Source organism: Rossellomorea sp. YZS02, from assembly GCF_033963925.1.
GTDB lineage: Bacteria > Bacillota > Bacilli > Bacillales > Bacillaceae_B > Rossellomorea.
Genome location: NZ_JAXBLY010000001.1, coordinates 230,685 through 346,027 on the forward strand (window position 1 = coordinate 230,685; position 115,343 = coordinate 346,027).

Annotated in this window: 117 protein-coding genes, 2 tRNA genes, 1 riboswitch and 1 other annotated feature (2 of these 121 cut by a window edge); of the genes, 12 read left to right on the forward strand and 107 right to left on the reverse strand. The window is 43.7% G+C overall.

Annotation, left to right across the window (positions count from 1 at the left end):
- The 19 genes from lonB to SLH55_RS01230 all read right to left on the reverse strand — a co-directional run.
- Window positions 1-776, reverse strand: the start of a protein-coding gene (gene lonB / locus SLH55_RS01140) for an ATP-dependent protease LonB (RefSeq protein WP_320322329.1). The gene continues 883 nt to the left of window position 1, outside the view; 776 of the gene's 1,659 nt are visible here — the first part of the coding sequence; its start codon is at window positions 774-776; its stop codon lies beyond the left edge, outside the window.
- A 281-nt stretch (window positions 777-1,057) separates the two neighbouring features.
- Window positions 1,058-1,774, reverse strand: a complete 717-nt coding sequence (locus SLH55_RS01145) for a diphthine--ammonia ligase (protein ID WP_320322330.1) — start codon at window positions 1,772-1,774, stop codon at window positions 1,058-1,060.
- Between the two features lie 79 nt (window positions 1,775-1,853).
- Window positions 1,854-3,125 (reverse strand): ATP-dependent protease ATP-binding subunit ClpX, encoded by a 1,272-nt coding sequence (gene clpX / locus SLH55_RS01150; RefSeq protein WP_320322331.1) that lies wholly within the window; start codon window positions 3,123-3,125, stop codon window positions 1,854-1,856.
- A 637-nt stretch (window positions 3,126-3,762) separates the two neighbouring features.
- Window positions 3,763-5,049, reverse strand: a complete 1,287-nt coding sequence (gene tig / locus SLH55_RS01155) for a trigger factor (RefSeq protein ID WP_219166789.1) — start codon at window positions 5,047-5,049, stop codon at window positions 3,763-3,765.
- A 159-nt stretch (window positions 5,050-5,208) separates the two neighbouring features.
- Window positions 5,209-6,207: a tetratricopeptide repeat protein gene (locus SLH55_RS01160; protein WP_320322332.1), complete on the reverse strand. Its 999-nt coding sequence runs from the start codon at window positions 6,205-6,207 to the stop codon at window positions 5,209-5,211.
- Window positions 6,208-6,315: 108 nt separating this feature from the next.
- Window positions 6,316-6,392 (reverse strand) — tRNA-Arg (locus SLH55_RS01165).
- Between the two features lie 131 nt (window positions 6,393-6,523).
- Window positions 6,524-6,600: transfer RNA gene (locus SLH55_RS01170), tRNA-Arg, on the reverse strand.
- Window positions 6,601-6,769: 169 nt separating this feature from the next.
- Window positions 6,770-7,279, reverse strand: coding sequence for a metallophosphoesterase (locus SLH55_RS01175; RefSeq protein ID WP_219166787.1), 510 nt, complete (start codon window positions 7,277-7,279; stop codon window positions 6,770-6,772).
- A gap of 12 nt (window positions 7,280-7,291) precedes the next feature.
- The gene (locus SLH55_RS01180) at window positions 7,292-7,888 is read right to left on the reverse strand and encodes an XTP/dITP diphosphatase (protein WP_219166786.1); all 597 of its coding nucleotides are present in this window, start codon (window positions 7,886-7,888) and stop codon (window positions 7,292-7,294) included.
- A gap of 15 nt (window positions 7,889-7,903) precedes the next feature.
- On the reverse strand, window positions 7,904-8,641 hold the full coding sequence (gene rph / locus SLH55_RS01185; RefSeq protein ID WP_219166785.1) for a ribonuclease PH: 738 nt from the start codon (window positions 8,639-8,641) through the stop codon (window positions 7,904-7,906).
- Between the two features lie 119 nt (window positions 8,642-8,760).
- Complete coding sequence (locus SLH55_RS01190) at window positions 8,761-9,837, reverse strand: GerMN domain-containing protein (protein WP_219166784.1); 1,077 nt, start codon at window positions 9,835-9,837, stop codon at window positions 8,761-8,763.
- Window positions 9,838-10,173: 336 nt separating this feature from the next.
- Window positions 10,174-10,974 (reverse strand): glutamate racemase, encoded by an 801-nt coding sequence (gene racE, locus SLH55_RS01195; protein WP_219166783.1) that lies wholly within the window; start codon window positions 10,972-10,974, stop codon window positions 10,174-10,176.
- A gap of 9 nt (window positions 10,975-10,983) precedes the next feature.
- Window positions 10,984-11,445 (reverse strand): MarR family winged helix-turn-helix transcriptional regulator, encoded by a 462-nt coding sequence (locus SLH55_RS01200; RefSeq protein ID WP_219166782.1) that lies wholly within the window; start codon window positions 11,443-11,445, stop codon window positions 10,984-10,986.
- Window positions 11,446-11,711: 266 nt separating this feature from the next.
- Window positions 11,712-11,936, reverse strand: coding sequence for a helix-turn-helix domain-containing protein (locus SLH55_RS01205; protein ID WP_032087424.1), 225 nt, complete (start codon window positions 11,934-11,936; stop codon window positions 11,712-11,714).
- Window positions 11,937-12,081: 145 nt separating this feature from the next.
- Entirely contained in the window at window positions 12,082-12,552 is a 471-nt protein-coding gene (locus tag SLH55_RS01210) for an acyl-CoA thioesterase (RefSeq protein ID WP_219166781.1), read from the reverse strand.
- Between the two features lie 132 nt (window positions 12,553-12,684).
- Window positions 12,685-14,280 carry a bifunctional metallophosphatase/5'-nucleotidase gene (locus SLH55_RS01215; RefSeq protein ID WP_320322333.1) on the reverse strand — a complete coding sequence of 532 codons (1,596 nt, stop codon included), beginning with the start codon at window positions 14,278-14,280 and terminating at the stop codon, window positions 12,685-12,687.
- A 122-nt stretch (window positions 14,281-14,402) separates the two neighbouring features.
- A complete protein-coding gene (sdhB, locus tag SLH55_RS01220; protein ID WP_060671328.1) occupies window positions 14,403-15,170 on the reverse strand; it encodes a succinate dehydrogenase iron-sulfur subunit in 768 nt (255 codons plus the stop codon).
- A complete protein-coding gene (gene sdhA, locus SLH55_RS01225; RefSeq protein WP_219166779.1) occupies window positions 15,170-16,933 on the reverse strand; it encodes a succinate dehydrogenase flavoprotein subunit in 1,764 nt (587 codons plus the stop codon). Before sdhA ends, sdhB begins: the two co-directional genes overlap by 1 nt.
- Before the next feature lie 73 nt (window positions 16,934-17,006).
- On the reverse strand, window positions 17,007-17,615 hold the full coding sequence (locus SLH55_RS01230) for a succinate dehydrogenase cytochrome b558 subunit (RefSeq protein WP_219166778.1): 609 nt from the start codon (window positions 17,613-17,615) through the stop codon (window positions 17,007-17,009).
- Window positions 17,616-17,966: 351 nt separating this feature from the next.
- Between SLH55_RS01230 and SLH55_RS01235 the strand changes: the two genes are divergently transcribed.
- A complete protein-coding gene (locus SLH55_RS01235) occupies window positions 17,967-18,404 on the forward strand; it encodes a YslB family protein (RefSeq protein ID WP_226673292.1) in 438 nt (145 codons plus the stop codon).
- Between the two features lie 59 nt (window positions 18,405-18,463).
- Here the strand turns inward: SLH55_RS01235 and SLH55_RS01240 are convergent, their stop codons facing one another.
- From SLH55_RS01240 to zapA, 21 genes are all read right to left on the reverse strand, one after another.
- Window positions 18,464-19,702 (reverse strand): aspartate kinase, encoded by a 1,239-nt coding sequence (locus SLH55_RS01240; protein WP_219166777.1) that lies wholly within the window; start codon window positions 19,700-19,702, stop codon window positions 18,464-18,466.
- Window positions 19,703-19,880: 178 nt separating this feature from the next.
- A riboswitch (Lysine riboswitch) is annotated at window positions 19,881-20,059 on the reverse strand.
- Between the two features lie 347 nt (window positions 20,060-20,406).
- Window positions 20,407-22,176, reverse strand: coding sequence for an excinuclease ABC subunit UvrC (uvrC, locus tag SLH55_RS01245; RefSeq protein ID WP_320322334.1), 1,770 nt, complete (start codon window positions 22,174-22,176; stop codon window positions 20,407-20,409).
- Entirely contained in the window at window positions 22,176-23,645 is a 1,470-nt protein-coding gene (locus SLH55_RS01250) for a hypothetical protein (protein ID WP_320322335.1), read from the reverse strand. Before SLH55_RS01250 ends, uvrC begins: the two co-directional genes overlap by 1 nt.
- A gap of 121 nt (window positions 23,646-23,766) precedes the next feature.
- The gene (locus SLH55_RS01255; RefSeq protein ID WP_219166774.1) at window positions 23,767-24,687 is read right to left on the reverse strand and encodes an FTR1 family iron permease; all 921 of its coding nucleotides are present in this window, start codon (window positions 24,685-24,687) and stop codon (window positions 23,767-23,769) included.
- A 38-nt stretch (window positions 24,688-24,725) separates the two neighbouring features.
- On the reverse strand, window positions 24,726-25,475 hold the full coding sequence (locus SLH55_RS01260; RefSeq protein ID WP_219166773.1) for an imelysin family protein: 750 nt from the start codon (window positions 25,473-25,475) through the stop codon (window positions 24,726-24,728).
- A gap of 120 nt (window positions 25,476-25,595) precedes the next feature.
- Complete coding sequence (locus SLH55_RS01265; RefSeq protein WP_320322336.1) at window positions 25,596-26,363, reverse strand: glycosyltransferase family 2 protein; 768 nt, start codon at window positions 26,361-26,363, stop codon at window positions 25,596-25,598.
- The gene (locus SLH55_RS01270) at window positions 26,356-27,810 is read right to left on the reverse strand and encodes an alkaline phosphatase family protein (protein ID WP_219166919.1); all 1,455 of its coding nucleotides are present in this window, start codon (window positions 27,808-27,810) and stop codon (window positions 26,356-26,358) included. The genes SLH55_RS01265 and SLH55_RS01270 overlap by 8 nt, the downstream gene beginning before the upstream one ends.
- A gap of 6 nt (window positions 27,811-27,816) precedes the next feature.
- A complete protein-coding gene (locus tag SLH55_RS01275) occupies window positions 27,817-28,749 on the reverse strand; it encodes a lysylphosphatidylglycerol synthase transmembrane domain-containing protein (RefSeq protein WP_219166771.1) in 933 nt (310 codons plus the stop codon).
- Complete coding sequence (locus tag SLH55_RS01280) at window positions 28,730-29,683, reverse strand: NAD-dependent epimerase/dehydratase family protein (protein WP_219166770.1); 954 nt, start codon at window positions 29,681-29,683, stop codon at window positions 28,730-28,732. Before SLH55_RS01280 ends, SLH55_RS01275 begins: the two co-directional genes overlap by 20 nt.
- A gap of 152 nt (window positions 29,684-29,835) precedes the next feature.
- Window positions 29,836-31,023 (reverse strand): hypothetical protein, encoded by a 1,188-nt coding sequence (locus tag SLH55_RS01285; protein WP_219166769.1) that lies wholly within the window; start codon window positions 31,021-31,023, stop codon window positions 29,836-29,838.
- Between the two features lie 241 nt (window positions 31,024-31,264).
- The gene (gene trxA, locus SLH55_RS01290) at window positions 31,265-31,579 is read right to left on the reverse strand and encodes a thioredoxin (RefSeq protein WP_219166768.1); all 315 of its coding nucleotides are present in this window, start codon (window positions 31,577-31,579) and stop codon (window positions 31,265-31,267) included.
- Between the two features lie 212 nt (window positions 31,580-31,791).
- Entirely contained in the window at window positions 31,792-32,772 is a 981-nt protein-coding gene (locus tag SLH55_RS01295) for an electron transfer flavoprotein subunit alpha/FixB family protein (RefSeq protein ID WP_219166767.1), read from the reverse strand.
- A 43-nt stretch (window positions 32,773-32,815) separates the two neighbouring features.
- The gene (locus tag SLH55_RS01300; protein ID WP_219166766.1) at window positions 32,816-33,589 is read right to left on the reverse strand and encodes an electron transfer flavoprotein subunit beta/FixA family protein; all 774 of its coding nucleotides are present in this window, start codon (window positions 33,587-33,589) and stop codon (window positions 32,816-32,818) included.
- 133 nt (window positions 33,590-33,722) lie between these two features.
- Window positions 33,723-34,493, reverse strand: coding sequence for an enoyl-CoA hydratase (locus SLH55_RS01305; protein WP_219166765.1), 771 nt, complete (start codon window positions 34,491-34,493; stop codon window positions 33,723-33,725).
- Between the two features lie 21 nt (window positions 34,494-34,514).
- On the reverse strand, window positions 34,515-35,102 hold the full coding sequence (locus SLH55_RS01310; RefSeq protein ID WP_219166764.1) for a TetR/AcrR family transcriptional regulator: 588 nt from the start codon (window positions 35,100-35,102) through the stop codon (window positions 34,515-34,517).
- 135 nt (window positions 35,103-35,237) lie between these two features.
- Window positions 35,238-36,935: an AMP-binding protein gene (locus SLH55_RS01315; RefSeq protein WP_413787074.1), complete on the reverse strand. Its 1,698-nt coding sequence runs from the start codon at window positions 36,933-36,935 to the stop codon at window positions 35,238-35,240.
- A gap of 339 nt (window positions 36,936-37,274) precedes the next feature.
- Complete coding sequence (locus tag SLH55_RS01320; protein ID WP_098354631.1) at window positions 37,275-37,682, reverse strand: DUF350 domain-containing protein; 408 nt, start codon at window positions 37,680-37,682, stop codon at window positions 37,275-37,277.
- Between the two features lie 29 nt (window positions 37,683-37,711).
- Window positions 37,712-40,066 carry an endonuclease MutS2 gene (locus SLH55_RS01325; RefSeq protein WP_219166763.1) on the reverse strand — a complete coding sequence of 785 codons (2,355 nt, stop codon included), beginning with the start codon at window positions 40,064-40,066 and terminating at the stop codon, window positions 37,712-37,714.
- Between the two features lie 20 nt (window positions 40,067-40,086).
- The gene (gene polX, locus SLH55_RS01330) at window positions 40,087-41,796 is read right to left on the reverse strand and encodes a DNA polymerase/3'-5' exonuclease PolX (RefSeq protein WP_320322337.1); all 1,710 of its coding nucleotides are present in this window, start codon (window positions 41,794-41,796) and stop codon (window positions 40,087-40,089) included.
- A 163-nt stretch (window positions 41,797-41,959) separates the two neighbouring features.
- Window positions 41,960-42,499: a CvpA family protein gene (locus tag SLH55_RS01335; protein WP_219166761.1), complete on the reverse strand. Its 540-nt coding sequence runs from the start codon at window positions 42,497-42,499 to the stop codon at window positions 41,960-41,962.
- A 7-nt stretch (window positions 42,500-42,506) separates the two neighbouring features.
- Window positions 42,507-42,767, reverse strand: coding sequence for a cell division protein ZapA (zapA, locus tag SLH55_RS01340; RefSeq protein ID WP_206851199.1), 261 nt, complete (start codon window positions 42,765-42,767; stop codon window positions 42,507-42,509).
- A gap of 132 nt (window positions 42,768-42,899) precedes the next feature.
- On the opposite strand from zapA, the gene rnhC reads away from it, so the two are divergent.
- Window positions 42,900-43,823, forward strand: coding sequence for a ribonuclease HIII (rnhC, locus tag SLH55_RS01345; protein WP_219166760.1), 924 nt, complete (start codon window positions 42,900-42,902; stop codon window positions 43,821-43,823).
- 302 nt (window positions 43,824-44,125) lie between these two features.
- On the opposite strand, the gene pheT is transcribed toward rnhC, so the two are convergent.
- The 4 genes from pheT to SLH55_RS01365 form a co-directional block, all read right to left on the reverse strand.
- Window positions 44,126-46,540, reverse strand: a complete 2,415-nt coding sequence (pheT, locus tag SLH55_RS01350; RefSeq protein WP_219166759.1) for a phenylalanine--tRNA ligase subunit beta — start codon at window positions 46,538-46,540, stop codon at window positions 44,126-44,128.
- Window positions 46,541-46,568: 28 nt separating this feature from the next.
- Complete coding sequence (pheS, locus tag SLH55_RS01355; protein ID WP_034757039.1) at window positions 46,569-47,606, reverse strand: phenylalanine--tRNA ligase subunit alpha; 1,038 nt, start codon at window positions 47,604-47,606, stop codon at window positions 46,569-46,571.
- 145 nt (window positions 47,607-47,751) lie between these two features.
- Window positions 47,752-47,898, reverse strand: coding sequence for a hypothetical protein (locus SLH55_RS01360; protein ID WP_219166757.1), 147 nt, complete (start codon window positions 47,896-47,898; stop codon window positions 47,752-47,754).
- Between the two features lie 88 nt (window positions 47,899-47,986).
- Window positions 47,987-48,748 carry an RNA methyltransferase gene (locus tag SLH55_RS01365; protein WP_320322338.1) on the reverse strand — a complete coding sequence of 254 codons (762 nt, stop codon included), beginning with the start codon at window positions 48,746-48,748 and terminating at the stop codon, window positions 47,987-47,989.
- A 124-nt stretch (window positions 48,749-48,872) separates the two neighbouring features.
- Here SLH55_RS01365 and sspI point away from each other — a divergent pair, with 124 nt between their 5' ends.
- Both sspI and SLH55_RS01375 read left to right on the forward strand, forming a co-directional pair.
- Entirely contained in the window at window positions 48,873-49,088 is a 216-nt protein-coding gene (gene sspI / locus SLH55_RS01370) for a small acid-soluble spore protein SspI (RefSeq protein WP_206851204.1), read from the forward strand.
- 113 nt (window positions 49,089-49,201) lie between these two features.
- Window positions 49,202-49,744 carry a cysteine hydrolase family protein gene (locus SLH55_RS01375; RefSeq protein WP_219166755.1) on the forward strand — a complete coding sequence of 181 codons (543 nt, stop codon included), beginning with the start codon at window positions 49,202-49,204 and terminating at the stop codon, window positions 49,742-49,744.
- A gap of 45 nt (window positions 49,745-49,789) precedes the next feature.
- Here the strand turns inward: SLH55_RS01375 and SLH55_RS01380 are convergent, their stop codons facing one another.
- On the reverse strand, window positions 49,790-50,875 hold the full coding sequence (locus SLH55_RS01380; protein WP_320322339.1) for a M42 family metallopeptidase: 1,086 nt from the start codon (window positions 50,873-50,875) through the stop codon (window positions 49,790-49,792).
- Window positions 50,876-50,981: 106 nt separating this feature from the next.
- The gene (locus SLH55_RS01385; RefSeq protein ID WP_219166753.1) at window positions 50,982-51,470 is read right to left on the reverse strand and encodes a dUTP diphosphatase; all 489 of its coding nucleotides are present in this window, start codon (window positions 51,468-51,470) and stop codon (window positions 50,982-50,984) included.
- Window positions 51,471-51,615: 145 nt separating this feature from the next.
- Between SLH55_RS01385 and SLH55_RS01390 the strand changes: the two genes are divergently transcribed.
- Entirely contained in the window at window positions 51,616-52,014 is a 399-nt protein-coding gene (locus SLH55_RS01390) for a sigma-w pathway protein ysdB (protein ID WP_219166752.1), read from the forward strand.
- Window positions 52,015-52,405: 391 nt separating this feature from the next.
- Here SLH55_RS01390 and SLH55_RS01395 read toward each other — a convergent pair whose 3' ends face one another.
- From SLH55_RS01395 to SLH55_RS01520, 26 genes are all read right to left on the reverse strand, one after another.
- On the reverse strand, window positions 52,406-52,975 hold the full coding sequence (locus tag SLH55_RS01395) for a TVP38/TMEM64 family protein (RefSeq protein ID WP_219166751.1): 570 nt from the start codon (window positions 52,973-52,975) through the stop codon (window positions 52,406-52,408).
- Between the two features lie 95 nt (window positions 52,976-53,070).
- A complete protein-coding gene (locus SLH55_RS01400) occupies window positions 53,071-53,349 on the reverse strand; it encodes a DUF1294 domain-containing protein (protein ID WP_308807551.1) in 279 nt (92 codons plus the stop codon).
- An 88-nt stretch (window positions 53,350-53,437) separates the two neighbouring features.
- Window positions 53,438-53,797 carry a 50S ribosomal protein L20 gene (gene rplT / locus SLH55_RS01405; RefSeq protein ID WP_034757014.1) on the reverse strand — a complete coding sequence of 120 codons (360 nt, stop codon included), beginning with the start codon at window positions 53,795-53,797 and terminating at the stop codon, window positions 53,438-53,440.
- A 28-nt stretch (window positions 53,798-53,825) separates the two neighbouring features.
- Window positions 53,826-54,026 carry a 50S ribosomal protein L35 gene (gene rpmI / locus SLH55_RS01410; protein WP_032087387.1) on the reverse strand — a complete coding sequence of 67 codons (201 nt, stop codon included), beginning with the start codon at window positions 54,024-54,026 and terminating at the stop codon, window positions 53,826-53,828.
- Between the two features lie 23 nt (window positions 54,027-54,049).
- A complete protein-coding gene (infC, locus tag SLH55_RS01415) occupies window positions 54,050-54,553 on the reverse strand; it encodes a translation initiation factor IF-3 (protein ID WP_034757009.1) in 504 nt (167 codons plus the stop codon).
- 88 nt (window positions 54,554-54,641) lie between these two features.
- Window positions 54,642-54,781, reverse strand: a sequence feature (ribosomal protein L20 leader region).
- 206 nt (window positions 54,782-54,987) lie between these two features.
- A complete protein-coding gene (gene thrS / locus SLH55_RS01420; protein WP_320322340.1) occupies window positions 54,988-56,919 on the reverse strand; it encodes a threonine--tRNA ligase in 1,932 nt (643 codons plus the stop codon).
- Window positions 56,920-57,284: 365 nt separating this feature from the next.
- A complete protein-coding gene (gene ytxC / locus SLH55_RS01425; protein WP_320322341.1) occupies window positions 57,285-58,151 on the reverse strand; it encodes a sporulation protein YtxC in 867 nt (288 codons plus the stop codon).
- A gap of 480 nt (window positions 58,152-58,631) precedes the next feature.
- A complete protein-coding gene (dnaI, locus tag SLH55_RS01430; RefSeq protein WP_320322342.1) occupies window positions 58,632-59,564 on the reverse strand; it encodes a primosomal protein DnaI in 933 nt (310 codons plus the stop codon).
- Between the two features lie 12 nt (window positions 59,565-59,576).
- Complete coding sequence (locus SLH55_RS01435; protein WP_219166916.1) at window positions 59,577-60,962, reverse strand: replication initiation and membrane attachment family protein; 1,386 nt, start codon at window positions 60,960-60,962, stop codon at window positions 59,577-59,579.
- Window positions 60,963-61,032: 70 nt separating this feature from the next.
- Window positions 61,033-61,488, reverse strand: coding sequence for a transcriptional regulator NrdR (gene nrdR, locus SLH55_RS01440; RefSeq protein ID WP_219166747.1), 456 nt, complete (start codon window positions 61,486-61,488; stop codon window positions 61,033-61,035).
- 82 nt (window positions 61,489-61,570) lie between these two features.
- Entirely contained in the window at window positions 61,571-61,951 is a 381-nt protein-coding gene (locus SLH55_RS01445; RefSeq protein ID WP_219166746.1) for a cytosolic protein, read from the reverse strand.
- A 133-nt stretch (window positions 61,952-62,084) separates the two neighbouring features.
- The gene (speD, locus tag SLH55_RS01450) at window positions 62,085-62,465 is read right to left on the reverse strand and encodes an adenosylmethionine decarboxylase (protein WP_034756998.1); all 381 of its coding nucleotides are present in this window, start codon (window positions 62,463-62,465) and stop codon (window positions 62,085-62,087) included.
- A gap of 502 nt (window positions 62,466-62,967) precedes the next feature.
- On the reverse strand, window positions 62,968-63,996 hold the full coding sequence (locus SLH55_RS01455; protein WP_320322343.1) for a glyceraldehyde-3-phosphate dehydrogenase: 1,029 nt from the start codon (window positions 63,994-63,996) through the stop codon (window positions 62,968-62,970).
- A gap of 450 nt (window positions 63,997-64,446) precedes the next feature.
- Window positions 64,447-65,052: a dephospho-CoA kinase gene (gene coaE / locus SLH55_RS01460; RefSeq protein ID WP_320322344.1), complete on the reverse strand. Its 606-nt coding sequence runs from the start codon at window positions 65,050-65,052 to the stop codon at window positions 64,447-64,449.
- Between the two features lie 24 nt (window positions 65,053-65,076).
- Complete coding sequence (gene ytaF / locus SLH55_RS01465) at window positions 65,077-65,709, reverse strand: sporulation membrane protein YtaF (RefSeq protein WP_219166743.1); 633 nt, start codon at window positions 65,707-65,709, stop codon at window positions 65,077-65,079.
- Window positions 65,710-65,777: 68 nt separating this feature from the next.
- On the reverse strand, window positions 65,778-66,602 hold the full coding sequence (gene mutM / locus SLH55_RS01470; protein ID WP_320322345.1) for a DNA-formamidopyrimidine glycosylase: 825 nt from the start codon (window positions 66,600-66,602) through the stop codon (window positions 65,778-65,780).
- Between the two features lie 24 nt (window positions 66,603-66,626).
- Window positions 66,627-69,257, reverse strand: coding sequence for a DNA polymerase I (gene polA / locus SLH55_RS01475; RefSeq protein WP_320322346.1), 2,631 nt, complete (start codon window positions 69,255-69,257; stop codon window positions 66,627-66,629).
- 352 nt (window positions 69,258-69,609) lie between these two features.
- A complete protein-coding gene (locus SLH55_RS01480; protein ID WP_320322347.1) occupies window positions 69,610-70,545 on the reverse strand; it encodes a protease modulator HflC in 936 nt (311 codons plus the stop codon).
- The gene (hflK, locus tag SLH55_RS01485; protein ID WP_320322348.1) at window positions 70,538-71,500 is read right to left on the reverse strand and encodes an FtsH protease activity modulator HflK; all 963 of its coding nucleotides are present in this window, start codon (window positions 71,498-71,500) and stop codon (window positions 70,538-70,540) included. Before hflK ends, SLH55_RS01480 begins: the two co-directional genes overlap by 8 nt.
- A gap of 302 nt (window positions 71,501-71,802) precedes the next feature.
- Window positions 71,803-73,572, reverse strand: a complete 1,770-nt coding sequence (gene pnpS, locus SLH55_RS01490) for a two-component system histidine kinase PnpS (RefSeq protein WP_320322349.1) — start codon at window positions 73,570-73,572, stop codon at window positions 71,803-71,805.
- On the reverse strand, window positions 73,569-74,288 hold the full coding sequence (locus SLH55_RS01495; protein ID WP_320322350.1) for a response regulator transcription factor: 720 nt from the start codon (window positions 74,286-74,288) through the stop codon (window positions 73,569-73,571). The genes pnpS and SLH55_RS01495 overlap by 4 nt, the downstream gene beginning before the upstream one ends.
- Before the next feature lie 210 nt (window positions 74,289-74,498).
- The gene (locus tag SLH55_RS01500) at window positions 74,499-74,975 is read right to left on the reverse strand and encodes a MaoC family dehydratase (RefSeq protein ID WP_320322351.1); all 477 of its coding nucleotides are present in this window, start codon (window positions 74,973-74,975) and stop codon (window positions 74,499-74,501) included.
- Between the two features lie 593 nt (window positions 74,976-75,568).
- A complete protein-coding gene (gene mdh, locus SLH55_RS01505; protein ID WP_219166915.1) occupies window positions 75,569-76,507 on the reverse strand; it encodes a malate dehydrogenase in 939 nt (312 codons plus the stop codon).
- Between the two features lie 78 nt (window positions 76,508-76,585).
- The gene (gene icd, locus SLH55_RS01510) at window positions 76,586-77,860 is read right to left on the reverse strand and encodes an NADP-dependent isocitrate dehydrogenase (RefSeq protein ID WP_320322352.1); all 1,275 of its coding nucleotides are present in this window, start codon (window positions 77,858-77,860) and stop codon (window positions 76,586-76,588) included.
- A gap of 116 nt (window positions 77,861-77,976) precedes the next feature.
- Window positions 77,977-79,095, reverse strand: a complete 1,119-nt coding sequence (gene citZ / locus SLH55_RS01515) for a citrate synthase (protein WP_320322353.1) — start codon at window positions 79,093-79,095, stop codon at window positions 77,977-77,979.
- 325 nt (window positions 79,096-79,420) lie between these two features.
- Complete coding sequence (locus tag SLH55_RS01520) at window positions 79,421-79,879, reverse strand: DUF441 domain-containing protein (RefSeq protein ID WP_219166914.1); 459 nt, start codon at window positions 79,877-79,879, stop codon at window positions 79,421-79,423.
- A gap of 158 nt (window positions 79,880-80,037) precedes the next feature.
- On the opposite strand from SLH55_RS01520, the gene ytvI reads away from it, so the two are divergent.
- Window positions 80,038-81,144, forward strand: a complete 1,107-nt coding sequence (gene ytvI / locus SLH55_RS01525; RefSeq protein WP_219166733.1) for a sporulation integral membrane protein YtvI — start codon at window positions 80,038-80,040, stop codon at window positions 81,142-81,144.
- 466 nt (window positions 81,145-81,610) lie between these two features.
- Here the strand turns inward: ytvI and SLH55_RS01530 are convergent, their stop codons facing one another.
- The 8 genes from SLH55_RS01530 to dnaE all read right to left on the reverse strand — a co-directional run bounded on the left by SLH55_RS01530 (window position 81,611) and on the right by dnaE (window position 92,783).
- Window positions 81,611-81,997 carry an FxsA family protein gene (locus SLH55_RS01530; protein WP_320322354.1) on the reverse strand — a complete coding sequence of 129 codons (387 nt, stop codon included), beginning with the start codon at window positions 81,995-81,997 and terminating at the stop codon, window positions 81,611-81,613.
- Window positions 81,998-82,321: 324 nt separating this feature from the next.
- Complete coding sequence (pyk, locus tag SLH55_RS01535; RefSeq protein WP_219166731.1) at window positions 82,322-84,082, reverse strand: pyruvate kinase; 1,761 nt, start codon at window positions 84,080-84,082, stop codon at window positions 82,322-82,324.
- 30 nt (window positions 84,083-84,112) lie between these two features.
- Entirely contained in the window at window positions 84,113-85,072 is a 960-nt protein-coding gene (gene pfkA, locus SLH55_RS01540; protein ID WP_219166730.1) for a 6-phosphofructokinase, read from the reverse strand.
- Between the two features lie 326 nt (window positions 85,073-85,398).
- A complete protein-coding gene (gene accA / locus SLH55_RS01545; RefSeq protein ID WP_219166729.1) occupies window positions 85,399-86,379 on the reverse strand; it encodes an acetyl-CoA carboxylase carboxyl transferase subunit alpha in 981 nt (326 codons plus the stop codon).
- A complete protein-coding gene (gene accD, locus SLH55_RS01550; protein ID WP_219166728.1) occupies window positions 86,373-87,242 on the reverse strand; it encodes an acetyl-CoA carboxylase, carboxyltransferase subunit beta in 870 nt (289 codons plus the stop codon). The genes accA and accD overlap by 7 nt, the downstream gene beginning before the upstream one ends.
- Before the next feature lie 134 nt (window positions 87,243-87,376).
- Entirely contained in the window at window positions 87,377-88,033 is a 657-nt protein-coding gene (locus tag SLH55_RS01555; RefSeq protein WP_320322355.1) for a FadR/GntR family transcriptional regulator, read from the reverse strand.
- On the reverse strand, window positions 88,033-89,271 hold the full coding sequence (locus SLH55_RS01560) for an NADP-dependent malic enzyme (RefSeq protein ID WP_219166726.1): 1,239 nt from the start codon (window positions 89,269-89,271) through the stop codon (window positions 88,033-88,035). Before SLH55_RS01560 ends, SLH55_RS01555 begins: the two co-directional genes overlap by 1 nt.
- Window positions 89,272-89,432: 161 nt before the next feature.
- On the reverse strand, window positions 89,433-92,783 hold the full coding sequence (gene dnaE / locus SLH55_RS01565) for a DNA polymerase III subunit alpha (protein WP_320322356.1): 3,351 nt from the start codon (window positions 92,781-92,783) through the stop codon (window positions 89,433-89,435).
- 137 nt (window positions 92,784-92,920) lie between these two features.
- Here dnaE and SLH55_RS01570 point away from each other — a divergent pair, with 137 nt between their 5' ends.
- From SLH55_RS01570 to SLH55_RS01585, 4 genes are all read left to right on the forward strand, one after another.
- Complete coding sequence (locus SLH55_RS01570) at window positions 92,921-93,256, forward strand: YtrH family sporulation protein (protein ID WP_034756917.1); 336 nt, start codon at window positions 92,921-92,923, stop codon at window positions 93,254-93,256.
- On the forward strand, window positions 93,253-93,759 hold the full coding sequence (gene ytrI, locus SLH55_RS01575; RefSeq protein WP_219166724.1) for a sporulation membrane protein YtrI: 507 nt from the start codon (window positions 93,253-93,255) through the stop codon (window positions 93,757-93,759). The genes SLH55_RS01570 and ytrI overlap by 4 nt, the downstream gene beginning before the upstream one ends.
- Before the next feature lie 373 nt (window positions 93,760-94,132).
- Window positions 94,133-94,696 carry a sigma-70 family RNA polymerase sigma factor gene (locus SLH55_RS01580; protein ID WP_320322357.1) on the forward strand — a complete coding sequence of 188 codons (564 nt, stop codon included), beginning with the start codon at window positions 94,133-94,135 and terminating at the stop codon, window positions 94,694-94,696.
- Window positions 94,693-95,709: a DUF4179 domain-containing protein gene (locus SLH55_RS01585; protein ID WP_320322358.1), complete on the forward strand. Its 1,017-nt coding sequence runs from the start codon at window positions 94,693-94,695 to the stop codon at window positions 95,707-95,709. Before SLH55_RS01580 ends, SLH55_RS01585 begins: the two co-directional genes overlap by 4 nt.
- 47 nt (window positions 95,710-95,756) lie before the next feature.
- Here the strand turns inward: SLH55_RS01585 and SLH55_RS01590 are convergent, their stop codons facing one another.
- The 15 genes from SLH55_RS01590 to SLH55_RS01660 form a co-directional block, all read right to left on the reverse strand.
- A complete protein-coding gene (locus tag SLH55_RS01590; protein WP_320322359.1) occupies window positions 95,757-96,599 on the reverse strand; it encodes an alpha/beta hydrolase in 843 nt (280 codons plus the stop codon).
- A gap of 2 nt (window positions 96,600-96,601) precedes the next feature.
- Window positions 96,602-97,015, reverse strand: a complete 414-nt coding sequence (locus SLH55_RS01595) for a GNAT family N-acetyltransferase (protein WP_320322360.1) — start codon at window positions 97,013-97,015, stop codon at window positions 96,602-96,604.
- An 11-nt stretch (window positions 97,016-97,026) separates the two neighbouring features.
- On the reverse strand, window positions 97,027-97,494 hold the full coding sequence (locus SLH55_RS01600) for a GNAT family N-acetyltransferase (protein ID WP_320322361.1): 468 nt from the start codon (window positions 97,492-97,494) through the stop codon (window positions 97,027-97,029).
- The gene (locus SLH55_RS01605) at window positions 97,491-98,339 is read right to left on the reverse strand and encodes an aminoglycoside phosphotransferase family protein (RefSeq protein WP_320322362.1); all 849 of its coding nucleotides are present in this window, start codon (window positions 98,337-98,339) and stop codon (window positions 97,491-97,493) included. The genes SLH55_RS01600 and SLH55_RS01605 overlap by 4 nt, the downstream gene beginning before the upstream one ends.
- Before the next feature lie 11 nt (window positions 98,340-98,350).
- Entirely contained in the window at window positions 98,351-99,199 is an 849-nt protein-coding gene (locus SLH55_RS01610; protein ID WP_320322363.1) for an alpha/beta hydrolase, read from the reverse strand.
- Between the two features lie 56 nt (window positions 99,200-99,255).
- Window positions 99,256-100,470 (reverse strand): MFS transporter, encoded by a 1,215-nt coding sequence (locus SLH55_RS01615; protein ID WP_320322364.1) that lies wholly within the window; start codon window positions 100,468-100,470, stop codon window positions 99,256-99,258.
- A 246-nt stretch (window positions 100,471-100,716) separates the two neighbouring features.
- Window positions 100,717-101,349, reverse strand: a complete 633-nt coding sequence (locus SLH55_RS01620; RefSeq protein WP_320322365.1) for a DUF7010 family protein — start codon at window positions 101,347-101,349, stop codon at window positions 100,717-100,719.
- 50 nt (window positions 101,350-101,399) lie between these two features.
- Window positions 101,400-102,428, reverse strand: coding sequence for a DUF4362 domain-containing protein (locus SLH55_RS01625; protein WP_320322366.1), 1,029 nt, complete (start codon window positions 102,426-102,428; stop codon window positions 101,400-101,402).
- 21 nt (window positions 102,429-102,449) lie between these two features.
- Window positions 102,450-102,923, reverse strand: coding sequence for a hypothetical protein (locus SLH55_RS01630; RefSeq protein ID WP_320322367.1), 474 nt, complete (start codon window positions 102,921-102,923; stop codon window positions 102,450-102,452).
- Between the two features lie 58 nt (window positions 102,924-102,981).
- Window positions 102,982-103,401: a hypothetical protein gene (locus SLH55_RS01635; RefSeq protein WP_320322368.1), complete on the reverse strand. Its 420-nt coding sequence runs from the start codon at window positions 103,399-103,401 to the stop codon at window positions 102,982-102,984.
- Between the two features lie 13 nt (window positions 103,402-103,414).
- Window positions 103,415-104,236, reverse strand: coding sequence for a lipid II flippase Amj family protein (locus SLH55_RS01640; RefSeq protein WP_320322369.1), 822 nt, complete (start codon window positions 104,234-104,236; stop codon window positions 103,415-103,417).
- 85 nt (window positions 104,237-104,321) lie between these two features.
- Window positions 104,322-104,723, reverse strand: a complete 402-nt coding sequence (locus SLH55_RS01645) for a cytidine deaminase (RefSeq protein ID WP_320322370.1) — start codon at window positions 104,721-104,723, stop codon at window positions 104,322-104,324.
- A 152-nt stretch (window positions 104,724-104,875) separates the two neighbouring features.
- Entirely contained in the window at window positions 104,876-105,835 is a 960-nt protein-coding gene (locus tag SLH55_RS01650; protein ID WP_320322371.1) for an LLM class oxidoreductase, read from the reverse strand.
- The gene (locus SLH55_RS01655) at window positions 105,813-105,971 is read right to left on the reverse strand and encodes a hypothetical protein (protein ID WP_320322372.1); all 159 of its coding nucleotides are present in this window, start codon (window positions 105,969-105,971) and stop codon (window positions 105,813-105,815) included. The genes SLH55_RS01650 and SLH55_RS01655 overlap by 23 nt, the downstream gene beginning before the upstream one ends.
- Window positions 105,972-105,984: 13 nt before the next feature.
- Complete coding sequence (locus tag SLH55_RS01660) at window positions 105,985-107,190, reverse strand: MFS transporter (protein WP_320322373.1); 1,206 nt, start codon at window positions 107,188-107,190, stop codon at window positions 105,985-105,987.
- A 368-nt stretch (window positions 107,191-107,558) separates the two neighbouring features.
- On the opposite strand from SLH55_RS01660, the gene SLH55_RS01665 reads away from it, so the two are divergent.
- Window positions 107,559-108,524, forward strand: coding sequence for a quinone oxidoreductase (locus tag SLH55_RS01665; RefSeq protein ID WP_320322374.1), 966 nt, complete (start codon window positions 107,559-107,561; stop codon window positions 108,522-108,524).
- A gap of 43 nt (window positions 108,525-108,567) precedes the next feature.
- Here the strand turns inward: SLH55_RS01665 and SLH55_RS01670 are convergent, their stop codons facing one another.
- From SLH55_RS01670 to SLH55_RS01705, 8 genes are all read right to left on the reverse strand, one after another.
- On the reverse strand, window positions 108,568-109,020 hold the full coding sequence (locus tag SLH55_RS01670; RefSeq protein ID WP_219166710.1) for a GNAT family N-acetyltransferase: 453 nt from the start codon (window positions 109,018-109,020) through the stop codon (window positions 108,568-108,570).
- A gap of 280 nt (window positions 109,021-109,300) precedes the next feature.
- Window positions 109,301-109,993, reverse strand: a complete 693-nt coding sequence (locus SLH55_RS01675) for a hypothetical protein (protein WP_320322375.1) — start codon at window positions 109,991-109,993, stop codon at window positions 109,301-109,303.
- Window positions 109,980-110,522 carry an RNA polymerase sigma factor gene (locus SLH55_RS01680; RefSeq protein WP_320322376.1) on the reverse strand — a complete coding sequence of 181 codons (543 nt, stop codon included), beginning with the start codon at window positions 110,520-110,522 and terminating at the stop codon, window positions 109,980-109,982. The genes SLH55_RS01675 and SLH55_RS01680 overlap by 14 nt, the downstream gene beginning before the upstream one ends.
- 10 nt (window positions 110,523-110,532) lie before the next feature.
- Window positions 110,533-111,045 (reverse strand): hypothetical protein, encoded by a 513-nt coding sequence (locus SLH55_RS01685; protein WP_320322377.1) that lies wholly within the window; start codon window positions 111,043-111,045, stop codon window positions 110,533-110,535.
- Between the two features lie 138 nt (window positions 111,046-111,183).
- Complete coding sequence (locus SLH55_RS01690; protein ID WP_320322378.1) at window positions 111,184-111,369, reverse strand: hypothetical protein; 186 nt, start codon at window positions 111,367-111,369, stop codon at window positions 111,184-111,186.
- Between the two features lie 32 nt (window positions 111,370-111,401).
- The gene (locus SLH55_RS01695; protein ID WP_320322379.1) at window positions 111,402-111,737 is read right to left on the reverse strand and encodes a hypothetical protein; all 336 of its coding nucleotides are present in this window, start codon (window positions 111,735-111,737) and stop codon (window positions 111,402-111,404) included.
- Window positions 111,738-111,759: 22 nt separating this feature from the next.
- Window positions 111,760-112,287 carry a chloramphenicol phosphotransferase CPT family protein gene (locus tag SLH55_RS01700; protein ID WP_219166704.1) on the reverse strand — a complete coding sequence of 176 codons (528 nt, stop codon included), beginning with the start codon at window positions 112,285-112,287 and terminating at the stop codon, window positions 111,760-111,762.
- A 33-nt stretch (window positions 112,288-112,320) separates the two neighbouring features.
- Window positions 112,321-112,764 carry a pyridoxamine 5'-phosphate oxidase family protein gene (locus SLH55_RS01705; protein WP_219166703.1) on the reverse strand — a complete coding sequence of 148 codons (444 nt, stop codon included), beginning with the start codon at window positions 112,762-112,764 and terminating at the stop codon, window positions 112,321-112,323.
- Window positions 112,765-112,853: 89 nt separating this feature from the next.
- On the opposite strand from SLH55_RS01705, the gene SLH55_RS01710 reads away from it, so the two are divergent.
- A complete protein-coding gene (locus tag SLH55_RS01710; protein ID WP_320322380.1) occupies window positions 112,854-113,348 on the forward strand; it encodes a hypothetical protein in 495 nt (164 codons plus the stop codon).
- An 88-nt stretch (window positions 113,349-113,436) separates the two neighbouring features.
- On the opposite strand, the gene SLH55_RS01715 is transcribed toward SLH55_RS01710, so the two are convergent.
- The 4 genes in view from SLH55_RS01715 to SLH55_RS01730 are tightly spaced (at most 54 nt apart) and all read right to left on the reverse strand, a layout consistent with a single transcriptional unit that may run on beyond the window.
- Window positions 113,437-113,646 (reverse strand): hypothetical protein, encoded by a 210-nt coding sequence (locus SLH55_RS01715; RefSeq protein WP_320322381.1) that lies wholly within the window; start codon window positions 113,644-113,646, stop codon window positions 113,437-113,439.
- Window positions 113,647-113,700: 54 nt separating this feature from the next.
- Window positions 113,701-114,213: a phosphoribosylanthranilate isomerase gene (locus SLH55_RS01720; protein WP_320322382.1), complete on the reverse strand. Its 513-nt coding sequence runs from the start codon at window positions 114,211-114,213 to the stop codon at window positions 113,701-113,703.
- Entirely contained in the window at window positions 114,200-114,748 is a 549-nt protein-coding gene (locus SLH55_RS01725) for a GNAT family protein (RefSeq protein ID WP_320322383.1), read from the reverse strand. The genes SLH55_RS01720 and SLH55_RS01725 overlap by 14 nt, the downstream gene beginning before the upstream one ends.
- Before the next feature lie 14 nt (window positions 114,749-114,762).
- A protein-coding gene (locus tag SLH55_RS01730) for a hypothetical protein (protein WP_320322384.1) crosses the window boundary here: on the reverse strand, window positions 114,763-115,343 show its 3' portion. It continues 181 nt past the right edge of the window; the window shows 581 of its 762 coding nt (coding positions 182-762); the start codon falls outside the window, past its right edge; its stop codon occupies window positions 114,763-114,765.

The following is a 115,343-nucleotide window of genomic DNA, read 5'->3' on the forward strand; positions in this document are numbered from 1 at the left end:
CACCTTGAACGGATGGCAGGTGGGAGCTCACTCGGAGTTCGGGTTGTTGCGCCGATCAGCCGGAAATCAGCCGGAAGGCCATTTTTGAAAATATCATGAATATGAGTCGGGATTTGGTGATTTTCTTCATTGTAATAAGCGCTCTCAAGAAACACTCTTCGATCTTCCAACACTTTCAATAGCTTGTTCAATTGAATGGGATGCAATTCCCCTATTTCGTCAATGAACAACACGCCTCCATGGGCATTCGTCACTGCACCCTGTTTAGGCTGGGGAATCCCCGCCTGCCCCATGGCTCCAGCCCCCTGGTAGATTGGATCATGGACAGATCCAATCAGTGGATCGGCAATCCCTCGTTCATCGAAGCGTGCCGTTGTGGCATCCAGTTCAACAAAAACAGCAGTCTGTTTAAAAGGGGATTTCATATTTTTCTTGGCTTCTTCCAGGACCAAACGGGCTGCTGCCGTCTTACCGACACCTGGAGGTCCATAGATGATGACGTGTTGAGGATTCGGGCTGCATAATGCAGCTTTCAATGCTTTAATGCCATCTTCCTGCCCGACAATATCTTCGAAGCTTGCAGGTCTAACCTTCTCTGCAAGGGGTTCTGTCAATGAAATGGATCTCATCTTCCTGAGTTCTTCCATTTCTTTTTTTGATTCACGGTCAATGGAAACTTTTTGAGTTCGCTGGTTCTTTAACAGGTTCCAGAAGTACAATCCAATGATGATTCCGAAGAATAATTGGATGAATAAAGCGATGCTAGTAAAGCTCATTCGTCTCCCTCCAAGTAGATACAAGTTGTTATCGGTTAGTATCTCCTTGACCTTGTGGGAATAAACAAAAAAGTTGGGGGAATGGATGGTTGAAAAAGGGATAAAAAAGCAGAGTACTTTCTAATCCGTTACCTGGCGGGTGCTGGTTGATTTCCGTTTCAGGGGTCTCACCTGTCCCACTATCCCGCACGAGTCGAACACCTTCCACTCCAATCAACAATATAAATTTAATTTAAAAATTTGTTTTCTCTCTTGCACTTTTATGTAATTCCACACTAACGTTAAGGGTAAAAAATACAATCAAACTCACCTTTTTTGTCTACTAATTTGCAGTCCTCTATGTCGAGTGACCAGAGTCCGGAATTCAATACAACTCCTGATTTTACGAGATGAATTTTTTTAGAAAAGATTGGGCCGTCGAGGACGAAGGTGTGGTATTCGCCTGCTTCTCCCATGACGCAACAGTCTTTTTTCGTGTGAATATCCTCATAAAATTCCCAGTCGAGCATTCGGCCTGGCCACGATGGATCGAATACTTTGTCGGAAGCCCTGCATATGACTGCAGAGAATCCAAGTGTAATGAACTCTTTTAATAATCGACTGCATTCATCCTTAGATATCCAAACGGGAAAGGAAGGTTTAAGACCTGCTTTCAATGCCACTTCTTCATTCCACTTCCTGTCTTCTTCTGCATATAAACTTCCAAAGACGATTTCGTCAATTCCTCTTTCCTGCTTTAACTCTGCTAATGCCTGTATCAGGGAATGCTCATAATCATCTCCGGAATCGACCATTACCAAGGGGATATTCAATGCCTTTGCCTGTTGCTGTAATATCTCCAATCGCAGGCCGTGTGCATGATTTCGTTCATATTTTTCAGAGACCATGGAGACAAGGCACTCTACTTGTTTTTCTGCTTTTAGAGTACGATATAAAGCGAGACACCCATCTTTCCCTCCGCTCCAGCTAATAACCACCTTTGTTTTCTTCCTATTCAATTTCCCCATCTCCCTTTTATTTCTTCATCCGTAAAAAAAGCCAAGAATGAAGAATCATTCTTGGCTCTGCGTTAAGCTATTAAGCTGACGTCTTTTCTTCGTTTGGATCGATGACTGTTCCATCTTCAAGCATTAAATGAGGAGCCGCATCTTCAAGGATCGTTTCTTTCGTAATGATACATTTTTTTATATCATCACGGGAAGGAAGATCGAACATTACATCCAGCATCATTGTTTCGATGATGGAACGTAATCCACGTGCACCCGTTTTACGCTCGATGGCCTTTTTAGAGATTTCAAGCAGGGCATCTTCTGTGAACTCAAGCTCGACATCATCTAATTCAAGCATTTTCTGGTACTGTTTCACCAATGCATTTTTAGGTTTTGTCAGAATTTCAACCAATGCCTCTTCATCCAGAGGTTCGAGGCTTGAAATGACTGGAAGACGACCGATGAATTCTGGAATCAATCCAAATTTCAACAGATCTTCCGGAACAACTTTAGAAAGAAGGGATTTGTCTTCTTTTACTTCGGCATTCTTAGGATTAGAACCGAATCCGATGACTTTTTGACCTAAACGGCGCTTGATGATCTGCTCGATACCGTCGAATGCTCCACCACAGATGAACAGGACATTGGACGTGTCAATCTGGATGAATTCCTGATGAGGATGCTTACGTCCGCCTTGTGGTGGAACGCTTGCTACCGTACCTTCAAGGATTTTCAAGAGGGCTTGTTGTACCCCTTCACCTGAAACATCTCTTGTGATCGACGGATTCTCAGATTTTCTTGCTACTTTATCGATTTCATCGATGTAGATGATTCCTTTTTCAGCTTTTTCTACATCGTAGTCAGCTGCCTGAATCAATTTCAATAGAATATTCTCTACGTCTTCCCCAACATAACCTGCTTCGGTTAGTGACGTGGCATCTGCGATGGCGAAAGGAACGTTAAGAATACGAGCCAGTGTTTGGGCAAGGAGGGTTTTACCGCTACCTGTTGGTCCGATCATGGCAATATTACTCTTGGAAAGTTCAACGTCATCGACTTTACTGCTGGAGTTGATACGCTTGTAGTGGTTATAAACCGCAACTGCGAGTGATTTCTTCGCTTGATCCTGACCGATTACGTATTCGTCCAGGATTTCACGGATTTCACGTGGTTTCGGTACGTCTTTGAATTCTACTTCTTCTTCCGTACCCAGCTCTTCTTCTACGATTTCAGTGCAAAGCTCGATGCACTCATCACAAATATACACACCTGGTCCAGCGACTAGTTTACGAACTTGGTCTTGTGTTTTTCCGCAAAAAGAACATTTTAATTGCCCTTTTTCATCATTAAATTTAAACAATGATTTTCACCCCTTCGTTAAAACTTCATTAAATCGTGCTCTGTTTCATCAAACGAACGATTCCTTGCATCCCTATTACCTAAAGTTATGTACTGCATTTTATCATATTATATGTTCGTAAAGAAATGGATACGATTCTTAAGAATCATCTTATTATGTAATACGCATTTTAGCAAATATTTTACATTGCTAATGTCTAGCTTGTCCAATTGAAGTCAGGTAATGTAAGGAATCTTATTATGTATGTTCCTGGTGAAAGTAATGCAACCCCGTTAATAAGCTTTTTCCATAAATAATGGTTCTTATTCTTTTTGGGGAGATAAAAGTTTCTTATTCTATAGCGTATAATATTTTGGCCATGATTGCCACTGAAAAAAATGGATGTAGCATATTGTGGTGCTGGCTAACAATCCAAGATTTGGATAGTGGTGATTTTGGCTCATTTGCGCCATCCAACTCAAAAGCGATGGAGCAAACGAGTTTGCTCTTTCGCTTTTGAGTTGGATGGCTACTTTTCAGCTGGGCTGAAAAGCGTGTGAAACGTTCGTTTCACACGAATGAGCCAAAATCATGGGCTTTCTTTGCTTCATTGTAGAAAACAAGGCACGAAGATTCGCGCCTTGTTCGATATTTTTTATTATGCTACGGTTTTGCTGTTTTCTACAAGGAATTCTACTGCTTTACGAACTTTAAGGTCGGCTTTAAGTGTGTCAAGGCCACCTAGTGCTTGTTTGATGTTGTCAGCAGACATGTTGTATTGTTCAGCCATTTTGTTTACTTCTTCTTCTGCTTCTTCGTCTGTCACTTCAAGGTTTTCTGCTGCTGCGATTGCTTCAAGTGTCAGGTTAGTGCGAACGCGTTTGCCAGCGTCTTCTGTCATTTGACCGCGAAGATCTTCTTCTGTTTGACCAGAGAATTGGAAGTAAAGGTCAAGGTTCATACCTTGCATTTGAAGGCGTTGACCGAATTCTTGCATCATGCGGTCTACTTCAGCTGTAACCATAACTTCTGGAATTTCAACTTCAGCATTGTCAGAAGCTTTATTTACAAGAGTTTCGCGAACAGCTGTTTCAGCTTCGTTCTTTTTAGACTCTTGAAGGCGTTTTTCGATTTTTTCTTTTAGTTCAGCAAGCGTTTCAACTTCTTCGTCAGCGTCTTTTGCGAACTCATCGTCAAGAGCAGGAAGTTCTTTTGCTTTGATTTCGTGAACTTTCACTTTGAATGTAGCAGGCTTACCAGCAAGCTCAGCTGCATGGTACTCTTCAGGGAAAGTAACTTCTACTTCTTTCTCTTCACCAGATGCAACCCCGATTAATTGCTCTTCGAAACCTGGGATGAATTGACCTGAACCTAATTCAAGTGAATAATTCTCAGCTTGGCCGCCTTCGAATGCTTCACCGTCAACGAATCCTTCGAAATCCATTGTCACTGTGTCGCCTTCTTCAGCTTTTCCATCTTCTTTAACAGCAAGCTCAGCTTGTTTTTCTTGAAGTGAAGTAAGTTCAGCTTGAACGTCCTCAGCTGTTACTTCTGTTTCCATTTTTTCTACTTCAAGACCTTTGTATTCGCCTAATTTCACTTCAGGTTTCACTTGTACCTTCGCAGTGAAGATTAAGTCTTTGCCTTTTTCCATTTGCTCAACATCGATTTCCGGACGGTCGATTGGATCGATTCCAGTTTCTTCGATTGCTTTCGCATACGCTTCAGGTAAGATGAAATCTAATGCATCTTGGTAAAGTGATTCTACACCAAAACGTTTTTCGAACATACCGCGTGGCATTTTCCCTTTACGGAATCCTGGTACGTTTACTTGTTTTACAACTTTTTTGAATGCTGCGTCTAAACCTTCGTTTACTTTTGCAGCTTCTACTTCAATTGTAAGAACTCCTTGATTTCCTTCTTGCTTTTCCCATTTTGCAGACATACTGTTCCCTCCAACAATCTATGATTGATCTTAATTTTTTACGCATAGTAGTAGATAGTCCCGTGTGAATCTAGCACTATCATCGTAAATATATGAAAAACTTTTACATTACAACCATTACATTATAACATACAGCCACTGTCTTTCAACAGAGAGCGTTTAAATATTGGGAGAGGAAATTTCCTCTAGTTCCTCTACTTTGGCTAAAATCCCTTTAGATTGTATACTTTCTACCTGCTCCTCCAATTCTTCCTCAAGGATCGTATCAGCAAACATCCCCGCTGTATAGTAGGCATATACCGATGCGATTTCTTTCGGATCCCCTTCAAGTGTAAAAGGGTAGAGAAGGAAGGCGTGTCGCTTCACCAGTTCCAGGGCGTGCTGAAATAGAGTAGGGTTTGTTTGCGCCAGGAGGTCATCCAGCGAGTCTGTAACACCTTTGAAGAACACAGATTCGAATACATCGGTCAATCCTGATGGATATACCTTCTCTTCCTTATCAAACTTCACCACGACTACTTGTTTATCCATTCCGTGCTCTCTTAAAACATTTAAGATCATCGTTTGTAAAAACGGATGGGCATCCGGGTCCCCTAATACCCTTTCCAACTCTCCTCGAAAGGGTTGAATATTCCGATGAACGAGCTGTGCCACGATCAGAGTCTGCTCCTCCAGGCTCTTTCCAGCCAGGATTTGTTCATCTTCCGGCTCTTCTTTTTCAGGGATCGTCGCTTTTCCACTCACGACCTTTTCGCTGAATTGAAGAAGCTTCCTGAAATGTTCTTCCTTTTCAATAGGAACTTCTTTTTCATCAAAAAGAGCATTGATCGTATCGATCACTTCCTTATGCTGATGAAGCTGAATGAGAATCATTAAATACATATCAACAACCTCGAAGTAGTCACCGATCCCTTCAAGGAGCATCTCTTTACATATGGATCCCGCTTCGTCATATTGCTTGCTTTCATAGAGGGATAATACAAGCGCTGTATTGATATCCGGGTTATCCGGGTCAATTTCATAGGCTTGTGCGAGGAGTTCCGACGCTTCATGGACCTCACCCTGTTCCAGTGCCAGTACCCCTTTTTCCAGCAGCCGATCCTTCAATCCCGGAAACTGAACAATCTTTCCTTTTCCTTCTTGGTTTCCCTTATTCATAAAACGTACCTGCCTATACTGTTTAGTTGCCTTAAGTTTAGCACGATATCTAGTGGATAACAAAAAAAGCTTACCTTCTGCAAGGTAAGCTTTGGTATGTAGGATTGATGGCGTCCCAGAAGAGATTCGAACTCCCGACCTACAGTTTAGGAAACTGTTGCTCTATCCTGCTGAGCTACTGGGACAAGAATTAAGTATGTGTCACTCTTAGATTCATTATTATATCATATGGGATAAAAAAGGGGATACCCTACAGTTACCTGTAATAGTATCCCTTGTGTCAAAACCCTGATGTCAAGGTATTATGTAAAGAATATGGCGTCCCAGGAGAGATTCGAACTCCCGACCGACGGCTTAGAAGGCCGTTGCTCTATCCTGCTGAGCTACTGGGACTTGCTTTGTTTTTCTTGATTTGTTTATCAAGGACAATATTTATTATATTCACATAGCATCAATAAGTCAACAGGTTATTTAAAAAAGATTAATTTTATTTATCATTTCTTCCTTAACGTTCCTCAACAATAGATAAGAACCCGCATGATACGGGTTCTCACACTATGCCCTACAGCTGAAAAGTTTGCGTCAATTCCTCTAGCACCACATGATCATGGGTCAGGAAAGATACTTTTATTTCTTGATCCTGGATCTCCACCAACGCGTAGGTACGCTCACTTCTCCCCCGTGGCAGCAATATACTGCCAGGGTTTAAAAATAAGATGCCATTATTCAATTCCGCACCAAGCGTATGGGAATGTCCAAAGAACACACATTGTGCCCCTACTTCTTCTGCACGGTAACGGAGCTTCATCAAGGACATTTTGATTCCATAAAGGTGCCCATGGGTCACCATGATGGTGTGACCATCAACCACTTCTACCAGATCATCCGGTAAACGCGCATCCATATCACAGTTTCCCCGAACGATAAGATAAGGTGACAATACCGGGTCATCGGCACTTAACTCGGAGTCACCGCAGTGAATCATGGCATCGACGGTTGACTGATATTTCTCTGACAGCTCCATCAACTCTTCTTTTGATCCATGACTATCACTTACTACTAATAATCTCATGCAGCTCACCCTTTAAATTAAGTCTGAAATGATATTTCCTAACTTTTCTAACGCATGACCGCGATGGCTTATCCGGCTTTTTTCTTCTTGTGTTAACTCTGCCATGGTTTTATCTAGGGATGGCACAAAGAAAATGGGATCATAGCCGAAGCCATTCGTTCCCCTCTTCTCACGTAAGATTCTTCCTTCACAAGTACCGGTCACCGTTTTCGTTTCCATGTCCGGTCCGGCAATGGCGAGTACACAGTAAAAACGGGCCGTCCGGTCGGACTCGTCCACAGATTCCAATTCGCCTAATACTTTTACCATATTTGCTTCGTCACTTTTCTCTTCACCGGCATAACGGGCAGAATAGACGCCCGGACGACCTTCAAGGGCATCGATGGAGAGACCTGAATCATCGGCAATCACCAATGCTCCCAATTCCTCCGCTACAGTTTCTGCTTTCAATATCGCATTTTCCTCAAACGTTACACCTGTTTCTTCTACATCATCAATATGAGGAAGGTCTAGTAATGTTTGTACCTCATATCCGTACGGAGCAAACATATGTTGGAATTCTTTTGCTTTCCCTTTGTTCTTCGTCGCTATGATCACACGTTTTGTCATCGGCTTCTCATCCCTTTATTGAAATCTATTGACTATTTCACCTAATGATTGCTTCTGGATTTCGAATAGTTCTTGAATTCCATCTTGTCCAAGCTTCAGTAATTGTTGTAATTGCTCCATTGTAAAGGTTGCTTCTTCTCCCGTTCCCTGAAGCTCGACAAACTCACCTTCGCCTGTCATGATGATGTTCATGTCTACCAATGCACTGCTGTCTTCAACATAATTTAGGTCAAGGACCGCACCTTGATCTTCTATGATGCCGACACTTGTTGCTGCGAGAAAACTCTTCAATGGGAAGGTTGAAATCTTCTTATTATCCTGCAGCTTCGCAAGCGCCAGTGCCATGGCAACGAATGCCCCCGTGATTGATGCTGTTCTGGTACCGCCGTCTGCCTGTATGACGTCACAGTCAATCCAGATTGTGCGTTCCCCTATTTTATCCAGATCCACTACCGCTCTCAAGGCCCGTCCGATCAGTCGTTGAATTTCCATCGTTCTTCCGGAGATTTTCCCTTTGGACGATTCACGGATGTTCCTTGTATCAGTCGCTCTAGGAAGCATGGAATATTCTGCAGTAATCCATCCTTTCCCGCTGTTTCTCATAAAAGGAGGGACTCTATCTTCTATACTTGCATTACAAATGACTTTCGTTTCTCCTACCGTTATCAGGACTGAACCTTCCGGATGCTTAACGAAATCTGTTTGAATGTCAATCGAACGCAATTGATTTTTTTCTCTGCCATCTGTTCTCATTTGATTTCCTCCTGTCATTTCATATGTTATGTAAGATGTTCTAATCAAAAATAGAAGAGGCGGCAATCTGCCAACCTCTTTTCAAGTGATTCTATAATAGTATATCAAAAAATCGCTATTTAAAAACTAATTGCGTTGACATTTTCCGGTCTTGTCACAGGCTCGGTTACTGTTTCACCGTCTTTGGCCACCTTGGTTGCTTCGCCGTTAACCAATACAGAGACGCCTTTAATGCCCTTTTGCTCTGTTAATGAAAGGACGAGGGAATTCAGCATATGTTCAGAGACAATTTTTTCTTCCAAACTGCCGTAGACTGCTTCGTTAAAGTTCAGAGTAACCGTTCCATCTTCTAGCTTCGGATCGTCCAATAACTTCGCACCGGTAAAGTCACTTGCAAGAGAAGAGGAATATCCAGGTCCGTCAATCAACTCATTCACCACAGCCTTAACTTCATCTGCCGATTTTGAGCTGACGCGTTTTGTGACAGGTACATAATAGGTTTTGTCATCGGACTGCGCTACATAGTAAACCGTCAACGGCTTTGTGCTTGTCGGATCCACAACACCTGAGGTATCTACATTGATCCCGACTTTTCTCGTTAATCCCTTTTCATCAATTGGCGTACCATTCACCGGCATTTCCGTTAATGGATATCCGTTTACGCGGAGCTCGACTTTTTCAACCGAATCGAACTGAGTCAATGTCCATGTGACGGATTGAAGGATCTTTTGCTCATCTTCAGGCTGGTAGTTATTAAATTCCGGGGAAAAATCGGCAATCGCCTTACCGTCTTTAATATCCACCGTTACCTGTGTGTCTGCCGGCAATACGGCCCTGAATCCATTAGGCAGGATGTTTTCCACCGGACCATTCTTCACGAGATATTCGAGTGCTTGTTTGGCCACGCTTTCCTGACCGGGAAGAGGGATGGACTGTGAAACGACATAGCCGTTTTTATCAATTAAATATAGTTCCGTCATGACAGTTTCAGCATTCGATTCTTCCTTACTCACCTTTTTCTCTGAATCCTCACCCTTGGCTGTATCGACTTTCTCCCCTTCTTTTAAGTAGGATAGGTCTTGAGGAGGATCGATTTTCTCCTTGTCGTCACCGAAACTGAGTAATCCACAACCTGAAAGATATACAGAAGAAGCTAAAACCGTTACTGCTATTGACACCTTCGCTTTTTTTGCCATTGGGAAACCTCCTAAAAGACAGTTTGTACTAACATATATACGAGCCCCGTCCAAAAAATAGACCGAAACTTTTTGAAAATAGATACAAACAAAAGCGGAGGCGGCTTGGTAGAGACGACAAGCATAAGGCGAGCTTGCCCTAAAGGCGCACTTTGCCTTTTGGGCAAGCTTGACTTATGACCTCGAGGGGCTAGCCGCCGGAGCTGGATGATTCAAAAGCGGAGGCGGCTTGATTGAACGTCTCGCAGTGAAGATATTGTCGAAATTTACAAAACGGTCGATGTCCCCACTCACAAACACCCCATCAACAACAAAAAACCACCCGATCACAAGATTCTAACCTTGTAATCGAATGGTTTCTGCTCTTACTTTTCCGATTGTCAGCCAATCTGAGGCAATCGTCGAAAATATCGCTGATGACCCTGTATTAAAGAATCGATGCTCAGGTTGCTGGACACCTCTGTACAGGAGATTGTAATAATCAAGAATCGTACTGACTTCCCGCGCAGTTTCGTCCCCCGAGCTGATCACACTGACATCCGGGCCCATATATGCCTGTATCTTGGGTTGTAGCAGCGGATAATGCGTACATCCCAGAATCAACGTATCAATCCCGGAATCTCTGAGAGGTTGAAGGGTCTCCCCAACAATATCGCTCGCCATGGAGCTGTCGTACTCCCCACTTTCCACTAATGGAACAAATTTAGGACATGCGAGTGACGTGACGTCCAGGTTTCCGTGAAGGGAGTGAAGGGCTTCTACATAAGCGCCGCTATTGATCGTCCCCACGGTTCCAAGAACACCGATTTTCTTATTATACGTATGCTTGATGGCAGCCCTCGCCCCTGGATGGATGACCCCGATCACAGGTATATCCAGGTGGGTCTGAATTTCATCCAGAACAACCGCCGTGGCTGTATTACAGGCAATGATCAACATTTTAATGTCGTATTCCATGAGGTATTGCGTCATTTCCCATGTGAACTTTTTTACTTCTTGTGCTGATCTGGGTCCGTATGGACAGCGAGCTGTGTCGCCGAGATAATAGATGGTCTCTTTCGGCAGCTGACGCATCACTTCTCTTGCGACGGTCAGGCCTCCCACCCCAGAATCGATGATGCCGATTGGTTGAATCACATTATTCCCTCACTCTGGTTTAATTTCTTGATGAAGTTTGGCTAAATTATCTTTTAATAATAGCACTTCCTTCTCAGAGAAGTCCGTTAAGACACTCTGAAGATAATTCTGCCTTTTCTTGATTACTTCTTCAATAATTCTTTCGCCCTCTTTTAACATATGGATTCGGACGACCCGGCGGTCATTCTCATCTTTTACACGTTCCACCAACTGGTTTTTTTCCATACGGTCCACCAGATCCGTCGTGGTGCTGCATGCGAGGTACATCTTATTTGATAGATCTCCAATCGTCATATCACCATATTCAAATAACCACTGCAATGCAACAAACTGCGGGGGAGTGATGGTATACTGACTTAATATCTCTCTGCCTTTTTGCTTGATGATCGACGATATGTATCGAAGGTCTTTCTCAATATCTGCCACAACTTGTAAATCTCCAATGGATTGGTCTTCTTTAGAATTCGTCATCATTTCTCTCCTTTTACATTCTGAAACCGGACAATTACTCCTTATGAAAAACGGGAACGACGCGTCAGCCTTCCTGTTTTAGCTTCTCTATCTATTATGGGACAAGTTCATATGACCCTTACTAGCATTTTCGCCTTTTTCGCGGGAAAATTCAAGACAAGTTAGCATGGAACAGAACTAAAAGAGACTGACTCTCATTCAAACATTAATAGGCATCGTGTTTAGAAACCCGTTAATTGTTCTGCATCAGAATCAGTCCCTTACATTTAAAGCTTGAGTTCCCCCATGCGAAGAAGCTCTACAACAGCTTGAGATCGCCCCTTCACTCCAAGCTTTTGCATGGCGTTGGAAATATGATTTCGAACTGTCTTTTCGCTAATAAATAGATCACTAGCAATTTCTTTAGTTGTTTTGTCTTGAACTAACAGTTCGAATACTTCTTTTTCTCTTTTGGTGAGCAACGGTTTGTGTGTAAAATCATTGTCCTTCAATTATGGTAACCCTCCTTGCCTTCGCCAGCTTTAAACCGCGGGGATGGGTATTGTCGGTCGTCAGAATATCATATGTGAAGGTAGGGTTTAGAGTGACATAGAGAAGGAAGTTAAATGAAAAATAGGCAGCGGTTTCTTTTGCTTCCTAAACCGGGTTTGAGACCACCTTATCACTATGCAGCTTCGCCTTCATTTCTTCCGTCCAAGGGACACCTTTTCCAGTTTGCTTGGATATTTGCACCATGGTTCCTCTACCTGTAAAGCAAATCTCATCTTCTTCATTCAGACCCATATAATGAATGTCCACTGAAGAATGACCAACACGATTCGCCTTCACATAGATCCTCAACGTTTCGTCGAAGAATACTTGTTTTACAAAATCACATTGTAAATCTGCCACTACCGGAATGGTATCATTTTCGGGCTTTACCCAATTCTGCATAAATCCAATGTGATTTAAATACTCGATCCTGGCTTCTTCGAAGTACGTGAAGGGCACCGTATTGTTCATATGCCCGAACATATCGGTCTCAGAAAACCGGACTTTTATATGGATAGAAAATGAGAATTCTTTTTGCCATGTTTCTATATCTTCAATGTATGTAAAGTGTTTCAAATTGGCTCCTCCTTTTATTGAACGAAATATTCTAAAAATGAATGGTGATTCATTTCATTATACCCTTTTTCTGAAAAATAAGAAACCTATATACACGAAATAGAGTCGAATGAAAAATCGGCTCTTACATGACTATGAGGATTCCTCCAATATTCTTCCCTCCACTTTAAGGGAAACAGGTGAATGTTTGGTGAGATAGCCACTGATCACCTCGTATAAATTCAAGTATAGTTCGGTGATCCTGCCATTTTCTTTTGCGTCTCGAAACATGTTAAAGCCGTCTCCCCCATCGGCAAGGAATGCATTGACCGCCACCCTGTATGACTTCGCCCGATCAAGACGTTCACCTTGCACCTTTACGTTACTTACCCTTTCCCCCACAGTCCTTGTGGGATCAAAGTGAAATGAAAGTCCTGATACCTGGAGAAATTGACCCGATTCCTCATCCACTTTAGCTACACTATGTTCTAATGCTTGAAGAATTTCTTCTCCTGAGAGATTCAACGTCACAAGGCTGTTTCCAAAAGGCAACACTTCCAATACTTCATCGAGTGTTATTCCTCCTGCATCGATGGAACGTCTGATCCCACCCCCATTTTGAAAAGCGACTTGAGTGGGTGCGAACTGATTTGCTTCCTCCAGCATGGCATCCGTAATGAGATTGCCTAAATTGGTTTCTGTTGTCCGAACAGCGTGGCGATCCCCATTTAATGGCACGTTCGTAAATCCAATGACCGTGCCCTTTAAGTCTTCGATTGGCTTCTTTAATTGAGACAGTCTCTTTAGAGCCCATGGATCGGGACGATACACGTCTTTTCCTTCCTCATCTTTTGCCAACACATCGATCAATCTGCCGTTCCAACTCGTTAATACGCCCGCGTCAGAAAATACCGCCTGCACTTCCCCTAAAGACATGCCATACTCATTGGCCTGCACAATCAATGTAGGCTCCGTTTGAAGGTTGTAGACAAGTGGTTTGGTCAATTTGGAGTGTGAATGACCTCCTATGATGATGTCGATTCCTTTCACCTTCTGAGCTAATCGTTTATCACGGGATAAACCCAAGTGCGACAATACGATGATATGATTGACACCTTTTCCTTTTAGATTAGCCACTTCTTCCATCGCCTTTTCCTCGGCGTTCCTGAACACAATTGTATCGCCCGGTTTTGATAGGAAGGCTGTATCCTCCGTTGTCAGACCGAGGATTCCAACCTTCACTCCTTTCACTGACTGCATAATCGCAGGATAAATCGAACCACCTTCCGCACGGTCAGGGATGCCTTTCTTCATTAAAGGAGCAAGATACCGATCATCCCGGACATCCACATTGCTGCTCACAACGGGAAAAGAGAGCGCTTTAATGAAAGCAGCCAGCACCTTACTGCCTTTGTCGAATTCATGATTTCCCGGTGTCATGGCGTTATAACCTATTTTATTCATGAATTCAGCATCGGCCTGCCCAAGATACTGGTTAAAATACAGTGTTCCGGAGAATACATCCCCTGCATCCAGGAGAAGAAGTTCCCCATCCTTTCCTCTTATTTCCTTGATGGCCGTGTGGAGATATGGAATGTTTTCCAAATGGGCATGTACATCATTTGTATGTAAGATCGTTAAGTGAAGTAAGCCATCTTTTTCGATAGCTAATGCATTTTCTTCCGATAAAAATGAGGTTGCGCTTACCATTATGATTACGAGTACTACCAAAACTCCGCTCCGTTTCACATACATCACTCCTGGATTTTTCTATGCGACCATATGTGTCTACTATGCATCAATACCGTGTATTTTATGAGGCAAACAAAAAAGCACTCTCCTGAAGGAAAGTGCTTTTTTTATAAAAATTATTAGTCAACCATATGGTCGCTTCCGAAGAAGTTCTTGAACATTTGGAATGTGGTTTCTCTGTTAAGGGCCGCAATCGAGGTCGTCAAAGGAATTCCCTTAGGACAAGATTGAACACAGTTTTGAGAGTTACCACAGTTGGCAAGTCCACCGTCGCCCATGATCGACTCAAGACGCTCATCCTGATTCATGGCACCTGTTGGATGCGCATTGAATAAACGAACTTGAGATAATGGGGCAGGACCGATGAAGTCTGATTTGCTGTTTACATTCGGACATGCTTCCAGACATACACCGCAAGTCATACATTTTGATAGTTCATACGCCCACTGACGTTTCTTCTCTGGCATACGTGGTCCTGGACCAAGATCGTAAGTTCCATCAATCGGAATCCATGCTTTGACCTTTTTCAAGCTGTCGAACATGCGACTGCGGTCTACCTGCAGGTCGCGGACAACTGGGAACGTGCGCATTGGCTCAAGACGGATTGGCTGCTCTAATTGATCCACCAGTGCCGTACAAGATTGTCTCGGCTTTCCGTTGATCACCATCGAACAAGCTCCACATACCTCTTCCAGACAGTTCATATCCCAGTTGATCGGAGTCGTATGCTCCCCTTTTGCATTGACCGGATTACGACGGATTTCCATCAGTGCGGAAATCACGTTCATATTCGGTCTGTAATCAAGTTCGAACTCTTCTTGGAAAGGGGCAGTTTCCGGGCTTTCTTGACGAGTAATGATAAAACGGACTTTTTTATTTTCACTCATCATTTATTTCCCCCTTTGCTCTTAGAATAGTCACGCTTACGTGGTGCGATCAGTGAAGTATCCACTTCCTCGTAATGGAATTCAGGTGAATTCGTCGCAGCATTGTATTTCGCCATCGTCGTCTTCAGGAATTCTTCATCATTACGTTCAGGGAAGTCAGGCTTGTAATGAGCTCCACGGCTCTCATTACGATTTAATGCACCGATTGTAATAACGCGGGCAAGCTGAAGCATGTTCCACAATTGACGCGTGAATGTCGCTCCCTGGTTGCTCCACTTGGCTGTATCATTGATATTGATATTTTGGTAACGTTCCATCAATTCCTGGATCTTTTCATCCGTTTGTTTCAGCTTGTCGTTATGACGTACAACCGTAACATTATCCGTCATCCATTCGCCAAGCTCTTTATGAATGACATACGCATTTTCCGTACCATTCAGGGACATGATGTTGTTCCATTTTTCTTCTTCCTGTTTTACATAGCGGTCGAATACAGATGAAGGAACGGATTCAACCGTTTTCTCAAGACCTTCAATATATTTAATCGCATTAGGTCCGGCAACCATACCACCGTAGATAGCGGATAGTAATGAGTTTGCTCCCAAACGGTTTCCACCGTGCTGAGAATAATCACACTCACCAGCTGCGAATAATCCAGGAATATTGGTCATCTGGTCATAATCGACCCATAGTCCACCCATTGAATAATGAACTGCAGGGAAGATCTTCATTGGTACTTTGCGAGGATCGTCACCCATGAATTTCTCATAGATTTCAATGATTCCGCCAAGCTTGATATCAAGCTCTTTTGAATCCTTATGGGATAGATCCAGGTAAACCATGTTTTCACCATTGATTCCAAGCTTCTGGTTTACGCACACATCGAAGATCTCACGTGTGGCGATATCACGCGGTACAAGGTTCCCGTATGCAGGATACTTCTCTTCAAGGAAGTACCAAGGCTTACCATCTTTGTACGTCCAGACACGTCCACCTTCACCACGAGCGGATTCACTCATGAGGCGAAGCTTATCATCCCCGGGAATCGCTGTCGGGTGAATCTGGATGAACTCACCATTTGCATAGTAAGCACCTTGTTGATACACGATCGAAGCGGCTGAACCTGTGTTGATGACAGAGTTTGTAGATTTCCCGAAAATAATTCCCGGTCCGCCTGATGCCATAATAACGGCATCCGCTGCAAAGGATTTGATTTCCATTGTTTGAAGGTTTTGAGCGACGATTCCTCGTGCTACTCCTTCGTCATCAATGACGACTCCAAGGAATTCCCAACCTTCGAACTTGCTTACTAAACCTGCCACTTCATGACGGCGTACCTGCTCGTCCAAAGCGTATAATAATTGCTGACCAGTCGTAGCACCGGCGAAAGCGGTTCTATGATGCTGTGTTCCACCGAAACGACGGAAATCCAGTAATCCTTCCGGTGTACGATTAAACATAACTCCCATGCGATCGAGTAAATGAATAATCCCTGGCGCTGCTTCAGTCATTGCTTTAACAGGCGGTTGATTCGCTAAGAAATCCCCACCATATACCGTATCATCAAAATGTTCCCAAGGAGAGTCTCCTTCTCCCTTCGTATTAACGGCTCCGTTAATACCACCTTGTGCACAAACAGAGTGAGAACGCTTAACGGGTACCAGTGAGAATAAATCGACTTGCGTTCCTTTTTCTGCTGCTTTAATTGTGGCCATCAGGCCGGCTAGACCGCCACCGACAACGATGATTTTGCCTTTACTCATCGTGACTCACTCCTTTTTCTACCATACTTCGAGAGCACTTAGTTAATCTATCAGACTCGTATATATTTTCTGCTTATACGAAAGCAAAGATTGCACGCATACCGACAACCGATAACGCTACAAAAATTCCGATCGTAACATATGTAGCAATTAATTGAGAACGAGGTGTAACCGTAAGTCCCCAGCTAACGCAGAATGACCATAATCCATTTGCAAAGTGGAAAATCGTTGAAAGTACACCCAGCACATAAAATCCTAACATCAATGGATTAGATAAAATGTTTTCCATCATTTGAAAGTTCACTTCAGCACCAAACGCTGCCGCAACTCTTGTTTCCCAAATATGCCAAGTTACGAAAATGAATGTGATCACTCCGGATACACGTTGAAGTAAAAACATCCAGTTACGGAAATAACCAAACTTACTTGCATTATTCTTTGAAGTGAATGCAATGTAAATTCCGTAAATTGCATGGAAATACAATGGAAGGAAGATGATAAAGATTTCAAGGAAATAACGGAAAGGAAGACTTTCCATAAAGTGTGCCGCCTGATTGAATGATTCTTCCCCACCAGTGGCAAAATGGTTCACGACTAAATGTTGTGTTAAAAATAATCCAACTGGAATAACACCTAGCAATGAATGAAGCCTGCGATAATTAAATTCTCGATTTCCAGCCATGATTTACCCCCCTTAATGATAAAATATGAATTCGTTTTCTAATGAATCTCAAAACGTATTAGACGACGATACATATTTTATATTGTAACAATAATGTGACATGTTCATTTTACTCCCAAGGAGTGGAAGCGTCAAGAAAACGTATACATAATTTCGACAATACCGCAAAAATATTTTTAATAAATTGATAATGAAAAAGTCGAGGTTTTGTACAACTAAATGTTCGAAAATTCTAATAAATAGACAATAAATATTATATCACCAAAATATCCCAAGGTCATTTTTTCATGGTATGGGATGATAAATCACCTCTTCATGTATATAATAGTTTTATAGAAAGAGGGGATTTACTTGGAACAAAAAAAAGAAGAACTGCATGAACCATCCGTTCCAATCTTCGGATATGAAATGTTGCGCGACATATTGATTCCAGAAATTTTAGGGAAGCATACACCTGACATTCTTTACTGGGGTGGAAAACACCTTTCGCGGAAATTCCCCCTGCAGTCGACAGAGGAAATATCCTCTTTTTTCGATGAGGCAGGCTGGGGAACCCTTACACTTATGGAACAGAAAAAGAATGAAATGACTTTTGAACTAAAAGGTCCAGTGATCGAACGGCGCCTTTCATTGAAAACGGATGTGAATTTCAAACTGGAAACCGGCTTTATTGCAGAACAAATTCAACTGCAAAGAAAATGCGTGGCAGAAGCTGCTGACGAACTACATAAACGGAGTCATGCGGTCAAAGTGGTCGTACGATGGGACGACAAAGACCGGATTGAGTAGTCTGACTCCTAATAAAGGGTTGCCCAGTATGTTCTGGGCAACCCTTTTCTATATTGGTTCTACAACGTGATTTCTTCCATTTTCAGCGCATCGAGGTTAAAGGCAGTATGTAAGACACGCGCTGCCTTTTGCATATTCTCTCCATCTACCACTGTAGATACTTTGATTTCAGAGGTGCTGACCATCTTCACGACAATGTCTTCCTGTGCCAGTACTTCAAACATTTCCGCTGCAACGCCGGGGTTTGAAATCATGCCGGAACCGACGATCGATACCTTCGCAAGCCCGCTTTCATGCTCGACATGGGTGAAATTCAACTGTTCCTTATTTCGCTCAAGAACAGCAAGGGTTTCTTCAAGATCCTGTTCCTTGATGGAGAAGGATAGATTGGTTGTGTTCTGATCTGTCTGGGTCTGAATGATGATGTCTACGTTCAGATGATTCTTAGCTAGCGTAGTGAATACGGATGATAGTCCTGTTAAAGCATTTTGAAGTCCGAATACAGTGACCCGTGTAATTTCATTCTCAAACGCTACTCCTCTTACAATCAAGTTCTGTTCCATGCTTGCTTCCTCCTCAATATACGTTCCTTCCACTCGATCGATGCTTGACCTGACTTCTAACGGAATTTGATAATTCTTGGCAAACTCCACTGCCCTTGGATGCAGGACTCCCGCACCCAGATTCGCAAGTTCGAGCATTTCATCATAGGAAATCGACGGTAACTTTCTGGCTCCTTTTATATAACGTGGATCTGTCGTGTATACCCCGTCTACATCAGTATAAATATCACACCTTTCAGCTTTGAGGGCAGCCGCAATGGCAACCGCTGTAGTATCTGATCCTCCCCTGCCGAGAGTTGTGATTTCACCCGTTTCAGTCATACCCTGAAACCCGGCAACAATGACCACTTTTCCCTCTTGAAGGTGAGCCGACATCTTGTCGGTATGAATATTGGTAATCCTTGCATTGCTGTGAACAGACTCTGTCTCGATACCGGCTTGCCAACCAGTAAAGGAAATCGCATCATGTCCGGATTGGATGAGGGCCATCGTCAGTAGTGAAATGGTCACCTGTTCCCCGGTTGAGAGCAGCATATCCATTTCCCTTTTGCTCGGTTGAGATGTAATCTCCCTTGCAAGGCCAACGAGTGTGTCTGTTGTTTTCCCCATGGCAGAAACGACGACAACCACATCATTTCCTCTTTCTTTCTCTTCAATGATCCTTGACGCAACATTTTGAATTCTTTCCACAGATCCCACTGAAGTTCCACCGAATTTCTGAACAATAATACTCACGACTTCTCCCTCTTTCTGAGTGCATTTCGCTACTCTTTTTGATGATGAAGAGTACAATCACAATCATCCTAGACGTCCATAGACAGGAACTCCTGCGCTGATAATAAAAAAAGCAATGAGAATAATATCTCATTGCTTTATGAACATACAGCAGAACATACAAATAGGTTCATCGGCATTGTGAGATAGCTCTCCAAGATTGAATCATCTTGACAATCCTACATTTCTTAAACGCAGGACCAGCGGATATGATATGAGATCATAAACACTTCGGCGAATCTCCCCTTTCCAGGCATCTCACTGGAGCTCATACTCCTCTTTGCCTGTACTCTTGAAGTTCGCACCTCTATCACCACTTTTTAAAGTGATAATGTTATAAATTTTTGTTTATTATAGCATAGGGGAAAAATTGATTCAATGTTTAATTGAGTCAATTTTTCATTTTATTGTGTTTTTGTTAAGATGCTTTGGATGAGCATGCGGTGGTTGATTTCCGCTGCAGGTGCTCGCTTTCCGCGGGGCTGGCGGTGAGCCTCCTCGGCTGCGCCTGTGGGGTCTCACCTGTCCAGCGTTTCCCGCAGGAGTCGAGCACCTTCCGCTCCAATCAACTCTGCTTTTTCAATAGTTACTTCTAAACCAACCAATAACCCGTACTCTCATGTTATATAAACCTAATGATCAATATTTCCTATATCTAACACTTCCTACTTCAACTTCTCCACCAGTACCTTCGCAACGGCTTCAGGTATTCCGATCTCTATAAACTCCTCCACGGTTGCTTCTTTCATTTTCTTCATGGATCCGAAATGTTTAAGTAGCTGTTTCTTTCTTTTCGGGCCGATGCCGTCGATTTCGTCGAGGATGGATTGGAAGGCGCTTTTTCCTCTTAGTTGACGGTGGAAGGTGATGGCGAACCTATGAACTTCGTCCTGGATTCGTTGGAGAAGATAGAATTCCTGGCTCCGCTTTTCAAGGGGAACGATTTGTAACGGGTTCCCGTACAGCAGTTCCGATGTCTGATGCTTGTCATCTTTTGCGAGGCCGCCGATGGGGATATCGAGTCCCAATTCATTTTCGATGACGTCTCTCGCCGCTTCGATCTGTCCTTTTCCTCCATCGATGATGATAAGATCGGGTAAAGGAAGTCCGTCTTTCAATACCCTGGTATACCTTCTGCGCACAACTTCCCGCATGGAATCATAATCATCGGGACCTTTCACGGTTTTGATCTTATATTTACGATATTCTTTCTTTGCCGGTTTCCCGTCTAAAAAGACGATCATGGCAGAAACCGGATCCGAACCTTGGATATTGGAGTTATCAAAGGCTTCGATCCGGAATGGAGTGTAAATCCCCATATGCTCCCCAAGCCTTTCAATGGCTTTAATCGTCCGTTCTTCATCCCTTTCAATCAGGGCGAACTTCTCTCCCAGTGCCTGCTTCGCGTTTTTTTCGGCCAGCTTTACAAGTTCCTTTTTCTTTCCTCGTTTCGGCTGGGTCATCTTCACTTCCAGAAGATTTTCAGCGAGTTCGATATCGATTTCCTCGGGTAAGAAAATTTCCTTCGGCTTAAAATGATTGGACTTTGAATAGAACTGACCAAGGAACGTCAGGAATTCGTCCTCGGGCTCATTATAGAGAGGAAATAGTGAGACATCCCTCTCGATGAGCTTTCCTTGCCGGACGAAGAATACCTGCACACACATCCAGCCTTTATCAACGGAATATCCGAACACATCACGATCTGTGAAATCAGTCATCGTCATTTTTTGCTTTTCCATTGTGGCTTCAATGTGAAGGATCTGATCCCGGAATTCCTTTGCCCTTTCAAATTCCAGATTTTCTGATGCTTCATTCATCTTAACTGTCAGCTGATTCTTTATGTCTTTGTATCCCCCGTTCAAAAATCGGGCGATCTCATCAGTCATGTCACGGTACGTGTCTTTACTTACCTCTTTAATACAAGGGGCGAGACATTGGCCCATGTGATAGTAAAGGCAGGCCCGGTCAGGGAGGGTCGAGCATTTCCGTAAAGGATATAATCGGTCGAGAAGCTTTTTCGTTTCATTTGCGGCTCCGACATTGGGATAAGGTCCGAAATACTTTCCTTTCCCTCGCTGTACCTTCCTTGTGGTGATAAGCCTTGGGTGCCTTTCGTTCGTTAATTTGATGAACGGGTAGCTTTTATCGTCCTTTAGCATGACATTATATTTAGGGTCATATTTTTTGATTAAATTCATTTCAAGCACAAGGGCTTCAAGATCCGATGATGTCATGATGTATTCGAAGTCTTCGATTTCTCCTACCAGACGCTGGGTTTTCGCATCATGGGAACCGGTGAAATAAGAGCGGACACGGTTTTTCAATACTTTGGCTTTACCTACATAAATGATCGTCCCCTGCCTGTCCTTCATTAAATAACACCCCGGCTGATCAGGAAGCAGCGCTAATTTATTCGTGATATTCTGATTCATCATTCTTCCCCCTTCCTTGGTTTCTCCCATTTATACAGTGTAAGGTCATGATAAATCGGGTCGATGAGCTCACTTGAATGAAAATGCTTTTCTACTTTTATGAAGTCATCCACCGAAATCCCCTGGTGTTTAAAACCTTCCACCACTTTATCGGTCAGATAGATAGCCCGGTCAGGATAATATCCTGCATCGGTGGCAAACACCTCATAGGTTTGCACTTTTTTATGGATAAAAGGGACGTCAAGATATTCGAGTACCCTTGACTCTTCCCATGTATAAACAACAAGCGGCCGATCGGTTTCTTCCAAATAAGCGGCCATTTGATACACAACCGGAACTTCCGAAGTATGAGTATATAATAGCTTACCTGTATGGAAAACTTGAAGCAGAAGGAATAAGATCAGGAATAGAGAACCTTCCCTTGTCCTTTTTCTTGAAAACAGCATCACCGTAATGAAAAACCACGATATACCAATCAAAGGCAGTGCATGGCGCGGTTTCATCACGTTCTGGGCAAATAAAGCCCACAGAAAATAACTGCCTGCCAGAAGGACCAGTATGCTTATCATATGACGGTTCCCAAGCTTAATTCTCCTTAACAGAAAGAAACTTCCAACCAAAAGGAGTAGAAGGATAACCGATTCCCCTGATCCCCCTACCCATATCGTATTCACGAAGAGCAGTTTTACCATCCTGTCCAACAGGCTGAGATCCGAGGCACCGATTGCACCTCCCCATTCCTGAAAGTGACCGTTCGTAAAGGAAAGGGCCAATCGCAGGAAACTGTCAAAACCACCTTCTGACATGCTGATGCCTGAAACCCACAGGAGCTGAAAGAGAATCGTGATAAGAACATAAACAAATAGGTCCATGATTTTCAACAGCCCTGATTTCCATTTAGTATACAGCATCATCAGGATCCCGATTCCAAGAGCCAAGTAAGATAACCGTATTCCCAGAAGCAGGCTGAATAGAAACAGGGGGAGGATGATGTATCCATTATGCGATTTCTCATGAGCTAATACCAAACTCCATATATACCACCACATCATCCCGATTGCCGCTCCCTCAGACATGGGTTGATTCACCATCAGGACAGTAAAGCTGCTTGAATAAATGAACGCCGTCGCCATGACTGTATAGGAAGGGGTGACCAACCTTTTCACTAATAAAAAAAGAGGGATGACGGCACTACCGTACATGAAAATATTAAAGAAGCTCAGGGCTTGTACTGGATCTCTCACCAGCATATGAAATGCTTTGCCCCCCAGGATAAAATAAGGATATCCGGGAAAATGGGGCTGCATCTGGTACATATCAAAATGAATCACACCGAGGGCAAAATCCACCATATCCCATGTAGACGCGTATGCTGGCACCCAGATTACCTGAAGAATAAAAACCGATATGATGACCAATGCCCCGATGCCATTTGCCCAACTACTATATTTCCTAGTCTTCTCCCTCACCAACTTCACCCTCATACGTTTTAATACAAAAAGGACCAAACATACATTCCTTTATAGAGTGTACACCTTTCGAAAAAGGTGTTCAATCTTTAAGGCAATGATGTTTGGTCCTTACAAACATTTATTTAGCTTGGGGGCTTAAGTCCTTCACACCCGCTTGAACCTCTTCCTTTGCCTTTACCGTCTTAGGCTTAGTGGAGGTCAGGAAGTAGATGGCTACGAAATATCCGATATAGGCCATCACTTCTTCAATGGAAGGCATGGAAGAATATCCGAACAGTGCTTTAAGGAAAATCCCGACGTCACCCGATAGCAGCGGTGCAGTTCCCGTATCACGCAAGAAATGTGCATAGTCGATCGGATGCTCAGGAAGAATCCAGGTAAGGTCATAAAGATGTGGAATGACACTGCCGATCAATCCTATATCCTGCATCATGGAAATCGCCTGGACAAGAAGTCCGGCAGAAATCAGGATGATGAATGCACCTGTCACTTTAAAGAAGCTCTTCAATGAGATTCTCATCGTGCCTTTAAAGAATAAGTAAGCTACTACACTCCCGATGACAACACCGGTAATCGCTCCCCATCCCTGCATGGCAGCTCCAATATCGCCACCTGTAATGGCTGCGAAGAAGAAGACGGTCTCTACACCTTCACGCAGAACAACCAGGAAGGAATGGATCACCATGCCGACTATGTTTCCTGTCGAAATGAAATGATTCATTTTCCCTTCCATATTCCCCTTAAGGTCACGGCTGTGCTTTGCCATCCAGAAGACCATTTGTGTAAGAAGAACGGACGATACCAGCATAATGCCGATCTTTAAATACATCTCGCTTCCCATGGCGGCAAATCCGGTAAAGACGACCTGAAAGAGCATTGCTACTCCGACACTGGCCAAAATCGCCAATCCTGCTCCAAGCCAGACATACTTTGTAAAATGGCCATGGTTCGTTTTCTTCAGATAGGTGGTGATGATCCCGATGATCAATAAAGCCTCGAGGACTTCACGAAAGGTGATCAGCAAAGCTTGTAATTCCACGTTAGTTCCCCCTTACTAGCTATGACGGTTTATTAAACTTATTTACGTTTTCTGACTGCATAAATGATCGCAGCTGCAAGAATCCCTGCAATGATGATGATGGGCAGCCAGTTCTTCAGGTTGGAAATATCTGTCCACTCCTGTTTCTGACTCGCCTCTTCAGTGGCACTTTCAGCAAAATGCCCTACTTCAAGACTTTTGATGTTAAATTCTTTTTGAAGAGAATCCACTATGAACTGTTTACTTTGTTTATACGCTTCCTGATCGGATTCCTTGGTTCCGACACCGAACAACCCCGGATTCCCCAATGATTCCAACGCTTGATCGAACTGTGTACGAATTTTTTGATCCAACTCAGGATTTTCTCCTTCTACCTTGGGAGACAGCGTTTTATATGTAGCAAATCCTTTTGCGAGTAATCGCTTACTAGTATCATATTCAGAGAAGTTTTTATCAATGCTCTCAAGTCTTCTGGCAATATTGAGGACAAGGAGTTCATCTAAATTTTCGATGGCTTGTTCTTTTTCTTTCTCATCCAGGTTTTGAAGAATGACCTTGGAAGGTTTTTCACCCATATGCTGATCCACTTCTTCTTGAACCGTTTCATAAATCTTTTTGGACTCAGAATAGTTTGGAGGGTTTTCATCTAGCTTGATCATGATTTCTTTATACGCTTCTGCAATTTTTTCTTCGCTTGGGTCACCGTAAGAATAGGCGGCTGCCTGCGAAGATAGCATTATATTAAGTAGTAAACCTAAGAGTAAACTGGTAATGAATGTTTTTTTCATCTATAATTCCCTCCTGTTTTCAATGATAATGATTATCATTCGTATTGTCAATAAAAAATAAGTACTCTCACTACAAGGAGAGTACTTATTTTTCACGATATAGACAAACCTTATCCTACCTTATTTAGCGTATTGATTCATTCCTTCTTCAGAAGGGATGAAATGGGCCTGCTCTTCTACATACACTTTCCTTACAGGCTTCCGCATCTCTTTCAAAATCGCAGGTAGAACAGAAGACATATAAGATTTGAACTTTATGAAGGAGCGTCCCGTTGTCCGTACATGATACAAAATCGGGATTTCCTTCACCCTGAACCCCTTTCGTACAAGGTTCAAGGTCAGCACTTGAGCATAATTGTAATCATGGATGATTTCTGCATGTTCCATCGCCTGTTTAGAAAATGCACGCATTCCGGACTGACCGTCATATATCCACTTTCTGAGCAAAAGGGATTGCAGTGCTGTAAAACAGTAATTACCTAAACGGCGGTGAAGCTTCATCCCGTTAATGGTACCAAGGAACCTCGATCCCATTGTATAGTCGGCTTCTCCCTTGAAAAGCGGCTGTAATAGATCAGGAATCTGTTCGGGGGGATACTCTCCATCTGCATCTATCATGACACCGATATGGGCACCCAGTTCAACGGAAACTTTCAACCCTTCCCTCACGGCAGCGCCCAAACCGCGGTTATGATCGAATGTTACGATGTGATCAGCACCTGCCTCCTGTGCCAATTCAACCGTACGATCCGTTGAACCATCATTGATGACCAGCACCTCCACTTCAACGGAAGGATGAAAAGAACGGGGGACCCGCCTGATCACGGCCCCGATCGACTCTTCCTCATTATGGGCAGGCATGAAGACAATGACTTTCTGTTTATTCATGTTGCTTCCAACTCTCCTTTAACGCCTCGTTTAATACAGGTCCTCTGCTGTTCCCCGGAAAGGGAGCCCCTAATAAATGGGCGATGGTCGGTGCCATGGAAACAAGACTGTGTTTTTCCTGAATCTTCTCACCAGGTTTTACCCCTGGACCGACCATAAAGAAAGGAACGAACCTCTCGCCTTCATCAAGATGACCATGTCCACCGATTCCATCTGCCTGTCCGTGATCGGCGCATATCATGAGGGTCGTGTTTTCCATCTTCCCTTCAGCTTCCAGCCACTCCACGTATTCTTGTATTAAACGATCCGCTTCTTCAATCTTTTCAATGTATTCATTATATAGGACACCCCTACTATGCCCAATTTGATCGGTGCCGATTAATTGGACAATAAATAGATCAGGGTCTTCCTCTTCCATGATTTTTTTGGCTTTATTGATAATATTTCGATCTGCTTTATCTTTGTGCATCACGGCTGTGACCGTATCAACATCACTGCCGAACGAATCCACCAGGTGGGCGATTCCAAGCATCTTCCCTTTTTTCCCTACTTTCCGTAAAGAATCAAAGATACTTTCCACCTTGATGCCAAGCTTCCAGACCATATTTGATCTCATGCCATGTTCCTTAGGATATGTGCCAGTGAACATGGAAGAGAAGCAGACAACCGTTCTCGCAGGATACACCGTCTCCATATTTAAATACTCGGTTCCCTTCTCCATCAATCCATCAAGAAAAGGCGTATTCGCTTCATAGAAGCGTTCCTTCCTCATCCCGTCTATCACGATGACAACCACTTTATCATTGAGTGCTTCGCCTGGCTCTCCTGCTGTAAATGAATCATACTGCTTCGGCTTCCAGTCAAATAGAAAATGGTGAAGGATGAACGCCAATGCGAAAACCACACCACAGAAGATGAAATAATCATTCGTAGGAAGTAATTCCCCCGTTGACAAATTCGTCATCATTCCATCCCATACCGAGAGCAGGAGTAGGAATTTCGGCAGCTGTTCCTGGGCGTTCCCGCTCGTTGAATCACTGTTCTTCAGCACCAGTTTCCAAAACCGGGTGAAATTCAGCCAGTCCGTCCCGATCCGGAGGTGATAATAAAAGGTTCCCCAGAAAAAGACCGTAAAGAAGAAATAAAGGCCAATCCCAAGTCCCCACAATGCTAAATCCGGTGATTCAAAGAGAAGAAGATACCCTATGACAGGGATCCATAAATAGTTTCGTAAGAACAATGGAAAATCATAATAGAAATATAAAATAAATAGGGGAAGTGTAAACAGCAAGCTAATAAGGAACGAGAACCATTCACCTTGCAGCAATCCCTGAAAGTGAAAGATCGTCATAGTCCCTACGACAAAAATAGGGGTGAATGGCTTCCCTTCATTCAGCAGATTCCAGCATCTTGCCGCCGTTTTTTCAAATTTCGATGCGCTTTTCAATGTCATTCATCCTTTCATCCTGCCCCACTGTTTCACTTGCTTAATCGAAACAGGTGATACGGCGATTACGATTCCTCCAACTGCAAAAGAAAAAATAAATTTTAATCCATGGCTCAAAATAGCCATGGAAAGGCCTTTCCCTAAGGGGATACCAGCCGAGAGCAAAGTATAACTCATAACAGATTCATAGGTACCAAGTCCCCCTGGGGCAAATTGAAATAACTGACCAGTGATCGTCACACTGTTAACCCAAATCGCAGCTCCCATCGATAAAGGCTCAAGTATGATCATGGAAACCCCGTAAAGAATGGCTCCTTCCAATACCCAGCTTGAAAGGATAAGACCTGCCACCAAAAGCCCCCTGCCTCCTGACAGCGCATGTTTCAACATCCCGACATGTCTTGAAAGAATGTCTGGTGTAATGAATTGAAGGAGGACCCATGCGGCCACTATGAATACAATGACCAATCCGACTGTTAAAAAGCCAGGGAGCTTTAAAGCAAATGGGAAAAAGAAAAGCCCGCATCCTGCCAGCAGTAAAAGCAATAATGTGTCCATTACCCTTAAAACCACGACGGAATGAAAGGACCTTTCAACGCTAATATGCTTTTCTCGCTGATTCATCACCATGACCCGCAGCCCGTCCCCTACTTTCAAGGGTAACAAGTGATTAAACAGCAAACTGTAAAACAGTCCGATCAAACAACTAGATAATCGTACCTCATCATTCAAGTAGAGTTTCCATGCGATTCCCTTCAGGAAGAATGAAAAAAAATAGATTCCCAGCACGACTAACACGATGACGGGATGATGGAGAAGCTGCTGTAAGGTTTTCGTCATATATTCTTTGTCAAAATAGAATAATAGTAAGATGAAAAAGACAACAGTCAATAGGATCCGCACGCCGTTTTTTGCAAACCTATAGTACGATTTCTTCATGTTCTCTCATCCACTGAACCGTTCTTCTGATTCCTTCTTCAAAGGAAACCATGGGAGAATACCCGAGAACTTCATTCGCTTTCGAGAAGTCCGCACACGTAGACGTAACATCCCCAAGTCTCCTATCTGTCACATTCAGATTAAGCGAGGGAAAATGGCGTTTCAATTCAGATATCAATCTGTCCATGGAAATAGGAGATCCGTTTCCCAGATTGAACGTACCTGACTCATCACTTCCGATCGCCTTATATGTACCATCTACGATATCATCTATGTACGTATAATCCCGTGTGTTCTCCAAACCGAATATGGGAAGTTCCTGACCATTCATAAGCTTCTTGATAAAAGAATAAATGGCCATATCAGGTCTTCCCCAAGGACCGTAAACAGTAAAGAAACGGAGGATTGTCAACTCCATCCCATAAATGGACGCATACGCTTTACAAAACGATTCGGCGCTATACTTTGCCGCAGCATACGGCGACACTACCGACCCCGTAGCATCCTCTTCCCGTGAAGGTTTATGGTTCGTATTTCCATATACAGAGGAGGAAGATGCGAAAACAAACTTACTGACACCGCTCTCTCCGGCCATCCGGAGCGTGTTGATTGTCGCTTTAATATCATAATCGACGTATTCATGAGGAGCACTCAAGGAGTGTGATACTCCCGGGATTGCGGCCAGATGGACGACACAGTCACCTTTAAATTCGTGAAACACCTCTTGGAGATCTTCCTCATCCAGCAGCAAGTCTTTTTGAGCAAATCTGAATGAACCGATTTCCCTCACGAAGGATAACTGCCGTTTCTTTCTTTCAGGAGAATAATAGGGGTGGAAGCTGTCTATGATCAACAGATCATGCTTCTCTTCAATGAGCTTTCTTGATAAATGGCAACCGATGAACCCGGCACCACCTGTAACAATAATCTTCAATATCTTACACCTCGTACCATACCGATTTAATCCTTCTATATTGTACCCTACCTAAGAGAGAAAGTGAAAAAGGGTTGACCCCATTGTGCTCTGAAACTCCATCTATGATGAAAGAAGGACTTCACACAATTATAAAGGGTCAACCCAAATGACTATTTATTCGCTTTCGCCATCACATCGTTCAACATTTTTTCAAGGTCTTTCCTTAAGCCTTCTGCTTTTTCTTTATCTTGTGACTTAACAGCTTCTAAGTAGCTTTGAGCATTGGTCGATAAGGACTCATATGATTCTTCACCCATCAGACTCTTAATATCAGAAGAGATCAAATCAATAAACAAAGCACCTTCCAATGCCGTGATCGCAGATTTATCTTCTCCCCAGTACTCTTCGCTCTCTTCATACTCATGTAAAGCAATTTTAGAGAATCCGCGAACGAAAGCATGATTCACTGCTTCAGGGTCGATGGACGTCACGTCCGTTTGTAAATCAAATTGGTTGTTGATCATTTCTGCTTCTTCAGGAGCGTTGCCTGATAGATAACTAGCAAGAGATTGATAGAATGCCCATCCTTCTGCTTGTTCCGCTTTGGCCGCTTCAGCATCTTCCTTCGCTTCCATAGAGGCTTTCATGGCATAACCGTTCGGAAGTGCCCCGGAAGCTAGATAAAACGTCTTCATGAGTGTCTTATCAACCACTTGTTTTCCAAGTTGGAAGCCGAGTTCATCATCCTCTTCAACCGCCTTCTCCATTTCGGAGAATCCACCATTAATGGCGTCAATCATCTTTGTTCCATATGCCTGATCCCGCTTTTCGACAGTTGGTTCAAGAATTTCATAGAATTCCTTCGCTTCTTCTATTTCTTCATTCACTTCTTCTGTATTGCCCCAGTTCTCGGCTACTTCTGTGAATTCATGTTTCATGGTTGTATAAAATACTTTTTGCATTAATTTATCAAATAATTGTGCTACGACCACTTGATCAAGGGAACCATCCTTCCCTGCTTCAAGAGCAGTGGAAATATGTTCATCCACCGTATCTTCAAATTCCTGATCACGTTTTTGCACAAGTTCCTGCAGATCTGATTCATAGATCGAAGTCACTTTATCAAAGTCAACCTCTTTGTCTTCCTTTGCTTTGGAAAGCTCTGCCTTTGCTTCCTCAAATGAAGCAGAGAAATCAACATTTGCCTCTTCTGATTCATCTTCCTTTTCTACTTGTTTCGACTCATCTGATGCAGCTGTTTTTTCATCGCTGTTTTTATCATCTGTTCCACACCCTGCAAGGACAGAACCCGTTAATAAAAATGCGGCAAAAATCTTCGTTAAATCTCTCTTTCTCATATGTATAAACCCCCGACTGATTAAATGATAATGATTTTCAATTCCATTTAAATTATAGCGAGAATGATTCTCACAGTCAACGTATTTTGAAAATTAATTTTGTTGTGGGGAATTTATGAGTGGTGGCAGCATTTTTAGGTTTGTTGGGGGACTTTCCTCTAGCCTTCATTACAAAAAACCAGTTACATCAACATAAAAAAAACGGAGCTGAACTTCAGCCCCGATATTTCTGAGTAATCTCTTATACGTGTTTGTTTAATAATTCAGCAAGTGCTTCCTTAGGTTGGAAACCGATCACTTTGTCTACCACTTCGCCGTCTTTAAGGACAACTAAAGTCGGGATACTCATAACTCCGTATTTCCCTGCTGTTTCCTGGTTTTCATCAACGTCGATTTTGACGATTTTCACTTTGTCGCCCATTTCGCTATCAAGCTCTTCAAGAACTGGAGCGATCATTTTACAAGGTCCACACCAAGGTGCCCAGAAATCTGCAAGTACCAGTCCAGAGTTTGTGTCAGTTGTGAATGATTGATCAGTAGCATGTGTAATAGCCATATATATGCGCCTCCTAAAATCTTTGAATGTAACGTAAGTATATCACCGTTTTTTTGGGGATGCTATCTTTCTGCTCGTAGGTAATATTCCCTTTGGAAAACGGAATATACCTTGAGAGAAAAAATAAGGCGCAGCCCGTGATTCAGCTACGTCCTCATTTGTTTTCATATTATGCTCTTACCCTGTATCCGTTCCTTCCAAACATGAACGGATTAAGAAGAAGATACTTTTAATTTTTTAAACTCTTCCGTTAACATTGGTACTACTTCAAACAGGTCTCCAACGATACCATAATCAGCAACGTTGAAAATATTCGCTTCTGGATCTTTGTTAATCGCAACGATGACCTTAGAGTTGGACATACCGGCTAAATGCTGGATGGCTCCGGAAATACCGCAAGCAATATATAGATCAGGCGTTACGACTTTCCCTGTTTGACCAATCTGCAGGGAGTAGTCACAATAGTCTGCATCACACGCTCCACGGGATGCTCCTACTGCCCCACCAAGTACATCGGCAAGTTCTTTAAGAGGGTTGAATCCATCTTCACTCTTCACTCCACGTCCACCGGCAATGATGACCTTTGCTTCGGAAAGATCAACACCTTCGCTTGCTTTGCGTACAACTTCTTTAATGATCGTGCGTAAATCTTTTATATCAACGGAAAGGGATGTAACCTCACCACTACGTGACTCATCTTTCGCCAATGGCTCAATGTTATTTGGACGAATGGTCGCAAAGATCACTCCGTCTGTCACGATTTTCTTTTCAAATGCTTTCCCTGAATAAATCGGTCTTGTGAAGACGAGGTTACCGCCAGCTTCCTCAAGATCTGTTGCATCTGAAATCAATCCTGTGCTTAGTTTACTTGCCACTTTAGGGGACAGGTCTTTTCCAAGTGCCGTATGACCGAAAATGATGCCTTCAGGCTCCTCTTCCTCAATGACTGAAAGAATCGCTTGTGAATAACCGTCTGACGTGTACTGATCCAACTTATCGTTTTCCACAACCACTACTTTATCCGCGCCATATTGAATCATCTCTTCTCCTAAAGCGCTTACACTTTTGCCGATAAGGACACCGACGACTTCTCCGCCTTCAGATACTGTTTTACCTGCCGCAATCGCTTCAAAGGAAACATTACGTAATGATCCGTCTCGAACTTCTCCAAGTACTAATACTTTTCTCGCCATGTTAAATTACCCCCTGAATGTTAGTTATTACTGTGACTCCCGCTTATATAACTTTCGCTTCGTTGCGAAGAAGTGAAACAAGCTCCGATACTTGAGCATCCAATTCGCCTTCTAATACTTTACCTGCTTCCTTCTTCGGTGGAAGGTAGATTTCAATTGTCTTGGTCTTCGCTTCTACTTCATCTTCGTCTAAATCGATATCATCCAATTCCACTTCATCCAAAGGCTTTTTCTTTGCCTTCATGATTCCTGGAAGGGATGGGTAACGCGGTTCGTTCAACCCCTGTTGAGCTGTCACTAACAGTGGAAGAGATGTTTCAATGACTTCTGAGTCCCCTTCTACGTCACGAGTGACCGTTACCGTTTCACCATCGATTTCCAATTTTGTGATGGTTGTTACATAAGGAATATCAAGCTGTTCTGCCACACGTGGTCCAACTTGTCCAGATCCACCGTCAATAGCAACATTACCTGCAAGGATCAAATCAACTTCCTGTTCTTTTAAATAGTGAGCAAGAATTTTGGCTGTTGTGAATTGATCTCCATGATCAAGATCATCTTCTGTATTGATAAGGACTGCTTTGTCAGCACCCATTGCTAAAGCCGTTCTCAATTGCTTTTCGCTTTCTTCTCCGCCGACTGTCACGACTGTTACTTCTCCGCCTTGTGCATCACGGACTTGAATGGCTTCTTCGACTGCATATTCATCGTAAGGATTTATGATAAATTCAGCTCCGTCTTCGGCAATTTGACCGTTTTGGATCGAAATTTTCTCCTCAGTATCAAACGTTCTTTTCAAAAGTACATAGATGTTCATTCGTAAGTCCCTCCTAATAATGTAAACATTCTTTCCCTTAAAAAGATTTCGACAATTTAACCCCTTTGAATGGGCAGCATTGACATGCAATACTGCCCCTCACTAAGAGTTTACTATATTACTAGAATGTATTCTAGCCTTTAAAGTGTGGTTCTCTCTTTTCAACGAACGCTGAAATACCCTCTTTGGCATCAGCGGACACAAATACTTCACCAAAAAGATCCGATTCTTTCTTTACGCCTTCATAGAAACGGTCATCTTTCGTATAACTTAACAAATCGATCGCAGCCTTCATGGCACCTGGGCTCTTCTTCGCAATCTTTTCCGCCATTTCCTTTGCTTTATCAAAAAGCTGGTCTTCTGGATAGGCCTTATTGGCGAGTCCCCACTGAACGGCTTCTGTTCCGCTGATCGGCTCACTCGTCAACAGCATTTCAGCTGCTTTTGCTCTGCCAACAAGCTTCGGAAGGCGCTGAGATCCTGCGAATCCAGGAACAAGTCCAAGTTGCAGTTCCGGTAATCCGAGTTTGGCATTCTCACTGACCAACCGGATGTGACAGCCCATTGCGAGTTCCAATCCACCACCCAAAGCAGCTCCATGAATCGCTGCAATGATCGGTTTCGGGAAGTTCTCCATCCGTTCGAACACGTCCTGCCCCCTTTTCGCGAGCTTAGAGAATTCCTCCCCACTTTCGATGGTCGTGAATTCCTTAATATCAGCACCTGCCGAGAAGAAACGTCCTTCACCTTTCAGCAAGATGACCCTGACATCCTTATTTGTTTCAAGCTCATCTAGAACCAAATCAATCTCCCTGATGAGTCCACTTGCGAGTGCATTAGCTGGAGGTCTTTGAATCAGGACCGTTGCTACTTGTCCTTCTAAGACCCATGATAAACTTTCCATCTCTCATCCCCCTAAACTAAGTTAGTTCCTGCCGCCACATCCATGAAGTAGTAGTTTGTGTATAGCAGGGACTTGAGCTACCAAATCATATTTCTGATCATTCATCACCCATGTTGTCGCCATTTCATCCAATGTTCCAAAGATCATTTGGCGGGCGAGGCGGACATCCAGGTCACTTGAGAACTCTCCTGATTCAATACCACTGATCAGGATTTTATCGACTAATTCCAGATATCCCTTTAATACATCATTGATTTTTAAACGGATATCTTTATTGGATTGTCTGAGTTCCAATTGTGTAACGATGGCCAGATGATGATCATCCGACAGAATCCTACAATGATTTTCAATCATCACTAATAATTTCTCTGAAACTGTCTGTTTTCCTGCTACAACTTCCTCAATTTTTTCGACAAAGAGAACCATTTTTTCTTTGAACAAAGAAATCAGGATATCTTCTTTGTTTTTAAAATAAAGATAGATGGTACCATCTGCGACACCTGCCTGCTTTGCAATCTTTGAGACCTGGGCCTGATGGTAGCCATTTTCAGCTATAACAATAACAGCTGCATCGATAATTTGCATGTATTTAGGTTTATTTCGTTTCATAAGTTCTGACCTGCCTTAACAAAATATGAATGACCATTCATTCATATTTTTATAATAAAAGGTTTCTCCATGATTGTCAAGAATAGATCCTTGTCCCATTCGAATCCAAAAAGAGAAAGCTCAATGAAACTCATCTTAGCTTGTTTTTTGTTCGTTTTCTATTTTTTGGCGCTCCTCTTCCACAAGGGATCTCCGTAGGATCTTTCCGACAGCGGTTTTAGGCAGTTCCTTCCTGAATTCATATATCCTCGGCACTTTATAGGCAGCCAAGTATTTACGGGAGTACTCATTGAGCTCCTCTTCTGTCAGGGATTCTCCTTCTTTCAAAACAACATATGCCTTGACGGTCTCTCCTCTATATGGGTCAGGGACGCCTGCTGCAACAACTTCCTGAATGGCAGGGTGCTCGTAAAGGACTTCTTCAATTTCCCGGGGATAGATATTAAAGCCGCCGGCAATGATCATATCTTTCTTACGATCCACTACGTAAAAATAGCCCTTTTCATCCATATACCCGATATCTCCCGTCAGGAGCCATCCGTCCTTTAACGTTTGCTCGGTTTCCTCAGGACGGTTCCAATATCCTTTCATCACCTGCGGACCTTTGACGACGATCTCACCCATTTCATTTGGAGGGAGTGGTTCTCCCGTTTCCATCGAGAACACGGCACTGTCCGTACCAGGCCATGGTACACCGATGCTTCCCTTTATTCTCGCTTTATCCCAAAGGAAATTGGAATGAGTGACGGGGGATGATTCGGTTAAGCCATATCCTTCAACAAGCTTCCCGCCCGTGACCTCCTCGAATTGTTGCTGCACTTCCACCGGTAATGGTGCACTGCCGCTGAGACATGAATCAATGGAGGACAGATCATATTTCTTTAATTCCGGGTGATTCAAGAGTCCGATATAGATCGTCGGGGCACCTGGAAAAAGTGTCGGCTTCTGCTTCTGTATTGTTTTCAACGTCGTTTCAGCATCGAATTTAGGGAGCAGGATCATCTGGTATCCCTGCATGACAGAGAGAATCAGCACGGCAGTCATTCCATACACATGAAAGAATGGAAGGATCCCGAGCATCTTTTCTTCCCCTTTTTTACACTTATACAGCCAGGCATCACACATGGAGGCGTTCGCGACCAGATTCTTATGGGTGAGCATGACGCCCTTAGGGAAACCTGTAGTGCCCCCTGTGTACTGAAGCAGGGCGAGATCATTTTCAAAGTCGAACTCTTCCCGGGGTATAACTTCACCCTTCTCTCTTTTCATGATTTCAGTGAATAAATGGTTCTGACCTGCATGGTCCACTTTCACGACGATACCATATTGTTTCTTCTGGATATATGGGTAAATGAGATTCTTGGGAAAAGGAAGATAATCTTTGATAGCGGTTACAATGATGTGCTCAAGATCGGTGTTTTTCATTACTTTCGATACCCTCGGATAAAGGATGTCTAATGTCAGGATTACCTTGGCACCGGAGTCCTTCATTTGATATTCGATTTCTCTTTCCATATATAGCGGATTGGTTTGTACCACCACTCCTCCTGCATATAGGATGCCGTAGTAGGCGATGACTGATTGAGGGGTATTCGGAAGCATGATCGCCACCCGATCGCCCTTATTGATCCCAAGTGTCTTAAGATAGCCGGCAAATGTAAGAGCCGATTCATACAGTTCTTTGTATCCTATTTCTTTTCCCATGAAATGAATCGCTGTCCTTTCCCCATAAATAGAAGCGGCATCGGTCAAATAAGACTGTAAAGGTTTTTCGACAAGGTTAAGCTCCTTTGGTATTTCAGCCGGATATTCAGCAAGCCATGGTTTGTTCATCGTAATCCCTCCTTCATAATTTTTAGAAAATTTCTTCTATTCATTATTATAATATAAGGGGACTTCAGTTACAATTTGAAAAAAATGACGACCCGACTTTCTTACTATCCTTGAAGCTTGCCCTTCGTGAAAGATCATTTTTATTAAAGAAAAAAGACTGCCTATTCAACCATATGACAGTCTGTTTGTACACTATTATTATTTTGGTATGATGTTTATCCCTTTTTTGAGTCCTTTGGTCTGATCATGTGAAGAAGAGCATGTAGATGATCCCGACCACGATGAATACCCCGCACAGGGTAAGCAGAACCTTTGCCAATGTTTCCATATTCCCTCTCCTTACGATATACCGGCTCCTATGACATAGGATAATCCGACTGAGATGACCAGCGAAATGAAGCCAACCGCCCGGTTATCATTTTCAATTTCTTCATCGATCCTGAATTTGGGTGTCAGAAATTCATAAATAAAATACCCGATCAACAATAAGATGAAGCCGAAAACGCCCCATCCTATTGTGGTAAGAATGGTATCATTGTGGCTGATCGAGTGCCTGAAAATATTGGCGATCCCGAAAATCTTACCGCCTGTCGCCATTGCCACAGCCAAATTTCCTTTTTTAATTTCTTCCCAGTTCCGATACTTGGTCACCAGTTCAAAAATCGCTAAGAACAATACCAGGCAAAGGATGACGACACTGTAGTTCCCCGCCGTTTGAACAAATTCATTTTCCCAGAAATTCTCCATTGAAAAGCTCCCTTTAATCCTTTTTTCAATTACTTGAATTGAACGACCGTTACTCCCGTTCCACCTTCACCTGCATCCCCAAAACGAATGTTTTTGACTGAGCGGTGATTTTTCAGATACTCCTGTACTCCCTGTCTTAAAGCACCTGTCCCTTTTCCATGGATGATGGAAACGCGGGGATAGCCGGCAAGGAGGGCGTCATCGATATATTTCTCCACTCTTGATAATGCATTTTCAAAACGCTCACCGCGCAAGTCAAGTTCAAGACTGACATGGAAATCCTTTCCCTTAACTGTAGCGAGGGGCTTCGTTTCCACCTTTTGCTGGGACTGGATAAATTCAAGGTCCGATTCCTTCACTTTCATCTTCATGATGCCCATTTGAACCTGCCATTCCTTTGACGACACTTTTTCGACCAAATGACCTTTTTGATCAAAGCTCAACACCTTGACTTCATCACCTGGCTTCAATTCATGGCTTGATCCCGTGGACTTCTTCTTTTGACCCGTTTTCAACTTAGGAGTCGCATCTTCGAGCTGTTTTTTCGCCTGAATCAATTCATGTTCTTTGATTTGTGCCGATTTCTCCTGCTGCATTTTCCGCAGATCCTTGATCACCTGGTCAGCTTCCGCCTTCGCCTTTTCAACGACTTCACTGGCTTTTTGCTGAGCCTTTTCATAAAGGGTATCTTTCTTCTCGTAATACTCCATCATTTGCTTTTGCATATCTTTATGCATCTTCTCTGCCTGTCTTAAAAGCTCATGAGCTTCCTCAAGCTCCCGTTCGCCCTGACGTCTGCTGTCTTCGAGGGAGGCAATCATGTTCTCGACTTCTTTACTATCGGTACCGATGTGGGACTTCGCCCGTTGAATGACCCCATCTGACAAACCGAGACGCTTAGAAATGTCAAACGCATTACTTCTTCCCGGCACCCCAAGTAAAAGCTTATACGTAGGACTTAATGTTTCTACATTAAATTCCACACTGGCATTCACGACACCTTCCCGATTGTATCCATATGCTTTCAACTCGGGATAGTGGGTGGTCGCAACGACCCTTGCCCCTGTTCCATGAACTTCATCCAGGATGGAAATCGCCAATGCCGCCCCTTCTTGAGGATCCGTACCTGCTCCCAATTCATCAAACAATACGAGGCTCTCGTGATCGACCTTTTTCAGAATGTCGACGATATTGACCATATGGGAAGAGAAGGTACTCAAGCTTTGTTCAATCGATTGCTCATCCCCGATATCGGCATAGATGGTACGGAATACCCCTACTTCGGACCCGTCCAGAGCAGGAATCGGAAGTCCGGCCTGTGCCATCAGGCTTGTTAAGCCCAATGTCTTCAAGGTAACCGTTTTACCACCCGTATTTGGACCGGTGATGACGATGGAGGAAAACTCATTCCCAAGCTCGATATCATTGGCAACAGCTTCTTCAATCGGCAGCAGTGGATGCCTCGCTTTATTCAGCTTTACCCGTCGTTCATTATTGATCGTTGGTTTAGACCCTTTGATGGACCGCCCGAACTTCGCCTTCGTAAACATGAAATCTACGTCTGACAGCACGTTGACGATCAGAAGCAGTTCTTCTCCAAATTCCTGGACTTTCTCAGAAAGCTCTTGCAGAATCTTTTCTATTTCCGTTTGTTCCTTTAATCGATACTCCCGCAGCTGATTATTCAGCTGAACGATTGCTTCAGGCTCGATGAACAACGTCTGCCCTGATGAGGACTGGTCATGGATGATCCCGCCGTATTGCCCTCTATATTCCTGTTTTACCGGAATGACGTACCGGTCATTCCGGATGGTGATGATGGCATCGGATAACATTTTCTGAGCATTTGAAGATCGGATCATACGTTCCAGCTTCTCCCGGATCCGGCCTTCATTGGCACGGAGCTGGGTGCGGATCGTGCGCAGTGTTTCACTGGCTGAATCCAGGATTTCACCGTTATCGTCCACCACTTTCCTTATATCCTGCTCCAGTTGAGGAAGCGGAATGACCGTCCCCATTTTCTCCTGTAACAGTGGTATCTCCACTTCTTCCTCAAGTAGTTCTTCCACGAACTGTGTCAGCTTCCTGCTTGCCCGGATCGTACTCGCCACCTGTACGAATTCAGAAGGCGAAAGCATACCGCCTATCTGAGCCCGCTTCACGTGAGGTCGTATATCGAAAATCCCCCCTAGTGGCGCGTGACCTTTTAATCTGAGTATGGTCATAGCTTCATCCGTCTCTTCATGCAGAGCTGTGATCTCTTCATATTCGACTGAAGGCATGAGGGAAGATACCCTTGCATGACCAAGTGCAGATGCTGCGAATTGCTTTAATAATTCTTTGATTTTGTCAAACTCTAACGTCTTTAATACTTTAGAATTCACGGAATGTATTCCACCTTTTTTCAGTTTCGCTTAATAAATTGAATGAACTCATCTTTATCCCATGTATTGATGACACTGTCTTTCTTGATCCATCCTTTACGGGCAGTCCCGACACCGACCTCCATAAATTCCAGATGGTCGATACTGTGGGCATCTGTGTTGATTACGAGCTTCACACCTTGCTCCTGTGCTTTCCGGATATTTTCAGCAGACAAATCCAGGCGGTTCGGATTTGCATTCAGCTCAAGAGCCGTACCTGTTTCTTTCGCCAACTGGATAAGAAGATCTATATCGACATCATAGCCTTCCCGTCTACCAATGATTCTGCCAGTGGGGTGGGCAATGATATCCACATGTGCACTTTTCAAGGCTGTTGATAGTCTCTCCATGATTTTCTCCTGAGACTGTGAAAAGCTTGAATGAATGGAGGCAATCACGAGATCCACCTTTTCCAGGATGTCATCGTCATAATCCAGGGTAGCGTCAGGAAGGATATCCATTTCGATACCTGAAAGGACTTCTATATCATCGTATTTCTGATTGATTTCGTTTATTTCCTCGATCTGTTTCAATAACCGTTCTGTTGTAAGACCGTTTGCCACCCGCAAATACTGGGAATGATCGGTGATGGCCATGTATTGATACCCTTTGGCACGGCATGCTTGCACCATTTCTTCTATGGAATAGGCACCATCAGACCAAGTGGAGTGCATGTGAAGGTCTCCCTTTATATCTTCCAACGTGAGAAGAGGATATTCCTTACTGAACTCTTCTACTTCTTTTCCATCCTCTCTCAGCTCCGGTGGAATCAGGGGAAGATTGAAGTGATGGTAAAATTCTTCCTCGGTCTTAAAGGTTGTCACTTCACTTGTTTCACTATTCTCTACTCCATACTCACTGATTTTCTCTCCACGTTCTTTGGCAAGCTGACGCATGCGGACATTATGGTCCTTGGATCCCGTGAAATGGTGAAGGGTTGTCGCAAATTCTTCCGGTTTTACAATTCGGAAATCGATGCTGACATCCCATTGGTAAGAGAGGGTCAATGAAACTTTCGTATCCCCTGCCGCAATGGTTTCAACGATATTCGGCAATTTCAACAGTTCTTCTTTCACCTTATGAGGATGTTCTGTTGCCAGAATGAAGTCGAGGTCCTTAATGGTTTCCCTCATCCTTCTCAAGCTTCCGGCTCTCGAATAGGTATGGATGCTCTCAATCTCAGAAAGATAACCTTCAATCTCTTCTGCAATCCCCATCATAAATCCGATAGGTAATCGGTCAGGTCTTTTCCCTACCTGCTCAATGGCTGCTAAGATCTTTTCTTCCGTCTTCTTCCCGAAACCTGCAAGAGCCTGTACTCTGCTCTCTTTACAAGCTTCTTCCAAATCTTCTATGTTTTCTACCCCAAGTTCACTATAAAGCTTAGCGATTTTCTTCCCGCCAAGGCCCGGTAATTGCAAAAGGGGGATCAATCCTTTGGGAACTTCCTCTTGCAATTCTTCAAGAACAGAAGAGGTCCCTTCGTTTATGTACTCTTCAATGACACCGGCTGTCCCTTTCCCAATGCCTGGAAGCTTGGTGAAATCACTGATTTCCTGTAAGCTGCGGTCATCATTCTCCAGTGCCGCTGCCGCTTTTCTGTAGGCTGATGTTTTAAACGAATTTTCACCTTTTAATTCCATATATATTGCAATTTGTTCTAATAATTTTATAATATCTTTTTTATTCAAGAGATTCACCCTCTATCTTAGAATTAAAAAATATGGTCCTAACACTCCACCTATTATAGTAGCAAAATTGCCATAAAAAGAAAAAAGACTGACTTATAAGATGAACTAATCCGTGAAGGGAACCCTTACGAATGTGAGTTGCATACTTATAGTCAGCCCTTTTTCAGGCAACGTATTCAATCCACCATGATTTCACCATATCAGAGAAAACAGGAGTATGTTTCACCATCCCTTGTGCTATGAACGAATGATTGATGAGTGATTGAACCGACTCAATCGGCAATAATACAGCAATATATAATAGAATGAAGATCATTAAGTATGCTTCAATAAAGCCCAATATCCCTCCGCCAAGTACATTCAACTGCTTTAATAGAGGAAGATGTGCAACGAAGTCGAGCATCGATCCAATGATTTGCAGTATGATACGAGTTGCGAAGAAAATCAGCGCAAACGCAATAACACGATAGTATGCTTGATCCAAATGGGTCGATTCAAATATCATATTCAATGTGGATTGCTCGTCCAGTACAGGATAAGGGATCCATAAAGTCAACTTCGGAGCAAGCTGATCATAATATATGTATGCTACAATGAAAGAAACGATAAACCCGAATATGTGGATGACCTGGAGTATGAATCCACGTTTTAATCCTATTAAAAACCCTATCACCAGGATGACTAACAAAGCTAAGTCCAACATCTTTTTTTCAATCCTTTAATCGTTTAATTTCCCGTTCAAGCTCTTCAACCCGTTCTTGAAGTTTGAGATAATCGTTTACGGCGTTCACCGCTGTCAGAACCGCCAATCTGCTTGTGTCGAGAGATGGATTCATGGAGTTGATCTCTCTCATTTTGTCATCGACTTTCGAACAAACGAATCGGATTTGACTTGTTGATTCAGTCCCAACAATCGTATATTGTTGTCCATATATGTCTACAGTGGTACGATTTTTTTGTTCATCAGACAACCTGAAAGCCCCCATTCATTAAGAATCCTACACATAATCATACCATGAAACTTTTTGATTATGGAAGGAATTTGTCATAATAGCTCACAATTTTTATTCAATACAAGATTTTTGTCATAAGGAGAGAGAAACATGGCCAATACCGTCATTCAAACAACTAAAGGAACAATCGAGAAAATGAAAGACCATTATCAAAAGGTGTTGGTCGACAAGCTGCCGCCGGGTGCCGTATTTGTGGCTAAACCATCAGGCTGTACGGTAACCGCTTATAAATCCGGGAAAGTATTGTTTCAGGGAGCAAACGGTGATGGCGAAGCAAGTCAGTGGGGAAGCAGCGTTACCCCGAAGGTCAAATCCCCAACCAAGGGTACGACGAACCTGCCTGAGAACTTTGCCGATTGGTCTGTCATCGGTTCAGACGAGGTCGGGACAGGAGATTTCTTCGGACCGATCACCGTCGTCAGTGCTTACGTGAAGAAAGAGCATATCCCCCTCATGAAAGAACTCGGGGTGAAGGATTCCAAAAACCTATCAGACCCTCAAATCATCAGCATTGCCAGGGATCTCATTTCCACCATTCCTTATTCCCTGCTCATCCTGCATAATCCAAAATACAATGAGATGCAGGCCAAAGGGATGACACAAGGGAAAATGAAGGCACTCCTTCACAACAAAGCCATCCTGAACCTACTGGAAAAGATGGACCCTGAACAACCTGAGGGCATATTGATCGACCAATTCGTCGAAAAGAATACATACTTCAAACACGTGTCTGCTCAACAAAAAGTCCAAAAGGACCGGGTATACTTCAGCACAAAGGGAGAAAGCATCCATCTTGCCGTTGCAGCTGCCTCAATCATCGCACGCTATGCATTCCTGAAAGAAATGGATAAGCTGAGTGCAAAAGCTGGCGTCGAAATACCTAAAGGCGCAGGAAAACATGTGGATGTCGCCGCAGCCAAGATCATCAAGCGAAAAGGGGTCGAGGAATTAAAATCGATCACCAAATGGCATTTTGCGAATAGTGAGAAGGCAATGAAGTTAGCAAGGAAATGAGGAAGAGGCCGCATCAGTGTAGCGATGCGGCTTTTTGTTTTTTGGTGGCTTGTTCAGCTGTTGAAAAGTGAAAGATATTTAGCTTCTGATTTTTCTTTGTTTTTCAGCAGGTGAATTTTCTAGGTAATTCACCTGTTGAATATTAGCCTTAATTCAGCAGGTGATTTATTTGTATATTTCAGTTGCTGAATATCATCCTTATTTCACCTGCTGATCCCCCACAGAATATTCCCCTTCCAAAATCCCGTACATACAAAAAAAAGATGCCAGACCCCTGTCTGACATCTCCTCCAAGAATCGAATTATCCCCTCAATTCGGCTCCTGCTTTTTCTTTCACTGTTGAAAGTACCTTATCATGCACTTTTACGACTTCCTCATCCGTCAAGGTTTTCGCCGGATCGAAGTATTTCAAGGAGAATGCAAGTGATTTCTTGCCTGCTTCCATATGCTCCCCTTCATAAAGATCGAAGACGGCCACTTCTTTCAAAAGTTTGCCTCCAGCCTCTTTAATGATGGATTGCAGTTCCCCTGCTTTCACATCCACATCTACAACAAGGGCGATATCTCTTGTGATCGATGGATGACGTGGGATCGGCGTGTAGCTTAGAGCCGGCTTTTCATAATGGAATACAGGTGATGCCTTCAGTTCGAACACATACGTTTCGTTCAGATCCAATTCTTTTTCCACTTCTGGATGAATCGCTCCGACAAAACCGATCACTTCGTTATCCAAGAGAATTTCTGCCGTACGGCCTGGATGCATTCCCTCCACAGTCGCCTGGCGGTAAGAGATGGCTTCAGAAACACCGATTTCTTCGAACATTCCCTCAAGGATCCCTTTAGCTACATAGAAGTCAACAGGCTTCTTCTCTCCCTGCCAAGCGTGCTGGTGCCACAGGCCGGTGAGGGCACCTGCGATATGCTCCTGTTCCTCGGGAAGCTCTTCCCCTGCTTCGCTTAAGAAAACGGATCCGACTTCATAGAAAGCAAGTGAATCGTTTTGACGGGCTTTATTGTATGAAACCACTTCTAGAAGCTGCGGAATGATGCTTAAGCGTAGGTTGCTGCGTTCTTCACTCATCGGCATCAATAAACGGACAGGCTCTTTCACGTCCAGTGCATACTGGGTCGCTTTTTTATCATTTGTCAGTGAATACGTGATGGCTTGCAATAATCCTGCTCCCTCTAGATAACGGCGGACAGTCCGTCGTTTCAGCTGGTGATGCGTAAGACCACCAGGCGTTCCTTCTCCTTCTGGAAGAGTAAGCGGAAGATTATCATAGCCGTAAAGGCGTGCCACCTCTTCAAGTAAATCTTCAGGGATGGTGATATCTCCCCTTCTTGTAGGAGCCGTAACGGCAAACGTTTCACCGTTCACTTCGATATCAAATTGAAGTCTGCGGAAGATGTCTTCCACTGTTTCAACTGTGATGTCTGTTCCTAGAGAAGAATTAATTTTTTCCAGAGTGATCTCCACTTTAACAGGTTCTACATCCAATTCATTAACCAATACAGTGCCTTCAAGGACTTCCCCTCCGGCATATTCAGCCATCAATTGAGCCGCTCTTTCTCCTGCTTTCAGGACACGGTTCGGGTCTACTCCCTTTTCATAGCGGGTGCTCGCTTCGCTTCTGAGCCCATGATCTTTCGACGCTCCCCTTACGATGGCACCAGTGAAGTAAGCCGCTTCAAGAAGGACAGTGGTCGTATCGTTCTGGACTTCTGAATTCGCTCCACCCATCACTCCGGCAAGGGCAACAGGTTCCGTACCATTGGTGATAACAAGCTGGCTGCTTGATAAGGTTCTTTCCGCATCATCCAGTGTTACGAAGGTTTCACCATCTTTTGCACGACGGACAAGTATTTCTTTTGAACCGAGGCGGTCATAGTCAAACGCATGGAGCGGTTGGCCATATTCCAACAGCACGTAGTTCGTAATGTCGACTACATTATTATGCGGACGGATTCCCGCTGAAATCAGTGCATTTTGCATCCAAAGTGGAGATGGTCCGATTTTGACATTTTTGATGATCTTAGCACCATATAAAGGATTATCTTCTTTAGCTTCTACTTTAACCGTTACATAATCCGATGCTCGTTCACCAGCTTCGGAAAGATTGGTTACAGGAAGCTTTACTTCACGATCCAGGATCGCTGCCACTTCATACGCAACACCAAGCATGCTTAAGCAGTCTGAGCGATTTGGTGTCAAGCCAAGCTCGAGGATCGCATCATCCAGGTTTAATAATTCAACTGCATTGCGACCGACTTGTGCATCATCACTGAATACATAGATTCCTTCTGCATGTTCTTTCGGTACAAGCTTACCTTCTACCCCAAGCTCTTGCAGGGAACAAATCATCCCGTGGGATGCTTCACCGCGAAGCTTTGCTTTTTTGATTTTGAAATTGCCGGGAAGGACCGCTCCTACTCTTGCCACAGCCACTTTCTGACCTTGTGCTACGTTCGGTGCACCGCAAATGATTTGGACGGGGTCTTCTTCCCCTACATCCACCAGGCATTTATTTAATTTATCCGCATCGGGATGAGGCTCGCATTGAAGTACATAGCCGACGACCACATTTTTGATTTCTTCGCCGATACGTTCTACCCCTTCAACTTCGATCCCGCTTCTTGTAATTTTCTCTGCCAACTCTTCAGGTGTTGTGCCTGATAGGTCTACATAATTTTCCAACCATTTATATGAAACAAACATGTGTTAGTACCTCCTACCCGATTTTCGATTACTCTTGTGTTCCGAACTGTGTGACAAAACGCGTATCATTTGTGTAGAAATGACGGATATCATCGATTCCGTATTTCAGCATGGCAATACGCTCCGGTCCCATACCGAATGCGAATCCAGTATATTTCTTCGAATCAAATCCTGCCATTTCAAGGACATTCGGATGAACCATCCCTGCGCCGAGAATTTCGATCCAACCTGTTCCTTTACATACACGACAGCCTTTTCCACCGCAAATCTTACATGAGATATCCATCTCGACAGAAGGCTCTGTGAATGGGAAGAAGCTTGGGCGTAAGCGGATTTCACGGTCTTCACCGAACATTTTCTTGGCAAACACATTCAGCGTTCCTTTAAGATCACTCATGCGGATGTTTTCATCAATGACAAGACCTTCGATTTGAGTAAATTGATGTGAGTGTGTCGCATCATCCGTATCGCGACGGTACACTTTACCTGGACAGATGATCTTGATCGGGCCTTTTCCTTTGGCGAGTTCCATCGTTCTTGCCTGAACTGGTGACGTATGGGTACGCAACAGTGTTTCCTCAGTTATATAGAAAGAATCCTGCATATCGCGGGCCGGATGTCCTTTCGGAAGGTTCAGGGCTTCAAAGTTATAATAATCCTTCTCGACTTCCGGTCCTTCAGCAACCGTGTAGCCCATACCGATGAAAAGGTCTTCGATTTCTTCCACGATCATCGTAAGGGGATGATGATTTCCCTTTTTCACGGGGCGACCTGGTAATGTGACATCGATCGTTTCGGATTGAAGCTTCTTTTCCACCGCTTCTTTTTCAAGCACGGCCTGCTTCGCTTCAATTGTTTCCGTGATCGCTCCACGGACTTCATTGGCAAGTGCCCCCATTTTAGGACGCTCTTCCGCTGACAGTTTTCCCATTCCTTTTAAAGCTTCGGTTACCGGTCCTTTTTTCCCCAGATAGGCAACACGGATGTTGTTCAGTTCTTTCAGGTCTTGAGCTTCGTTTACTTTTTCGATGGCTTCTTGTTGAAGGGATCGTAATTTGTCCTCCATTGTTCTTCCTCCTTTAATGTATATCGTCCGAACGGGCGGTTTTAATTTATTTTAAAACAAATAAAAAAACCCCATCCCCAAAAGGGACGAGGTTTATATCGCGGTACCACCCTTATAAGCATATCCACGGGTGGACATACTCACTTCATTCGGATAACGGCTTTGCCGGTGCATCTTTACATTCGCAATAATGGAATGGTCCCGATGCCAACTCGAGAGGTGAAATGTTCACATCATGTTTTCTTAAGGATGCTTGCAGTCTAAAGGCATCCTCTCCCTTAAAGAAGGTCATGTGCTACTTTCCTCTTTCAACGTTTTTAAAGTTATATGTGCATTATTATAGTGAATTTCACAGCAAATTTCAAACCTTTTCAGGGAATTCACTGCCCATTTTTGAAATAGTACAGTAAAACACCTGCAGCTATCGCTACATTCAATGATTCGCTTTTGCCGTAAATCGGAATATAGAGGTTCTGATCCGTCTCCGATAAAAGGTCTTTCGACATCCCATTTCCTTCGTTCCCCATAATGAGGGCGTAAGAAGAGTGCGGCTTGACCGTTGTATATTCAAGACCATTTTCAAGGGCGGTCCCGTACACAGGAATGTTCCGCTCCTTCAACATTGGAATGACTTCATGAAGGTCTTTCCTGACAATGGGAATATGGAAATGGCTTCCCTGTGCCGAGCGCAATACTTTAGGGTTATAAGGATCCACCGTCCCTTTCCCTAACACGACCAAATCGATCCCAGCTGCATCGGCTGTTCGGATGATTGTGCCGATGTTACCTGGGTCCTGCAGGCCATCAAGGAGCATCAGCGTTGCTGCCTGGTCGATGATATGCTCATCCTCTTTTTGCTTACAGATGGCAAAGATCCCTTGTGAGGTTTCCGTATCAGACAGAACTTTCCCAATTTCATCGGACACCATCGTGATGGAAACAGAGTCCACGTTCCACTTCTGAGGGATGTCGACTCCTTCTACAAGGATGATCTCTAAGACTGTATCTTCCTGTTTTAACGCTTCCTCCACAAGATGAAAGCCTTCAATGATATATGTACGGGTGAGATCCCGTTCTTTTTTGGTCAATAATTTCTTCCACTGTTTAACTACAGGGTTTTTTGAGGATTGAATATACTTCAATCGTATCCGCTCCTTTATTTTCCTATTCAACGTCTCATTATACCTTAACTTTCCTACATAATAAATTCAATTTGAGACAAGATAACAATGAGTTCCTTATCCTAGAAAAAAGGAGAAATGTGTGATGAATCTTAATTTACGTAAAGCGATCATACACAACGTATCTGGTAATAACCAGGACGAACTGAGAGACACCATCGTCGACGCCATCCAGGGAGGAGAAGAGAAAACCCTTCCAGGCCTCGGTGTACTGCTTGAAGTCTTCTGGCAAAACGCAGATCCGCAGGAACAAAAAATGGTCCTTGAAACATTAGAGGAATCATTGCAGCAAATGCATTAGAAACATGGGCAATCCTAAAAATGGATTGCCCTTGTTTTATTCCTTTCGGGTTTATAGATCCCCCTTTCAGTGGTAATGAAAAATACATATGTAAACAAAAGGGGAAACGCTGTATGAATCATAAGAAAAGCGCATTGTTAATCATCGATATGATTAATACGTTTGATTTTGAGGGCGGAGAGAAACTTTACGAAAATACGCTGAATATCGTCGGGAATATTCGTGAATTGAAGAAGAAAGCAAAGGAAGCAGGAGTACCGGTCATTTATGTGAATGATAACTATGGGCTTTGGCAGGATAATATGAATGACGTCATTGAAGAGTGCAAAAAAGGAAGGGGGAGAACCGTAATCGAGAAGCTTCACCCTGATACCGATGACTATTTCATCATCAAACCCAAGCACTCCTGCTTTTTCGGGACGCAGCTCGATATCCTGCTTCATCAGCTAGATGTAGGGCACCTTATCTTAACAGGCATCGCAGGTGACATCTGTGTCCTGTATACTGCCAATGATGCTTATATGAGGGAATATGATATGTCGATACCAAGGGATTGCATGGCTTCTGAAACGGATGAGGATAATGAAAGCGCCATTCGCATCATTAAAAAAACGATCTCCGCCGACATGACCTTATCCGGGGAAATGACCTTATGAATGCACATAAAAAGAGACCCTTTTCATAAGGGTCTCTCCGTAAAATCAATCAAACGTTATTTTCGCCACTGTCTCTTTATCGAGCTTCTTGATCACTTCTGTAATCAGTTTAACGGCGTTTTCATAATCATCACGATGCAACATGGCCGCATGGGAATGGATATAGCGTGTTGCGATGGTAATGGATAATGCAGGAACTCCGTTGGCGGTTAAATGAATCGCTCCCGAATCCGTCCCACCGCCTGCAATAGCATCAAACTGATACGGGATGTTGTGCTCATCCGCGGTATCCGTAACAAAGTCGCGAAGACCTTTGTGGGAAACCATGGACGCGTCGTATAAAATAATTTGTGGACCTTCGCCCATCTTACTTGACGCTTCCTTATCAGAAACACCCGGTGTGTCGCCGGCGATTCCGACATCCACACCAAATCCGATGTCAGGCTGGATCTTCGCTGCCGCCGTCCTCGCTCCACGAAGACCGACTTCTTCCTGCACGGTACCGACACCATATACGATGTTAGGATGCTTCTCATCTTTCAAATTCCTTAACACATCGATGGCAATCGCACAACCGATTCGGTTATCCCACGCTTTCGCAAGGAGCATCTTCTCATTGTTCATCACCGTGAATTCGAAATGAGGGACGACCATATCTCCCGGCTTCACTCCCCACTCCTGAACTTCTTCACGGCTAGATGCACCGATATCAATGAACATATCTTTGATATCAACCGGTTTTTTACGCGCTTCAGGAGGCAGGATATGCGGCGGTTTGGAACCGATCACACCTGTCACTTCCCCAGTGCTGGTCACGATCGACACACGCTGGGCGAGCATGACTTGAGACCACCAGCCTCCTACGGTTTGAAAGCGAAGGAATCCTTTGCTGTCGATCTGCGTAATCATAAACCCTACTTCATCAAGATGGCCAGCCACCATGATTTTGGGACCATTCTCATCGCCGACTTTCTTAGCGATCAGGCTTCCAAGATTATCTGTTGTCACTTCATCCGCAAACGGCTCTATGTATTTCTTCATGACGTCACGTACTTCTCGTTCATTACCCGGTACCCCTTTGGCATCGGTTAAATCCTTGAGCATTGTCAAAGTTTCGTCTAATTTCGCCATTATTTCGACCCCCTAAATGATTATACTCTTCCATTATACTAAAACATGTGTGATTCATCAAAATTTGCTGAATCTTCTTCACTATTCATAGATATGACGCTTTCTTTTAATATCCTTCTTTTTGACGATTATAATTCACTTCATTCTTCTTCACATATGCATCAAACACTTCTTCATGGGAAAATCCAAGTAGTTCCCCGAGATATACATAGTGTCTGAATAACTCCTGAAAATGTTCAACCGAACGTTCTTCGGCAAAATGGTTGGCGTACTTGAACACGTCCATGAATTGCTTTGTCACATCTTCATTCGTATAGTTTGTTTCACCCAAATCAAATTGCTGAATGCCAATTTCGATTCCAAGGGACAGGATGAAGTGCACACCATCCACGAATTCCTCCAGGATTACATCCTTTGAGGAAGAAGGTTTTGTACTCCAGAACTTAAAGCTTCTTGTTTCATTCGCCAGTTCCCCTACTTCTACAAGTAAAGCAAGGATCTTCTTGTCGACCAGGTCTTCTTTTTCTAATCCATGTTCTTCTTCGATATGCTGATCCAGTTTCTTCTGCATGTCCAATAACTTCTCAATGTTCATCGTCATTCTCCCCTTATGATGTCTGTATTTATGTCGCTCACTCTTAGTATGACAAATTTTTAAACAAATTTTAAATAATATGAAACCTTTTTCTGTTTTAACCGTAAATTATAGTGGAAGAAATATGCCTATGGAGGTAATGGTGATGCTTTGGATTATTCGGTTAGTGATTTTTGTCCTTATTATTTATCTTTTATACAGCAGCGTGAAATACATTATGAACCCAAAGCGAAAACTCGAGCTTGCCCAAGAGCAGAAACGTTTTTATTTTCTGGATGATCAGGAAAATGTCCGAAAGAATTTCCACATAACATATAAAGGTGTCCGATTCGAAGGGGAAAAATATCTGGGGGCTACAGACCGGTCTTTCGAAGTTGTGTCCATTTTTGTATGGACGAAAAATGTCTCTTCCCTGAATGGCCTCACCCGGGAGGACTTCGAATATTTACAAAACGAAATCAGAGAACGATACCCCAATGCCAAACTCGACTGGAAAAGCCCGATCCACGAATTTCTTCAAAACGCGCAACAAAAAAACGACTAGCCAGTCGTTTTTTTAATTTTATTATTTTCCTAAACATTCATGCTGTTAAAGAAGCTAGTAGCGGTTAATTTCCACTACAGGTCTCGCTTTCCGCGGGGCTGGCGGAGTCGAGCACCTTCCGCTCCAATCAACTCATGATGATATTTTTATCCAATAAATTAAATGATGGCTAAGTACTATTTAGCTCTGTCACCAAAATCTTGTTAAAAGGGTGGTGGGAACTGCGTAGACTCCTGCGGAAAACGGGCGAGCCAAGACCCCGGAAGCGAAGTGTGCTGAGGAGGCTTGGCCGAACGTCCGCGGAAAGCGAAGCAGTTCCCACCACCCTCTAGCACACACTCATTGACAGAGCATCGCGATACACATTTTGTGTAAATAACAACCATTGATTTTATTTACTGGGAAAAAACTCTCTCCACTGAATAACACGCACTTTTTCTCTTAAAAGGTAGAATAGGACGATGAGTGCAAGGAAGATCATAACGAGAATGGGCGGGGAAAATTGTTTGATGTACTGGCCGAAGACAGTGTAAAAGAACGCCAGGGGAATGTTTGAAAGGACAGATGCACGAATGAAGGGCTTGAGCTCCTTCTTCCGTTCGAGCAGACAAAGATTTAAGAGCTGATAATGGACAAAAGGGATCAACCTGAGAACGGCGATTTGGCCTGTCGTAAGGGTTGCATTCCGGCCGAACCATTTCTCCTTCAATCGTAGAAGCTTTTCGTAAAACGATTTGAAGCCTTTGATGACAAAATAAAAAGTGACAGATAAGAGCGTTAATCCGATCAATGAATACACCGTGCCGAAGAGGCTGCCGAACAGTACCCCTCCCGCCATGCAGACAAGGGCGACGGGAATGAACAAAAACTGCCTCAGGACGTGAAACAAGATAAACAGAACAGGAGCCATATATCCGCTTGATTCCATCAGGGCGAATGCAGCTACCAACCGTTCGTCCATGGCTAACGCGACCTCCTTCTGCTTTTCTAAGCTGTTTCTACACACTCTCTATATAGTATGTAGAAGAGACGGGTTAAAGAATGAAAACTTTGATTTCAGAGATTCGCATTCAACCAGATGAACAGTACGCAGTGGAGCATGACAAGCAGCGGAAAGCCAAGGGCAAACTGTTTGTGCTTGGTTTTATGCCTGAACACCTTCATACCCAAATACGCTCCGACGCTTCCCCCAACAATGGCCACCTGCCACAGTACCCGCTCACTGATGCGGTATTCGTGTTTCTTCGCTTTCTTTTTATCCCTTCCCATGATGATAAAACCGATGATATTCATGACGACGGCATAGATATATAAGATACCGGTTAGTGAATCCACGTAATCTACCTGCTTTCTATTTTTTGATGATATAAGAAAGGACCGGCCGGGGGCCAGTCCTTTTATCTGCTAACAGAGTCAGCAGGTATTATTTGTTTAGTTGAGCTTTAGCAGCGTCAGCTAATTGGTTGAATGCTTTTTCGTCAGAAATCGCAAGCTCAGCAAGCATTTTGCGGTTTACTTCGATACCAGCAAGTTTCAATCCGTGCATTAAACGGCTGTAAGAAAGACCGTTCATACGTGCAGCCGCATTGATACGTGTGATCCATAGTTTACGGAAATCACGTTTCTTTTGGCGACGGTCACGATAAGCATACATGTATGATTTCATAACCTGTTGATTTGCTACTTTATATAAAGTATGTTTTGAACCGAAATAACCTTTGGCTAATTTAAGAACTTTTTTACGACGTCTGCGTGTTACTGTTCCGCCTTTTACGCGTGGCATAATAATTCCCTCCTGTTTCTATTACTTCTTATTTTAGGTTGTCAAGCATATGACGAATGCGTTTGAAATCTCCTTTAGAGACAACAGCCGCTTTACGTAGCTTACGCTTTGCTTTAGTAGATTTGTTTGCGAATAAGTGGCTTGTGTAAGCGTGTGAACGTTTAAGTTTACCAGAACCTGTTTTCTTGAAACGCTTAGCTGAGCCGCGGTGAGTTTTCATTTTTGGCATGATGCTTTTCCTCCTCGGGTCCTTTATTTTTCGTTGACTGGTGCAAGCACCAAGAACATACTACGACCATCCATTTTTGGTTTTGATTCAACGGTTGCTACATCTTTACACTCATCAGAGAAGCGATCCAGAACGCGTTGACCAATTTCTTTGTGCGTGATCGCACGACCTTTAAATCGGATTGACGCTTTAACTTTGTCTCCTTTTTCAAGGAACTTACGAGCATTACGAAGCTTAGTGTTGAAATCATGTTCATCAATCGTCGGGCTTAAACGCACCTCTTTAAGATTGATGATCTTCTGATTCTTACGTGCTTCTTTTTCTTTCTTCTGTTGTTCAAATTTAAACTTACCGTAGTCCATGATACGAGCAACGGGTGGTTTTGCATTTGGAGCAACAAGAACAAGATCAAGGTTTACACGTTCAGCAATTTCAAGAGCTTCATTCTTGGATTTAATCCCAAGCTGCTCACCGTTTTGATCGATAAGACGTACTTCACGGGCACGAATCGTTTCGTTTAAGATCATGTCTTTGCTAATAATTAGCCACCTCCAAGGTTTATTAAAAGAATACACGGCTTTGGTTGACGTACTCGCTTCCCTTTTTGTGTATAACACACAAAAAAAGATGCGAGTGTCGAAACACCCGCACCTGATTATTAAGCATAAATAAATGGCTTTAATAGTCAATCACATACCTGTAAACAGCTTTAACGCGTTATTCAGGTGAGAAGCGGGTAGCTCCTGCTTGTACCAAACTGTATTCAATTCACCTTAGATACTATATCACATGACAATACCGCTGTCAAATAATCATTTAATATCACAACGTATTTCATAATATCAGACATCTAAGGAGAGTGCAACAGTTTTTTTGAAATTTATTGGGGAGGGACGGACCTCCAACGGAAAGATTATTGTAAACCTTAATGACCATTGGGAGGTCCGTCCCTCTTCTTTTATTAGCGATTCGCTTCTTTTGTGATGTGGGCGATGAATGCGTCAAGGGAAATCGTTTCGGATTTTTGCTCGCCGTATTTACGGACGTTGACGGCCGTTTCCTTGATTTCATTGTCTCCCACGACAAGCATGTAAGGGACTTTACTCATCTGTGCTTCACGGATCTTATAGCCGATTTTTTCATTACGGTCATCGATGTCGACACGAAGCCCTTCAGCCTGAAGCTTTTCTTTCACTTCTTTCGCATAATCGAAGTGGACATCCGGAGAAACCGGGATCACTTGAACCTGCGTTGGAGCGAGCCATGTCGGGAAGGCTCCTTTGTACTCTTCGATCAAGAATGCCACGAATCGTTCCATTGTGGATACAACACCACGGTGGATAACAACCGGACGATGCTGCTTCCCGTCTTCCCCAACGTATGTTAAGTCAAAGCGCTCTGGAAGTAAGAAGTCCAATTGAACAGTGGATAGTGTTTCTTCTTTACCCAGTGCCGTCTTCACTTGCACATCCAGTTTAGGTCCATAGAATGCCGCTTCTCCTTCTGCTTCGAAGTACTCGACATCCAGTTCATCCATCGCTTCCTTGATCATACCTTGTGCACGGTTCCACATCTCATCGTCATCAAAGTACTTCTCAGTATCTTCAGGATCGCGGTACGAAAGACGGAACGAATAGTCATTCAGATCAAAGTCCTTGTATACTTCCTGAACAAGACGCACGACACGCTTGAATTCTTCCTTGATTTGATCAGGACGGACGAAGATATGGGCATCATTCAGAGTCATTCCTCGTACACGCTGCAGACCAGAAAGAGCACCAGATAATTCATAACGGTGCATCGTACCCAGCTCGGCGATACGGATCGGAAGCTCACGGTAGCTGTGGATGCCGTTTTTGTAAATCATCATATGGTGAGGGCAGTTCATCGGGCGAAGGACAAGATCTTCATTGTCCATTTCCATGACCGGGAACATGTTTTCCTGATAGTGATCCCAGTGACCGCTTGTTTTGTACAACTCAACGCTACCCATGATTGGAGTGTAGACGTGGTCATAGCCCAGACGCTCTTCTTTATCAACGATGTAACGCTCGATGATACGACGAATCGTTGCACCTTTTGGCAGCCACATTGGAAGACCTTGTCCCACTTTTTGCGAGTTCATGAACAGGTTCAATTCTTTACCGATTTTACGGTGATCACGCTCTTTCGCTTCTTCTAAGAGACGAAGATGCTCTTCCAGGTCTTCCTTCTTGAAGAAAGCCGTACCGTAAATACGTTGAAGCATTTTATTATCGCTGTTTCCTCGCCAGTAAGCACCGGCGATACTTAACAGCTTGAATTCCTTGATTTTATTTGTAGAAGGGATGTGGACTCCACGGCACAGGTCGAAGAATTCACCCTGCTCATATATGGAAACCTGCTCCCCTTCAGGAATGGCTTCAAGCAGTTCAAGCTTATATTCGTCACCGATTTCTTCGTACATTTTCTGCGCTTCATCTCGGCTCACTTCTTTACGTACCACTTCCAGATTTTCACCTGTGATCTTCTTCATTTCCTTCTCGATCACCGGAAGATCTTCCGGAGTGAATGTGTGCTCCGAATCGATATCGTAGTAGAATCCGCCTTCAATGACCGGACCGATTCCAAGTTTCGTTTCAGGATATAAACGTTTGATCGCCTGTGCCATTAAATGGGCCGTACTGTGACGAAGGACTTCAAGGGCATCCGGTGAAGGAGCTGTAACAATTTCAATCGCTCCATCTTCCTGAATCCCTGTACGCAGGTCGATCATTTCACCATTTATTTTACCAGCCAGCGCCTTCTTCTTCAGTCCTGGACTGATGGACGCAGCAATCTCTTCTGTTGTTGTCCCTTTAGGAAACTCCTTGACATTTCCATCAGGGAACTGCATTTTCACTACTTCTGACATGTGATTTCACTCCTTAAAGTATCGTTATAAAACATAAAAAAACCCCGCCCCTTCACGTTTGAAGGGACGAGGTTAATAAGTAAACTCGTGGTTCCACCCAACTTCTCACTGTGTGCCGGAGCACCCAATGACTTCATTGAAAACGAATAACGACATTTAGCCGTCAATCAATACTGTGGATCCTTTATGATCCCGTTCATGATTGAAGTTCCGAGGTGGTAAATATCACTACCGAATTAGGAAGCTTGCAGCCTGGTGACTTCCCTCTCTGTGAATGGAATAGAAATATTGTTGTCCTCATCATAACCTTTATTTATTGACTTATTATGTAGGTATTATAATCGGTTATGGTTTGAAAAGCAAGCCTATTCATTCGCGATATCCCATGAAGGATACAAGAGGGTATCGGGAAAATAACTCGACGGCAAAAGGTCGATCCGCTCTTCAAAAATATTTTGAAGGGTCCTGATCAATTGATGGTCGCTTTGCCCGTAAACGAGTATCTTCTCAGGAGCAAGGGATAATAACGGCGCAATGGTGAATGAATCAACGTATAACGGGTGATTCGTCAGAAGACGTTTATCAATTAGCTTCGTCAAATCCCCGCGAGCCACTTCCTTCATTTCTTCATCAAAAAAGCGAAAACCATAGCCCGTCGAGTATAAATGAATCGTGCGCATCTTCTGCTCCCTTGATGCCAGATACTCCCGAAGCATATGAACAAACATTTGATATTCCTGCTCCATCTTATATTCATCTATGGCGAGGTCCACCATCAACTTCAGTCTTTCCTGAAGCTTCTTCAGCCTGAATTTACTAAAGGAATCGAATGATATGGGGGCTTTCCCTTCCATCAATGGCTCCAAACTTTCAAGGACGTAGCCGGCTTCATCCCATTCCCCGATCAACTCCATCAATTCCGGCCGTTCCCCCATTCTCAATTCCGATACGATTTCTAATATCTGATTGATTTCATCCACATCTTCATAGAAATAGTTTTCCCTTAGGACTGATTCGGACCAGTCCATGCATTTATCATTGATGACGAATTTAGAAACACCCTTGAACAGCTTTTCTCTTTCCTTAAAGAAGGGGGAAACGTCTATCGTCAGATTATAGTGCGCTTTATGTTGAAAGAGCGTTTCATGGAACCATGATTGGATGAATTCTTTATTGAGGTATCCTTGAAGCTTTATCGCATCGTTTTTTTGCTTGAAAATAAATTCAATCAAACTTTCTCGCCTCCTTAAACCCAATTCCCTGATTTATATATATGGGAGACTTGTATAAATTAGAAGTTGATGAGGGAATTTCTTTTCCGTGGGGCAGGGTTTGTGGAAGATGTGATGGAAAAGGTTTCGTTTCCGTCAGGGGATTGGGGGGATTCAGTGGTTGGGATAATTACAAAGGCTTTTGGAGGCAGTCTCGTCTGGATTGTGGCGGATTCGTCTCTTAAGTGAGGCAGTCTCGTCTGGATTGGCGTTGGTCCGGTCGTTCGTTACAGCAAATCCAGCCGATTTCACTGTGAAACAAGCCGTTTAGCACGAAAATCCAGCCGAAACTTAATATAATCCAGCGGTTTTCTGTGAGAATCCAGCCGATATCCTACAAAATTCAGCCGTTTAACAAAAAATGTAAAATACAACCGCACCACCTCAACCAGTTCCACAAAAAAAAGAAAGGAAACCGCATGCGATCTCCTCTCCATCAATCTATTCTCTTCTATTCCTGCCGTCAATCAACACAGGCTTGGACAAATATTTAATCCGCTCCATGATCCGCGCAGCCTTCAATTTCTCTTCTTCCCCACGCTGGCTATAGGTCAAGTGATGGGTCAGTTCGCTGAAATTAAAGTTGGAAGTAAAGAATGTCGGCAGGTTCTCGAGCATCCGATACTGGAGAATCGTCCCGAGGATTTCGTCCCTTCCCCAACTCGACATCGTTTCCGCTCCGATATCATCCAGCATGAGGATCGGTGCCGATTTCACCATTTCAAGCTTTTCATTCACGGAATTATCACCGAGTGACTGCTTGATTTCCCTGAAGAACTCCGGTACATATACAATCAAAGACCCGATCTTTTTCTCGGCAAGTTCATTAGCCATAGCCCCTAACAGATAGGATTTCCCGACACCGAACTTCCCGTAAAAATAAAGACCCTTCATTTTTGTTCCTTCTGTATAGGTCTCCACGAAATTTTTCGCCAAACGCACAGCTTCGAGACGGCTTTTCGAATCAAGTTCCAGGGTCTGGAACGACGCTTGTAAAATATCTTTGGGTACATAAAGACTTTTGATCAGACGCTGGGCACTCGTTCTTTCATCATGGATGACTTTACGCGGGCAGCGATGATAGTCGATGTCGATGGTATTGCCCCTGATCACCAAGTGAGGGTCATATCCTTCCATCATGTTCTTACATTCCTGCAAAGAAGGGCAGTAACGACACTCCTTGCTTTGGGAAATGTATTCATACAGCTTCATCAAGCTTTCATTGACCATTTCACTAGTTACAAGGCCTTCGTTCCTGCGGATAAAATCTTTCACATCATTGTTCTCTAAGATCTCTTTTTTCATTTGCTCATATCTCTGTTGAAACGAACCAGAAGTCGCCAACCTTTTTAAGGTGTTATTGATTTTCTCCACCGTTATGTTCACCTACTTCCGAAAATTTTTAAGCTCTTCTTCGAGTTTTTTCTTTTCTGCTTCGAAATCGTATCCGTCAGAAGGGGAATCAGATTCTTCAGGAGCTTCCTCTTCCTTGAACCAGTCGGGAAGCTTTTCAGTACGAATCGGCTTTCTCCGCCTGTTCGATTTGGTTTCTTTTTTACCTTCCGCCCACTCGAGATACTGCTTATGTTCATTCTTCGCAAGTATCATCGCTTCACTAGCCGACGTCACCTTTTTCCTGGACCAATGGGAAGCAATCTTCTCCATATATCCTTTTGTCAACTTCATGTCCGTTTTCAATAACACGTATTGAATCAGCACATTCATGACGCCTATCGGCAGCTTCTGTGACATGAGCACTTCTTCCACAGCCTGCAGATCCGCCTTTGAAGGAGAACCGCCATTGGAAATATCAGAAAGAACGTCCTTTGGGGATGTCGTTTCCAAATAGTCAATGAGCTCCTCTTCCTGAGAGAGAGGTTTATCCCGAACGGCAGGTTTCTTCGCTTCCATTCTCGTCGTCAGGTCCGGCAGCTGATCTCCCGTTTGCATGCCGTACCAGTCCCGGGCGGTTTTCCGCAGTAATTCGATATCGATTGCATCATCTGCATCCAGTGAGCTTAATACGATGTTCTTCATTTGAAGAGGATTGATTCCATAAAGATAGCTCAGCTTCAACACCGTTTCTTTCACATTCTGTGTAAAAGCTTTCCGCGGGACCATGGATTCGGATAAACCGGCAAGCAACAGTTGAAAATCAAAATCGACTTCGTCCAAGGCAAGTCCATCATTTTTACCGTATTTCATATATTGTTCACCAGTGCCGGTTTCTGAATCCACATTGGCATCATGATGAAGGAAGTTGATCTGTTCCGACGTAAACACATCCTGAAACGAACGGGTAATGTTGGTGTACTGATTCATATCAACGGACACATCCGTAAAAAACTTCTTTAAACGAAGATAATGGGTGCGTCCGATCTTGCGGTATAGATATACATTCAGCATTCCATCATGAAAGAATTCCCGAGGGGAAAGGGGCGGCTGCAGTTCATATAGAAATTGCCGGTCTTCATCATCCTTTTTTTCATATACCTTCAACAGCCCGATCCCTTCAAGCTTCATCCTGGCTTCATAGACGTCCTGAAGGTTGACGGAAAGAACGTTCATGAGATGGTAATGGGTGGAATCCGTCGACCATAGACGATTTTCCTCTACTTCCCCCCACAAACTCATATAGAGGCTGTAGCACACAGAACCGATTAGAGGCTGGTACAAAAATGTGATGATTTTACGGTCATATTCCTGAAGCATCCCATTAGTCCCTACCGTATAGTGATCGATCGGCTGTATTTCATTCCAATGCTTCTTCATCATAGTTGGATTCTACCTTTCAATACATAAAGAGAAAAGAGCTAAAGAATACTATCTTCAGCTCATTCTTCTACTCTTTTTTTATCAATTCTTTTAATTCATCTATAAATACATTAATATCTTTAAATTGTCGATATACGGATGCAAAACGGACATATGCCACTTCATCTACTTTTGCAAGATGATCCATGACCATTTCTCCGATCTTGACAGATTCCACTTCAGAGGAACCTTGATTCCGCAGGTCCTTCTCAATGTCTGTTGAGATCTTTTCTAATCTTTCAAGAGGCACAGGGCGTTTCTCGCAGGCCTTAATCAGCCCTCTCAAAATCTTTTCTCGACTAAACTCTTCTCTTACCCCTTCTTTTTTGACCACAATTAAAGGAAGCTCCTCAACCTTCTCGAACGTTGTAAAGCGAAAATTACACACTTCACATTCCCTTCTTCTTCTGATCGAACGTCCTTCATCAGCAGGACGGGAGTCCACTACTCGTGTACCATTATGCTGGCAAGACGGGCATTTCATAATATCAGCTCCGTTATTACAAACTATTACCTTCATCATATAAAAAAGCGGCGACTTTCACAAGCATCTGAAGGATTTACCGTTATTTCACTTTGGTCAATTCACTATCAAGCTGGTGATAATAATGGCTGATCTGCGCTTTTAAAACCGTGTATGTACCAAAAATCTTCCCTTTATCGGCACTGACCTTGAAGTCCACTGCCGTTTCAAGCGGCCTTACTGTAATCACAGTGGCCACGATGAACAATTGGGGCGTCCCGTTTTTTCGGACTGTGATTTCCCCTCTGTCCTTGGACTGTGAGATCACCTCATACTCTGAGGATGAGAATAATCCGAGTACTGCATTGAATGCACTTTGATGCATTGATTTATAATAGCGGGATTTCAGCTCTTTATCTTCATGTTGATCGGATGTTTCGCATTCTGATTGAAATCGCTTCAATAGGGTTCGTATTCCACTCATATCAAGTTCCTCCCTTTAGTTATCCTTATTTTACACGAAATGTCACAATTGAAAAACCCAAAAGTGTACAGGTGAAAAATGCGCACAAAAAAAGAGATGCATGAAACACGCATCTCTTCTGAGTTATTATGAATTAAAGGGCTTGAGCCTGAGACTTCTTCACTTGTACAGGACCCATTCCACGCGGCAATTCAATCGTTTCGCGTGTGTCAGCACCAAGAGCATCTGCAATATATTCAGCAGCGATATTAGGATCTAAATCACCGCAAGTATATACATCAATACTGGCATAACCATGTTCAGGAAAGCTGTGGATAGTTAAATGTGATTCTGAGATGATCACCACTCCACTCACACCTTGAGGCGCAAACTTGTGAAAAGCTACCTCACGTACTTCTGCACCTGACTTAAGCGCAGCATCTACGAATGTTTTCTCAATTCCAACTACATCGTTTAATTTTTCAAAATCGCAACCCCATAATTCAGAGATTACATGACGTCCCATTGTTTCCATTTTCGTATTTCCCCCTTTGACATGATTTTTTTCGTCAAAATGAACGAATCCTTTGGCAAAATCTTAACTACCACGGGGGAAAGTTAGTCCGAAGAGGTCCTAACCCTTTAAGTAGCTAAATCAGTATTCATTTGCTAATAAGAAGTTCACGAAAAATAGTATACTTTGTTTAAAACTCTTTTGCAATAAATTTTTTCAAGTTTTTTAACCCTGTAAAGTGATAATCCTTCTCACCTTCTGATATACAAACAATTTGTAGAAATTTCACCTCCTCATCGGAGACCGTTCCTTTCCGCTCCACTCTGTGGTTCTACACTATTACTCACCATACGGCTTTAAAAATAGCACTGGCAGACCCTAAACAAATCTTTTGCCAATGGAACTCCTAGATACAAAAGCCATAAAAACTACCCAATGCCAACTTTTCATTAGGTAAATAAAGAAAAGAACGCACCCGACAGGTACGTTCTAATAATTTGATTTATTGTTTATGTTGGTTCTTTCAAACGTTGACTCCTTGTTTGGCGTTCATTTTGTTTGCTACGAATTTAGCAAGGTCGACGACGCGGCATGAGTAGCCCCATTCATTGTCGTACCATGCGAGCACCTTCACTTTACGGCTGCCCATGACCATCGTGGACAATCCGTCGATGATGGCTGAATGAGGGTTTGTATTAAAGTCGATCGATACCAATGGTTCTGTTGTGTATTGAAGCACACCGTGCAGGGAACCGAGGGATGCGGTGATGAATGCTTCATTGATTTCTTCCACGGTTACGTCCCTTTTCACATCCACGACTAAATCAACCAATGAAACGTTTGGAGTCGGAACACGCAGTGCCATTCCGTGAAGCTTTCCGTTCAATTGCGGAAGGACCAATGATAATGCTTTTGCAGCACCCGTCGTGGTCGGGATGATCGATTGTCCGCACGCTCTTGCTCTTCGTAAGTCTTTATGTGGATTGTCGATATTTTTTTGATCATTTGTATAAGCGTGTACGGTTGTCATGAGACCGTTTTCAATTCCAAACTGTTCATCCAGCACTTTTGCAACAGGCGCTAAGCAGTTCGTCGTGCAGGAAGCGTTTGAGATGACGCTGTGTTCTTCTATATTTAATGCGCTTTCATTTACACCCATCACAATCGTTACGTCTTCATTTTTACCAGGGGCCGTCAGGATGACTTTTTTGGCTCCGGCTTCTAAATGAAGGCTTGCTTTATCCTTTGAATTGAATTTACCAGTCGCTTCGATCACGATATCGATATCCAACTCGTTCCAAGGTAATGCTTTAGGATCACGATTGCTTAATAACAGGACACGTTTACCGTTGACGATGAGTGCATCATCTTCTGTCACTACGTCTGCCTGGAAAGTACCATGATTTGTGTCATACTTTATTAAATGGGCTAACGTTTCAGCCGGGTAGCTTGCATTGATGGCTACAACCTCTAATTCATCCTCTAAGATCGCTTTTCTGAAAACCATTCTCCCAATACGTCCAAAACCATTGATTGCAATTTTCGCCTTCATAAATCCGGCTCCCCTCTATATTAATGTTATACTTATATGTTTATTTGCTAAAAATAGTATAACATATTTAGAGAATTAGTTAATAAGTATTTTGCGGATTTTAAATGTTTTATAATTCTGACAAATGTGCTTATTGTATGTATATTTTTGTGGTTTAGAAACATACGTTATTTCAATTAAACCCGTATAATAATTTGTAGGGGTATGTGCTGGGTTGAGTTCCGCTACAGGTTGCTCGCTTTCCGCGGGGTGGGCGGTGAGCCTCCTCGGCTGCGCCTGTTGGGTCTCACCTGTCCCACTTTTCCCGCAGGAGTCGAGCAACCTTCCGCTACACTCAACCATGGATATCATGATGGTACCAATTAGAACAACATATAACTCTACAACAATAGTCCATCTAAAAAAACAAAAATGACCGACAAGAATTTTCTTGTCGGTTCATTTAATATGCTATGGTTGTAAGTCCCATTCCACTAAAAGTGCTTCAATCTGTTCTTTTGTTTCTTGCAGTGAGCCGTTGTTGTCGATGACTGCGTCGGCTAGGTTGACTTTGTCTTTGAGGGGGAACTGGGAAGCGATCCTTGCTTCTGCATCTTCACGATTGAAATGATTCCGTTCCATTAAGCGTGTCAGCTGTGTTTCTTCGTTCACGTAAACTAAGAGGGTACGCTCTACCATCCACGTCAGGTTGCTTTCGAATAACAAAGGAATATCCAGGAAGATCGTGCTTTTGCCGACAGCTATGGCTTCATCCTTGTGCTGCAGCATCATGCTTCTTACCGCTGGATGGACGATGCTGTTCAGTTTTTTTCGTTTTTCTTCGGAGTTGAAGATGATTTGACCGAGTTTTTCACGGTTGATGGTTGAATCGTTTTCGTGAAGGATGGTGTCACCAAATTCCTCCACAATGGCAAGGTAGGCCGGCTGGCCGACTTCTACGACCATGCGGGAAGCCAGGTCTGCATCGATGATTGTATATCCTTTTTCATTTAACATGGTGGAAACGGTGCTTTTACCGCTCGCAATACCACCTGTCAATCCTATAATAGTTGCCATGATCGAATCCTTTCGTACCAGCCATTAAAACCGCAGGATCCCAATGAGGATGAGCAGGACGCCCGGAAGAAACGAGACGCGGTGAATCCAGCGAAGATGTGAGAAGAATTCCCCCATTTTCAATCCGGAAAATAAGAACGAAAAGCTCATCACAAAGATCGCAAGGGTGAGCATGACTGGTGAGAAATGTAATAATGCGGCACCGATCCCGGCACCGAAGGCATCCAGTGACAGGGCAATCCCCAGCATGAACGCTTCGATACCCGTAATCGTACCGGATTTATCAAAGTCCGCCGTAAGCGGTCTTCTTAATATTTGTATCACTAAACCTATGGATTTGATTTCAAAATTGATCAATGTTTTTTCATGTGATAACACCGTTTCCTTTTCCGGTCTGAAAAACTGGTAAAGAACGGCTGCGCCGATCACGACAAGGATCAGTCCGCCGATCCTCCCTGCCCAGACCGGGGTAATGACGGATCCGATGGTTTGACCGAGTAACATGGCCAGCAATAATGAGCTCGCTGAACAGATCGATATGATGCTGATTGATTTTGTAGGGATTTTCACTTTTCGCAATCCATAAGTCAAACCAGTGCTAAAACTATCGAGACTCACAGCAAACGCCAGCAGTAATAAGGAGATTGTTTCACTCATCTAATAGCCCTCCCAAAAATCATTACAATACTATATGGTAAGGGCTTATCAAATGTTAAACCTTCTTTCTACCGCTGACATCGGGGACAATAATGAGTCCCTCTCCCGGCTGATACTTTCTTCTCGATGGGCGTCCCGCAGTTACGGCAAGGCTCTTCTTTCCTGCTGTAAACATAAAGATTCTGCTGGAACATCCCCATCTGCCCCTGGGAGTTCACGTATGACCGGATCGTACTGCCACCCATTTCCACGGCTTCGGTCAACGTGTGAATGATTTCCCTGTGCAGTTGTTTGATTTCATCTTGTGACAGGGACTTCGACTTCCGGTCAGGATGAATGCCGGCACGGAATAAGGCTTCATCCACGTAAATATTCCCAAGGCCCACAAGAACCGTCTGATCCAATAAGGTCGCCTTCACGATCCTGTCCGTCCTGCCAAGCTTTTCAGCCAGGTAATCCACTGTGAATTCAGAAAGGAAAGGCTCTGGACCCAGTTGAAGAAGGGGAAGATGAAGCAGTTCCTCCCCTTTCTTGAACAGATGCATCGTCCCAAACTTCCGGACATCGCGGTATCTGAGCTCCGTCCCGTCCGTAAAGTGAAAGATGACATGAGTATGTTTTTCAATGGGATCCTGATGTTCCGCTAAGTTATACTTCCCTTCCATTCTTAAATGGGAAACGAGGGCAACATCATTCAAGTAGAAGATGAGAAACTTCCCTCTTCTCCTCATTTCAAGGATTTCCTGACCTTTCAGACTATCAGTGAATTCATCCGTTTCAATGGGATTTTTGATCATTTTCGGCCAAAAGACACTGACATCTTTAATCTTCTTTCCGAGGACCAGGAGCTCCAATGTCTTTCTGACCGTTTCTACTTCAGGCAATTCAGGCAATGTGGCACCTCCTTCTGCATAAAACTACTTCGCGTCGTACCATGTTTGTCCATACGAATAATCAACCTTCAGCGGAACTTCAAGCTCCATGGCATTCTCCATCACTTCAGGTACGATCTTCTTCAAGGTTTCGATTTCTTCCTCAGGAGCCTCGAAGATCAATTCATCATGCACCTGTAACAACATCCTTGATTGAAGATTCTCTTCCTTCAATCTGGCCGCCATATCAATCATGGCTTTCTTGATGATATCCGCTGCACTTCCCTGAATCGGTGTATTCATCGCTGTACGTTCTGCAAAACTTCGTAAATTGAAATTACGGCTCGTGATTTCAGGAAGGTAACGGCGGCGATTCAACAGAGTTGTCACATACCCCTTCTGTTTCGCATCCTGGACGATATCATCCATATATTCTTTTACGCCGGGGAAGCTTTCCAAGTATTTCTTAATGAATTCCCCTGCTTCTTTCCGTGTGATATCAAGGCTCTGTGATAAGCCGTAATCACTGATTCCATACACAATACCGAAGTTGACGGCTTTCGCATGCCTTCTCATATTAGACGTTACCTCGTCCTTACTCACTCCAAAGACGTCCATGGCGGTCTTCGTGTGAATGTCCATATCGTTTCTGAATGCTTCTACCAACTTCTCGTCACCTGCAATGTGGGCGAGTACCCTTAGTTCGATCTGAGAATAATCGGCAGCGAACATGACCCATCCCTTTTCAGAAGGAATGAAAGCCTGACGGATCTTCCGCCCTTCTTCAAGTCGGATCGGGATATTCTGAAGGTTCGGGTCCGTTGAACTCAGTCGTCCTGTTTGGGTGAGGGCCTGGTTGAAACGGGTATGGATCTTGCTTGAATCTTTATGGACGACCTTCAATAACCCTTCAAGGTAAGTGGACTGAAGCTTCCCTAATTGACGGTAATGAAGGATATGATCAATGATCTCATGCTTCGATTGCAGTTTTTCTAATACGTCTGCCGAAGTGGAGTATCCCGTTTTTGTTTTCTTCACAACCGGAAGACCCAGTTTTTCAAATAGGATGACACCCAGCTGTTTAGGCGAATTGATATTAAAACTATCCCCTGCCAGTTCATGAATGTTCTTTTCCAATTCTTCCAAACGATGAGCAAGCTCTTCCTTCATGGTCTCCAGACGCTCCTGGTCGACTTTCACGCCTGTGAATTCCATTTCAGCAAGAATCAAAGCGAGTGGTAATTCAAGCTTCATATATAAGTCATACAGTTCGTTCTCTTCCAGTTCCTTCATGCACGTATTCTTTAACTCATGCAGGATGAATGCCTTACGTGCAAGATGCTCGGATAGAATCTCAGTGGCAGGGACTTTCTGCTTCGCCCCTTTTCCATAAACCGCTTCATCCGACTCGATGGAAGGCTGACCGCGCCCTTTTGAAATGGATGCGAAGTCTTCACTTGATTCAGAAGGATTGATGATATAGGAAGCGAGCAATAGATCGAACTCGATCCCTTTGATATCGATACCCTGTCGTTTCAGGGAAACAACAGTCTCCTTCGAGTTGTACACATACTTCAAGGCAGATTCATCTTCTGCCCATTTCTTAAAGGCATCTGAATTCACCGCTGTTTCCAGAGTGAAGAAAAACGTCCCTTTTTCATTATGGAGACTCAACCCGATGACGTCCCCAAGATGATAATTCTCTTCAAGCATTTCGATGTAAAGAGAACTTTCGTCTGATAGATATTCTTCTTTAATGGTGTCCACCACGTCAAAGGAGATATCATCCAGCTCCTCAGGTTCAGCTTGTGTGGATTCCCCCATTTTTTCTAGCAGGGAATTGAATCCAAGATCCCGGTAAACTTCCTTCAGCTTCCCTTCATTCCAGCCTTCATAATTCAACTCTTCAACCGTAACTTCGATAGGAGCTTCCCGGAGGATCGTAGCCAGTTCTTTACTCATGATGGCCTGCTCTTTATTTTCTTCGAGCTTCTCTTTCAGTTTCTTTCCGCTCACTTTGTCAATGGACTCCAGGAGCTTTTCAAGGGAATCGAATTCCTTCAGGAGCTTGATGGCCGTTTTTTCTCCTACACCAGGTACCCCTGGGATGTTATCAGAGCTGTCCCCCATCAAGCCTTTCATATCGATGATCCTGTCAGGAGTGATCTCCCATTTTTCTTTAATGTGCTCCGGAGTATATACTTCAATATCCGTGATCCCTTTTCTCGTGATGCAGACCGTGGTGTCTTTCGAGCTCAGCTGGGTCAAATCTTTATCCCCGGAATAGACCTTCACTTCAAACCCGTCTGATTCCGCCTGCAGGGAAAGGGTGCCGATGATATCATCCGCTTCATAATTTTCCTTTTCATAGCGTTTGATCCCATATGCATCTAACAGTTCCCGGATATAAGGGAATTGCTCAGATAGTTCCGGCGGAGTTTTCTGCCTGCCGCCTTTGTATTCCGTGAATGTCTTATGTCTGAAGGTCGTTTTACCAGCGTCAAATGCGACAAGGATATGTGATGGTTTTTCATCTTCCAATATTTTTTGCAGCATGGTCGTGAAGCCATACACCGCGTTTGTATGTACACCCTTGTCGTTATTTAATAAAGGAAGGGCAAAGAATGCACGGTAAGCAATACTGTTACCGTCAATCAAGACTAATTTTTTGGACATGTAAGTACCTCCTGTAAAGGCTTCTGATTCTATAGGTTTATTCTATCACGTTGAGGAATGAAAGGAAAAACGGGGCACTTATTTCATCGAGGAAGAGAGTGATTGGAGATCGGGCTAGTAGATGGGGGCTGGACATCATTGTTCGTTGTATCTTAACGTACAATTCGGTGTGAGATTCTATGAGGTCGGCATAACTTGTGTCACTTCTAATGGAACTCGTGCCACCCTTACAATAACTTGTGCCAAAATGTGATGAACAACGAGAACGCCCTGCAAACATTCCCATTCCACGCTTAGAAAACCAAAAAACCCTTGAAGAATGGACCACGCCACCCTCCAAGAGTACTGATTGTTATTCCGTATACCCCATCAATAACCTCGCGTACGGAGAATCAGATGGTAGAATGATAACTGTTTTATCATCCACTGTTTTCTTATACGTTTCAAGCGTCTTATACAGATCATAGAAACTTGGATCTTTCGAGAACGACTTGTTATACACCTGTGCGGCTTCTGCTTCTCCTTCGGCACGGATCACATTGGCATCCGCCCCTGCCTTAGCAAGCAGTTCCTTCACTTCACGGTCAGTTTCCGCTGTAACCCTTTGTTTCTCGGCATCTCCCATGGACAGGTATTCCTGCGCTTTGGATTCACGCTCGGAAATCATTCGTGTGTAGACGGAGTTTTCATTTGCTTCAGGTAAATCCGTTCGTTTCATGCGGACATCCTGAACGACGATGCCGTATCCGTCACGCTTCAACAACTCATTCACTTTATCTGTCACTTTATCGTTCAAGCTTCCCCGTGACGATTTTTCATCATTGATGATCTCGTCATACTCCAATCGACCGAGCTCTGAACGAACGACCGAGTAGATAAACTCCTCCATCTTCGTCTCGGCATTGATTACCGTCCGTGCATTTTTGATCATTTTCAAAGGATCTTCAATGCGCCATACGGCATAATTATCGATGAGCATACGCTTTTTATCTTTCGTATTGATTTCGGCTTCTGTTACGTCATACGTCATTTGATGCTTCGGCAGCGTCGTTACTGACTGGATGAACGGGATCTTATATTTCAATCCCGGATCTTTATCGATTCTGACCACTTCCCCAAACTGACGGACGACTTTGTATTCCCCTTCTTTTACAATGAAAAGACTCGTGAACAGGAGCAAAAGTGCGGCAATGAGAATCACAAGAAAAATCCCTAATTTAGTATAGCGTCTCCACTCAATGGGCTCTTTCTTCTTTGAATTGATATCAAACACGTTTTGATCACTCATTCTCTTCACTTCCTTCCTGCTTCGACGGAGGATTCTGATTCTCCATCTGTCTGATAGGGAAATACTTCAGCGTTTCCCCACTATCTTTCATGATGTATATTTCTGCATTGGGCAACACATTTTCAAGGGTTTCCAATACAAGTCGTTTCCTGGTGATTTCAGGATTGGATTTATACTCGTTGTACAATTTATCAAATACGGCGACGTCCCCACGCGCCTGCTCGACACGAGCGATTTTATCCCCTTTGGCCCTGGAAATGATCGCATCCTTTTCCCCTTGGGCTTCGTTGGTCCGCTGATTACGATATTTCTTCGCTTCATTGATTTTCGTGTTCATCGTTTCCCTGGCATCCGTAACCGCCGTAAAGGCTGAACGAACTTCTGAGTTTGGCAGTTCAACATCCTGTAATTTCACGGCAAGAATGGAAATACCGATATCGTAGTCGTCAATCAACTCAGTTAACAAATCCCTGACATCCGCTTCGATTTCCGCCTTTCCAGACGTCAAGGCATCATCGATCAACGAACTTCCAATGATGCTTCTTAATGAAGAAGAAGTCGCATCATACAGAATTTCCTTTGGGTCATCCGAATTGAATAAATAGCTTTCCGGATCTGTGATTTTCCATTGTACGACGAGATCGGCGAGGACGATGTACTCATCCCCCGTAATCATTTTGGTTTCTTTCGGAAAGTCTTTAATCTTCCCGTCTTTTTCTTCATATCCAAATTGAAGACTGAAGGTTTCTTTGGACAATACCTCCACCGACTGCATCGGCCATGGCATCTTGAAATGAAGTCCCGGTTCAACGATCGGCTCCCCTGCTTCCCCGAACGTCAACACAAGTGCCTGCTCGGATTCATCAACGGTATACCAGGACGTAAGAAGTACAACAATTAAAATAATGGCTGCAAGCACCATTCCTGCCACAGTATAAACACGCTTCAAACTCATATGCACCCTCCCTTTTCTATCTCTATATCTTATTTTCTGCCTACTAAGATATACGGACATAAGGTAAAAAGGTTTCAAGAATATTAAAAGAAGGTGACAATTCGGACCGGGTAATAATAGCGCTTTCAAAAATAAAAAAGCGAAAAGACGAGAACGGGGTTGGTTCTCGCCTTTTCTTAACACCTTGGATGAAGGGGTTTCACTTAGTATCGTACCACCTGATTGTTAATTGTATTTAAAGCTATTGTAAAAACAATGTAAAATAAGTGAAAACAAACTAAGTATTCCCTCAGATTAGCACATCAGGATAAAAACTGCTTATTCAGCGAGACAGTGAAAGTCGTTCCTTGATTCAATTCACTTTCCACTTCTATATCTCCTTCATGAGCTTCAATGATATGTTTGACAATGGCAAGCCCAAGACCGGTCCCACCGGAGTTACGGCTTCTCGCTTTATCAACCCGATAAAACCGTTCAAAGATACGGGGCAACTCTTCAGGACTGATGCCCATGCCATCATCCTTCACTTTCACGTATACTTTGTCTTGATCTTCCTGAAGCGTGATCCATACATTCCCGCCTTTAGGCGTATATACAATGGCATTGCTGATCAAGTTGATGAAGACCTGCTTCAAACGATATGAATCCACTTCAGCCAGTCCCCTTGACTCGAAATCGGATTGAAGCGATATCTCTTTCGGCTTCGCCTTTTCTCTTAGAATCGGCATCACATCTTCAATCAACCCTGCTACTTCCACTTCCTCCACGGCCAGCTCAAATCCCTGTTTCTCAATCTTGGACAGTTCCAGCAGATCCTTGATGAGGGATTGCAGCCTGTCACTTTCTTTCAAGATGATGTCTAAAAATGACTTCAATGTTTCTGGATCATTCATCGCTCCGTCCAACAACGTTTCAGAGAATCCTTTGATCGAAGTGATCGGCGTTTTCAGTTCGTGTGAAACATTCGCCACGAAGTCTTTACGCATCTGTTCGAGCTTTTTAAGTTCGGTTATGTCATGAAATACAACGACAATCCCTTTCCATTCGTCATTGTTCCCGATGATCGGGGCACCGTACACTTCATAATGCTTTCGATCAAGCTTATGAGGAAGGAGGATCTGTTTACGTAGTCGTTCCTCCGTCATGAAGATTTCCTCCACGAGCTTATTCACTTCCTGATAGTGAATGACCTCATGATATCGTACTTTCTTCAATTGACTTTCCTTCAGACTAAAGAAATCCCTGAACGTCTTGTTGGTCAATACGACAAAGCCGCGATGATCGATTAGCAGTAGGGCGCTTCCCATGTTTTCAATGAGGGTCGTTAACCGATTCTGTTGCATATCCTGGGCATTTACCATCTCTTGAAGATTTCTTGCCAGAATATTTATGGAAGTACTTAGCATACTCGTTTCATCCAACCGGTCTTCGTATGTCCTGGCCCGGTAATTCCCTTTGGCCAGCTCAATGGCAACATTGGTGGCAGACTCTATAGGTTTGGTGTACCTCACTGTAATCCTGGATCCCAGGATGATGATAAGGACCAAAGCGAGTCCCAGGGAAATGGATAAAACAAACCAGATTTGCTGGGTCCCTTTCTCAAGGGCATCCACCTCTGCACTCATGACGAGGAGTCCTTTCATCTGATCATTGGCATCCTTTAACGGATACCAATAAAACCTAAATTCGTTTTCAGACGTCACCAGCTTTTTATGCTTATGCTTAACATTCCAATTCTTATGGATTTCCTTTACGATCCTCTCTTGCTGCGGGCCGACAAAAGATTCCAACGCTTCTGTATCATGAACCACGTTGCCTGCTTGATCAAGGATCGTGATCCTTACATCCAATATGTCACTCAATTCCTGGATCATGTCCGGATTGATTTCTTTCGGTGATCCGTTCTCTTCAATGGAGCTTGCGAGAAGCCTCGCTTCTTTTTCGATCCTTGAGTTGAATGTATCTAAGTAAAAGTTCTTGAAAATTTGTCCCAAAAGCAGCCCAAGCCCTATCAAAACAGCAATGATCAAGGTAATTAATGCAAATAGGAGCTTTGTTCTAAATTTGGTCATCGAGTTTTTGGCTCCTCCAATTTATATCCGAGGCCGCGAATGGTCTTAATGTAGGTCGGTTTCTTCGTATTTGATTCAATTTTTTCCCGTAAGTGGCTGATGTGAACGTCCACAATTCTCGTATCACCGGCGAAATCATAGTTCCAAACCGCACTTAAGAGCTGATCTCTCGTCAACACTCTGCCTTTATTATCCGTTAAGTATAAGAGGAGCTCGAATTCCTTCGGTGTAAGTTCCAGCAGTTCACCTTGGAAATATGCTTCATATTGCTCCGGATACACCTTTAGTTCCCCGACTTCCTTGTAATCCGTCGGTTCTTGAACAACTGTATCCGCCGCTTCCTGGATTGCCTGACTTCGTCTAAGGATCGCTTTCACCCTTGCCACCACTTCACGTGGGCTGAACGGCTTTGTCATATAATCATCCGCACCAAGCTCCAAGCCCAGAACCTTGTCGAATTCATCATCCTTGGCCGTCAACATCAGGATGGGAACATTGATCTTTCGCTGTCGTAAATCCTTGCATACCTCTACTCCGTCCATAGAAGGAAGCATCAGGTCAAGGATGATCAGGTCCGGGGACTGTTCAAGCGCTGCATCCCTTCCTTCTTCACCATCATGGACCGTTGTAACCGAATAACCAGATTGCTCAAGATTATACTTTAAGAGTGTTGCGATAGATTGTTCATCATCCACTACCAAGATTTTTTTGCTCATATCATGTGCCTCCATACAAAAGAAAATTAACCCCAACATCCAAACGTTTATGTAATTGTACTTTCATTATAATATAAATCTTCAGGGTTACCATCATTTAAGAAGATTTAACACTTATTAGTTTTCTTTTATAGAATACACTTTGTCTTTTATAATTATCATTTACATGCATAAAAAAGAGAGCTATGCGACCACAGCCCTCTTTCCGCATTAGAAGTTCTCTAACGCATGGCTATTCATTTTTTCCAAGTGATGAGGTGGACAAACTTTGATGGTCCCGTTAATGACTTTCTCATCCTCTTCATTCGTAGCCAAAACTTGAATGGTTACGAGATGGTTACTCGGATTTACTTCTGTCACCTCAAAAAGAAATTGAACAGTAGCATAATGATAGACCGGTTTAGGGAACTCAATGTTTTGCTCTACAATATGAGAGCCCGGCCCCGGCAAATATTTCGAAACGGCCGATGTAATGATTCCTGTCAGCATGATCGATGGAACGATTGGCTTTTTAAAAGGTGTTTGTGAAGCGTAATCGTGTTGAATGTATAATGGATTGGCATCGTTCGTGAGCCCAAGATACAGAAGCAGTTCGTTGTCTTCAATTTTTTCTGTCAGGGTCAGTTTTTCTCCCACTGTCATTTCTTCGATTTTTCTTCCGAGTTTTCTCTTTTTCCCCAATAGCATAAGAAGCACCTCCGAGTATGTAAACGATTACAATTTTAAATAATAAAAATTGTTTTTATTGTCTGTCTATTAGTATTTTATCATTTTTAGGGTTTCCATACAAAGAGTTTTTACGCGTGACTGGGAAATCTTCTATATTGATCCTTCTTTGAAGAAGTGACTAATTCTATAGAAGAGATTGCATAGTAATATTTTTTTACGGAGCGAGTGCTGGTTGATTTCTGCTCCAGGATGCTCGCTTTCCGCGGGGCTGGCGGTGAGCCTCCTCGGCTGCGCCTGCGGGGTCTCACCTGTCCAGCTTTTCCCGCAGGAGTCGAGCATCCTTCCGCTCCAATCAACTATCGGGGTATATTTTTCACTACTTCAAAATCTATTATAACCACAACTTCTTCTAAGAAGATCTACACTGGTCGTTGGAGATAAAGATTGCCAAACGCTATCTTCAAGTGGAGCAGTCCCCTCTCCTCTTCTATTATTTATTTACAGCGCATTTCCTGATTATTGAATCCTAATTATAGGCACAGTCATTGGTAAAGAATCAAAACAACAAAAAAAACTGACCTCCATAATGGAAGCCAGTTTTGATTATGTCGTTAAGCTAATGAAGACATCACGTTTTTAACAGCGTCTGCGGAGTTGGCCAGTGCAGCTTTTTCGTCTTCGGTCAGTTCGAGTTCGATGATTTTTTCGAGGCCGTTTCCGCCTAGGATGGTCGGGACACCTAGATAGATGCCTTCGAATCCGTATTCGCCTTCTAAGTAGGCGATGGCCGGGATGACGCGGCGCTGGTCTTTAAGGATGGCTTCGACCATTTGGACGAGTGAGGCTGCTGGAGCATAGTAGGCACTTCCGTTACCGAGAAGTCCTACGATCTCGCCCCCTCCTTTACGGGTACGCTCAACGATGGCGTCAAGGCGGTCTTTAGGGATCAACGTCTCTAGCGGGATGCCTCCTGCATAAGAGTAGCGAATAAGAGGAACCATGTCATCTCCGTGGCCACCGAGTACGAATCCGGTGATATCCTTCACAGAGAGGTTCAGCTCCTGAGCGACGAACGTACGGAAGCGGGCTGTATCCAATACGCCCGATTGGCCGATTACGCGTTCTTTCGGGAACCCGGATTCCTTGAACACGGTATAGGTCATGGCATCCACGGGATTGGTCAAGACGATGATGTAGCAGTGAGGTGAGTGCTTGACGATTTGTTGCGTAACTGATTTCATGACCTTTTGATTGGTCTGAACGAGATCATCCCGGCTCATACCCGGTTTCCGGGCAATCCCTGCAGTGATGACAACGATATCCGAATCCTTTGTATCCTCGTAATTGGACGTACCGATGATGTTTGAATCAAATCCCTGTACAGGGCTCGCTTCAAGCATATCCAGCGCTTTCCCTTTCGTTGGATCCTCGTTTTGCGGAATATCAACCAATACCACATCTCCAAGTTCTTTCTGAGCGAGCATCAGTGCCGTTGTCGCCCCGGTGAAACCTCCACCAATAACAGATACTTTTCTACGTTTAATGGCCATCATGATTCCTCCTATTCATGTCATTATGTAAAGGAAGGAGTGCCCCTTTACGAAGCACCCCATCCTTATGTCAAATTATTATGCTTCCATGTTTTCGATTAAAGCAGAACCGAACTCAGAGCATTTCACTTCTGTTGCGCCATCCATCAGACGGGCAAAGTCATATGTTACTACTTTAGAAGCGATTGTTTTTTCCATTGATTTTGTGATCAGGTTAGCAGCTTCTGACCAGCCAAGGTGTTCAAGCATTAGCACACCTGAAAGGATAACAGAAGATGGATTCACTTTATCCATACCTGCATATTTAGGAGCCGTTCCATGAGTCGCCTCAAAGATCGCATGTCCTGTTTCGTAGTTGATGTTTGCTCCAGGAGCAATACCGATTCCACCTACTTGAGCTGCAAGTGCATCAGAGATGTAATCTCCGTTTAGGTTCATTGTAGCTACTACATCAAACTCAGCTGGACGAGTAAGGATTTGTTGTAAGAAGATATCAGCGATTGAATCCTTCACGATGATCTTACCTGCTGCTTCAGCATCGGATTGAGCTTTATTAGCCGCTTCCAATCCGTCAGCTTCCTTGATCTTGTCATATTGAGCCCAAGTGAATACTTTGTCGCCGAATTCTTTCTCAGCAAGCTCGTAACCCCAGTTTTTGAAAGCTCCTTCAGTGAACTTCATGATGTTTCCTTTGTGAACAAGCGTTACTGATTTACGGCCTTCAGTGATCGCGTAGTTGATCGCTGCACGTACAAGACGGCTTGTCCCTTCTTCAGATACAGGCTTGATTCCGATACCTGATGTTTCAGGGAAACGGATTTTGTTAACGCCCATTTCATCTTGCAGGAAGCTGATTAATTTTTTCACTTCATCAGAACCTTTAGCGTACTCGATACCTGCATAGATATCTTCAGTGTTTTCACGGAAGATGACCATATCAGTATCTTCAGGACGCTTAACCGGTGAAGGAACACCTTCGAAGTAACGTACTGGACGCAGGCATGTGAATAGATCCAATTCCTGGCGAAGCGCCACGTTCAATGAACGGATTCCGCCGCCGACAGGAGTCGTAAGTGGACCTTTGATTGCGATGAAATATTCACGGATTGCTTCAAGCGTATCGTTCGGAAGCCATTCGCCTGTTTTGTTGAATGCTTTTTCCCCAGCATATACTTCTTTCCAGGAAATCTTGCGTTCGCCTTTGTATGCTTTCTCTACAGAAGCATCGAGGACGCGTTGAGCTGCTGCCCAAATATCTGGACCCGTTCCGTCACCTTCAATGAATGGGACGATTGGATTGTTAGGCACATTAAGTTGGCCATTCTGGTTTGTAATTTTTTCACCTTGTGTCATTATGTAACCTCCATTTTTTCATTATCAAAGGGGATGACCCATTAGTTAAGCATGTTGAGTCATTCCCCTTCTCTTATTATTACACCAATATTTTTACTATTTGTAAATATTGATGATTAACCTCTTTGATCAACAGGTACATATTCCTGCTTGCCAGGCCCTACATAATCAGCACGCGGGCGGATCAGGCGGTTGTTGGAATATTGTTCAAGAATATGCGCCAACCAGCCGGATACACGGCTTACAGCAAAGATCGGAGTGAATAGATCATGATCGATGCCTAAGCTGTGGTAGACAGATGCTGAGTAGAAATCAACATTTGGCGGCAAGCCTTTGTTAGACGTAAATACGTCTTCTACCTTAACGGACATTTCGTAGTATTTACTTTGTCCTGTTAATTCAGTTAATTTTTTGGACATTTCTTTAAGATGCTTCGCACGTGGGTCCCCTTGACGGTATACGCGGTGACCGAAGCCCATGATTTTTTCTTTCTTTTCTAACTTGTCCAGGATATATTCTTCTGCTTTATCGACAGAACCGATTTCAGTAAGCATCTTCATAACCTGCTCATTCGCACCACCGTGAAGAGGCCCTTTTAAAGCTCCAATTGCAGCGGTAACACCTGAGTAGACGTCTGATAGAGTCGCCACACATACACGTGCTGTGAACGTGGAAGCGTTTAACTCATGATCCGCATGAAGGACAAGCGCTTTATTGAATGCTTCAACTTCAACAGGCTCTGGATCTTTTCCTGTCAGCATGTATAAGAAATTAGCGGCAAACCCCAGGTCCTTACGTGGTGCAACCGGTTCCTGACCGTTGCGGATGCGGGCAAAGCTTGTGACGATCGTCGGGATCTTCGCTTGAAGACGAACGGCTTTCAAGTAGTTTTCCTTGTCTTCCATTACATCCGCTTTGTCATCATATAAGCCCAGTAAGGAAACGGCAGAACGTAAAGCGGCCATTGGATGAACTTCCTTAATGTTATACATCTTGAAGTGCTCGAGCACTTCTTTAGGCAGTTCAGCGTTGGCTGCTAACAGCTCTGTGAATTCCTGAAGTTCCGATGGGTTAGGTAATTTCAGATGCCATAATAGGTAGATTACCTCTTCGAAACTTGCATTGTTTGCTAAATCATCAATGTTGTAGCCAACATATGTAAGAGTGTCGTCAATGATCGAACTGATAGATGATGTTGTTGCTACAACTCCTTCTAATCCGCGAGTTGCTGTCATAATAACCTCTCCTTTTGATAGTTATTTCTCTTTTACCCATTTTCATATGAGTATAAAACCCTACAAAACGATCTATTAAATCTAGTAGGCTTGTTTAAAAAGAACGTAAATAAACACGTTGAGCGATTGCTCAATTCCTATACAAAAAATGATTCCCGGCTCCTCCTATGATAACACGAGAGCTTGGGATGCGCTTACATTTCCTATTATAAACAATTATCTGACTTTTGTGAATGAAAACGCACCAATTTCTATAAAAATTATTTTTCTAGAAAAATAAACCATAACAAAAAAGGAATCGCCCGGTGTGATCCAAAGCGACGCTTCAAAGGAAAAATTCATACACTTTCATTGCGAGATAGGCGATGCCTGCGCCAATCAGAGGTCCCACCGCAACCCCTCTAAATAAAGCCACAGCGAGGACCGTTCCGAGAACCAGTGCCGTCGTGAGATGAGGATCATCCTCCAATAGGATTAACCCGTTCTTTGCGATCAATGCCACGGCCATACCAGAGGCAAGAGCAATCCAGGCATATGGGGACTTCAACGAATCAAAGAGATCCTTAAAACCGATTTCTCCCGTTGCAATCGGTGCGAGTACCGCAATCGTGATGACGGTAACACCCCAATTAATCCCTTTCGACTGGATCGACGCGAATACTTTTTCATCCATTCCCAGTACCTTTAAAACAATCAAAAATGCTACGGCTATAATAATGGATTGATTTTTTGCAATCAAACCGATTCCTAATAAAAGCAGTAAAAACATGAACGGCTGTGTCATATCCTTCATCTGCCTCCCCTTTATGTACTCCAATCATTATCCTACCATATCAACTTTATCCATCTTTCACAAAATACTGAAACCACCGTAAATAAATCTTCCTTTCATTTCCTGTCTCCGATAAAATAGAATTACTAGACTCGGTAGGAGGGAAGCCCTTGAATTTAGACTATGTTTATCGTACGATCCGTTTCCTGGTCGTGGTAGCGATCATCATTCTCTCATTGATTTCACTCTATTACATATGGAAGCTTGCCTATCCATTCATCATTGCCGTTGCCATCGCCTTACTGATCAATCCCCTGGTGAACGGACTTGAAAAATGGCTTCCGAGGATATGGGCAGTGACCCTGTCCCTCATTCTGATCGTCGCCATATTTGCAGGACTCATCACATTATTGATTGCCGAAATCGTCTCCGGAGCCAATTACTTAGCAGAAGAACTGCCCAAGCATGTTCAAACCCTTGTTACATATGCAGAGGACATCATCGTCGGACAGGTCATCCCGCTTTATAATCAACTCGCCGGTTTATTTAAAAACCTTGAAGCCGGACAACAGGATACGATACTTGAAAATATCCAGACAGCCGGAACTAAAATTGCCACATCCGCAGGCGATTTCCTGCAAAACTTTTTCACCAAACTGCCTCAGCTGATCTCGTGGATCCCAAATGCCGCATCTGTCTTGATATTCGCTGCACTGGCCACGTTCTTCATCAGTAAGGATTGGTATACATTATCTGCTAAAGCAGAAAAAATCATTCCAGGGAAAGCCATGAGCAGTGGAAGAAAAGTATTCATCGACTTAAAGCGTGCCCTGTTCGGTTTCATCCGGGCTCAATTCACCCTCATCTCGATCACCGCGATCATCGTACTGATCGGATTGATCATCCTGAGAGTAGATTACGCAATAACCATCGCCCTCGTGACTGGTCTCGTTGACATCCTGCCTTATCTCGGAACCGGTGCGGTATTCGTCCCTTGGATCGCCTATGAGTTCATCACAGGCAACGTCGGCCTCGGAATCGGTTTGTCGGTTCTCTACATGGTCGTCGTCGTCCAACGTCAGATCATGGAACCGAAAGTATTATCTTCAAGCATCGGGCTCGATCCCCTTGCCACCTTGATTGCACTGTTTGTCGGTTTTAAGTTGATTGGATTTTTAGGTTTGATTGTAGGACCAGTGGTGCTCGTGATCCTTTCCACTTTGAAGCGTGCAGGAGTGTTTGAAGATACGTGGAAATTCATTATGGGTGTAAAATAGCTTTTAACCCGATTACATTAGATGTGCTGTGCATCAGCCCAGGATATGGAATAATGATTAGAAAGTATGCTCGAGTTTGGAGATCTCGTCAGTGGGTTATTTCGAGAGATAGAATAAGCGGAGTAAGTAAGGTTAACCTTCAGAATCGAGATTGAATCTGGGTAAATAGGCGGAATTTTTCCGTTTAAGTAAAGGAAAATCCCACTATTCCGGCTTTTTTGAGTAAATAGCCGGAATAATTCCGTCTATTCAACTTATATTCAGGATTATTTTCTCAATAAGCGGAATTTCTCCGCTTATTTTAGTCGGACATGCTTTAGCATCTCCTGCTCTTATACAACTTACAAGTGGTTTCTATCAAAAAAGGCTTAGAGATAGTGCTATCTCTAAGCCTTTTTTAATTGTGAATTTTACCGTATTGCACCTCACAAGTAAACCCGTTATCTTCACTGTGCAGTGCTTTGTATTATCTGTATATGATGACATTCCCATTATTGATCCATCGTTTGAATAATCGGTAGATGAAAGGTTTGAGCATTTTTCTTGTGGCCGGCAGAAGTAATAGGAAACCAATGGCATCGGTAATGAAACCTGGCGTCAATAGGACGACCCCACCTACTAGAATACAGAGTCCATCCATGATGGCATCTCCCGGAAGCTGGCCATACTGCATATCCCGCTGCGCTTTTCTAATTGTCTCGATCCCCTGCTTCTTCGCAAGGTACGCACCCAGGATCCCGGTCGTAATGATCAATAACACTGTCGGAACAAGACCAATGGCCTGTCCGGAAAGAACCAATAAGCCAATTTCAAGTGCCGGTATGATAATTAATAGTAAAAGCATATATCTCATGATGGATTCCTCCATTAGGTTTAGAGTGCTTGCTTCTTTCTATTATAGCATATTAGAGATTATATGTATTATGTGAGGGGATTGGGTCTGGTTTGGTATTGTTTTATGGTTGTAGGAGGGGGGAGGTTAGTTGGGGTGATTTTGTTGTTTTTTTCTGCAATATCAGCGTTGATTGCGGCACCTTGACCAATCTGTTCAACAGCGTCCAACCAAACTTGTGCCACTTTCACCAAAACTTGTGCCAAAGCCTAAAATTGACATCCATCCCCATTAGCATAAAAAAACCAGAGCCACAAAAGACTCTGGTTCCTAACAAATATCTACTTACAGTACACTAGCATACCCATTATAAATCACGCCATGAGTAGCATCCACTGTGATTTCCTGGCCATTCTTGAATAATGAAGTGGCATGGTCAACACCAACCACTACAGGAATACCTAAGTTGATTCCTACTACAGCTGCATGACTTGTCAGGCCGCCTTCTTCTACGATCAGTGCAGAGCACTTCTCAAGGGCAGGCATCATTTCTTTATCCGTACCGATCGTCACAAGGACAGATCCCTCAGTAGTGTTCTTTACCGCTTCTTCAGCTGTTGTCGCTACTACTGCTTTACCGTAAGCAGATCTGCGGCCGATTCCTTGACCTTTAGCTACGACGTCGCCCACTACATGGATCTTCATCAAGTTCGTCGTTCCTGATTCACCGATCGGAACACCCGCTGTGATAACGATGCGGTCTCCGTGCTTCGTCATACCTGAATTGACGCTCTCTTCAACAGCCATGTCAAGCATTTCATCAGTCGTCGTCACTTTACGTCCAAGTGTTGGATGTACGCCCCAGACAAGTGCCAGACGGCGTGATACAGAATCTGTACCCGTCACAGCAACGATTGGTGCTTTCGGACGATATTTAGAGATCATGCGTGCCGTGTGACCACTCTCGGTCGGAGCGACGATCGCATTCACATCAAGATTAAGAGCCGTGTATGCAACTGATTGCCCGATGGCATCCGTCATATTGTGCTCGCTGTCTTTGCTGCGTGAAGATAGGATCGCGTTGTAATCAAGCGCCGTTTCTGCTCTTGATGCGATGTTATGCATCGTTTGGACCGCTTCTACAGGGTATGAACCTGCTGCCGTTTCACCAGAAAGCATGATCGCGTCCGTACCATCAAAGATGGCGTTGGCAACGTCACTTGCTTCCGCTCTTGTCGGTCTTGGGTTGCGCTGCATAGAATCAAGCATTTGAGTTGCTGTGATGACAGGCTTCCCTAAAGAGTTGCATTTCTTGATCAGCATCTTTTGAACCAGTGGTACTTCTTCCGCAGGGATTTCAACACCAAGGTCTCCACGAGCAACCATCAACCCATCGGACACTTCAAGGATTTCATCGATATTGTCGACACCCTCTTGGTTCTCGATCTTAGGGATGATTTGGATATGAGACGCATTGTGCTCTTCCAATAATTGACGGATTTCCAAGACGTCGGATGCACGACGGACGAACGAAGCCGCAATAAAGTCTACGCCTTGTCCGATCCCGAATACGATATCACTTGCATCTTTATCCGTGATACCAGGAAGGTTCACCGATACACCAGGTACGTTAACACCTTTTTTATTTTTAAGTGTTCCACTGTTGGCAACGTATGTGTGGATTTCACCGTTCGCTTTGTCGATTTCCGTTACTTCCAAACCGATTAATCCGTCATCCAGAAGAATTTTAGAACCAACATGAACATCATCGATTAATCCTTCGTATGTAACGGAGAATTTTTCTGTTGTTCCCTGTACTTCTTTCATGGAAACGATGACGTTTGAACCTTGAGTCAGTTCAATCGCCCCACCTTCCATATTGTTCGTACGGATTTCCGGACCTTTTGTATCAAGCAGGATACCGACTGTTTTGCCGGCTTTTTCGGCTGCTTCGCGGATATTGACGATACGCTGTCCGTGTTCTTCATGGTCACCATGTGAAAAGTTCAAGCGGGAAACGTTCATTCCTGCTTCGATCAGTTGTGATAACTTCTCTACACTTTCACTGGCAGGACCGATCGTACATACTATTTTCGTTTTTCTCATTTTCTTTACCTCCTGAAATCTTACAACAATTTAGATTGAAAGCTCTTTGGAAAGTCTGTACATATTTAAATCAATGACATGTGGCTTGGCAAGTGCTTCTATAATATCGTAATCAACTAATTGATTTTTCTCAATTCCTACCGCTCTGCCGCCTTTTCCTGCAGCCAATAATTCAACGGCATGAGCCCCTAAGCGGCTAGCTAATACTCGGTCTGCAGCAGTCGGCGTTCCACCGCGCTGAATGTGACCAAGAACGGAAACACGCGTATCCATTCCCGTTGCTTCCGTGAAACGGTTCGCGAATTCATTTCCGGACATGACACCTTCTGCGACAATGATGACACTGTGCTTTTTGCCGCGTTCCTGTCCTTTTTTCAAACGGTTCACGACGTCATCAAGGTCGAATTTTTCTTCAGGGATGAGAATCGTTTCAGCTCCACCGGCAAGTCCTGCCCAAAGAGCGATATCTCCTGCGTTTCGTCCCATTACTTCGATGATGAACGTTCTCTCATGGGATGTCGCCGTATCACGGATTTTATCGATGGCATCGATAACTGTGTTAAGAGCTGTATCGAAACCGATCGTATACTCTGTCCCTGGAATATCATTATCAATTGTACCAGGTACACCGACACATGGGTAACCCCATTCAGTCAGGGCTTTTGCCCCTTGGTAAGATCCGTCTCCACCAATGACGACAAGTCCTTCGATGCCGTGTTTTTCTAATTGCTCGATCCCTTTTTTCTGACCTTCTTTTGTTTTGAATTCTTCACAACGGGCTGTATACAGCATCGTTCCGCCGCGGTGAATGATATCACCGACAGAACCAAGCTCGAGCTTCTTGATGTTCCCGTTGATTAACCCATTATACCCTTGATATATTCCGTATACTTCTATATCCATGAAGATTGCTTTACGCACAACTGCACGGACGGCTGCATTCATTCCTGGTGAATCTCCACCACTTGTTAATACACCAATCTTTTTCACTACGATCACCTCATTAAGAAATATGCCTTTATATGTAAATGAATGGTATTGTTAATCGTTTCACATAAATCAAAGAAAAGGAAATTCCCGGTTTGCATTCATTACATTATTATGGACCAATAGACTATGGATTATTTCTAAAATAACACGAAGGTTCAAGGTTCTCAACAAGTTACTAGATGGAAACGCAAAAGACGAAATAATCTATTAAATGGAAGCGTTTTAATTGTTAAAACCTTCAAAATATCGTCACAAACCGTATATTCTTAAGGATTGAATGAAAAAGACTGACAAAAGGTATTTCCTATTTGTCAGTCCATCATTCTTTATGATTTTACCCCGATTAGATCATTTAAAACGGAATATTCACCCATCGCCTTGAATTTTTCGTAGCGATGTTGAATCAATTCGTCCTTTTTCATCGGGATCAACTCTTTCAATGAGCCCTTAAGGACGTCGTTGATATATTTCGCCTGTTCTTCGACATCTTTATGGGCTCCACCTTTTACTTCCGTAATGATTTCATCGATGATTCCAAGCTCCTTTAAATCAGGAGCCGTGATCTTCATGGATTCAGCCGCTCGTTTCGCCTGAGTCGAATCCTTCCAGAGGATCGCAGCTGCCCCTTCAGGAGAGATGACGGAGTATGTGGAGTTTTCAAGCATAAGAATATGATTTCCGACTCCAAGGGCCAATGCACCGCCACTTCCCCCTTCACCGATGACGACGCAGATGACGGGAACGGTCAGGCCGGCCATTTCAACAAGGTTCCGTGCAATGGCTTCACTTTGACCACGCTCTTCCGCGGCTTTCCCGGGGTACGCACCCTTTGTATCGATAAAGCAGATGATCGGGCGGTTAAACTTGTCCGCCTGTTTCATCAAGCGTAACGCTTTACGATATCCTTCAGGGTGTGGCATCCCGAAATTCCTGCGAATGTTTTCTTTCGTATCTTTCCCTCGTTGGTGACCGATGATCGTCACGGGGACATCGTGAAACTTCCCGACGCCTGAAACAATCGCTTCGTCATCCCCATACAGACGATCCCCGTGCATTTCGATAAAGTCCGTAAAGAGATATCCAATGTAATCAAGCGTGGTCGGACGCTCAGGATGACGGGCAACCTGAACCCTTTCCCACGGCTTCATGTTTTCATAAATATCATTTTGAAGCTTTGTAAGCCGAGTCTCCAGCTTCTCGATTTCTTTTGATAAATCGACATCTGAGTTCTGAGTGAATTCCCTCAGTTCGGCAATCTTCTTCTTAAGCTCTAGTACCGGCTTTTCAAATTCCATCTCATTTACCATGGCAGCTCACCGTCCCACTGATGTATATCAAGTACTGTCCCGATCTTTTCCTTTAACTCGAGTCTTGAAATGACTCCATCAAGTTGTCCATGTTTCAATAAAAATTCGGAAGTCTGGAAATCCTCAGGCAGGTCCTCACGAATCGTCTGCTCGATGATCCGTCTGCCCGCGAAGCCAATCAATGCTCCCGGTTCGGCGAAGTTATAGTCGCCTACGGACGCGAAGCTTGCCGATACACCACCAGTTGTCGGGTGGGTCATGATCGAAATGAAGAGTCCCCCGTTTTCGCTCAAACGGTTCAGGGCTACACTGGTCTTCGCCATCTGCATTAAGCTGAGGACACCTTCCTGCATCCTGGCCCCGCCTGAAGCAGTGAAGATGATGAACGGAACCTTCCGTTTATCGGCTTCTTCGATGGCTCTCGTGATTTTCTCTCCGACAACGGACCCCATGCTTCCCATTCTGAATCGGGAATCCATGATGGCTGTCACGACTTCAATGCCGTTTACTTTTCCTGATCCGGTCAGCACGGCTTCATTCATGCCCGTTTTCTTACGGTCCTTGTCCACTTTACTCTCATAATCAGGAAAGTTCAGAGGGTTCGCCGAAGTCAGGTCCTGATCCAGTTCCTTGAACGTGCCTTCATCTATAAAACTATCGACTCTCTCTGGTGAGCTCATACTATGATGATATCCGCAATGGATGCACACCTTTAAGTTCTTTTGAAGTTCTTTCGTATACATGATTTTTTTGCAATCAGGACATTTTGTCATGATGCCTTCCGGAACGTCATGTTTAGCCGCTTCAGAAGGAATCGTTGCATATTTTTTCTTTTTCGATTTGTTAAAAAGTTCCTTTAGCAAGGTGAAACCTCCTTACCGAATGACAGTAGCTTACTTCAGCGGGGAAATATCCCCTGACACGACAGCTGCCCATTCGCTTCTCTATAGTAAATGCATGGTATAAAACTGCTTGACTATCAGTTTAATGGAAGTGTTTAAAAAAAGATGTTGGAAATTGTCGCATCTTCATCGACAATTTTCCTAACCCTTCTATATGTCTCTTGCACAGTCTCTTTCTCTCCATGATCGATGCCGTGGAGCATTCTGATCAATTCTTTCCTCATATCTTCAGTGAGCTTCTTTTCACCGCAGATCAAGGTTTCGAAATCATTCAGGATATTCCAGATCCGTTGCGATAAAAAATTCGAACTGATCATCACAATTTCCCTGAACACGTCGTCCAGATTCTCACATTCAGAAACCAACACTTGTAAGGAATCTGTATTCTTTTTATCTATAAACAAAGCTTTCAGCGCTTCTTTTTCAATCATCATCTTCGTTTGAAGGATATCTTCCTGAGCCATGTCGTCCTGCAGGATGAACATGCCGAGAAGGTCGATCAGGTGATGATCCCTGAAATCCCTCAGAAAGGTTCCTTCTCCCCGGCGTGTCTCGATCAGCCCCAACAATTCAAGGGCCCGGAGTGCTTCCCTCACAGAGGACCGTCCAACGTTCAAACGCTCGGACAGTTCTCTCTCTGATGGAATCTTATCTCCCGGCTTGAGGCAGTCCTTCGATATCATTTCTCTCAACTGGTGAACAATTCCAATATATACTTTAGCGTGTGTATGGAGAGAGTTCACTTCTGTCATCATTCACTCTTCCCGATAACCGCTAAATCTTCCGTTTTCTTACGGATTTCTTCCGGATCTACCTTTAAGCGGGCAACCCCTGTTTCCATCGCTGTCTTCGCAACTGCTGCAGCAACGGCCGGAGCGACACGCTTATCGAAAGGTGCAGGAATGACATAATCCGCATTCAATTCGTCTTCTGTAATAAGTGCTGCGATCGCTTCAACGGCAGCCTGCTTCATTTTTTCATTGATGTGAGTCGCACGGACGTCCAGTGCACCCCTGAAGATTCCCGGGAAGGCAAGGACATTATTCACCTGGTTAGGGAAATCGGAACGACCTGTCCCCACTACCTTGGCTCCAGCTGCTTTCGCAAGTTCCGGCATAATTTCAGGAACCGGGTTCGCCATGGCAAAGATGATCGGATCCTGCTTCATGGAAGAAACCATTTCTTCCGTTAAAGCACCTGCAACGGACACTCCGATGAACACATCGGCATCCTTCAATACTTCTGCAAGGCCGCCCTTGATGTGATCACGATTCGTAAACTTCGCCACTTCGTCTTTCGTCGAGTTCATTCCTTCAGGACGACCTTCGTAAATCGCACCTTTGGAATCACACATGATGATATCCCTTACGCCGTAACGATAAAGGAGTTTGATGATGGCCATACCGGCAGCACCGGCACCGTTCGCCACGACTTTGATCTCGGACATTTTCTTTCCGACAATCTTGAGAGCGTTCACAAGTCCCGCCACGGTTACAATCGCTGTACCATGTTGATCATCGTGGAACACAGGGATATTGGTTTCTTTCTTCAAGCGCTCTTCAATTTCAAAGCAGTTCGGTGCAGCGATGTCTTCCAGGTTCACTCCTCCGAATGTCGGTTCAAGAAGCTTGACGGTTTCAACGATCTTGTCCACATCCGTTGTATTCAAGCAAATCGGAAATGCATCCACCCCGGCAAAGCTCTTGAATAGAACCGCTTTTCCTTCCATAACGGGAAGAGCCGCTTCAGGTCCGATATTTCCAAGACCCAGTACAGCCGTACCATCGGACACGACTGCGACCATATTCCCTTTCATCGTGTAATCATAGACGGTTTCAGGCTTGTCATAAATCACCTTGCAGGGTTCCGCCACCCCCGGGGAGTAAGCTAGACTCAAGTCATCCGCGTTTCGGACTTCCACTTTGGACTTAGACTCTAATTTCCCTTTATTCACTCGATGCATATGCAGAGCTTCTTCACGTAATGACAAATTGACTCACTCCTTCTATTCTTTTACATGCTATGGATCGATCCGGACTCTGACGGATCTTCTAAATGTAAAATGGTATAAGTAAAATAATAAGTTCAGAGGTGGTCAGACCACCTTTTTCTATTAAACAATAATATAAAATATGGTTTTAGTAAAGTATGTTATTGTAATATGACATTTGCCTCGCCAAGAATCCGGGACAATTCCTTTAGTGCCTCCTGTGACGGGGTGATGCGAAGATGGTCCGGAAGTCTTACACTCTTCTTCGCATTTTCATAGTAAACGATGACGGGATTCTTGCCTTTAAACCGTTGAATCGTTTGATGGATCCCCTCCATACACGCTTCATCATCCTGATTTACTGCGATTTTCAAATAGAGTTTTTGGCTGCTCTCTTTCACCCTTGACTGTACACTTTCCATCGTTTCCAACTGGTTCACAATGAATTGAAGCTTGTCGTTGCGGTCTTCTACATTTCCTCCGAATAGGATAATATTCCCTTCTTTCAGCAGCGGCATGTTATTTTTGTAAACATTAGGGAACACCACCGCTTCCATCTCCCCGCTCTCGTCGCCGATTTCAAGGAAAGCCATCACTTCCCCTTTTTTGGTACGGATCGACTTCACCCCGGTAATATAAGCGCCAAGTGAGATTTTCGATCCTTTCTGAAGATCGGCTATCTGCAGCAATCCAAGTCCCTCAAATAAAGGACGGTAGGATGAAACAGGATGATCCGATAAGTAAAGGCCGAGGACCTGCTTCTCAAACTGAAGCTTTGTGTCGATGGTCATATCATCCACTTCCACATATTTAGGCTTCAACATAAACGCTTCTTCTTCATGGAACAGGTCAAGGTCGTCGTCAGGATTCACAAGTTCCGCATGCTGAGCCGCAACGTCCAGGCTCGCAAGCAATGTAGCACGATCGATTCCGAATTCATCAAATGCCCCCGATAACACCAGATTCTCTAAGATCTTCCGGTTGATCGTCTTCGTTGAAACCCTCATGCAAAAATCGAACAGATCCTGAAAAGGCTTTTCCTTTCTCGCGCGGATGATTTCCTTTAAAGCAGCCGCGCCGATACCCTTAATCGCACCGATACTGTAGCGAATCCGATTCTTTCCTTCGACCGTAAACACAAACTGACTGCTATTGATGGACGGAGGTAAAATTTCAATCCCATACTGTGTAGCTTCCCGTATGTACTGAGCCACCTTCGTTTCATTCCCTACGACAGAAGTCAGGAGTGATGACAGGAAAAATGCAGGATAATGGGCTTTCAAGTAAGCAAGCTGATAGGCGATCATACTATAGGCAACCGCATGTGACCGGTTGAAACCGTAGTCGGCAAAACGGACAATCAAATCATAAATCGTATGAGCGACTTCTTCCTTATAACCTTTCCGGATGGAACCGGAAACAAAATGCTCCCTCTCCTGATCGAGGACATCCTTCTTCTTCTTGGAAACGGCCCTTCTGAGGAGATCTGCTTCCCCGAGGGAGAATCCCGCCATTTTCGAAGCAATCTGCATGATCTGCTCCTGATACACGATGACGCCATAAGTCATTTCAAGTATCGGTTTCAAATCAGGATGGGGATACTCCACCTGTTCCGCTCCATGCTTCCGTTTGATATACGTCGGGATATTCTCCATCGGACCCGGACGATACAAGGCATTTACCGCGACGATGTCTTCAAAGGAATTGGGTTTAAGCCTTTTTAGCACATTCCTCATTCCATCCGATTCAAGCTGGAAGATCCCATTGGTTTGACCTTTACTCAATAACTCGAACGTTTTGGCATCATTCATTGGGATCGCCTCGATGGCGAACGATTTATTGCTTCCCATTTGTACGTTTTTCACGATTCTTTCCAAGATGCTTAAGTTGCGAAGACCAAGGAAATCCATTTTCAGCAACCCGATTTCTTCTAAAATATCCATAGAATATTGGGTCAGATGAATTCCCGATGAACTCCCCTGGATCGGTATCCACTGCACTAAAGGTGCTTCACTCATCACGACTCCTGCCGCATGAGTGGAGGTGTGCCTCGGAAGTCCTTCGAGTTTAAGAGCCGTCTGAAACAATTTCTTATAATGATCGGAGCTCATCACAAATTCGCGGAATCCCTTCGATTTTTCATACGCTTCCTTCAAAGAGATCCCCAGCTGATTCGGAACTAGCTTGGATAATTGCTCCTGCTCCTTCATATTCAATCCGAACACACGACCCGTATCCCGGAGCGCCGCTTTCGCTGCAAACGTCCCGAACGTAATGATCTGGGCGACATGGAGGCTGCCGTACTTCCCTTCCACATATTCAATCACTTCATCACGCCTGTGATCCGGGAAATCAATATCGATATCGGGCATGGACACACGTTCCGGATTGAGGAATCGTTCAAACAGTAAATGATGCTCAATCGGATCCACATCCGTAATATTCAATGCGTACGACACGAGGGAACCGGCTGCCGACCCACGTCCCGGTCCTGTCAGGATCCCTCTCTCCTTCGCGTATTTCATGAAATCCCATACGATCAGGAAGTAATCGCTAAAACCCATTCGCCCGATAACGTCAAGCTCGTAATCCAGACGCTCGATGTATTCATCAGAAATGGTATGTACCCGCTCACTTAATCCTTTTTCGCAAAGATGAGTCAATTCCTGAAGTGCAGATACTCCTTCTGGCAATGGATATTTTGGAAGGAGCTGCTGATGGAAAGGAATTGTCAAGTTGCAGCGGTCCGCAATCTTCATTGTATTTTCAAGGGCCGTGATGTGATCGGTGAATAATTCCACCATCTGCTCTTTTCCCTTAAAGTAATACTCCTGCGATTCCAGTACGTCCCGGTCATCCTCAGACAGTTTCACCCCGTCACGGATCGCTCCCATGCATTCATGGGCAAAATGGTCCTCCTGTTCGAGGTACTGCACATCATTGGTCGCCACCAATTCCGCACCTGTTTCATTTGCCACCTGCTGAAGCATGGGGATAAGCGTATCTTCAGACGAAGTCCCGTGGTTTTGGATGCTTACATAAAAGGAATCCCGTCCGAACATCTGCTGATAGGTGCGGATGCACTCCTTCGCTTTTTCTTTTTCACCACTCAGTAACAGGCTCTCGATTTCACCCTTGACGCCTGGAGTGATGGCGATCAATCCCTTACTGTAGGATGAGAGCCACTTCAGCGGTAATCCTTCTTTGGATTTTGCCCCGATGGCACTGGAGATTTTCAATAGATTCTGGTAGCCACTTTGATCTTTCACGAGGAGAATGAGGGGATGGGAACCTTCCTCCGAGGCGATATCTGCGGTCAATCCGATGATCGGCTTTATCTTTTCATTTAAACACGCCTTATAAAAAGGGATCGCGGCATACATCATATTTTTATCCGTCAAGGCAAGCGCCTTGTAGCCTGATTCCTTCGCTTTATGTACAAGTCCATTTATCGATATCGTGCTAGACAAGAGACTATAGGCACTCGCTATTTGTAAATGAACAAATGACATACTATGCACAACCTTTTTCTCAATATACCTTTATTATAAGAAAGAAACCGAAAAAAAGAAAATATGTTCTCCCTCATATCTTGTCCCCGAATCCCATATAGTTATCGTAAAGACACGTAATAGATGGAGATGATGAAATGGCAGAAGCTTTCTTTCCGGAATTATTCAAAAGCTTCTTTATTGCTATGGGTGTACTGCTTGGAGGATCACTGCTCGGAGGATTGGCCTCTTTCGCCATGGGGCAACCTCTATTCATTGAAATGAGACGACTATCCGATTTCCTGCGCATCTGGGCCATCATCGCAGCGATCGGCGGCACATTCGATACAGTCTACAGCTTTGAAAAAGGCTTCCTGAACGGGGAAACGAAAGAGCTCTTCAAACAATTCCTGTGGATCCTCTCTGCCCTCGGCGGAGCTAACACGGCTGCCATGATCATTACCTGGCTGACACAGGAACATATGCCGTCATGAGGATTCCCCCTTTCTACCGGCTCCCCTCCTGGCAGCGGTTCTTCGCCGGAATGGTCGTTGGAGGCATCATCAGCTGGATGATCTTTCTCTTCATGTTCGGCACCATGCACGAAAAACAGGCCCTGAAGATAGAAGAGCAGAAAAATGACATCAGTAAATTGAAGAACACCCTGTCCTATTTACAGGAAGAATATAAACAATTGAATCAGGAAAACGAAAATGAACTCGTGATCCAGGAAGTCAAAATCAAGATCATTAATACAACCAAGACGAAGGTTGAACTGCTGGGTATCCATGAAACCGAGGACAAACTGAGCGAAGACTTGCGGAGCCTTCTGACCAAGGACCTTGAAACGGTATACGGAAATAAGGAGCTCATCAAGAAAATCATTGAAAATAAAACCGTTAAGCTGAATGATAAGAACTTTCGATTGAAAGTGAAGGAAATGTACTTTTTTACGACGACGCAGATTACATTGGAGTTGAAATATGAGGAGGATTAGATTGATTGGGTGGACCTGCCGGGTGGCGGGTTCTTTTTTTTAGATATTTCGGTTCATTCAGCCTTGCTGAGTGGCTTAGTGATGGGCCATCATCCTAGGTTCGTGTGGTGATTGCGTCATTTTCCATCGGGATTGCGTCATAATTAAATTTATTGCGTCATTTTTTTGATAATTACGTCAAAACCGACCTTGATTGCGTCATTCCCATTGACAATTGCGTATTTTTACATAATTATCCATAACCCAACAACTATTCCATCTTCATTGTATACTAAAATTAATCAAAAAAATCCCATTTAACTTGAGAATAATTTCCACTTCCATTCGTTGTACATCATGTAAAGGCCTTTCAACCATATAAGGAGCGAATTCAATGAAAAGTTCACCGACCAATTTCATTACCAGGTTAAAAAAGAAAAAAGAGGATGCATTGGAGTATATAATCGACGCTTACATGCCACTTGTGAAAACCATTGCTACAAAAATTCTACACAATCGAAATCGTCTGGATGTGGATGAATGTATCAACGATGTTTTCCTCACAGTCTGGCAGAATGCCCATCAATTTAAAGGCGAGAAAGAGGATTTCAAAAAATGGATTGGAATGATAGCCAAGTATAAAGCAATCGACCGTTACCGACAGGCTGAGAAACGGAATGCCCGTGAACAGCACGACGAATCCCTCCTTGCAAAATCAGGTACGCCTGGAACCGATGTATCCGTATTGCGCCGGGAAGAAAAAAACGAATTATTATCAGCGATCAGTGGGCTGGAAGAGCTGGACCGGAACATCTTCATGATGAAGTATTACCTGGAGCTGACCAATATGGAAATTGCGGATCAGTTAAACCTTTCGAAAGCAGCGGTGGATAACCGTTTATACCGTGGAAAGAAAAAATTAGCGACCACCATAAAGTTAAAGGAGCGGCTTGTATGAGCATGAAGGAATGGTTGGAGTTGGATATCGATTCACTTGAACTTGAAGAAGTGACGGAGTTGGAAAAAAAGCGAGTCAAACAGCATGTACTGAAGAAACGGGAAAAGAAGCATATATGGAGGAATATCGCGGTGGCATCCGTAATGTTGATCGGAATCTCCACTGCTGCTGGTTATGCCTACCCTTCCCTGGCATCGCAGGTCCCTTTCATGGATGATGTCATACAATATTTCAGCAATGACGAGACATATAAAAAGTTTGACGAGTTCTCCACAGATATCGGTCTGGCAGAAACGAGTAACGGGGTGACCGTACTGATCGACAACGCCGTGTATGACGGCACGAATATTACGGTCTCCTATGCGATTGAAACGGATAAAGACTTTGGGGAAAGCATGAACATCGGCGCCAATTGGTTTGACATCGTCGGATCGAACGGAAGCGGCGGAAGCAGTGAAATCACGAAGATCAGTGATAACCGCTACGTCGGTATATCGACCATCACCCCGAGCTTTAAAGGCGGTGACTATCCGGATAAAGTGGAAATCACTTGGGAACCCCAAACGCTTTCCAGCCTGTCCAATGACGTAAAGGTGGATGGAGACTGGTCCTTCGACTTTTCATTACAACGAGTGAATGGAGATGTCAGGCTCGTAAACGAAACCGTTCAGACGGATGATATTCACTTCACGTTAAAATCCGTTGAGCTTACCGATGTTTCTACGGTCATCGCCTACGAGCAGGCAGTGTCAGACAAACTTCTCGATGAGTGGTCCGAAGTAACACCTGCCTTCACCGTGACAGATGATTTGGGTCATGTTTACCTGGATGGAACGGGTGGCAGCGGATTTTCAGCGGATGGCGGTAAAACATTTGAAGGAACGACTTCTTTTGGTACCATCCAGGAAGATGCCACTCAGCTCATCATCAACCCCGTGGAAATCGCCAGCCTGATGTATGGGAAAGGTCACTCGGAAATCGAACTTGAACCAATCGTCATCGATTTAAAATAATCAATTCCTCCCTTATTCAAGTTGAAATCCGGACTTTAATAGGGGAGTTATGATTTCATCCAATTTTGTATCTCTCTCCCTACCCGGTCAGGACAATCCCAATGTACGTTATGTTTGGTATGATCAATTCCAACCACTTTCACATCTTTAATTGCCCCCAGCAGTTTCCCGATTCCGTTCTGACGTGAGCGATCTGAGGAAGGGACTGTTGCATGAAAAAATAAAACAGGGCACTCAATCGATTGATACGTTGTCGAACATGGTTCATGATAAAACGCTTTGATCGTTGCCAATAGACTCTTCCTGTCAGCTTTCAACTGAAAATGGTCATCCTCTTTCACAAAGTTTGAAGAAATGATCTCATCAAGTTGCGGATTCCATTGCCTAGTCGTGTACTCACAATAGGTCTTCACCACATCATTCCAAGTCTCATATGCGCTCGAATCAATGTAGTCCTCCCAGTCCCTAAGAGCTTTTCCCCTAGTGTATCCCGCAACCATTTCCGGGAAAACATACCCTCCATCTATTAAAATAAGACCCTCAATTTGTTCCGGAAATTGCTTTGCCATATGCAATGACAGGTCTGCTCCCCAGGAATGACCCAGTACATATACTGGTTTAGACGCTGCCCGTCTGATGACACCCATTATCCGTTTGGCAAGTGTGGTAAACAGATAGTCCTCTTCGTGGGGAAGGGGCTTTGTTTCACCGTGTCCGGGAAGGTCCAATAGAATGAGATGAAAATCGTTGCGGAGATATCCTGTGAGTTCTATAAAACTTTTGGAGTCCCCTGTCATTCCGTGGAGACATACTAGAGTGGGTAAGTGTTTGTCACCTATTTCATAAGTTGTAAAGCTGTGGCCGCCTACCGTTACTATCAATTCCCTCATGTTCATCCCTCCATAAACCTTACACACCTAAACCTATCCACCCCAACATACTTCTCACCTAAACTCAAAATCTCAAACCCTATTTTCTTATAAAACAACACGGCATCCCGATCCGTTTCAGCCGTTATACAAGAACAAGAAGAAAGATTGGTGATATAATCTACCATTCTATTGCCAATGCCCTTTCCCCTGTATTCCGGCATCACGGCGATATGCTTCACTTCACACCGATTACCATCCAGGAATTCAACCCCTATGCATCCAATCAGATCAACCCCGGCCGTAAAACCGAAAAGCCTTCGATTAGCCGATTGAATGTATAAATCATATTCTCCTTCTACTCTCTCTTCAGAAGTCGCAAAGGATAATAATGTCCTGACTTCCCGGTGCATGGATCGATCTCTGATTTCCTCCATAATCCGCCCCCTCACAACATTCTTTCCAAACAGTCGTGCAGCATCCCCTCGTACTCTACTTTCTTATAACGCTCAAAGCCAAGCTTGCTCCAAAACCTGAGACCTTTTACATTTTCAATATGCACAGCTAGACGCAGTCTAGACTGATTTTCATTCCTGATCAGCTGTTCAAACTGTCGGTAGGCTTCCAACGCATAACCTGTCTTCTGAAACTCCTTATGAATGACAAACAAACTGATCCAGGGACATTGATCTTTTGGGTTGCATAAACAGTAATCGACCAGCCCTATGTATGTACTATCTTTCTTGATAAGCAGTCGAATCGTACCCAGCTTTTCAGATTCTTCATACTCTGCACAAATCTCCTCATAACCAATGACCTCTCTATTTTTTGATAAAAGATTGTAGGCTGGATGTGAGTTCATGACTTCATGCTCGACCTTCCATTTACTGAGATGATTCTCTTCGAATGTCATCATTTGTATCCCTTCATCCCATTCTCAAATGCTTCCGGATCATCATTTTCTACTCCATGCAACGCTTCCTGCAGAGCAAATGTACCTCGATAGAAATTGATTCTGTCAAATATGTGATCCCCATTCGGATACATGTTCAGGCACATGCGGACGAAGTGTTCCCCATAACTGGATAACAGACCTGCGAAATCATAAGCAGGATCACCCACTCCCGCTTCACCAAAATCAATGATCCCGGTCACTTCATATCGTTTCGCATCCCATAAAATATTCGATGATCCAAAGTCTCCATGAATGAGGACCGGCTGAAAATCCAGCAATTCATTTTTCGATAGGAACGAATCAAAATGATGGCATACATCAAGCCTGGCTTTTTCATTCATATAAGGGAAAAGGTTTTCCTTGAATCGCTCGTATAAATCCTCTATTGAACCCCGGATATCAATCTCACCATCATCAACAGGCTGGGAATGCAACTCCAACAAAAAACCTGCCAATTGGGAGGCGATTTTTTCATGGTAGTTCTCATTTTCTTTAAATGATTCTGGCCACATGGGCTCACCCTCAATCAACTCGTATCCCGTGAACACTTTCCCCACTTCTTCCGTTTCCAGCGATTGATATAAAGGATACGGGACAGCTAACCCAACGTTCCCCTGAAATCCTTCCAATACGCTCGTTTCATGCTTTAGCTTCCTAATTCCCTCCATGTACTTCGAAAATCTGAACACAAGGGAACGATTCACGATGAGTACATCATTATTCTGACCGATTTCATTCATTTCGCTGAGAGTGATCATTAACTCCGGGTATACTTCTTTTATTCTTTTTTCATAAGTTGAAACCATATGTGCTCCTCCTATTTTCTTTCATATAAAAACAATTCATACTCATCCCTAAACCGGACTGCTTCCTCAAGGAACGGATAATGATTACTCCCCTCGAAGATAACCAATCTGGAATCTGGTATACCCTCAGCCATTTCGATTGAATACTTCAAAGGGCACTGAACATCGAATCTGCCGCACATGATCAGGGTGGGGACTGATATAAACTCCAATTTTCTCGTCACATCAAATACTTGCAGCTCACGGATGAAAAAGTTCATGCGTGCCGCAGACATCCCTTTATGTATACCCAGGGAAAAAAGCTCATGATATTTCTCAGGACGATGTAATGATAATTTCGTTCTTTCTACTGAAAGCTCTTTTCTCTTATCAAGGGATAAATCCGGTTGCTTCAACGCTTCAATCAAATCCTGCATCCTGCTAAAATCAGGGTGTGCTTCGTTGTATATGCAGTCCTCCGAGAAGGTCATATACTCTCTCGCAGCTCCTCCGACAATCACGGTGAAATCCAGACTATTTGAGAAGTGAATTCCGTAAACGATTCCTAACATCCCTCCGGTAGAATGTCCGGCAAATCCCCAATGACGAAACCCCAATGCTTCTCTAACAGCCTCCAAATCATATATCGTTTCCAGCATGCTTAGCTGATAAGATGCATTTGCTTTGTCAGATCCACCTGCTTCCCTTAAGTTGATCAAGAAGACCTGGTTGGTTCCTGTGAACGCCTCTGCGAAATAGTCGCCCGTCCTATTAAACTCGGAATAATGGTGGGTGACACATAGAGGATCTCCCTCTCCCTTCATGAATATTTCAAATACGGCTCGTGATGTATGCAGTAACTTTCTTTCCCATCCTTTCATCCTTACACCCCTTTTCACCTGTAAAAAAGGCTTCCCGAAATGGGAAACCTGATGGATCACGATTCTTCAAATCGAACGCTTAAAGGCTTGTTCAGATTTCTCAACAGAGGATTCACCCTGAAGTACAAGGCAAAGATCAGGTAACCTACACCTGATATCACCAAGAGGAATCTTCCGGAAGTGAACTCTCCGATCACACCGCCGAGCAGAAACCCTAAGGGACTCAGTGACCCTAGCAGCGACGAAATGAAGGCAAAACCGATTCCTATATATCCTTTTGGAAGATTGACCTGAATCAACGTTTGCACATAAATCCCGATGATGCCGATCCCCATCCATGATAAACCAAACAATAGGTAAGGCATGATCGACAAGTCCTTCAAGGTAAACGCCAGCACCCAACATAAGCCAGACCAAAGAGACAGTAGCGGCAGAATGCGATTTAGCGCTATTTTCTCTACCTTACTGGATAAGGCGGTCCCTGTCAGAGTACCTAAAGACATGGCCGTCAACCAGAATCCGTATTCCGCAGAAGATTCGGAAATGACCGGAAGCATAGCCATCCCCATCGTCGCCATCACATTCATAACGATAATGCCGAATACCATACTTAGAAGCGTTTGACGTCCTTTCACGACCTGAAATCCTTCTTTGAAATCTTCCTTGTACTGCTTGATGAAACGGACGGTTCGTACTTCCGTTTCCTTTTTCGACCTTGGGACGCTTAGATAGAATAAAAACAGCATTCCCGTCCCGATCAATAAGACGCTATTCGTCACATAAATCAAACCCAACCCAACAAATGCGATCAAGATCCCCGATACAGCATCACATATGATATCGAGGGTTTGATAAGAAAAGGCGAAAATCGAGTTCACTTTTGTAAGCTGTTCACGGGGAGTCAGGCTCTCAATGAGGGCACTTTCAGTCGGATACGTGCATTCCGATAACGAAAGGGCCACAAACATCAATGTGAATAACAGTGGCAGCCATAAGAGATTCGTATAATACAAGACAGAAATGGCGCTGACCAGCACTCCCTGCCCGAGCATGGCGACATAAAGAATCTTCTTCTTTGAAAATCGGTCAATAATGGGACCGTATAGAAATTGAATGGTGACGGGCAGAATGGCCACTGCACTTGTCAAGCCGATTAACAAAGGCGAAGACGTAGTCGATTTCACGTACCAAATCGTCGCAATCATGTAAAAGCTGTCTGCAAAATTGGTGATGATCCTGCCTGTCAACAGAATCATTAATTGTTTATTCATATATGAAAATCCTCCTTTAATGATAAGCAAATAACCCGTTGTTATCCGCTAACCTTAAGGCGGTTTCCACACAATGAATGAGTTCTAATGATCGAATGGATTTTGAAAACGTATGAGAATCATAGCTTCTTTCCTTTCTTATACTAGTATTGGTAATTATTTCATAAATATTTCGAATCTTCAACCTAAAATAAATAACCATCCCTGCAGGCGGATGTTCTTCTCCACATGCAGGAATGGTTTACTTTAGAGTGTTAAATCATTTGTCACCTGATCAGAGGCAAGCCCGATCAACCTTCTCCCTGTCATCCAAATGGCAATGCTCGTCACCCATAGAATCAGCGCAGATCCCAGACCGACAACAGTCATATAAGCATTGAGCTGATGTCCGCTCAATGACAACGTTTCAGGAACGATAAGCCAGGTGACAACAGGAACTACACATAGTAAAATGCCCGTGTAATAATAAATCCTGACTCGGAAAAGCCGTGCCAATGGCAGAAAATGAAGGCCGACGATCAAGGCAATGATGATCGGGATATATTCCGGGTGTCCGACAGCATTGCACACACCAATGGCAATTCCAATCGCTATCCCCTCCGCGGCGAAAATGGTATTAAACCACACTCTCATTTTCCTGCCATCACTCCCGCTGCGGATGGATGTCCCTTGTGGAAAATCCCTCGATGCTGAAATCAGAGAGAAACCTCCGACGGCCAACAACATTCCGATTGCTATAGCAACAGTTAATAACCAGGGACTTCCCCATCCCTGCAGTCCCATGACACCTGTATACGCCCATAATGTACCGAAAAACGCCATGAATAAAACACCCGAAGCCGTTCCACGCAGATCACCTTTAGAAACTGTATGTACCATCAAGTACACTCCTTTTCGAGTTTCATTGGAAGTTCAATCATTAACCATATCTATTCAGTTATCTTCTTAATATCACTGGCCACGACTCTTCCAGGAGAACCTTCCTCCAACACCTCATCGACTTTCATAACTATTTTGTCTCCCTCCGAAAATTCTTTGGCATCTTCCGTTTCTACATATAAAAAGGTAATGTTTAAATTCGATAAATCTTCCTCTTTTACCTTTTCCAGCGACACTAAATCGGCAGCCGTCAAATCTTCTCCAATCAGGATCTGATTTTCTTTCACCTCTATGATGTAACCATAGACGACATTTTCATTTTCGTTGCTTTTCTCAGGATGTTGGGAGGCATGGATGATGTACTCTGCAATATCAGTGAACGGCTTGGAGCTTTCATGAGATCCGCAGGCATTCCAGTTAAGCGTGTGATTCCCCCCATTGATCTTCACTTTCATCAAATAGTTATCCACCTGTTTTCCTTTAGGACAATCATCACTTGTAGGCTTGGACTGTAAATAATTTACCAGCACCAACTGCTTGTAGACCTCCTGCTTATCCTCATCGTTCAATTCGATTGTTTGTTTTTCTCCTTCTTTGGGGCCGTACCTTAACTCCACCTCAAACACATCCTGGCGGTTGACGTCATAAGAAGTCTCCAGAACCCCCCAGATTCCCCCCTTTACCCCTTCACAATCTGTCAGATAATATGAAAGATTGGTAGGATTCTCTTCCCGTTTCAGTTTTCCGCATTGAAAGGTATCAACCTCACCATTACCATATTGGTCTCTTGTATAGTCGTGTGTCACATTGATTTTCTTCCCATCGTAAGCTAAATCCGTGATTATGGGATCTCCCTCGATCGTATAGGATACGACTCTCAAATCTCCTTCTTTCTGTTTTTCTACTTGCTGATAGTAGTTCTCCATTTTATCCAATCCTGATATCCCGCCATGCATATTCACCACATCTGGATTCAACTCGGAATCGTCAATAGGTTTCGCTGCCTGATCACTGTCTTGACATCCTGTGAGAAGAACGAGAATAACCCCAAGCATCCATAGCCATTTTTGTTTCACCACTGTATTTCCCCCTTTGAAACTCTAAATCTTATATCCCTTTTCCTGAAAACACTCCATGAGTTTCTTTCTTAACATCAAATGGTTCTCCTCCGAATACAAATAATCACCATTGATCCAATGATCCTCTGAATAGGTCCATACAGGTTTGGTTATATACTTTTCCCCTTCCCACTCGTATCTAGGAAAAATGTGAGTATGTAAAAAAGTATCTGTATTCCCGTAAATCGAATAATTGATTCGTTTCGGATGACATACTTCTGTGATGACATCTCCGACTATGCTCATATCAAGTAAATATTCACTTCTCTGTTTCATATCAAGTTCGTTCAAAGAACTCACTTCAACTGTTGGCAGCAAGACGCAATACCCGGGCAAAAACTGGGTATCCCCCATTACGGCAAATCCACTTTGCATCTTGGCCAGGATCATGGGATTTTGGCCAGCATGGGCAGACGCGATCCGGTCTTTTTTCCAATCGTTTTGATTTAACTCCATAAACAGCCTCCTAATGGCAAAAGTGTATAGAATACCATGACAAACGAAATAACAATCATTAAAACAGAACGATAAAAATCAGGTAAAACCGAAACAAAGCCCCGAGGAATAACACACCAACAGCAGCCATTAAAAAGTATCTGAATTTGAAAAGCCAAGTGTACTTATATTCATTAGGGTCCTTCCACTTCCTACGGTCATTTTTTATAGTGTAAAAGAATAGTAGGACCAACGGCAGAACGATGAATATGATCATACCAAGGAAGAAAATCTGATTATAATACTCCATAGAAGATTCAGTCAGAAAAACCTTCAATACTTCCCCTAATGCCACAAAGAGCAAGACCAACATCATAACATGGGAAGTAAATATGGCAGAAAGTCTTCTTCCTTTTTTCAGGTCCCTAATAATTAGAAAAGGAATTAAAAAAAGAAGGATAAGCACCGCCAATCCATAAAAATATGTACTTCCAGACAAAAAAATCCCCTCCTTAGTTCATCACAAAAAACTGAGACATCCAGGCAATATAATAAGCACCAGGAATAAAGATCAATTGAGCGAGCAGCGTCCCGAACAATCTGGAGATAACCATCATGATGGAGAGACCTTTCAGCTCTTGATAATGTCCCTTTCCAGTTGCTACGTCATCTGCCAGTACGGATATCTTCGGGTCAATAAACAGCGTCAATAAGATCGTTGCAACCCCATTGATCAATCCCGAAGCCATGGTCGCACTGCCTGGTCGATCAGGTACGATGAGTGCTGCATAAAGCGCTGAAAGAACGCCAATTGTGTAGACCGCTGTAATGACCATATTGATAAAAAACAGCCTCTTTGGGATCCTCCTGAAATTGATTCCCTTCAAATATCTACGGCCCGGCTTGGCAATATGGTGAATCCCCCGTTTATAAAGGTCATTCTGAAACCCGAGCTTAATTAATCTCGGCACGGAACCTCCCTGCTCTGAAAGATGGATAATCCCCCTTGAAAACAAAGCAACAAAGGTGGGCAATAACACAATGCCTAAGATTGTCCCTAAAGTAGACGCACCGATCAGCACCCTGAACTGCTCTTCCACCACTTCTAATTTACGGCCCTCAGGTGCAGCATCGGTAAGCCCCCCTGTAAAAGGCTGCTGCATCATATTCGACATCCGTGAAACAATCACCATCATATTAAACAGGGAAAGGCCTGAAGCGATCAACTTCACCCTTGCACCGGATAACCTGACCGCATAAGCGAGTGTTTCAATGCTATGTATGATTAAAATGAATAGTGCAATCGAGATAACCGGTAACGATATGAATTCCAAGATGACAACTCCCTTTTTTATCCAATCCCATTATAGCATTTTAAAAAAGGAACATTTCGTATTTTTGAAATGTTCCTTTAATTCGTTAATTTCTATAAGCCTTATACCAATGATACGGCTGAACTTCTTTCAACGTCTTAAATTGAAGATCACCTTTTGGATGATAAATACCCACTTTCACATTCTCTCCCCAATAGAAAAGCCTCTCCTGGCAAATCCCACAAGGCGTAAGAACTTTGTATTCTGAGTTTTCATCATCCCGTACGACACAAATCGAATGAGTCACTTCCGTATCCAGTTTATGTGCCTCCAATATTGCCCCGGTTTCAATGCAAAGTTCTGAGGAAGCATTGATGATTTCCGGGGAAACGCTGGTCAGGATATCACCGCTTTTGGTATACATGGCCGCGGCACCTCCCCAGCCAGTTGTATATCTTTTTTCTATTAATGCTACTGCTGCATTGAATAATAATTGTTCAATATTCATTAGTTGTCCCCCATTATCAATACTATGAATTTAATACTACCGGGGAGCTTTACAAATTACCAGATGAATCCAGGAGAAAGCCCATGATAATTATGAACACCAAAAGGCCCCAAGCCATGAAGTTTAATGACTTGGGGCCTCACTCTATTCACTCATCCCTGAACCGCCGGAAAATAAGGAACCACTTCCTCCCCAAGCTCCTGAATGACTTCATCAGCCGGTCGCTGACTGTCAAACAGGGCAAAGAAGAGGTGATTGACTCCGGCCTGCTTGTAGATATTTAATAATTCAATCAGATAGTTCCGGCCGATCCGGAATCCCAGACGGATCGGTCTTGGGATTTCATTCGGATCCTCTGCAAGGTCCAGATGCATCGGCTGGCTGAATGGCTTGAAGACACCAGGATGGTACACTTTTACCAGGCTTCTCCAGCGCTGGATCGTCACTTCCTGGTCATGAGGACTGCGCGGATAGTACATCCAGCCATCCCCGTGTTCGGCAAACCACTTCATGTCCTGTTGGGCATATCCTGTGATGAAGGTTGGGATGCGCGTCGTCGGTTTTGGTACAAGATTGGCATCCCGGATATTCCCCCTCGATGACTCTATGTGAGGGAACTCCTTGTACAGAGCTTCCTGCAGATAGTGATAAGCTTCCACGAACTTCTGACCACGGTCCGGATGAGATGCCCCCATTGCGGCAAAGTCTGCCCGGCGATCGCCGGATGATACCCCAAGAAGGACCCTGCCCGGGAACAGTTGATCAATCGTGGCGATTTCCTTTGCCACCCGAAGCGGATGTCGAAGCGGCAGTACCGCGGCAGCCGTTCCGAGGGCAATATCCTTGGTTTGACTGGCAAGGTAGGTCAAGTAAATCATCATGTCATAAATCTGTCCGACAGCAGGATCTCCGAAGTTTGGATCCTCCAGGAGAACATCCCTGAACCACAGGCTCGTGAAACCCAGTTTTTCTGACAATTGGGCAAGCTCCACCTGCTTCTCCATCGTAGGAGTTTCAAATTGATAATTCTCAAGGGGAATGTGAAGACCCAGCGTCAATTCTCCCTCTTTGTACATACGGTTATACGACTTATGATGTGCAAATGGATTCATCTCTCCCTCTCCCTTTCTTCATTTGACTTGAGACGGCGAATAGTGCCGCTCCGGTCAAGATCGTAATGATAACAGCTTTTTCAATAGCTCGATGTTTATTGCGTCGGTTCGCTCTTTCCTTCCAAACCTGAACCATTCTACCGTCTCCTTTAGGCTGACTTTCGTTCGATGCCTCGCAGCCACGCTGTTAATAGCACAGCTCCTGCCACCATGATGGCACCGATCCACGGCGTATGAATCAAACCGATTCCATCCACGATAAGTCCTCCTACGAATGAACCGATGGCAATCCCCACGTTGAATGCGGCGATGTTCAGGGCAGATGCGACATTGACCGCTGACGGAACATACTTTTCGGCAAGATTCACAACAAGGATCTGCAGTCCCGGCACATTCATGAAGGCGAATAATCCCATTAGGAAAATCGCGATAAGTCCCGCCACTTTAAATGGTGCTGCAAATGTAAGAGCTACTAGAATGATGGCTTGCAGAACAAACATCCAGAATAACGCTTTTAATGGGCTTTTGTCAGATGCTTTCCCCCCGACAACATTTCCGATTGCAACGGCAATTCCGTATACAAGTAGGATGATACTTACCCATTTCGCACTGAATCCTGTTACGTCTTGTAATAACGGCGTTAAATATGTGAACGCGACGAACGTTCCGCCATACCCAAGGGCTGTGATGGCAAAGGCTAGTAATAATCGACCGTTCGTTAAAATTTTCAATTGTTCACTGAACTTGGCTGGTGGTGCTTCTTTCAAGTTCTTCGGCACAAGGATGGAACTGGCAATAATTCCGACAATACCAAGGAGAGCAACTCCCCAGAATGTGGCTCTCCATCCGAAGGCCTGTCCGATGAATGTTCCAAGTGGTACCCCTGTCACGGTCGCAACCGTCAATCCCGTGAACATGAAGGCAATCGCACTGGCCCGTTTATGGGCAGGCACGAGATCGGCCGCAATCGTTGATCCGATTGAGAAGAAGATCCCGTGTGAAAATGCTGTGATAAAACGGGCAACAAGCAACAATCCAAAGCTTGTGGACATGGCCGCAACCGAGTTTCCTACAATGAATAAGAGCATCAAGGACATAAGCAGCGATTTTCGGCTCATCTTATTGGTCAATGCCGTCAACACCGGTGCTCCGATGGCGACTCCAATGGCATAACCTGAAATCAATAATCCTGCAAGTGTGATCGATATCGATAAATCATCAGCAATCGATGATAATAATCCAACGGGTACAAATTCTGTCGTCCCGATTCCAAAAGCACTGATGGCAAGGGCAAGTAACGCCGGTGTGCCACCTTTCGTTTTTGACTGATTTATAGTAGCTGAAGTTGAACTCATAACGAAACTTCCTCCTTAAAATGTTTGTGATTTGAGAAACGAAGGCGCCTTCCGTTCCTCTGTACACATTATGATAATGGGTACAACTATTCGTGAGAAGTACGCACTTTAAAGTCGTGTAGGTACTTTTTTGTAACCTAGGTACTCCTAAGTGCCTATATTCCTTTCAAACCCCTTCTGCGAAATTCGGCAGGTACTGTTTGAAAAGCTAAACTGAATTATGAAGGATCGCTAACTTTTTGGGAAGAACGCACTTTGAAGTGGCATAGGCACCTGGAAGTACCTATGCATGGTAAGCTCTTTCCTGGTCAAATGATGAGGAAGTGGTTACACTAAAAAAGGAATGATGTGATAGAGGAGAGTAGATGATGAAAGCACTTGTATTTGAAACATTCGGTGGACCTGATGTCCTGCATGTCCAGGAGATTGAAGCTCCCGAAATCGGACCGGATGACGTTTTAGTTGAAATGAAGGCAATCGGTCTGAATTTCGCCGATGTATATAGAAGAAAAGGAAATTATCACTTAGCAGGAAACCCGCCATACATATGCGGTTATGAAGGGACTGGGATTGTCAAACGTGCCGGAAGCAATGTCACAGGAATTGAGCCTGGCGACCGCATCGCTTTTGCCGATGTACCTTATGCAAATGCTGAACTTGTGGCCGTACCTAAAGAGAAAGCCATACCTCTTCCAAACGATATTTCGTTTGAAACAGCTGCCTCCCTTCTACTGCAGGGCTTGACGGCCCATTACTTAACGAAAGACAGTTACAGCATAAAAGCAGGCGATACTGTTTTGGTCCATGCTGCAGCAGGCGGGGTCGGACAGCTCCTTGTCCAAATCATCAAGATATTGGGCGGCACCGTCATCGGATTAACGTCTTCGGAAGAAAAAAGGCAGTCCGCACTTGCGGTGGGAGCTGACCACATGTTTTTATACAGTGAAGATTGGAAACAGAACGTACAGGATGTAACAGATGGTAAAGGCGTGGACGTCGCATACGAATCAGTTGGTTCAACGTTGATGGACACGTTCGAATCAACCCGCATCGGAGGGACGGTCGTCTTCTTCGGTATGGCGGGAGGAGATCCTGTTTCTGTTGATCCAAGGATGCTGATGGACACTTCAAAAACCCTGACAGGCGGGGACTTATGGAATGTATTGACGTCCCACGAAGAACGGGTGAACCGCTCACAAGAATTATTCGGATGGATTCAGGAAGGAAAATTGAAGGTTTCTGAACCGACGGTCTTTCCTTTAAGCGAGGGTGCAAAAGCACATGAGTATTTGGAAAGCAGAAGGAGTACCGGTAAGATATTATTAATTCCTTAATGGAATCAATAAAAGACCCAGTCCCTAAACGGGATTGGGTCTTTTATAAATCCTGTGCCAACCGAATCATATCCCTGCACTGGATCCCATTCTCAAAGATTTCTTCAGGATAATGCCTCACGAAAAAGTCCACATCCACCCCAACAATCCTGAATCCACACTTCTGATAAAGGGCCAATTGACCGACGCCGGAGTTACCGGTACCCACTTCGATGGTTTTGTACCCTCTCTCACTGGCCACCTTCACTGCATCCATGACCAGCTGTTTCCCAATTCCCTGGCCATGCCTCTCTTCTGCCACAGCCACATTCACGAGCTCGATGGTTTCAGGTCTTGTTGGGAGCAGTACATATACTCCTATAATTCGCTGATCATGCTCCGCTACATAGCATTCTCCCCTTGAAGTGTATTCCTTTACAATCTTCTCTGAAGGATCTGCCAAAAGAAGCAGCTCCATTGGAAGTGTTTCATCTGGATTTTGTTTTCTGATGATCATATCTATACCTCCTTAAATATATGGTTGGCACCACAACAGGGGAAGAAAAAATATTCATCTAAGCATAACCCCTTTACTCGCCTAAATTACATAGTATACTAAGTATATATTCTTCATCTTGAAGATAGTGGTTTAAGCTAGGACCCCTTAGTAAATTGAAAAATTCCTTTTTGGGCTTACCTGTTTTGTGGGTAAGCTATTTTTTTGTTGAAAATCATCTAATTGATTCAGGGTGGTGTTCATGGCTCAATCCTTTAAACCAACAAGTGGGGGAACCGGGTCAATGAACAGCCTCAAACTCTTGCTCGCTTATTAGAAATTCCGCTGATACTTGTTGCGTCGTATCCTCTATTTTATTCACAAGCCCCATCAACCTTAAACCTGTATACTTATCTTGTTTACTATGGTATTGAAAGATATGTTCTTCTTTCTCTATCTTTTTCAAATTCTCTCCCTTGCTACCAATTCGTTCTTTAATCGAATCGTTTTGTAAATGGGGATAGAGCATGACTTTGACGATATATTCCTTATCTCTTTCAAGACGGTCAGTCGCATATTGGAAATACCCATCTGAATTCGTTGTAACTTTATCTTTACTGATCAGCGTTTGTCCATCTCTCATAAAATGCTCAATCGTGAGTATGGCCCCTTCCGGTAATCCAGTTTCCCCCTTTATGACGATTTGGTTAGGGAAATTGTACACTTTCCCAGATATGTCATAATCACCATCACTCAGTTTGGACGTTGACTGAGCTGAATGTGAAGAGTGTTCAGAATTGATGAGATAAAAGCCTGCAAGTGGGGTGAGAACCAATATAATCATGAGTATTGCTACATTAGGTCCGGCTGATTGGAAGAGTCGTCTTGTCCAGTTCCTTTTATGTGCCTTTCTCCATACCGTTTGGAATTCCACCGCCGATTGTTCATTATCCACTACATGATCAAATAACTTCTTCACCTTATCCTTCTTCATATAATCCCGCCTTCGTTAAGTCAAATTCCCCCTGCAATTCAAGACGTCTTAATTGCTTAAGAGCCGTATTTAACCTGGATTTCGCTGTGCCCAAAGGAATCCCTAGAATCTGGGAACATTCTCTCAACGTGAACTCTGAGTAAAAGTGTAAAACAATGATCTCCTTACTTTTCCATGAAAGAGAGTGAACGGCCTTCCACAATTCCATCAACTCATCTGATTTCAAGAAGCTCTGTTCTACTGAATTGACCTGATCATTGGCAATGTCATCCGAAAAGAACGAGAAACAGTTGACGATTCTTTGTTTCTTCATGAACGTCTTCGTCACATTCAAGGTAATGGTGTAAATCCATGGTTTCATTGGTCTTGAATCGTCAAATCTGTCATAATGGCTGTACAATCGAATAAACGTCTCTTGGGTGATATCATCGGCTAAACTTCTTAATTTCGTTAATAGCAAAGCTGTTCGATACACATAATCCCTATACTTTCTAAAAATCTCTTCTGCTTTTGACTCTTCAATAAACAATGGACAAACTTCACTCCCCTCCACTATTGATATCGCTCGGGATATGAAAGGAATCGAGCAGAATCGTCCTTTGCCCTACACTCCCTTTTACAACTTTATAAATATAATCGAACATTTGAATGCGGTTAAATTCCCCGTCTTTCACCAAACCCGGAGATCCGTCTCGGATATTTTCACCTTTACGCCCGTATATCTTTTGTATATTGGCAGGTTGTTCTTCTGGATTAAACGTCACAACTAATTTTTGATCCTCATCCCTTTTGTCCCTTGAAAAATTCGCACCGTAAGTATGGTCCCCATTCACTTTTACAATGGTTTCCTCTAGAACGGAATCCGTTTCAATGTCCCTCAACTCTACCTTAATCTCTGAACCTTCTTCTAATGTGCTGGTGCCATTAACTGAAACCGTATTGCCGACCGTCTTCACATCCCCTGCAATTTCTCCGTCTTTTTTTGAGGCAGCACAGCCACTAAGAATCAAGGCCAGTAATCCAAGTAACACTAGAACCCTATTATGAATCATCTCTATCCCCCATTTATTTATCATTCACTACTATTACCAGCAAACGAACAAAAGGGTTCGATGATCATTCCATTTTTTTCAAAAATAAAGAGCCTCACTCTATGAAAAGGGTGAAGCTCTTAATGAATCTCTTCTATTCTACTCTTTCTCACCTTCAGAGCTCTTAACGAATCTGACCAGAAACACTGTCCCCGTGCAGTTTAGCACAATGCTTGCACTCAGGATGACAGCCCACAGTGGCGTCGGGAGAGGCAGAATAAATGATAAAAGCAAGAAGATAACTCCTCCCAAAACAAATAGGATACCTTTAGATACATGGTTCATGATTTTTCCTCCAGAAGTATATTAATCTTAGGTTAATTAACTATTTTCCAAACCCGACCATCTTCCATCGGGATGATCTTGCCCAAAAAGCCAAAAGTTCTATAGGTCAGTTGTTCTCCCGTATCATACTCATAATTCCTCTCGTATGAAGAAAAAAATCCAACGTTTCTAAAATGGCCGGACCGTCTCCAGACGGCTTGATTGTCTTTTTCACAGTAATTAACCCCTCCATCTTTTGTACAAACTATGTCATTTTCATCCAACATCCATTGTTCCATTTCTTCACTAGTGGGAGAAGTATAATCCATGACAGCAAATAATAGGATGAATACTATAATTCCTAAAACAACCATTCTCTTTTTTGACAACACCATTCCACCTTTAATCAGCTTACATGTTTTGAATAATCAATTGGATACATCCTTCAGCCGTTGAACTGGATGTATCTACCTTCACGTCATAATTCATCCCTTCATGCACAATCGCAGCCTGTGATAAAGCCATTCCTCCAATACGGTCCCTCCGTTCTTTCTCACGGGCAGCCGCGACGGTCGGATCACAGAATACACCGACCCAGAACACCTGCGTTCCTTCCAGGGCAGTCTCCCATTTTTGACGCCCTTTCACTCCGCTTAAGAAAACATCGTCAATGATGATGCGGGCACCTCTTCGGGCCATTTCTCCGATACCGTGCATCCAGGCAGTCTCCAGTTCTTGAAATTCCGTACCCGGAGTGACCGAGCCGTCTTCATCGAACTTGATACCGCTGTCTTTCTTTAACATCGATTCAGGCATAGATTGGATTAGATCATCGATGCTGAATCGCAGCCATGGATCGGATAAGGCCTTTTGCAGATATTTCGCCAGCGTTGTTTTGCCGGAGCTTGAGCCTCCATTTAGGATGATGATGTTGGTCATGGGTATTCCCCCTTTCAAGTAGCAGAGCCAAAGTCAAATACTCGGTGCAAAAGACTGATCCCTGACCACCACTGTCTCAGGAACGAATTTAATCAGGACATTACTGTTCCCCAAACCTTGAAATCTCGAATCCCATCTTTCTTCATCCGGTCCTAGGTAACGTTCAAGCAATTTCTTACCAATCTTCTGATCAAATGGTTCTACCGTGGCTTTCCCTCTGAACCCTGCATGAAGTACTTTTCCGGTTGTATGGTCGAGATCTACGATACCGATGGCACACGAGGGGTTCTCTTTGATTCTTCCAGGAAAACTGTCTGAAGGAGGCGTCCCAATGATATAAATGTGTTCGTTTTCCCAATAGAACCATACCGGTGATTCTCTTGGACCTTCTTTTGATAAAGTTGAAAGGTGTGCAAATAAAGGTTTCTTTAAAAATTCATCTAGATTAAAGTGTCTTTTACCTGTGATAATGTTCAATACGTTTCATCCTCTCCGCATGGAGCTTCTCATTAAATTGAAACATTTTCCATCGCTGTCCGTAAAGTAGATAAAGGGGGAATCAGCAAATGAAAAAACTGGCTATGAAATTATTCATTTTAACGACATTGTTGGCATTGGTCGCTGGATGCAGTGCACCTAAGGAAAAGGATGAAAATGTGGAAACCATCCAAACCTTTCTGAAAAGCGAATTCACCGGACCTGATGATGAACTGAAAGCTGCATTTGAACAAGATGGCGCCTTTCCACCTGAGCTCAAAGAGTATGTAGAAGAGAACTATAAGCCTCTCGTGATGGATTGGGAGGATATGTTGAATGCCAACCACATACTGGTATTTCAAAGAATGGCTTTCGAGAACGGATATCAAATGAAACCAACCAATATTGATATTCAAAAGGATGAAGATCTTGCTTATGAGTTTGCGGTCAAAGTGGAATACAGCAAGAATGGTGAAACGAACACCGCGACCGTCAAGGCAAGAATGAATCTCAATGAAAAAGGGAAGATTGTAACCATTCGAAATATGGATGATGGTGGATTGTTGGAACAACTCAAACCATGAAGGAAAGACAGTTGACTGGTACTAAAAGGGAACTTCTAACAAAGGAAGTTCCCTTTTACTTGGACAGAAACCTTCATTTCATGGTCTTTCACGCAGAAGGTCCCCCGCCACCACCTGTTTGATTATTCGCATTCGTGGCTTGTTGAGAATGCTGAGCCGACTTTTGATAAGCTTCGTCTCTTGAGTCTGGCGCATTCTTTTTGATGCTGTCCCCATAAAACTCCATCTTCCTTGAACCGATGAAAATACGGATAGCAAAATAGACGATGACGACCCCAAGAAAAATCAAGAAATACATGATAACACCCCCAGCATTTCAGAATTGTCTTATATTTACTGTAACATAAATGGTTTATCCTTTTGGAAGTTCATTATGAGAGATTACATGTTTTAAAAACTCAATCTTCTCCAAATCCTTATGATTATTCTGGTCTGCCCGGTAGCTGTCTTTAGATGAAGCTTCGTAAACATGTAAGTACTGCTCCGGATTCAGCAGATAATAATTTACTTCTTCCACTCTATGTATCTCGAGCCTTTCTACTTGTACTCCTGCGAATTCCGGCAGCGTGTCGATAATACCGAACTCTACCGATATTCCATCTTTCGAGAATTCATGCTCATGCAAATCAATCAACACATAGTCCATTGACTCCATGATCTCTACAATCTCATTCCAGTTATGTATGGATGTTTCGGCAGGAACTTCCCATCCCCGCTTATCACCAGGCACGTGGATGTCCAGATCCTGTGCATCCCAGCTCCTGCCTGTGACCTCCTCCAACCCGACCGAACCCATGAGTAGTGGAGTAATACCTATCCCATTTAGCTCCCGGGCAATTTTAATAAATTCATCAAACTTTTTCATGGGAAAACTCCTCCCGTAGAATACTCATCCGTAACCGATCCACGAACTCCCCATTTCTCCATCTGTCCTGCCTTAATATGCCTTCTTCCACATAACCCATTTTTCTGTAAGACTTGATGGCCTGCTCATTATCGATCTCTACTCGGAGCCAAATCTTATTCAACCCGAGTTCCTCGAATCCCCAATGAAGCATCTCGCCCATGGCAGCTAATCCGTAGCCTTTGCCCCAGTATGTTTTATCCCCGATCGCGATCCCGAGTTCAGCATGCTTATTTAACCGGTCAATGTTTTTCAAATCGACCCAGCCGATGTGCTTGCCTTCTCCCGTGATGATCGCTTTCTGTTCGTATCCATTCGATTTGTTGATGCACATGTCAATCCAGGCACGGGTTTCTTCCAGGCTGAAGGGAGGATATTTTGCCGGCATGTTCAAGTGTTTGGTCACTTCTTGATCCAGGCACCACTGGTAACGATCTTCTGCATCATCATGCGTCAGTTCTCTTAATGATACGATTGGCCTTTGAGTTGTGTTCATTATCATTTCCCCCTTCACTCTTGAATGCTTCTGTAATGCTCCAGTATGTTGATTAGAATGGCTTTGTTGTATCCCGTTTTCCCATGAATCCTTTCAGCCCATTCTTCCACTGTTGCCAGCTTCCGGTCCTTTATCAAACCTTCTGTTGTACTCAGAAAGCTCTCCCAATTATAGAACTCCCAATGGGCGGTTTCAGATTGATACGGAATTCTGCACTCCAATAGTGGATGATTCTTTATCATATGTTGAGAATGCTCCGCAGCCTTAAGGAAGGTATCCATCTCGATTCGTTCCGTCTGAAAAGCTTGTTTCGATACTTTCCCATTCGGTCGATGATAGTGGACTTCGATACCGGTTGGATGATCTAGAACCTGCACCTTTGCAGCCGGGAAAAATCCATCTAATTTTTCAGTGGTATAATCGGGACTCTTCGTATCTATTAATATCGGATTCAACCACTGATCGCCCATGTCGCAAAGATATCGATCCCCATTTTCACTCAGCGCAATGACGGCCGCATGAGCCTCTTCCGAACCAAGGTTATGGCCGACGGGATACGCCTCGACTCCGTCCCTTTTAAACTCATCCAGTAACC

Excerpts from the sequence above, each read along its gene's own strand:
- tig (WP_219166789.1), bottom strand. The coding sequence starts at position 5,049 with ATGTCTGCAAAATGGGAAAAGCAAGAAGGAAATCAAGGAGTTCTTACA.
- SLH55_RS01160 (WP_320322332.1), bottom strand. The coding sequence starts at position 6,207 with ATGAATAAGGGAAACCAAGAAGGAAAAGGAAAGATTGTTCAGTTTCCG.
- SLH55_RS01175 (WP_219166787.1), bottom strand. The coding sequence starts at position 7,279 with ATGAGATTATTAGTAGTAAGTGATAGTCATGGATCAAAAGAAGAGTTG.
- SLH55_RS01180 (WP_219166786.1), bottom strand. The coding sequence starts at position 7,888 with ATGACAAAACGTGTGATCATAGCGACGAAGAACAAAGGGAAAGCAAAA.
- rph (WP_219166785.1), bottom strand. The coding sequence starts at position 8,641 with ATGAGAACAGATGGCAGAGAAAAAAATCAATTGCGTTCGATTGACATT.
- SLH55_RS01190 (WP_219166784.1), bottom strand. The coding sequence starts at position 9,837 with ATGGCAAAAAAAGCGAAGGTGTCAATAGCAGTAACGGTTTTAGCTTCT.
- SLH55_RS01200 (WP_219166782.1), bottom strand. The coding sequence starts at position 11,445 with ATGACGAATTCTAAAGAAGACCAATCCATTGGAGATTTACAAGTTGTG.
- sdhB (WP_060671328.1), bottom strand. The coding sequence starts at position 15,170 with ATGAGTGAAAATAAAAAAGTCCGTTTTATCATTACTCGTCAAGAAAGC.
- sdhA (WP_219166779.1), bottom strand. The coding sequence starts at position 16,933 with ATGAGTAAAGGCAAAATCATCGTTGTCGGTGGCGGTCTAGCCGGCCTG.
- SLH55_RS01230 (WP_219166778.1), bottom strand. The coding sequence starts at position 17,615 with ATGGCTGGAAATCGAGAATTTAATTATCGCAGGCTTCATTCATTGCTA.
- uvrC (WP_320322334.1), bottom strand. The coding sequence starts at position 22,176 with ATGAATCAGAATATCACGAATAAATTAGCGCTGCTTCCTGATCAGCCG.
- SLH55_RS01260 (WP_219166773.1), bottom strand. The coding sequence starts at position 25,475 with ATGAAAAAAACATTCATTACCAGTTTACTCTTAGGTTTACTACTTAAT.
- SLH55_RS01265 (WP_320322336.1), bottom strand. The coding sequence starts at position 26,363 with ATGAATAAACAGAAAGTCATTGTCTTCATGCCTGCCCATAATGAGGAA.
- SLH55_RS01275 (WP_219166771.1), bottom strand. The coding sequence starts at position 28,749 with ATGAAGAAATCGTACTATAGGTTTGCAAAAAACGGCGTGCGGATCCTA.
- SLH55_RS01285 (WP_219166769.1), bottom strand. The coding sequence starts at position 31,023 with ATGAGAAAGAGAGATTTAACGAAGATTTTTGCCGCATTTTTATTAACG.
- trxA (WP_219166768.1), bottom strand. The coding sequence starts at position 31,579 with ATGGCTATTACACATGCTACTGATCAATCATTCACAACTGACACAAAC.
- SLH55_RS01295 (WP_219166767.1), bottom strand. The coding sequence starts at position 32,772 with ATGGCGAGAAAAGTATTAGTACTTGGAGAAGTTCGAGACGGATCATTA.
- SLH55_RS01300 (WP_219166766.1), bottom strand. The coding sequence starts at position 33,589 with ATGAACATCTATGTACTTTTGAAAAGAACGTTTGATACTGAGGAGAAA.
- SLH55_RS01305 (WP_219166765.1), bottom strand. The coding sequence starts at position 34,493 with ATGGAAAGTTTATCATGGGTCTTAGAAGGACAAGTAGCAACGGTCCTG.
- SLH55_RS01310 (WP_219166764.1), bottom strand. The coding sequence starts at position 35,102 with ATGAAACGAAATAAACCTAAATACATGCAAATTATCGATGCAGCTGTT.
- SLH55_RS01315 (WP_413787074.1), bottom strand. The coding sequence starts at position 36,935 with ATGAACAAACCATGGCTTGCTGAATATCCGGCTGAAATACCAAAGGAG.
- SLH55_RS01320 (WP_098354631.1), bottom strand. The coding sequence starts at position 37,682 with ATGGAGAATTTCTGGGAAAATGAATTTGTTCAAACGGCGGGGAACTAC.
- SLH55_RS01335 (WP_219166761.1), bottom strand. The coding sequence starts at position 42,499 with ATGTTGGACTTAGCTTTGTTAGTCATCCTGGTGATAGGGTTTTTAATA.
- rnhC (WP_219166760.1), top strand. The coding sequence starts at position 42,900 with ATGGCCAATACCGTCATTCAAACAACTAAAGGAACAATCGAGAAAATG.
- pheT (WP_219166759.1), bottom strand. The coding sequence starts at position 46,540 with ATGTTTGTTTCATATAAATGGTTGGAAAATTATGTAGACCTATCAGGC.
- pheS (WP_034757039.1), bottom strand. The coding sequence starts at position 47,606 with ATGGAGGACAAATTACGATCCCTTCAACAAGAAGCCATCGAAAAAGTA.
- SLH55_RS01360 (WP_219166757.1), bottom strand. The coding sequence starts at position 47,898 with ATGACCTTCTTTAAGGGAGAGGATGCCTTTAGACTGCAAGCATCCTTA.
- sspI (WP_206851204.1), top strand. The coding sequence starts at position 48,873 with ATGAATCTTAATTTACGTAAAGCGATCATACACAACGTATCTGGTAAT.
- SLH55_RS01375 (WP_219166755.1), top strand. The coding sequence starts at position 49,202 with ATGAATCATAAGAAAAGCGCATTGTTAATCATCGATATGATTAATACG.
- SLH55_RS01380 (WP_320322339.1), bottom strand. The coding sequence starts at position 50,875 with ATGGCGAAATTAGACGAAACTTTGACAATGCTCAAGGATTTAACCGAT.
- SLH55_RS01385 (WP_219166753.1), bottom strand. The coding sequence starts at position 51,470 with ATGAACATTGAGAAGTTATTGGACATGCAGAAGAAACTGGATCAGCAT.
- SLH55_RS01390 (WP_219166752.1), top strand. The coding sequence starts at position 51,616 with ATGCTTTGGATTATTCGGTTAGTGATTTTTGTCCTTATTATTTATCTT.
- SLH55_RS01395 (WP_219166751.1), bottom strand. The coding sequence starts at position 52,975 with ATGGACGAACGGTTGGTAGCTGCATTCGCCCTGATGGAATCAAGCGGA.
- rplT (WP_034757014.1), bottom strand. The coding sequence starts at position 53,797 with ATGCCACGCGTAAAAGGCGGAACAGTAACACGCAGACGTCGTAAAAAA.
- rpmI (WP_032087387.1), bottom strand. The coding sequence starts at position 54,026 with ATGCCAAAAATGAAAACTCACCGCGGCTCAGCTAAGCGTTTCAAGAAA.
- infC (WP_034757009.1), bottom strand. The coding sequence starts at position 54,553 with ATGATCTTAAACGAAACGATTCGTGCCCGTGAAGTACGTCTTATCGAT.
- thrS (WP_320322340.1), bottom strand. The coding sequence starts at position 56,919 with ATGTCAGAAGTAGTGAAAATGCAGTTCCCTGATGGAAATGTCAAGGAG.
- SLH55_RS01435 (WP_219166916.1), bottom strand. The coding sequence starts at position 60,962 with ATGAAGAAGCATTGGAATGAAATACAGCCGATCGATCACTATACGGTA.
- nrdR (WP_219166747.1), bottom strand. The coding sequence starts at position 61,488 with ATGAAATGCCCGTCTTGCCAGCATAATGGTACACGAGTAGTGGACTCC.
- SLH55_RS01445 (WP_219166746.1), bottom strand. The coding sequence starts at position 61,951 with ATGAGTGGAATACGAACCCTATTGAAGCGATTTCAATCAGAATGCGAA.
- speD (WP_034756998.1), bottom strand. The coding sequence starts at position 62,465 with ATGGAAACAATGGGACGTCATGTAATCTCTGAATTATGGGGTTGCGAT.
- SLH55_RS01455 (WP_320322343.1), bottom strand. The coding sequence starts at position 63,996 with ATGAAGGCGAAAATTGCAATCAATGGTTTTGGACGTATTGGGAGAATG.
- coaE (WP_320322344.1), bottom strand. The coding sequence starts at position 65,052 with ATGGCAACTATTATAGGATTGACAGGTGGTATTGCGAGCGGTAAAAGC.
- ytaF (WP_219166743.1), bottom strand. The coding sequence starts at position 65,709 with ATGAGTGAAACAATCTCCTTATTACTGCTGGCGTTTGCTGTGAGTCTC.
- polA (WP_320322346.1), bottom strand. The coding sequence starts at position 69,257 with ATGTCCAAAAAATTAGTCTTGATTGACGGTAACAGTATTGCTTACCGT.
- SLH55_RS01480 (WP_320322347.1), bottom strand. The coding sequence starts at position 70,545 with ATGAGTGATCAAAACGTGTTTGATATCAATTCAAAGAAGAAAGAGCCC.
- hflK (WP_320322348.1), bottom strand. The coding sequence starts at position 71,500 with ATGAGTTTGAAGCGTGTTTATACTGTGGCAGGAATGGTGCTTGCAGCC.
- pnpS (WP_320322349.1), bottom strand. The coding sequence starts at position 73,572 with ATGACCAAATTTAGAACAAAGCTCCTATTTGCATTAATTACCTTGATC.
- SLH55_RS01495 (WP_320322350.1), bottom strand. The coding sequence starts at position 74,288 with ATGAGCAAAAAAATCTTGGTAGTGGATGATGAACAATCTATCGCAACA.
- SLH55_RS01500 (WP_320322351.1), bottom strand. The coding sequence starts at position 74,975 with ATGCTATTGGGGAAAAAGAGAAAACTCGGAAGAAAAATCGAAGAAATG.
- mdh (WP_219166915.1), bottom strand. The coding sequence starts at position 76,507 with ATGGCCATTAAACGTAGAAAAGTATCTGTTATTGGTGGAGGTTTCACC.
- icd (WP_320322352.1), bottom strand. The coding sequence starts at position 77,860 with ATGACACAAGGTGAAAAAATTACAAACCAGAATGGCCAACTTAATGTG.
- citZ (WP_320322353.1), bottom strand. The coding sequence starts at position 79,095 with ATGACAGCAACTCGCGGATTAGAAGGAGTTGTAGCAACAACATCATCT.
- SLH55_RS01520 (WP_219166914.1), bottom strand. The coding sequence starts at position 79,879 with ATGACACAGCCGTTCATGTTTTTACTGCTTTTATTAGGAATCGGTTTG.
- SLH55_RS01530 (WP_320322354.1), bottom strand. The coding sequence starts at position 81,997 with ATGAGATATATGCTTTTACTATTAATTATCATACCGGCACTTGAAATT.
- pyk (WP_219166731.1), bottom strand. The coding sequence starts at position 84,082 with ATGAGAAAAACGAAAATAGTATGTACGATCGGTCCTGCCAGTGAAAGT.
- accA (WP_219166729.1), bottom strand. The coding sequence starts at position 86,379 with ATGGTAAATGAGATGGAATTTGAAAAGCCGGTACTAGAGCTTAAGAAG.
- SLH55_RS01555 (WP_320322355.1), bottom strand. The coding sequence starts at position 88,033 with ATGACAGAAGTGAACTCTCTCCATACACACGCTAAAGTATATATTGGA.
- dnaE (WP_320322356.1), bottom strand. The coding sequence starts at position 92,783 with ATGTCATTTGTTCATTTACAAATAGCGAGTGCCTATAGTCTCTTGTCT.
- SLH55_RS01570 (WP_034756917.1), top strand. The coding sequence starts at position 92,921 with ATGGCAGAAGCTTTCTTTCCGGAATTATTCAAAAGCTTCTTTATTGCT.
- ytrI (WP_219166724.1), top strand. The coding sequence starts at position 93,253 with ATGAGGATTCCCCCTTTCTACCGGCTCCCCTCCTGGCAGCGGTTCTTC.
- SLH55_RS01580 (WP_320322357.1), top strand. The coding sequence starts at position 94,133 with ATGAAAAGTTCACCGACCAATTTCATTACCAGGTTAAAAAAGAAAAAA.
- SLH55_RS01585 (WP_320322358.1), top strand. The coding sequence starts at position 94,693 with ATGAGCATGAAGGAATGGTTGGAGTTGGATATCGATTCACTTGAACTT.
- SLH55_RS01590 (WP_320322359.1), bottom strand. The coding sequence starts at position 96,599 with ATGAGGGAATTGATAGTAACGGTAGGCGGCCACAGCTTTACAACTTAT.
- SLH55_RS01595 (WP_320322360.1), bottom strand. The coding sequence starts at position 97,015 with ATGGAGGAAATCAGAGATCGATCCATGCACCGGGAAGTCAGGACATTA.
- SLH55_RS01600 (WP_320322361.1), bottom strand. The coding sequence starts at position 97,494 with ATGATGACATTCGAAGAGAATCATCTCAGTAAATGGAAGGTCGAGCAT.
- SLH55_RS01605 (WP_320322362.1), bottom strand. The coding sequence starts at position 98,339 with ATGGTTTCAACTTATGAAAAAAGAATAAAAGAAGTATACCCGGAGTTA.
- SLH55_RS01610 (WP_320322363.1), bottom strand. The coding sequence starts at position 99,199 with ATGAAAGGATGGGAAAGAAAGTTACTGCATACATCACGAGCCGTATTT.
- SLH55_RS01615 (WP_320322364.1), bottom strand. The coding sequence starts at position 100,470 with ATGAATAAACAATTAATGATTCTGTTGACAGGCAGGATCATCACCAAT.
- SLH55_RS01620 (WP_320322365.1), bottom strand. The coding sequence starts at position 101,349 with ATGGTACATACAGTTTCTAAAGGTGATCTGCGTGGAACGGCTTCGGGT.
- SLH55_RS01630 (WP_320322367.1), bottom strand. The coding sequence starts at position 102,923 with ATGGAGTTAAATCAAAACGATTGGAAAAAAGACCGGATCGCGTCTGCC.
- SLH55_RS01645 (WP_320322370.1), bottom strand. The coding sequence starts at position 104,723 with ATGAATATTGAACAATTATTATTCAATGCAGCAGTAGCATTAATAGAA.
- SLH55_RS01650 (WP_320322371.1), bottom strand. The coding sequence starts at position 105,835 with ATGAATCCATTTGCACATCATAAGTCGTATAACCGTATGTACAAAGAG.
- SLH55_RS01655 (WP_320322372.1), bottom strand. The coding sequence starts at position 105,971 with ATGGTTCAGGTTTGGAAGGAAAGAGCGAACCGACGCAATAAACATCGA.
- SLH55_RS01660 (WP_320322373.1), bottom strand. The coding sequence starts at position 107,190 with ATGAGTTCAACTTCAGCTACTATAAATCAGTCAAAAACGAAAGGTGGC.
- SLH55_RS01665 (WP_320322374.1), top strand. The coding sequence starts at position 107,559 with ATGAAAGCACTTGTATTTGAAACATTCGGTGGACCTGATGTCCTGCAT.
- SLH55_RS01670 (WP_219166710.1), bottom strand. The coding sequence starts at position 109,020 with ATGATCATCAGAAAACAAAATCCAGATGAAACACTTCCAATGGAGCTG.
- SLH55_RS01675 (WP_320322375.1), bottom strand. The coding sequence starts at position 109,993 with ATGAAGAAGGATAAGGTGAAGAAGTTATTTGATCATGTAGTGGATAAT.
- SLH55_RS01685 (WP_320322377.1), bottom strand. The coding sequence starts at position 111,045 with ATGATTCATAATAGGGTTCTAGTGTTACTTGGATTACTGGCCTTGATT.
- SLH55_RS01690 (WP_320322378.1), bottom strand. The coding sequence starts at position 111,369 with ATGAACCATGTATCTAAAGGTATCCTATTTGTTTTGGGAGGAGTTATC.
- SLH55_RS01700 (WP_219166704.1), bottom strand. The coding sequence starts at position 112,287 with ATGACCAACATCATCATCCTAAATGGAGGCTCAAGCTCCGGCAAAACA.
- SLH55_RS01710 (WP_320322380.1), top strand. The coding sequence starts at position 112,854 with ATGAAAAAACTGGCTATGAAATTATTCATTTTAACGACATTGTTGGCA.
- SLH55_RS01715 (WP_320322381.1), bottom strand. The coding sequence starts at position 113,646 with ATGTATTTCTTGATTTTTCTTGGGGTCGTCATCGTCTATTTTGCTATC.
- SLH55_RS01720 (WP_320322382.1), bottom strand. The coding sequence starts at position 114,213 with ATGAAAAAGTTTGATGAATTTATTAAAATTGCCCGGGAGCTAAATGGG.
- SLH55_RS01725 (WP_320322383.1), bottom strand. The coding sequence starts at position 114,748 with ATGAACACAACTCAAAGGCCAATCGTATCATTAAGAGAACTGACGCAT.